The sequence below is a fragment of the Actinoplanes sp. NPDC051346 genome (assembly GCF_040682215.1).
Classification (GTDB): domain Bacteria; phylum Actinomycetota; class Actinomycetes; order Mycobacteriales; family Micromonosporaceae; genus Actinoplanes.
In genome coordinates this window covers 114,105-224,876 of record NZ_JBFBAJ010000003.1, presented here as the reverse complement: position 1 = coordinate 224,876, position 110,772 = coordinate 114,105, and the positions used below count along the sequence as shown (strand labels likewise).

114 protein-coding genes (2 of these 114 running past the window's edge) are annotated in these 110,772 nt (G+C 70.5%); 71 read left to right on the top strand and 43 right to left on the bottom strand.

Features of this window, described 5'->3' with window-relative positions; all coding sequences use genetic code 11:
* The 5 genes from AB0M36_RS09380 to AB0M36_RS09360 form a co-directional block, all read left to right on the top strand.
* On the top strand, positions 1-322 hold the 3' portion of the coding sequence (locus AB0M36_RS09380; protein ID WP_364154811.1) for a WhiB family transcriptional regulator. 74 nt of this gene lie to the left of the window's left edge; only the last 322 of its 396 coding nucleotides appear in the window; its start codon lies off the left edge, out of view; the stop codon is at positions 320-322.
* 2 nt (positions 323-324) lie between these two features.
* A complete protein-coding gene (locus tag AB0M36_RS09375; protein ID WP_364154809.1) occupies positions 325-936 on the top strand; it encodes an alpha/beta family hydrolase in 612 nt (203 codons plus the stop codon).
* Between the two features lie 69 nt (positions 937-1,005).
* Positions 1,006-1,839 carry a sigma-70 family RNA polymerase sigma factor gene (locus AB0M36_RS09370; RefSeq protein ID WP_364154806.1) on the top strand — a complete coding sequence of 278 codons (834 nt, stop codon included), beginning with the start codon at positions 1,006-1,008 and terminating at the stop codon, positions 1,837-1,839.
* 5 nt (positions 1,840-1,844) lie between these two features.
* On the top strand, positions 1,845-2,123 hold the full coding sequence (rsrA, locus tag AB0M36_RS09365; protein ID WP_364155409.1) for a mycothiol system anti-sigma-R factor: 279 nt from the start codon (positions 1,845-1,847) through the stop codon (positions 2,121-2,123).
* Positions 2,124-2,435: 312 nt separating this feature from the next.
* The gene (locus tag AB0M36_RS09360; RefSeq protein WP_071808679.1) at positions 2,436-2,651 is read left to right on the top strand and encodes a biotin/lipoyl-binding carrier protein; all 216 of its coding nucleotides are present in this window, start codon (positions 2,436-2,438) and stop codon (positions 2,649-2,651) included.
* A 26-nt stretch (positions 2,652-2,677) separates the two neighbouring features.
* Here the strand turns inward: AB0M36_RS09360 and AB0M36_RS09355 are convergent, their stop codons facing one another.
* The gene (locus AB0M36_RS09355; RefSeq protein ID WP_364154804.1) at positions 2,678-4,297 is read right to left on the bottom strand and encodes a tetratricopeptide repeat protein; all 1,620 of its coding nucleotides are present in this window, start codon (positions 4,295-4,297) and stop codon (positions 2,678-2,680) included.
* A gap of 241 nt (positions 4,298-4,538) precedes the next feature.
* Between AB0M36_RS09355 and AB0M36_RS09350 the strand changes: the two genes are divergently transcribed.
* The 5 genes from AB0M36_RS09350 to AB0M36_RS09330 all read left to right on the top strand — a co-directional run bounded on the left by AB0M36_RS09350 (position 4,539) and on the right by AB0M36_RS09330 (position 10,811).
* The gene (locus AB0M36_RS09350) at positions 4,539-5,573 is read left to right on the top strand and encodes an SIS domain-containing protein (RefSeq protein WP_364155407.1); all 1,035 of its coding nucleotides are present in this window, start codon (positions 4,539-4,541) and stop codon (positions 5,571-5,573) included.
* Positions 5,574-5,611: 38 nt separating this feature from the next.
* On the top strand, positions 5,612-7,150 hold the full coding sequence (locus AB0M36_RS09345) for a histidine kinase N-terminal domain-containing protein (protein WP_364154801.1): 1,539 nt from the start codon (positions 5,612-5,614) through the stop codon (positions 7,148-7,150).
* A 310-nt stretch (positions 7,151-7,460) separates the two neighbouring features.
* A complete protein-coding gene (locus AB0M36_RS09340; protein ID WP_364154798.1) occupies positions 7,461-9,152 on the top strand; it encodes a nitrite/sulfite reductase in 1,692 nt (563 codons plus the stop codon).
* Between the two features lie 151 nt (positions 9,153-9,303).
* The gene (locus AB0M36_RS09335; protein ID WP_364154795.1) at positions 9,304-10,059 is read left to right on the top strand and encodes a phosphoadenylyl-sulfate reductase; all 756 of its coding nucleotides are present in this window, start codon (positions 9,304-9,306) and stop codon (positions 10,057-10,059) included.
* Complete coding sequence (locus AB0M36_RS09330) at positions 10,041-10,811, top strand: CbiX/SirB N-terminal domain-containing protein (protein WP_364154792.1); 771 nt, start codon at positions 10,041-10,043, stop codon at positions 10,809-10,811. Before AB0M36_RS09335 ends, AB0M36_RS09330 begins: the two co-directional genes overlap by 19 nt.
* Positions 10,812-11,459: 648 nt before the next feature.
* Here AB0M36_RS09330 and AB0M36_RS09325 read toward each other — a convergent pair.
* Positions 11,460-11,714: a WhiB family transcriptional regulator gene (locus AB0M36_RS09325; protein ID WP_043524653.1), complete on the bottom strand. Its 255-nt coding sequence runs from the start codon at positions 11,712-11,714 to the stop codon at positions 11,460-11,462.
* A gap of 422 nt (positions 11,715-12,136) precedes the next feature.
* Positions 12,137-13,087, bottom strand: a complete 951-nt coding sequence (locus tag AB0M36_RS09320; protein WP_364154788.1) for a diacylglycerol kinase family protein — start codon at positions 13,085-13,087, stop codon at positions 12,137-12,139.
* 53 nt (positions 13,088-13,140) lie between these two features.
* On the opposite strand from AB0M36_RS09320, the gene AB0M36_RS09315 reads away from it, so the two are divergent.
* Both AB0M36_RS09315 and AB0M36_RS09310 read left to right on the top strand, forming a co-directional pair.
* Complete coding sequence (locus tag AB0M36_RS09315) at positions 13,141-13,530, top strand: hypothetical protein (RefSeq protein WP_364154786.1); 390 nt, start codon at positions 13,141-13,143, stop codon at positions 13,528-13,530.
* 93 nt (positions 13,531-13,623) lie between these two features.
* Positions 13,624-14,319 (top strand): GntR family transcriptional regulator, encoded by a 696-nt coding sequence (locus AB0M36_RS09310; protein ID WP_364154783.1) that lies wholly within the window; start codon positions 13,624-13,626, stop codon positions 14,317-14,319.
* A 5-nt stretch (positions 14,320-14,324) separates the two neighbouring features.
* On the opposite strand, the gene AB0M36_RS09305 is transcribed toward AB0M36_RS09310, so the two are convergent.
* Genes AB0M36_RS09305 through sodN form a run of 3 tightly spaced genes read right to left on the bottom strand, consistent with a single transcriptional unit; the run spans position 14,325 to position 15,668 of the window.
* Entirely contained in the window at positions 14,325-14,738 is a 414-nt protein-coding gene (locus AB0M36_RS09305; RefSeq protein ID WP_244945397.1) for an ATP-binding protein, read from the bottom strand.
* A gap of 28 nt (positions 14,739-14,766) precedes the next feature.
* Complete coding sequence (locus AB0M36_RS09300; protein ID WP_364154779.1) at positions 14,767-15,267, bottom strand: GNAT family N-acetyltransferase; 501 nt, start codon at positions 15,265-15,267, stop codon at positions 14,767-14,769.
* On the bottom strand, positions 15,264-15,668 hold the full coding sequence (sodN, locus tag AB0M36_RS09295) for a superoxide dismutase, Ni (RefSeq protein ID WP_364154776.1): 405 nt from the start codon (positions 15,666-15,668) through the stop codon (positions 15,264-15,266). The genes AB0M36_RS09300 and sodN overlap by 4 nt, the downstream gene beginning before the upstream one ends.
* Positions 15,669-15,752: 84 nt before the next feature.
* On the opposite strand from sodN, the gene AB0M36_RS09290 reads away from it, so the two are divergent.
* The 4 genes from AB0M36_RS09290 (at position 15,753) to AB0M36_RS09275 (ending at position 19,373) form a co-directional block, all read left to right on the top strand.
* Positions 15,753-16,061: a S26 family signal peptidase gene (locus tag AB0M36_RS09290; protein WP_364154773.1), complete on the top strand. Its 309-nt coding sequence runs from the start codon at positions 15,753-15,755 to the stop codon at positions 16,059-16,061.
* A gap of 134 nt (positions 16,062-16,195) precedes the next feature.
* Positions 16,196-17,527 carry an NADP-dependent malic enzyme gene (locus AB0M36_RS09285; RefSeq protein WP_364154770.1) on the top strand — a complete coding sequence of 444 codons (1,332 nt, stop codon included), beginning with the start codon at positions 16,196-16,198 and terminating at the stop codon, positions 17,525-17,527.
* A gap of 187 nt (positions 17,528-17,714) precedes the next feature.
* The gene (locus tag AB0M36_RS09280; RefSeq protein WP_364154767.1) at positions 17,715-18,665 is read left to right on the top strand and encodes a zinc-binding dehydrogenase; all 951 of its coding nucleotides are present in this window, start codon (positions 17,715-17,717) and stop codon (positions 18,663-18,665) included.
* Positions 18,666-19,205: 540 nt separating this feature from the next.
* Entirely contained in the window at positions 19,206-19,373 is a 168-nt protein-coding gene (locus AB0M36_RS09275; RefSeq protein ID WP_364154765.1) for a hypothetical protein, read from the top strand.
* A gap of 338 nt (positions 19,374-19,711) precedes the next feature.
* On the opposite strand, the gene AB0M36_RS09270 is transcribed toward AB0M36_RS09275, so the two are convergent.
* Positions 19,712-20,806: an acetate kinase gene (locus tag AB0M36_RS09270; RefSeq protein ID WP_364155405.1), complete on the bottom strand. Its 1,095-nt coding sequence runs from the start codon at positions 20,804-20,806 to the stop codon at positions 19,712-19,714.
* A gap of 314 nt (positions 20,807-21,120) precedes the next feature.
* Positions 21,121-23,196: a phosphate acetyltransferase gene (gene pta / locus AB0M36_RS09265; RefSeq protein WP_364154762.1), complete on the bottom strand. Its 2,076-nt coding sequence runs from the start codon at positions 23,194-23,196 to the stop codon at positions 21,121-21,123.
* 253 nt (positions 23,197-23,449) lie between these two features.
* On the opposite strand from pta, the gene AB0M36_RS09260 reads away from it, so the two are divergent.
* Positions 23,450-23,821 carry an STAS domain-containing protein gene (locus tag AB0M36_RS09260; RefSeq protein ID WP_364154759.1) on the top strand — a complete coding sequence of 124 codons (372 nt, stop codon included), beginning with the start codon at positions 23,450-23,452 and terminating at the stop codon, positions 23,819-23,821.
* A 4-nt stretch (positions 23,822-23,825) separates the two neighbouring features.
* Here the strand turns inward: AB0M36_RS09260 and AB0M36_RS09255 are convergent, their stop codons facing one another.
* The 10 genes from AB0M36_RS09255 to AB0M36_RS09210 form a co-directional block, all read right to left on the bottom strand.
* Positions 23,826-24,983, bottom strand: coding sequence for an ANTAR domain-containing protein (locus AB0M36_RS09255; protein ID WP_364154756.1), 1,158 nt, complete (start codon positions 24,981-24,983; stop codon positions 23,826-23,828).
* A 23-nt stretch (positions 24,984-25,006) separates the two neighbouring features.
* Positions 25,007-25,609: an ANTAR domain-containing protein gene (locus AB0M36_RS09250; RefSeq protein ID WP_364155403.1), complete on the bottom strand. Its 603-nt coding sequence runs from the start codon at positions 25,607-25,609 to the stop codon at positions 25,007-25,009.
* A 350-nt stretch (positions 25,610-25,959) separates the two neighbouring features.
* Positions 25,960-26,889, bottom strand: a complete 930-nt coding sequence (locus AB0M36_RS09245; RefSeq protein WP_364154753.1) for an ATP-binding protein — start codon at positions 26,887-26,889, stop codon at positions 25,960-25,962.
* A 223-nt stretch (positions 26,890-27,112) separates the two neighbouring features.
* Positions 27,113-27,841 carry an AAA family ATPase gene (locus tag AB0M36_RS09240; RefSeq protein WP_364154750.1) on the bottom strand — a complete coding sequence of 243 codons (729 nt, stop codon included), beginning with the start codon at positions 27,839-27,841 and terminating at the stop codon, positions 27,113-27,115.
* Complete coding sequence (locus tag AB0M36_RS09235) at positions 27,831-28,010, bottom strand: DUF6104 family protein (protein WP_364154747.1); 180 nt, start codon at positions 28,008-28,010, stop codon at positions 27,831-27,833. The genes AB0M36_RS09240 and AB0M36_RS09235 overlap by 11 nt, the downstream gene beginning before the upstream one ends.
* Before the next feature lie 28 nt (positions 28,011-28,038).
* Entirely contained in the window at positions 28,039-28,836 is a 798-nt protein-coding gene (locus AB0M36_RS09230) for a class I SAM-dependent methyltransferase (RefSeq protein ID WP_364154744.1), read from the bottom strand.
* Positions 28,837-28,935: 99 nt separating this feature from the next.
* On the bottom strand, positions 28,936-32,673 hold the full coding sequence (locus tag AB0M36_RS09225) for a multifunctional oxoglutarate decarboxylase/oxoglutarate dehydrogenase thiamine pyrophosphate-binding subunit/dihydrolipoyllysine-residue succinyltransferase subunit (protein ID WP_364155401.1): 3,738 nt from the start codon (positions 32,671-32,673) through the stop codon (positions 28,936-28,938).
* A 165-nt stretch (positions 32,674-32,838) separates the two neighbouring features.
* The gene (locus AB0M36_RS09220) at positions 32,839-33,666 is read right to left on the bottom strand and encodes an ABC transporter permease subunit (protein WP_364154741.1); all 828 of its coding nucleotides are present in this window, start codon (positions 33,664-33,666) and stop codon (positions 32,839-32,841) included.
* Positions 33,663-34,583, bottom strand: coding sequence for an ABC transporter ATP-binding protein (locus AB0M36_RS09215; RefSeq protein WP_364155400.1), 921 nt, complete (start codon positions 34,581-34,583; stop codon positions 33,663-33,665). Before AB0M36_RS09215 ends, AB0M36_RS09220 begins: the two co-directional genes overlap by 4 nt.
* Positions 34,584-34,608: 25 nt before the next feature.
* The gene (locus AB0M36_RS09210) at positions 34,609-35,265 is read right to left on the bottom strand and encodes a hypothetical protein (RefSeq protein ID WP_364154739.1); all 657 of its coding nucleotides are present in this window, start codon (positions 35,263-35,265) and stop codon (positions 34,609-34,611) included.
* Positions 35,266-35,369: 104 nt separating this feature from the next.
* On the opposite strand from AB0M36_RS09210, the gene AB0M36_RS09205 reads away from it, so the two are divergent.
* The 7 genes from AB0M36_RS09205 to AB0M36_RS09175 all read left to right on the top strand — a co-directional run bounded on the left by AB0M36_RS09205 (position 35,370) and on the right by AB0M36_RS09175 (position 45,126).
* The gene (locus AB0M36_RS09205) at positions 35,370-36,134 is read left to right on the top strand and encodes a GNAT family N-acyltransferase (RefSeq protein ID WP_364154737.1); all 765 of its coding nucleotides are present in this window, start codon (positions 35,370-35,372) and stop codon (positions 36,132-36,134) included.
* The gene (locus AB0M36_RS09200; protein WP_364154734.1) at positions 36,131-36,763 is read left to right on the top strand and encodes a lysophospholipid acyltransferase family protein; all 633 of its coding nucleotides are present in this window, start codon (positions 36,131-36,133) and stop codon (positions 36,761-36,763) included. The genes AB0M36_RS09205 and AB0M36_RS09200 overlap by 4 nt, the downstream gene beginning before the upstream one ends.
* A gap of 67 nt (positions 36,764-36,830) precedes the next feature.
* Positions 36,831-37,547 carry a response regulator transcription factor gene (locus AB0M36_RS09195; protein WP_364154731.1) on the top strand — a complete coding sequence of 239 codons (717 nt, stop codon included), beginning with the start codon at positions 36,831-36,833 and terminating at the stop codon, positions 37,545-37,547.
* 7 nt (positions 37,548-37,554) lie between these two features.
* Positions 37,555-39,111 (top strand): HAMP domain-containing sensor histidine kinase, encoded by a 1,557-nt coding sequence (locus AB0M36_RS09190; protein ID WP_364154729.1) that lies wholly within the window; start codon positions 37,555-37,557, stop codon positions 39,109-39,111.
* 82 nt (positions 39,112-39,193) lie between these two features.
* Positions 39,194-40,747, top strand: coding sequence for a trypsin-like peptidase domain-containing protein (locus AB0M36_RS09185; protein ID WP_364154726.1), 1,554 nt, complete (start codon positions 39,194-39,196; stop codon positions 40,745-40,747).
* A 220-nt stretch (positions 40,748-40,967) separates the two neighbouring features.
* Positions 40,968-44,123, top strand: coding sequence for a M50 family metallopeptidase (locus tag AB0M36_RS09180; protein ID WP_364154723.1), 3,156 nt, complete (start codon positions 40,968-40,970; stop codon positions 44,121-44,123).
* A gap of 262 nt (positions 44,124-44,385) precedes the next feature.
* A complete protein-coding gene (locus AB0M36_RS09175; protein WP_364154721.1) occupies positions 44,386-45,126 on the top strand; it encodes a hypothetical protein in 741 nt (246 codons plus the stop codon).
* 11 nt (positions 45,127-45,137) lie between these two features.
* Here AB0M36_RS09175 and AB0M36_RS09170 read toward each other — a convergent pair whose 3' ends face one another.
* The gene (locus AB0M36_RS09170) at positions 45,138-47,171 is read right to left on the bottom strand and encodes an acyl-CoA dehydrogenase (protein WP_364154718.1); all 2,034 of its coding nucleotides are present in this window, start codon (positions 47,169-47,171) and stop codon (positions 45,138-45,140) included.
* Positions 47,172-47,232: 61 nt separating this feature from the next.
* Between AB0M36_RS09170 and AB0M36_RS09165 the strand changes: the two genes are divergently transcribed.
* From AB0M36_RS09165 to rocD, 8 genes are all read left to right on the top strand, one after another.
* Positions 47,233-47,892: a TetR/AcrR family transcriptional regulator gene (locus AB0M36_RS09165; protein ID WP_364154715.1), complete on the top strand. Its 660-nt coding sequence runs from the start codon at positions 47,233-47,235 to the stop codon at positions 47,890-47,892.
* 52 nt (positions 47,893-47,944) lie between these two features.
* On the top strand, positions 47,945-49,327 hold the full coding sequence (locus AB0M36_RS09160; RefSeq protein WP_364154712.1) for a glycosyl hydrolase family 18 protein: 1,383 nt from the start codon (positions 47,945-47,947) through the stop codon (positions 49,325-49,327).
* 124 nt (positions 49,328-49,451) lie between these two features.
* The gene (locus AB0M36_RS09155) at positions 49,452-50,297 is read left to right on the top strand and encodes a patatin-like phospholipase family protein (protein WP_364154709.1); all 846 of its coding nucleotides are present in this window, start codon (positions 49,452-49,454) and stop codon (positions 50,295-50,297) included.
* Complete coding sequence (locus AB0M36_RS09150) at positions 50,294-51,355, top strand: 1-acyl-sn-glycerol-3-phosphate acyltransferase (protein ID WP_364155399.1); 1,062 nt, start codon at positions 50,294-50,296, stop codon at positions 51,353-51,355. Before AB0M36_RS09155 ends, AB0M36_RS09150 begins: the two co-directional genes overlap by 4 nt.
* A gap of 135 nt (positions 51,356-51,490) precedes the next feature.
* Positions 51,491-52,099, top strand: coding sequence for an ATP-dependent Clp protease proteolytic subunit (locus AB0M36_RS09145; RefSeq protein WP_364154706.1), 609 nt, complete (start codon positions 51,491-51,493; stop codon positions 52,097-52,099).
* Between the two features lie 133 nt (positions 52,100-52,232).
* Complete coding sequence (locus AB0M36_RS09140) at positions 52,233-52,913, top strand: Yip1 family protein (protein WP_364154704.1); 681 nt, start codon at positions 52,233-52,235, stop codon at positions 52,911-52,913.
* Positions 52,914-53,262: 349 nt separating this feature from the next.
* On the top strand, positions 53,263-54,066 hold the full coding sequence (gene ddaH, locus AB0M36_RS09135; RefSeq protein WP_364154701.1) for a dimethylargininase: 804 nt from the start codon (positions 53,263-53,265) through the stop codon (positions 54,064-54,066).
* Between the two features lie 82 nt (positions 54,067-54,148).
* Positions 54,149-55,357 (top strand): ornithine--oxo-acid transaminase, encoded by a 1,209-nt coding sequence (rocD, locus tag AB0M36_RS09130; RefSeq protein ID WP_364154698.1) that lies wholly within the window; start codon positions 54,149-54,151, stop codon positions 55,355-55,357.
* An 85-nt stretch (positions 55,358-55,442) separates the two neighbouring features.
* On the opposite strand, the gene AB0M36_RS09125 is transcribed toward rocD, so the two are convergent.
* Together AB0M36_RS09125 and AB0M36_RS09120 are read right to left on the bottom strand one after the other, a co-directional pair.
* Positions 55,443-56,588, bottom strand: a complete 1,146-nt coding sequence (locus tag AB0M36_RS09125) for an FHA domain-containing protein (RefSeq protein ID WP_364154695.1) — start codon at positions 56,586-56,588, stop codon at positions 55,443-55,445.
* A 327-nt stretch (positions 56,589-56,915) separates the two neighbouring features.
* Positions 56,916-57,209, bottom strand: a complete 294-nt coding sequence (locus AB0M36_RS09120; RefSeq protein WP_364154693.1) for a 4a-hydroxytetrahydrobiopterin dehydratase — start codon at positions 57,207-57,209, stop codon at positions 56,916-56,918.
* Between the two features lie 112 nt (positions 57,210-57,321).
* On the opposite strand from AB0M36_RS09120, the gene AB0M36_RS09115 reads away from it, so the two are divergent.
* The 3 genes from AB0M36_RS09115 (at position 57,322) to AB0M36_RS09105 (ending at position 60,878) form a co-directional block, all read left to right on the top strand.
* Positions 57,322-58,122, top strand: coding sequence for a hypothetical protein (locus AB0M36_RS09115; RefSeq protein ID WP_364154690.1), 801 nt, complete (start codon positions 57,322-57,324; stop codon positions 58,120-58,122).
* An 897-nt stretch (positions 58,123-59,019) separates the two neighbouring features.
* Positions 59,020-59,898: a hypothetical protein gene (locus AB0M36_RS09110; RefSeq protein WP_364154687.1), complete on the top strand. Its 879-nt coding sequence runs from the start codon at positions 59,020-59,022 to the stop codon at positions 59,896-59,898.
* Between the two features lie 173 nt (positions 59,899-60,071).
* On the top strand, positions 60,072-60,878 hold the full coding sequence (locus AB0M36_RS09105) for a DNA-formamidopyrimidine glycosylase family protein (RefSeq protein ID WP_364154685.1): 807 nt from the start codon (positions 60,072-60,074) through the stop codon (positions 60,876-60,878).
* A 4-nt stretch (positions 60,879-60,882) separates the two neighbouring features.
* Here the strand turns inward: AB0M36_RS09105 and AB0M36_RS09100 are convergent, their stop codons facing one another.
* The 3 genes from AB0M36_RS09100 to AB0M36_RS09090 form a co-directional block, all read right to left on the bottom strand.
* Positions 60,883-62,370 (bottom strand): polysaccharide deacetylase family protein, encoded by a 1,488-nt coding sequence (locus AB0M36_RS09100; RefSeq protein WP_364154682.1) that lies wholly within the window; start codon positions 62,368-62,370, stop codon positions 60,883-60,885.
* A 132-nt stretch (positions 62,371-62,502) separates the two neighbouring features.
* Entirely contained in the window at positions 62,503-63,879 is a 1,377-nt protein-coding gene (locus AB0M36_RS09095) for an FAD-dependent oxidoreductase (RefSeq protein WP_364154679.1), read from the bottom strand.
* A 54-nt stretch (positions 63,880-63,933) separates the two neighbouring features.
* The gene (locus AB0M36_RS09090) at positions 63,934-65,106 is read right to left on the bottom strand and encodes a glutamate--cysteine ligase (RefSeq protein ID WP_364154677.1); all 1,173 of its coding nucleotides are present in this window, start codon (positions 65,104-65,106) and stop codon (positions 63,934-63,936) included.
* A gap of 210 nt (positions 65,107-65,316) precedes the next feature.
* Here AB0M36_RS09090 and AB0M36_RS09085 point away from each other — a divergent pair, with 210 nt between their 5' ends.
* Both AB0M36_RS09085 and AB0M36_RS09080 read left to right on the top strand, forming a co-directional pair.
* Entirely contained in the window at positions 65,317-66,573 is a 1,257-nt protein-coding gene (locus tag AB0M36_RS09085) for a glycosyl hydrolase family 18 protein (RefSeq protein WP_364154674.1), read from the top strand.
* Between the two features lie 15 nt (positions 66,574-66,588).
* Positions 66,589-67,743, top strand: coding sequence for a carbohydrate-binding protein (locus AB0M36_RS09080; RefSeq protein ID WP_364154671.1), 1,155 nt, complete (start codon positions 66,589-66,591; stop codon positions 67,741-67,743).
* Positions 67,744-67,792: 49 nt separating this feature from the next.
* Here the strand turns inward: AB0M36_RS09080 and AB0M36_RS09075 are convergent, their stop codons facing one another.
* A complete protein-coding gene (locus AB0M36_RS09075) occupies positions 67,793-68,461 on the bottom strand; it encodes a DedA family protein (RefSeq protein WP_364154668.1) in 669 nt (222 codons plus the stop codon).
* 95 nt (positions 68,462-68,556) lie between these two features.
* Between AB0M36_RS09075 and AB0M36_RS09070 the strand changes: the two genes are divergently transcribed.
* The 6 genes from AB0M36_RS09070 (at position 68,557) to AB0M36_RS09045 (ending at position 74,288) form a co-directional block, all read left to right on the top strand.
* A complete protein-coding gene (locus AB0M36_RS09070) occupies positions 68,557-68,901 on the top strand; it encodes a PadR family transcriptional regulator (RefSeq protein WP_364154665.1) in 345 nt (114 codons plus the stop codon).
* Positions 68,898-69,881, top strand: coding sequence for a hypothetical protein (locus AB0M36_RS09065; protein ID WP_364154662.1), 984 nt, complete (start codon positions 68,898-68,900; stop codon positions 69,879-69,881). Before AB0M36_RS09070 ends, AB0M36_RS09065 begins: the two co-directional genes overlap by 4 nt.
* A gap of 12 nt (positions 69,882-69,893) precedes the next feature.
* Positions 69,894-71,540: an alpha-amylase family protein gene (locus AB0M36_RS09060; protein ID WP_364154659.1), complete on the top strand. Its 1,647-nt coding sequence runs from the start codon at positions 69,894-69,896 to the stop codon at positions 71,538-71,540.
* Positions 71,541-71,603: 63 nt separating this feature from the next.
* Positions 71,604-72,362: a 3-oxoacyl-ACP reductase FabG gene (fabG, locus tag AB0M36_RS09055; protein WP_364154656.1), complete on the top strand. Its 759-nt coding sequence runs from the start codon at positions 71,604-71,606 to the stop codon at positions 72,360-72,362.
* 84 nt (positions 72,363-72,446) lie between these two features.
* Positions 72,447-72,830, top strand: a complete 384-nt coding sequence (locus AB0M36_RS09050) for a hypothetical protein (RefSeq protein WP_364154653.1) — start codon at positions 72,447-72,449, stop codon at positions 72,828-72,830.
* 3 nt (positions 72,831-72,833) lie between these two features.
* Complete coding sequence (locus AB0M36_RS09045; RefSeq protein WP_364154650.1) at positions 72,834-74,288, top strand: glutathionylspermidine synthase family protein; 1,455 nt, start codon at positions 72,834-72,836, stop codon at positions 74,286-74,288.
* A gap of 263 nt (positions 74,289-74,551) precedes the next feature.
* Here AB0M36_RS09045 and AB0M36_RS09040 read toward each other — a convergent pair whose 3' ends face one another.
* Both AB0M36_RS09040 and AB0M36_RS09035 read right to left on the bottom strand, forming a co-directional pair.
* Positions 74,552-74,989: a hypothetical protein gene (locus AB0M36_RS09040; protein ID WP_364154648.1), complete on the bottom strand. Its 438-nt coding sequence runs from the start codon at positions 74,987-74,989 to the stop codon at positions 74,552-74,554.
* The gene (locus AB0M36_RS09035) at positions 74,982-75,347 is read right to left on the bottom strand and encodes a hypothetical protein (RefSeq protein WP_364155397.1); all 366 of its coding nucleotides are present in this window, start codon (positions 75,345-75,347) and stop codon (positions 74,982-74,984) included. The genes AB0M36_RS09040 and AB0M36_RS09035 overlap by 8 nt, the downstream gene beginning before the upstream one ends.
* Positions 75,348-75,425: 78 nt before the next feature.
* Here AB0M36_RS09035 and AB0M36_RS09030 point away from each other — a divergent pair, with 78 nt between their 5' ends.
* The 6 genes from AB0M36_RS09030 to AB0M36_RS09005 all read left to right on the top strand — a co-directional run bounded on the left by AB0M36_RS09030 (position 75,426) and on the right by AB0M36_RS09005 (position 81,061).
* Positions 75,426-76,322, top strand: a complete 897-nt coding sequence (locus AB0M36_RS09030; protein ID WP_364155396.1) for a Gfo/Idh/MocA family oxidoreductase — start codon at positions 75,426-75,428, stop codon at positions 76,320-76,322.
* A 265-nt stretch (positions 76,323-76,587) separates the two neighbouring features.
* Positions 76,588-77,466 carry a polysaccharide deacetylase family protein gene (locus AB0M36_RS09025; protein WP_364154645.1) on the top strand — a complete coding sequence of 293 codons (879 nt, stop codon included), beginning with the start codon at positions 76,588-76,590 and terminating at the stop codon, positions 77,464-77,466.
* Positions 77,467-77,538: 72 nt separating this feature from the next.
* Entirely contained in the window at positions 77,539-78,144 is a 606-nt protein-coding gene (locus AB0M36_RS09020) for a sigma-70 family RNA polymerase sigma factor (protein WP_364155395.1), read from the top strand.
* On the top strand, positions 78,141-78,887 hold the full coding sequence (locus AB0M36_RS09015) for an anti-sigma factor (protein WP_364154643.1): 747 nt from the start codon (positions 78,141-78,143) through the stop codon (positions 78,885-78,887). The genes AB0M36_RS09020 and AB0M36_RS09015 overlap by 4 nt, the downstream gene beginning before the upstream one ends.
* A gap of 68 nt (positions 78,888-78,955) precedes the next feature.
* Positions 78,956-79,585 carry a fasciclin domain-containing protein gene (locus tag AB0M36_RS09010; protein WP_364154640.1) on the top strand — a complete coding sequence of 210 codons (630 nt, stop codon included), beginning with the start codon at positions 78,956-78,958 and terminating at the stop codon, positions 79,583-79,585.
* Between the two features lie 3 nt (positions 79,586-79,588).
* The gene (locus AB0M36_RS09005; RefSeq protein ID WP_364154637.1) at positions 79,589-81,061 is read left to right on the top strand and encodes a molybdopterin-dependent oxidoreductase; all 1,473 of its coding nucleotides are present in this window, start codon (positions 79,589-79,591) and stop codon (positions 81,059-81,061) included.
* On the opposite strand, the gene AB0M36_RS09000 is transcribed toward AB0M36_RS09005, so the two are convergent.
* Positions 81,062-81,352, bottom strand: coding sequence for a hypothetical protein (locus AB0M36_RS09000; RefSeq protein WP_364154636.1), 291 nt, complete (start codon positions 81,350-81,352; stop codon positions 81,062-81,064).
* A gap of 297 nt (positions 81,353-81,649) precedes the next feature.
* Here AB0M36_RS09000 and AB0M36_RS08995 point away from each other — a divergent pair, with 297 nt between their 5' ends.
* Positions 81,650-81,988, top strand: a complete 339-nt coding sequence (locus AB0M36_RS08995) for a hypothetical protein (RefSeq protein WP_364154634.1) — start codon at positions 81,650-81,652, stop codon at positions 81,986-81,988.
* A gap of 4 nt (positions 81,989-81,992) precedes the next feature.
* Here AB0M36_RS08995 and AB0M36_RS08990 read toward each other — a convergent pair whose 3' ends face one another.
* Positions 81,993-82,997, bottom strand: coding sequence for an AraC family transcriptional regulator (locus tag AB0M36_RS08990; protein ID WP_364154631.1), 1,005 nt, complete (start codon positions 82,995-82,997; stop codon positions 81,993-81,995).
* 276 nt (positions 82,998-83,273) lie between these two features.
* On the opposite strand from AB0M36_RS08990, the gene AB0M36_RS08985 reads away from it, so the two are divergent.
* The 3 genes from AB0M36_RS08985 to AB0M36_RS08975 all read left to right on the top strand — a co-directional run bounded on the left by AB0M36_RS08985 (position 83,274) and on the right by AB0M36_RS08975 (position 84,823).
* Positions 83,274-83,630: an STAS domain-containing protein gene (locus tag AB0M36_RS08985; protein ID WP_364154630.1), complete on the top strand. Its 357-nt coding sequence runs from the start codon at positions 83,274-83,276 to the stop codon at positions 83,628-83,630.
* Positions 83,631-83,929: 299 nt separating this feature from the next.
* Complete coding sequence (locus tag AB0M36_RS08980; RefSeq protein ID WP_364154627.1) at positions 83,930-84,268, top strand: YnfA family protein; 339 nt, start codon at positions 83,930-83,932, stop codon at positions 84,266-84,268.
* Between the two features lie 63 nt (positions 84,269-84,331).
* A complete protein-coding gene (locus tag AB0M36_RS08975) occupies positions 84,332-84,823 on the top strand; it encodes a VanZ family protein (RefSeq protein WP_364154624.1) in 492 nt (163 codons plus the stop codon).
* Positions 84,824-85,028: 205 nt separating this feature from the next.
* Here the strand turns inward: AB0M36_RS08975 and AB0M36_RS08970 are convergent, their stop codons facing one another.
* From AB0M36_RS08970 to AB0M36_RS08960, 3 genes are all read right to left on the bottom strand, one after another.
* On the bottom strand, positions 85,029-85,874 hold the full coding sequence (locus AB0M36_RS08970) for a VOC family protein (RefSeq protein WP_364154622.1): 846 nt from the start codon (positions 85,872-85,874) through the stop codon (positions 85,029-85,031).
* A 1,086-nt stretch (positions 85,875-86,960) separates the two neighbouring features.
* Positions 86,961-87,431 carry a hypothetical protein gene (locus AB0M36_RS08965; RefSeq protein WP_364154620.1) on the bottom strand — a complete coding sequence of 157 codons (471 nt, stop codon included), beginning with the start codon at positions 87,429-87,431 and terminating at the stop codon, positions 86,961-86,963.
* A gap of 9 nt (positions 87,432-87,440) precedes the next feature.
* Positions 87,441-87,815: a helix-turn-helix domain-containing protein gene (locus AB0M36_RS08960; protein WP_364154618.1), complete on the bottom strand. Its 375-nt coding sequence runs from the start codon at positions 87,813-87,815 to the stop codon at positions 87,441-87,443.
* Between the two features lie 75 nt (positions 87,816-87,890).
* Here AB0M36_RS08960 and AB0M36_RS08955 point away from each other — a divergent pair, with 75 nt between their 5' ends.
* The 3 genes from AB0M36_RS08955 to AB0M36_RS08945 all read left to right on the top strand — a co-directional run bounded on the left by AB0M36_RS08955 (position 87,891) and on the right by AB0M36_RS08945 (position 90,688).
* Positions 87,891-88,883, top strand: a complete 993-nt coding sequence (locus AB0M36_RS08955; RefSeq protein ID WP_364154615.1) for a zinc-binding alcohol dehydrogenase family protein — start codon at positions 87,891-87,893, stop codon at positions 88,881-88,883.
* A gap of 32 nt (positions 88,884-88,915) precedes the next feature.
* Positions 88,916-90,070, top strand: coding sequence for a serine hydrolase domain-containing protein (locus AB0M36_RS08950; RefSeq protein ID WP_364154613.1), 1,155 nt, complete (start codon positions 88,916-88,918; stop codon positions 90,068-90,070).
* A gap of 252 nt (positions 90,071-90,322) precedes the next feature.
* Complete coding sequence (locus AB0M36_RS08945) at positions 90,323-90,688, top strand: nuclear transport factor 2 family protein (RefSeq protein WP_364154610.1); 366 nt, start codon at positions 90,323-90,325, stop codon at positions 90,686-90,688.
* Here AB0M36_RS08945 and AB0M36_RS08940 read toward each other — a convergent pair.
* Positions 90,685-92,664 (bottom strand): CocE/NonD family hydrolase, encoded by a 1,980-nt coding sequence (locus AB0M36_RS08940; RefSeq protein WP_364154608.1) that lies wholly within the window; start codon positions 92,662-92,664, stop codon positions 90,685-90,687. The genes AB0M36_RS08945 and AB0M36_RS08940 overlap by 4 nt on opposite strands.
* Positions 92,665-92,845: 181 nt before the next feature.
* Between AB0M36_RS08940 and AB0M36_RS08935 the strand changes: the two genes are divergently transcribed.
* Both AB0M36_RS08935 and AB0M36_RS08930 read left to right on the top strand, forming a co-directional pair.
* Positions 92,846-94,252: a protein kinase gene (locus AB0M36_RS08935; protein WP_364154605.1), complete on the top strand. Its 1,407-nt coding sequence runs from the start codon at positions 92,846-92,848 to the stop codon at positions 94,250-94,252.
* Positions 94,253-94,318: 66 nt separating this feature from the next.
* Positions 94,319-94,537 (top strand): hypothetical protein, encoded by a 219-nt coding sequence (locus AB0M36_RS08930; protein ID WP_364154602.1) that lies wholly within the window; start codon positions 94,319-94,321, stop codon positions 94,535-94,537.
* A 10-nt stretch (positions 94,538-94,547) separates the two neighbouring features.
* Here AB0M36_RS08930 and AB0M36_RS08925 read toward each other — a convergent pair whose 3' ends face one another.
* Positions 94,548-95,576, bottom strand: coding sequence for an NAD(P)-dependent alcohol dehydrogenase (locus AB0M36_RS08925; RefSeq protein ID WP_364154600.1), 1,029 nt, complete (start codon positions 95,574-95,576; stop codon positions 94,548-94,550).
* Positions 95,577-95,666: 90 nt separating this feature from the next.
* Between AB0M36_RS08925 and AB0M36_RS08920 the strand changes: the two genes are divergently transcribed.
* Positions 95,667-96,338: a TetR/AcrR family transcriptional regulator gene (locus tag AB0M36_RS08920; protein ID WP_364154597.1), complete on the top strand. Its 672-nt coding sequence runs from the start codon at positions 95,667-95,669 to the stop codon at positions 96,336-96,338.
* A gap of 18 nt (positions 96,339-96,356) precedes the next feature.
* Here AB0M36_RS08920 and AB0M36_RS08915 read toward each other — a convergent pair whose 3' ends face one another.
* Positions 96,357-96,563, bottom strand: a complete 207-nt coding sequence (locus AB0M36_RS08915) for a DNA-binding protein (RefSeq protein ID WP_364154595.1) — start codon at positions 96,561-96,563, stop codon at positions 96,357-96,359.
* A 111-nt stretch (positions 96,564-96,674) separates the two neighbouring features.
* Between AB0M36_RS08915 and AB0M36_RS08910 the strand changes: the two genes are divergently transcribed.
* Entirely contained in the window at positions 96,675-96,860 is a 186-nt protein-coding gene (locus AB0M36_RS08910; protein WP_364154593.1) for a hypothetical protein, read from the top strand.
* 6 nt (positions 96,861-96,866) lie between these two features.
* Here the strand turns inward: AB0M36_RS08910 and AB0M36_RS08905 are convergent, their stop codons facing one another.
* Positions 96,867-97,595 carry a hypothetical protein gene (locus AB0M36_RS08905; protein ID WP_364154590.1) on the bottom strand — a complete coding sequence of 243 codons (729 nt, stop codon included), beginning with the start codon at positions 97,593-97,595 and terminating at the stop codon, positions 96,867-96,869.
* 135 nt (positions 97,596-97,730) lie between these two features.
* Between AB0M36_RS08905 and AB0M36_RS08900 the strand changes: the two genes are divergently transcribed.
* Positions 97,731-98,501, top strand: coding sequence for a maleylpyruvate isomerase family mycothiol-dependent enzyme (locus AB0M36_RS08900; protein WP_364154587.1), 771 nt, complete (start codon positions 97,731-97,733; stop codon positions 98,499-98,501).
* 8 nt (positions 98,502-98,509) lie between these two features.
* Here the strand turns inward: AB0M36_RS08900 and AB0M36_RS08895 are convergent, their stop codons facing one another.
* Positions 98,510-99,061, bottom strand: a complete 552-nt coding sequence (locus tag AB0M36_RS08895; RefSeq protein ID WP_364154584.1) for an RNA polymerase sigma factor — start codon at positions 99,059-99,061, stop codon at positions 98,510-98,512.
* Positions 99,062-99,113: 52 nt separating this feature from the next.
* On the opposite strand from AB0M36_RS08895, the gene AB0M36_RS08890 reads away from it, so the two are divergent.
* Positions 99,114-100,460, top strand: coding sequence for a serine/threonine-protein kinase (locus AB0M36_RS08890; protein ID WP_364155394.1), 1,347 nt, complete (start codon positions 99,114-99,116; stop codon positions 100,458-100,460).
* On the opposite strand, the gene AB0M36_RS08885 is transcribed toward AB0M36_RS08890, so the two are convergent.
* The gene (locus AB0M36_RS08885; RefSeq protein WP_364154582.1) at positions 100,453-101,109 is read right to left on the bottom strand and encodes a hypothetical protein; all 657 of its coding nucleotides are present in this window, start codon (positions 101,107-101,109) and stop codon (positions 100,453-100,455) included. The two genes, AB0M36_RS08890 and AB0M36_RS08885, sit on opposite strands and share 8 nt — an antisense overlap.
* Before the next feature lie 216 nt (positions 101,110-101,325).
* Here AB0M36_RS08885 and AB0M36_RS08880 point away from each other — a divergent pair, with 216 nt between their 5' ends.
* Both AB0M36_RS08880 and AB0M36_RS08875 read left to right on the top strand, forming a co-directional pair.
* On the top strand, positions 101,326-101,829 hold the full coding sequence (locus tag AB0M36_RS08880) for an N-acetyltransferase family protein (protein ID WP_364154580.1): 504 nt from the start codon (positions 101,326-101,328) through the stop codon (positions 101,827-101,829).
* Between the two features lie 165 nt (positions 101,830-101,994).
* Complete coding sequence (locus tag AB0M36_RS08875; protein WP_364154577.1) at positions 101,995-102,570, top strand: GAF domain-containing protein; 576 nt, start codon at positions 101,995-101,997, stop codon at positions 102,568-102,570.
* Here the strand turns inward: AB0M36_RS08875 and AB0M36_RS08870 are convergent.
* Together AB0M36_RS08870 and AB0M36_RS08865 are read right to left on the bottom strand one after the other, a co-directional pair.
* A complete protein-coding gene (locus tag AB0M36_RS08870) occupies positions 102,453-103,106 on the bottom strand; it encodes a response regulator transcription factor (protein WP_364155392.1) in 654 nt (217 codons plus the stop codon). The genes AB0M36_RS08875 and AB0M36_RS08870 overlap by 118 nt on opposite strands.
* Complete coding sequence (locus tag AB0M36_RS08865) at positions 103,106-103,612, bottom strand: PaaI family thioesterase (protein WP_364154574.1); 507 nt, start codon at positions 103,610-103,612, stop codon at positions 103,106-103,108. The genes AB0M36_RS08870 and AB0M36_RS08865 overlap by 1 nt, the downstream gene beginning before the upstream one ends.
* Positions 103,613-104,000: 388 nt before the next feature.
* Between AB0M36_RS08865 and AB0M36_RS08860 the strand changes: the two genes are divergently transcribed.
* The 3 genes from AB0M36_RS08860 to AB0M36_RS08850 all read left to right on the top strand — a co-directional run bounded on the left by AB0M36_RS08860 (position 104,001) and on the right by AB0M36_RS08850 (position 105,723).
* A complete protein-coding gene (locus AB0M36_RS08860) occupies positions 104,001-104,354 on the top strand; it encodes an STAS domain-containing protein (protein ID WP_364154572.1) in 354 nt (117 codons plus the stop codon).
* A gap of 164 nt (positions 104,355-104,518) precedes the next feature.
* On the top strand, positions 104,519-105,004 hold the full coding sequence (locus AB0M36_RS08855) for a hypothetical protein (protein ID WP_364154569.1): 486 nt from the start codon (positions 104,519-104,521) through the stop codon (positions 105,002-105,004).
* Positions 105,001-105,723 carry an STAS domain-containing protein gene (locus tag AB0M36_RS08850; protein ID WP_364154566.1) on the top strand — a complete coding sequence of 241 codons (723 nt, stop codon included), beginning with the start codon at positions 105,001-105,003 and terminating at the stop codon, positions 105,721-105,723. The genes AB0M36_RS08855 and AB0M36_RS08850 overlap by 4 nt, the downstream gene beginning before the upstream one ends.
* A 41-nt stretch (positions 105,724-105,764) precedes the next feature.
* Here AB0M36_RS08850 and AB0M36_RS08845 read toward each other — a convergent pair whose 3' ends face one another.
* Positions 105,765-106,565 carry an ATP-binding protein gene (locus AB0M36_RS08845; protein ID WP_364154562.1) on the bottom strand — a complete coding sequence of 267 codons (801 nt, stop codon included), beginning with the start codon at positions 106,563-106,565 and terminating at the stop codon, positions 105,765-105,767.
* A gap of 512 nt (positions 106,566-107,077) precedes the next feature.
* On the opposite strand from AB0M36_RS08845, the gene AB0M36_RS08840 reads away from it, so the two are divergent.
* A complete protein-coding gene (locus AB0M36_RS08840; RefSeq protein ID WP_364154560.1) occupies positions 107,078-107,887 on the top strand; it encodes a GAF domain-containing protein in 810 nt (269 codons plus the stop codon).
* A gap of 85 nt (positions 107,888-107,972) precedes the next feature.
* On the opposite strand, the gene AB0M36_RS08835 is transcribed toward AB0M36_RS08840, so the two are convergent.
* Both AB0M36_RS08835 and AB0M36_RS08830 read right to left on the bottom strand, forming a co-directional pair.
* On the bottom strand, positions 107,973-108,593 hold the full coding sequence (locus AB0M36_RS08835) for a maleylpyruvate isomerase family mycothiol-dependent enzyme (RefSeq protein WP_364154558.1): 621 nt from the start codon (positions 108,591-108,593) through the stop codon (positions 107,973-107,975).
* A 25-nt stretch (positions 108,594-108,618) separates the two neighbouring features.
* On the bottom strand, positions 108,619-109,059 hold the full coding sequence (locus AB0M36_RS08830; protein WP_364154555.1) for an SRPBCC family protein: 441 nt from the start codon (positions 109,057-109,059) through the stop codon (positions 108,619-108,621).
* 195 nt (positions 109,060-109,254) lie between these two features.
* On the opposite strand from AB0M36_RS08830, the gene AB0M36_RS08825 reads away from it, so the two are divergent.
* The 3 genes in view from AB0M36_RS08825 to AB0M36_RS08815 are tightly spaced (at most 55 nt apart) and all read left to right on the top strand, a layout consistent with a single transcriptional unit that may run on beyond the window.
* The gene (locus AB0M36_RS08825; RefSeq protein WP_364154552.1) at positions 109,255-109,992 is read left to right on the top strand and encodes a hypothetical protein; all 738 of its coding nucleotides are present in this window, start codon (positions 109,255-109,257) and stop codon (positions 109,990-109,992) included.
* A 55-nt stretch (positions 109,993-110,047) separates the two neighbouring features.
* Positions 110,048-110,500 carry a MerR family transcriptional regulator gene (locus tag AB0M36_RS08820; RefSeq protein WP_364154550.1) on the top strand — a complete coding sequence of 151 codons (453 nt, stop codon included), beginning with the start codon at positions 110,048-110,050 and terminating at the stop codon, positions 110,498-110,500.
* Positions 110,497-110,772: the 5' portion of a hypothetical protein gene (locus tag AB0M36_RS08815; RefSeq protein ID WP_364154547.1), read on the top strand. 87 nt of this gene lie beyond the right edge of the window; 276 of the gene's 363 nt are visible here — the first part of the coding sequence; the start codon lies at positions 110,497-110,499; its stop codon lies off the right edge, out of view. The genes AB0M36_RS08820 and AB0M36_RS08815 overlap by 4 nt, the downstream gene beginning before the upstream one ends.

The following is a 110,772-nucleotide window of genomic DNA, read 5'->3' as shown; positions in this document are numbered from 1 at the left end:
CCGGGGGCGCAGGTCCGACGAGGCCTGGCGCACCAGAGGCGCCTGTCGAACGGTGGATCCGGAAACATTTTTCCCGGCTCCGAACGAGCCCTCCGAGGGCGCGGTAGCGCTCTGCGGCACCTGCGACGTCCAAGGCCCCTGCCTCGCGTGGGCATTGCAGGTGGGCGACTGTCACGGGGTCTGGGGCGGCACCACCGCGCGGGAACGCCGCGCGATGCTCATCGCCTGGCGGGAGCGGGTGCAGCCGGACGGTGAGCCGGTCGACGACGGGCCGGATGAGAAAGATCGCCGCCTGCTCACCTTGGAGCCGGTCAGCCGGTAACCATGGGAGCTGTGCGCAGCTTCTCCATCGATACGCCGCGCGGACCGGCGCGGATCCGGCTCACGGACCCCGCCGGCTCGCCGCTCAGTCTGCTCGTCCTCGGCCACGGCGCCGGCGGTGACGTCGACGCGCCCGACCTGACGGCGGTGCACGACGTGGCGGTCGCCGGCGGCGTCCGGGTCGCGCTGGTCACGCAGCCCTACCGGGTGGCGGGCCGGCGGGCCCCGGCGCCCGCCGGCCACCTCGACGAGGCGTGGACCGCCGTCCTGGGCGAGCTCGCCGACCCCGCCCTCCCGCTGATCGTCGGCGGCCGCTCCAGCGGGGCGCGGGTCGCCTGCCGTACGGCGCGGGCGCTCGGCGCCGCCGGCGTGCTGGCCCTGGCGTTCCCGCTGCACCCGCCCGGCAAGCCCGAGCGCAGCCGGTCCGACGAATTGCCCACCGGGCTGCCGGTGTTGGCCGTCAACGGCGACCGTGACCCCTTCGGCGTGCCCGAGGCCGCCGGCACGGTCGAGGTCGCCGTACGCCCGGGGGCCGTGCACGACCTGCGCAAGGATCTTCCCGGCACCGCCGAGGTCGTGGTCGGGTGGCTGCGCCGGCACGGCTGGGCGAGGTAGGTCGGAATGCGGACACCCGTGGTCGGCGTTGCACCACCCGGTGAAGCGATTCGTCGGAAGGGGTACCACGTGCGAGGCGGAACCGAGTTCGTCGAGCGGGAAGGTCAGCAGTCCCGCAGGATGCGGCACCTGCTGCGCTCGCCGGAGTGGCCCGCGGTGTCGCCGCCGCCCGTCCCCCCATCGGTGAGCGTGAGCACACCAGCGGTTTTCGAATCTGCGGATGGGGCACTCCCCGTATCCTCGGCAAGGCAGTCGAGGGGAGAGATGCGGGTGACGCCGACAGAGCGGGTCGAACGGAGCGGACGCGGAGAGCGGACCGACGAGCGCCGAGCGCGCTTCGAACGGGACGCGCTGCCGTTCGTCGACCAGTTGTACGCCGCGGGCCTGCGCATGACGCGCAATCCCGCCGATGCCGAGGATCTGGTGCAGGAGACGTTCCTCAAGGCGTTCTCCGCCTTCCACCAGTTCGAGGAGGGCACCAACCTCAAGGCCTGGCTGTACCGGATCCTGACCAACACCTACATCAACTCGTACCGGCGCAAGCAGCGGCAGCCCGTGCAAGCTCCGACCGAGGAGATCTCGGACTGGCAGCTCGCGTCGAGCGAGTCACACACGTCCGCGGGCCTGCGCTCGGCCGAGACCGAGGCGCTGGACCGGCTGCCCGACAGCGACATCAAGGACGCGCTGCAACAGCTGCCCGAGGAGTTCCGTCTGGCCGTCTACCTCGCCGATGTCGAGGGTTTCTCGTACAAGGAGATCGCCGACATCATGGGTACGCCGATCGGCACGGTCATGTCCCGGCTCCACCGCGGCCGGCGCAACCTGCGCAAGCTGCTCGAGCGGTACGCCGCCGATCGGGGGATCACCCGCAGCTCCGGCACGCCCGCGGCACAGGAGGCGTGAGCGACGTGAGCGACGAGGACCACAAGACCGACTGCAGCGTCGTCATCAGCGAGGTCTACCTCTACCTCGACCTCGAATGCAGCGACGAACGACGGCGACTGATCCAGAAGCACCTGGACGACTGTTCCGACTGCCTGCGCGAATACGGCATCGAGCACGAGGTGAAGGCGCTGGTCGCCCGGTGCTGCGGTGACGAGACCGCGCCCCGGGAACTGCGCGAGCGGCTCAAGCACAAGCTCAGCGAGTACGTGGTCGAGGTCGAGAGCCACGAGTACCTGCCCTGAGCATCGCCTGACACGCGAGAAGGGCCCGCAGCGAGCGCTGCGGGCCCTTCTTTGTCACTCCCCGGCTCAGGAGTTGGGACGCTTGCCGTGGTTGGCGGAGCTCTTCTTACGGGCCTTCTTCTTACGGGCCTTCTTGGCCATGTCGTTCTCCTGTCGTCGTGCGGGCTCCCGACGGCGAGGCGGCCGTGGGTACGTCCAACCCGCCGATCGTAGACGCCCGCGCGACGTCGGACCGCGCGCCCCATATGTGCCCGCGAGCGAATCATGATTGGATACCGTTCGAGCGACAGCGCCGACGAGAGGACAAACACCATGGCCGACGAGATCCGTGCCGAGATGGTGGCCAATGTGTGGAAGGTCGTGGCCGCGGCCGGCGCCGAGGTCGAGGAGGGCGACACGCTGGTGATCCTCGAATCCATGAAGATGGAGATCCCGGTGCTCGCCGAGTCGGACGGCGTCGTGGCTCAGCTCGCCGTCAACGAGGGCGACGTGGTCCAGGAAGGCGACCTGATCGCCGTCATCGAGTAGCGGCGGCAGTCAGGGCCCGGCGGCGGTCAGCGGCCGGAGAGCCAGCGCCGTAGGCGCCCCGCCCGCCGGTTCCGCTGCCGCGGAATCAGCGGGAGGCCGGCGCGCTCCTCCGCCTGGATGATCGCCGATGCCCGCTCCCGGGCCTCCGGTGGCAGGTTCGGGGTCGCCAGCGCCAGATGGGCGAGCGACCAGGCCAGGGCTGCCGAGCCCGCCGCGTCGTCGAGGCGGCGGCTCATCAGGTTGGCCACGTCCGATCGCGCCGCTGGGTCGACCCAGGCGTAGGTGACCAGGGCGAACAGGGCCGCCTCGGTGATTCGGTCGAGGCCGCCCTTGGCGAGGTCCACCAGCAGCCGGCGCCGGGCGGAGAACGGCCACGGCTCCTCCGTGCGGTGGTGCAGCAGCCCCAGACAGGCCCAGACCTGGGCGCAGCGGCGCCACAGGCCGGGATCGTGGGCGGCGAGCGCCCGACCCACCTCGTCGTCCGGCGCCGCCGGTGGATCGGCGATGAGCGCCAGCAGATCCTGCGGGTCGACCAGGACCAGACCCAGAGCCGCGTCGTAGGCGGCCGGAGGATGCGGCCAGAGCGGATGGGCCGCCCGGTGCAGGCGCTCCACCGCGGCGGTTGTCGCACGGCCCGCCGCGAAGGGCTCACGGGCCGGATCGGGCGGTGCGTCGGGCCCCGACGGCACGCGGCTGAGCCACGGTTGGTCCGCGCAGCATTCCGCGAGATCCGAGTGCTCGTGCGTGTCGTCGAAATGATCGCGTTGGAAGTCCGCGAGGCGGACCAGGTGGGCCAGATCGCCGTCGGACCGATAGCGCAGGCGATATCCGGTGTGCACCGCGCAGTCGTCGTCGGGATTCTTGGCCAGGGCGCGGTCGATCCAGTCCAGGGCGTCGTCCAACCGGCCGTGGTCGGCGAGGGTGCCCGCGATGTCGGCGTACACGGAGAGGTCGTCGGGGTCGTACATCACCGCGCGGCGCAGGGCGGCCAGGGACTCCGGGATGCGGTCCGCGCTGCGGTAGGCGTACCCGAGCCAGATCTCCGCGAGTTTCGACGGCCGTAGGCGGGCGCCCTGGGCCGCCCAGCGCACCGCCTGCTCCGCCTCGCCGAGCCGGCGCGCCAGCGCCGAGCCGGCGCCGAGCAGCATCGCGTGGTCGCTGTGTGCCCGCACCGCGTGCCCGACGAGCGTCAGGTAGGGCCGCAGGGCCGCCCGGTCCGGTTCGGGCGTCGGGTCGCCGACCGTCGTGCACAGCTGCATGACGATCCGGGCGAGCAGTCCGGGCTCCATCCGGGCGCCCAGTTCCGGGTCACTGACCCAGGGCACGCCGGCCCAGTCGACTCCGGGGGTGTGCCCGCTGGCCGCCGCGAGCAGGGGCAGGCCGTCCTCGGGCCGGCCCGCCGCGGCGAGCAGGTGGGCGCGGGCGACGACCGTGCCCACGAAGGCGTGTTGTTCCAGCGGGAAGAGCTCCAGGCCGCCGTCCGCGCGGGTGGCCAGCCGGCCGAGCAGCTCATGGATCTCCGGCAGGGTTGGCGCATGCGCGATCGCGCCGGCCAGGTGGTCGGCGGCATGGTGCACCTCGCCGCGCTCGAACGCGGCACGCGCCCGTTCGAGATCGCGGTCGGCGGAGCGCCGGGAGTCGTCCATGGCCAAGCCTTCCTCATCGCGCGGGCGGTCGAGGCCTGCGGTGCCGGGCCTCGCGCGCGTCGATGGCACGTGGTATGCCACCGACGCGAAGCCTAGGCGACGGCGCTCGATATGTCAGTCCTGCAAGCCTGCGCAGTACTGCTCATTCCGTTGCGTTTTCCCGAGAAAAAGTGCAAGACTGCGCACCGTACGAGCGTGAGTGCGCATCTTGGGAGGATCAGTGACGCAGCGAGGCCAGGGCATGGCGGCCGACATCGCCGAGCAGCCGGCCGGGTACTCCCGGCTGCTCGACGGCGAGCCGGCGGCGGCGATCGCGGAAGTGGCCGCCCGGATCGCCGAGCAGCGGCCCAAGCACGTCGTCTTCGTCGGACGGGGAACCTCCGACCACGCCGCCCTCTACGGCGCGTACCTCACGGAGATCCGCCTCGGCATCCCGGTCGGGCTCGCCTCACCCAGCGCGATCACGCTCTACGGCGCCCGGCCCGATCTCGCCGGCGCGCTCGTGGTCGGCGTCAGCCAGAGCGGCGGCTCGCCGGACCTCACCGAGGTGCTCAAAGTCGCCCGGGAGAGTGGTGCCGTCACCCTCGCGGTGACGAACAACCCCGCCTCGTCGCTCGCCACCACCGCCGAGCTCTCGATCGACATCGCCGCCGGGCACGAGCGCGCGGTCGCCGCCACCAAGTCCTACACCGCCGAGCTGTTGACGCTGCTGCTGCTGGTGGAGGGCGTACGCAACGGGGACGGGCGGCCGAGCGCCGACGAGCGCGCCGCGCTGGAGAAGCTGCCGAAGCTCGCCGAGGAGACGCTGGCCGAGCGGGGCTCCGACGAGCTCGCCCAGCGCTACCGCTTCGCGTCGCGGATGGTCACCACCGGTCGCGGGTACGCGTACCCGACGGCCCGCGAGACCGCCCTGAAGCTGATGGAGACCTCGTACCTGCCGGCGCTCGCCTTCTCCGGCGCCGACCTGCTGCACGGTCCGCTCGCCATGACCGACCCGGACGTGCCGGTGCTCGCGGTCGTCGGCGGCGGCCCCGGCGGCGCCTCGATGGCCGACGTGGTGAACCGGCTCGGCGAGCGCCGCGCCGACGTGGTGACGATCGGGGCCCACGACATCGCCGGTGCGGCCGGCCGGCTGGCCGTGCCCGAGGTCGACGAGCGTTATGCCCCGCTGCTCGACATCCTGCCGCTGCAAAAGCTCGCGCTGGCACTGGCGCTCGCCCGCGGCGAGGACCCGGACGCACCGCGCGGCCTGAAGAAGATCACCGCCACCCTCTGACCGTCCGGGGCCGAACGGGGGCATGGCAGGCTTGGTCCGTGTCCACGCTGCGCGATCTCGCCGAAGAGCACACCGACCTCGGCCCCGTCGACATCGACCACCTCACCCGCCTCGCCGGCGACTGGCAGTTGCTGTCCGACCTGTCCTTCGCCGACCTGCTGCTCTGGGTGCCCGTCCGGCCCCGGCCCGACGAGTCGCGGTCCTTTCTCTGCGTCGCCCAGGTGCGCCCGACGACCGCGCCGACGGCGTACCAGGACGACCAGGTCGGCAAGATCGTCGGCGGTCCGGAGGTCGCCCACCTGGACATCGCGTACGTGCAGGGCCGCATCTGGCGCGAGGGCGACCCGGTCTGGTACGGCGACACCCCGGCACGCCACGAGGCCATCCCGGTGCGGCTGCGCGGCGAGGACGAGAACATCGAGGTGATCGCCGTCATCGGCCGCGACACCAACCTGTCCACCGCGCGGACGCCCAGCCAGCTCGAGCTGAACTACCTGACCACCGCCGACGACCTGGCCCAGATGGTCAACGACGGCACCTTCCCGCCGCCGCGGCACCAGGGCGAGACCACCTCGGCCCCCCGGGTCGGCGACGGCCTGATCCGGGTGGACGCCGGCGGCAAGGTCACCTACGCGAGCCCGAACGCGCAGTCGGCGTACCGCCGGCTCGGGTTCAACGCCCACCTGGTGGGCGAGGAGCTGTCGGTGCTGTCCAGCCGGCTCGCCGCCGACCCGCTGGAGGGTACGGACGCCGCCGAGCGCATCCACGCCTCGCTGCGCGGCGAGTCCCCGCCCCGCAAAGAGGTCGAGGCCCGCGGCGCCACGGTGCTGATGCGCGCCCTGCCACTCATGCCGGCCGGGGTGCCGATCGGCGCGCTGGTGCTGGTCCGCGACGTCACAGAGGTCCGCCGCCGCGACCGCGCGCTGATGACGAAGGACGCGACGATCCGCGAGATCCACCACCGGGTCAAGAACAACCTGCAGACGGTCGCGGCGCTGCTGCGCCTGCAGGCCCGCCGGGTCGACATCCCGGAGGCCCGGATGGCCCTGCAGGAATCCGTACGCCGGGTCGCGTCGATCGCCCTGGTGCACGAGACCCTCTCCATGTCCAGCGACGAGGCGGTCGAGTTCGACGGCATCGTGGACCGTGTCGCCACCGCCGCCACCGAGGTCGCGGCCACCGAGATCACCGTCAAGATGCGCCGCGAGGGCACGTTCGGCGTCCTGCCCGCGGAGATCGCCACCTCGCTGGTGATGGTCCTCAACGAACTGCTCATCAACGCGGTGGAGCACGGCTTCCCCGCACGCGCCGACGACGCCGAGCCGTCGCTGACCCCGCCGGAACCGTCCGGCGAGGTCGTCGTGTCGGCGCACCGCTTCCGCAAGCAGCTGCACGTGACCGTCGCCGACAACGGCCAGGGCCTGCCGGACGGCTTCGAGGCGGACGCGAGCGGACGCCTCGGCCTGCAGATCGTGCGGGCGTTGGCGACGGGCGAGCTGCGCGGCACCATCGAGCTGCGTAACCGCGCCGGAGGCGGCACCGAGGCCGTGCTGGTGGTGCCGCTCGGCAAACGCTGAGCTGGCAGCTTTCATACACCTCTCACTTGCGGACAGTGGCCGGGGCCACACTCCCGGAATTTGGACCCCACTGGCCCAGAAGGCGAACGCGTGAGAGGCTTGCCGACATGACCGCTGCAGTTGACCGCCGCTTCGTGGCCCGTCGCCACGTCGACTACGGCCGTGTCCGCAGCGCCATGTGTCCGGCTGACTGACGCCGCCCGTTGTGATTTCGGGCGCGCGAGACGCGCCGGCTTCTCCCAGACATCGATGTCGCGAGCCCTGCCGTGAGCGTCGCCGCGTGCCCACCCCTATCCGGAGGGACGCCGCCATGGCGCTCAGCAACACCGCCGCCGCTCCCGCCGTCCGCCCCCGCAAGGCGCGCGGCGAGGGCCAGTGGGCGGTCGGACACCGCGAACCGCTGAACCCGAACGAGCGGATCAAGAAGGACGACAACCCGCTCAACGTCCGGGCCCGGATCGAGAACATCTACGCCCACACCGGCTTCGCCGGCATCGACCCGCAGGATCTGCGCGGCCGGTTCCGCTGGTGGGGGCTCTACACCCAGCGCAAGGCGGGCATCGACGGTGGACGGACCGCCGTCCTCGAGCCGCACGAGCTCGAGGACGAGTTCTTCATGCTCCGCGTCCGCATCGACGGCGGCGCGCTCACCGTCGCCCAGCTTCGGACCATCGCCGAGATCTCCACCGAGTTCGGCCGGGACACCGCCGACATCACCGACCGGCAGAACATCCAGTTGCACTGGATCCGCGTGGAGGACATGCCGGAGATCTGGCGCCGGCTCGAAGCGGTCGGACTCCAGACCACCGAGGCTTGCGGCGACTGTCCCCGCATCGTGCTCGGCAGCCCGGTCGCCGGCGTCTCCACTGAGGAGGTCGTCGACCCGACCCCGGCCATCGACACGATCGTCGAGCGCTACGTCGGCGACCCGCGATACTCCAACCTGCCGCGCAAGTTCAAGACGTCGATCTCCTGGCTGGCGGACACGCCGCACGAGGTCAACGACATCTCCCTGCTCGGTGTCGTGCACCCGCAGTACGGGCCGGGCTTCGACCTGTGGGTCGGCGGCGGACTCTCCACCAACCCGCGGCTCGCCGAGCGGCTGGGGGTCTGGGTGCCGCTCGACGAGATCCCCGACGTCTGGGAAGGCGTGGTCGGAATCTTCCGCGACTATGGGTACCGGCGGCTGCGCAACCGGGCCCGGCTCAAGTACCTGCTGGCCGACTGGGGTGTGGCCAAGTTCCGCGAGGTCCTCGAGAAGGAATACCTCGGTCGGGCCCTGGTCGACGGGCCGCCGCCGGTGCTGCCGGAGAAGCCGATCGACCACATCGGCGTGCACAAGCAGCGCGACGGCAGGAACTACGTCGGTGCGGCCCCGGTCGTCGGGCGCTCGTCGGGAACGCAGCTCAGCCGGCTGGCCGACCTGGTGGTGGCACACGGATCAGACCGGGTGCGCCTTACCCCGTACCAGAAGCTTCTGGTTTTGGATATCGCCGACGACCAGGTGGAACCGCTCGTCGCGGGCCTGCGACGGATCGGGCTGGAGGCCCGTCCGTCGGCCTGGCGCCGCGGCACCATGGCCTGCACCGGCATCGAGTACTGCAAGCTCGCCATCGTCGAGACCAAGGCCCGCGGCGAGGAGCTGGTGGCCCGCCTCGAGGAGCGGCTGAGGGACTTCGACGCGGACATCTCGATCCACATCAACGGCTGCCCGAACGCCTGCGCCCGCACCCAGGTCGCCGACATCGGGCTCAAGGGGCAGCTCGTCATGAACGCCAACGGCGAGCAGGTCGAGGGGTTCCAGGTCCACCTCGGCGGCGGCCTGGGCATGGCGCAGGGCCAGACGGCCGGTTTCGGCCGCAAGCTGCGCGGCCTCAAGGCCACCGCCGAAGAGCTTCCCGGGTACGTGGAACGACTCGCCCGCAACTACCTGGCCGCACGCGCCGACGGCGAGAGTTTCGCCGACTGGGTCGTCCGGGCCGATGAGGGGCTGCTGACATGAGCGACGCCCGGAGCACCCCGCTGTATTGCCCCTATTGCGGCGAGGAGGACTTGTTCCCCAACGAGGCCTCGCACGGCGCGTGGGAGTGCCACTCCTGCGCCCGGGTCTTCTCGGTCAAATTTCATGGACTGCTCTCCCAGGGAGTGAACCGATGAGTGTGCTGACCGCCACCGGGCTCGGCCTGGTGAATCTGAGCGAGCCCATCGACTCCTCCCGCCGCTCGCGCGCCACGCTGGAGGCGCTTGCCGCGGAGGGCGCCGCGCTGCTCGCGGACGCCCCCGCCGAGGAGATCGCCCGCTGGGCGGCGTCGACGTTCGGCGAGCGCTTCTGCGTGACCAGTTCGATGGCCGACGCCGTCGTCGCCCACCTCTTCTCGCGGGCGGCCCCCGGCGTCGACGTGGTCTTCCTCGACACCGGCCTGCACTTCCCCGAGACGCTCAAGATCCGCGACGCCGTCGCGAAGACCATGAACGTCACCGTGCGGTCGATCCGCCCGCGGAAGACCGTCGGCCAGCAGGACGGCGAGTTCGGTCCCCGGCTGTTCGCCCGCAACCCCGACGAGTGCTGCTTCCTGCGCAAGGTCGAGCCGCTGGAGCGCGCGCTGACCGACTACGACGCCTGGGCCACCGGACTGCGCCGCGACGAGTCCCCGACCCGCGCCAACACCCCCGTCGTGGCGTTCGACCCGCGCAAGGGCAAGATCAAGGTCAACCCGATCGCCGCGTGGACGCAGGCGGACGTCGACCGCTACATCGCCCGCTGGAACGTTCCGGTCAACGAGCTCTTCAAGAAGGGGTACGGCTCGATCGGCTGCTGGCCGTGCACCCGCCGGACCAAGGCGGGCGAGGACCCGCGTGCCGGCCGCTGGGCGATGTTCGACAAGACCGAATGCGGCCTGCACCAGTGAGCGCTCGGCAGGCGGTCGTTCTGGTCGCGCACGGCAGCCGGGATCCGCGCGCGGCCCGGGCCACCGAGGCGCTGGCGGCGGCGGTGCGTGCGCTGCACCCCGAGTGGGACGTGCGCGCGTCGTACCTCGACCACAGCGTGCCCCGCCCACGTCAGGTGCTGGCCTCGTTCGCGGAGGCGGGGCACCGGCGGGCGGTCATGGTGCCGCTGCTGCTGACGGCCGCCTATCACGGCCGGGTGGACGTGCCGGGCGAGATCACCGCCGCGCGGGCCGACGGTGTGCGGCTCGAGGTCGAGCTGGCCGAGGTGCTGGGGCCGGTCGGGGGCCGGGTGCCGGAGCTGCTGCTGGACGGGCTGCGGGCCCGCCTGGGGCCCGTTGAGGGCCGGATGGACGCGGTGGTGCTCACGGCCGCCGGGACCCGAAGCACTTCCGCACGGGCGACGGTGGAGGAGGCTGCCGCGGCGCTGGGCGAGCGGCTCGGCGTGCCATGCCGGGTGGCCTATGCCTCGGCCGCGCCGCCGCTGTCCGGCGATGTCGTGCGGTCGTTGCGGTCCGCGGGGAGTCACCGGGTCGGTCTGGCGTCGTATTTTCTGGCGCCCGGGTTGCTGTGGGACTCGACGGTGGCTTCGGCGCGGGAGGCCGGGGTGGTGGCGGTCGCCGAGCCGCTCACGGACACTCCGGCGTTGGCCGCTCTGGTCGCTGCCCGGGTGGTTGACGCGGGCGGTCGGTCGGCTCTCGCCTCCGCGGCCTGAGTCCGCTTCGACGCCGCGGCCGGGCGGGCCTGGCGTCGTCCCTGCCGGTCGAGCCCGGCGTTGGCGCGGCCGGGCGCGTCGCCGGCCTGCTGCTGGTCGTGCCGCCGCGCGCTGGCGCGGCCGGGCGGCGCTGGCGCGGCCGGGCGGGCAGGCCTGGATTGGCTTTGCCGGGCGGCTCTGGTCTGCCTTGTCGGGCGCTGTGTTGACGTTCTTTCGGGCAGTTGCCGGCTGGGTCGCCGGGGCGGTTTTGCTCGTCTGCGGGGCCGGCTGTGGCCCGCCGCGGGAGGGCGCGAACTGTTCGCCGCGGAGACTTCCTCGCGAAACGGGCGTTGCGTGGCTTCGGCCTTGTCCGGCGTGGTTCCGATTGGCGTGAGCTGCGTTACGGGGGTGCGTGACCGTGCTCACTGAGAAGTTGCTGAAAGTCGGGAACTCGCGCCGGGTCCCTCTACATCGGAGAGTGAGTTCATGGAGACTAATGGTGTCAACGATTGCGATGATTTCGAGATCATTTCGCGAAGCTCGGTGATCTCATTCATGCCCTGCGTCACATTGCGCGGCGTAATCAGGCCGAAACGTTGGATGACTCCGGACAGCACGACGCCCCGGCACCGTGATGGGCCCGGGGCGTGAATGCTGTGAGGGGATTGTTCAGGCGGTGGGAGCGCCGACCCGCAGGCCGCCACGACGCTTGACCGCGCGCCGTTCGTCTTCGCTCATACCGCCCCATACGCCGGCGTCCTGACCGGATTCGAGCGCCCACTGAAGGCACGACTCGGTCACGGGGCACCGGCGGCACACGGCCTTGGCCTGCTCGACCTGCAGGAGCGCGGGGCCGGACGTCCCGATCGGGAAGAACAGCTCCGGGTCCTCGTCGCGGCAGATCGCATCGTGGCGCCAGTCCATGGCGGCAACACTCCTTGTTTCGGCTGGGGTAATGAATTAGTGCGGTCTTACAGACTTGCTTTTATCTGCATACGCCGTGACGACCGACGGACAGCGTTCGTCCGATCACCAGTGCGTGAGCGAGCTTTGTTCAGGAGGCCGTTCTGCACCTTCTGGATTAGGAACGCGGGCGAGCGGCATCCGGTTACTTCTTATCGCTTGTGAATGCTTTCACGAACTCCCGCGATGTCAAGGGTAGCGCTCGGAAAATCTCCGGGCGGGTGAGCTAGCTCACGACCCTTATGTCCGCTTCTGGGGGTTGAGCCCAGGACCGGCGCATGAACGCTCCCATCAATGTAGTACGGTAGCCGCTCCCTTGCAGACCTTTCGCCCGTGTTTCTGTAACGGATCGTGAGGACCTTCGGTTTCGGCCTACCCACCCCTCAGCAGATCACACGCAGCGCCTCGGGGACGGACAAGAAGTGCACCTTCTGCCGCTCACCCAGGTAGTCGCCGTCGAGCTGGAAGGGCTGGGGCCTCGCGGCGACGATCGTGAACTCTCCCTGATCGTGGATGCGCAGCACGTTGCGGCCTCGTGGATCGGCCCGCCGAGCCATCATCTGAGTAACTGTCCGTGTTGTGGTCGCCACTCCTAGGCTACGAAGGGCCAGGACGTCAAGTCCGCGGTCGAACGATGCCTGTGGATTGGGGTTGATCGGACGGTCGCCGACATAGGTCCACGGGGCCGTGTTCTGAATGACGACGGTGCCCAGACCGGTCTCCGGATCGTCGCCGGGACGCTCGATTGAAAGGGGCGGCTCCTTGCGATGCTCGCCCGAGAGAACCTGCCCGACCAGAGACCTCATATAAAGGGCAGGCGTGGACGTACGCCCCCGCAGCCGGGCCTGTTCCACCCGGCGCGTCACCGCGGCGTCCAACCCCAGCCCCGCCGTGAAGGTGAAGTAACGGTCATCGGCGCGGCCGAGCCCGATCACCCGGTGCCGTCCCGAGCGCAAACCGTCGAGGATCACGCCGGTGCCCTCGACCCAGTCCCGGGGCAGTCCCAGCGCCCGGGCGAACACATTCGTGGATCCGCCGGGCACCACGGCGAGCGCCGGCAGCCGGAAGGCGGGCGACGTGCCCCGCGAGGCGAGCCCCGGATCGGCGGTCATCAGACCGTTGACGGCCTCGTTGACCGTGCCGTCGCCGCCCAGGGTGACCACGACATCGACGCCGCTCTCTGCCGCTTTCCGGGCCAGCGTCGCCGCGTGGCCGCGCTTGAGGGTGTACTCCACCGTCAGCTCGACCTGGCTGCTCAGGGCCCTGACCAGCACATCACGACTGCGTTCACTGGTCGTGGTGGCCTTCGGGTTAACCACGAGTAATGCTCGCATGGGCGGCACTGTACCTCCCAGAGCCGCCCCGAGCTGGCCGGTATCGTACAGCGGTGACCCCAGCCGATGTGGAAACTCCCGCGACTCTCCTCTGGGCGGTGCGGCTGCTCGCCGCCGAGGCGGTGGCGCTCGCGGTGCTCGCGGCGTACGTGATGGTGCTGGTCGTGACGGCAGATCCCGGCAGCCTCGCGGTGGCGATCTCGCTCGCCGTGATGGCCGCCCTCGGCGCCGGCGCGGTCTTCCTGGTGGCCCGGGCGCTGGCGGGCCGCTCGGCGCGGGCCCGCGGTCCCGCGATCGTCGTTCAGCTCTTCCTCATCGCTTCGGGCGGCTTTCTGCTGCAGACGGGACCCTCCTGGGCGGGTGTGCTGTTGATGGGGCTGGGCGTCGGAGTGGCGCTGCTCTGCCTGCTGCCGCCCACGACGCGAGCGCTGGGATTGGACTGACGTGCACTTCTCACCCCCGCTGGGCTGATCAGCACTTCCGCCGCACAGGGAAAGGCCTACGCTGAGTGTGGCGGATCACAAGGGGGTGAGCGAGTGGCCGGATCGACGGTGCGCCCGCCGGCGTACCAGCTCCTGGCGGACGAACTGCGTGAGGAGATCACGTCGGGCCGCTTGCAGCCCGGCGAGCGTCTGCCACCGGAGCCGGAGCTGTGCGTGCGCTCGGGCGTCAGCCGCAGCACCGTACGCGAAGCGCTGCGCCTGCTGGCGAGCCAGCACCTGATCGTCACCACCCGCGGCGTGACCGGCGGCAGCTTCGTCGCCCACCCCGACGCCCAACAGCTTTCCGACGCGCTCTCCACCGGACTGACCCTGCTGAGCAACTCGGCCGAGGTGGGTCTGGCCGACCTGCTCGAGCTGCGGCGCGCGGTGGAGATTCCGGCGGCGGGTCTGGCCGCGGAACGCCGCACCGACGCCCACCTCGTCGAGCTGCGGGGCGCGATGTTCGACCCCGACCTCGACGAGCTCGACACGATGATGGCCGCGCACGCCGCGTTCCACTCGGCGATCGCTTCGGCGACGTGCAACCCGCTGTTTGAGCTGGTCACACGGCCGCTCTACCACATCGGGTACGGAGAGGAGGTGGTCGACGCGCTGCCCGGCGACTACTGGGCGCGGATCGACGCGGACCACCGGGACCTGTTGACGCACGTACGCAACCACGATGCGATGGGCGCGATGGAGACCGGGCGTCGTCACCTCGACTACATCGCCGCGGTCGCCGCCCGCTGAGCGGCTTAGTTCTCGGTGCGGCGGGTGAGGAGTCTGATCGTGGCGTGCCGGCCGTTCGCCTCGGCGGCGGCGGACGTCGTCAGGGCGGTCAGCACCTTCCACGCGAACGAAGACTCGGACGGCAGTCGGGCCCCGCGCACGGTGGCGACCGTCACCTCGACGGTGAGCGCGTCGTCGGTCACCGCGAAGCGGCACTCGAGGTCGGCCCCGCGGGTAGCGATCGCCAGCAGCATCGCGCAGGCCTCGTCGACCGCGATGCGTAGGTCTTCGATCTCGTCGAGGGCGAAATGCAGCCGGGCCGCGAGCCCGGCCGTCGCCGTCCGTAGGACGCCCAGATAGCCACCGTCGGCGGGCACGGTGAGCAGCACGACGTCGTCACCGAACGCCGGCTCCGGATGTGTTGTCTGAAGCTGAGTCACCGACCCCATCCTCCCGATGGTCGAGACTCTAGCGCCTGATGGGTGAGGCGCGCTCGGCGAGTCGGCCCAGCGGGGCGCCGGTCAGCCGGTAGGGGACCCAGTCGGTACTGGCGGCGGCGCCGATCGCGGCGTAGAAGTCCGCCGCGGGATTCCAGTCGAGCATCACCCACTCGAGCCGCCGGTAGCCGCGCTCGACGCAGATGCGGGCCAACTCGGCCAGCAGGGCGGCGCCCGCGCCGGTGCCCCGGTGGCCGGGGCGCACGTAGAGGTCCTCGAGATAGATCCCGTGGACGCCTTCCCACGTCGAGAAGTTGAGGAACCACAGGGCCATGCCGTAAGGAGTGTCGTCCTCGTCGACGGCCACATGCCCGAACAGGGCCGGCCGGTCGCCGAAGAGTGCTTTTTCCAACTGCGCGGGGGTCAGCCGGCACGACTCCGGCTCGCGTTCGAAATCGGCCAGCTCGTGCACCATCGCCACAACGGCCGGCACGTCCTCGGGACGTACCGGCCGGATGCGGGCAGCACTCACGCCTGCTTGGTCTCCCAGAAGATCTTGGAGATCTCCTCGATCTTGCCGAGCAGCTGCTCGCCGACGGCGGGGTCCATGGAACCCTTGACGCCGGACGCGCCCGCGAGCTTCGTGGCCTCGTTGAACAGCTGGTTCAGGTTCGGGTACTTCTCGAAGTGCGGCGCCTTGAAGTAGTCCGTCCAGAGCACCCACAGGTGGTGCTTGACCAGCTCGGCCCGCTGCTCCTTGATCTGGATGGCACGGGTGCGGAACTCGGGGTCGGTGTTCGCCTGGTACTTCTCGGCGATGGCCTTCACCGACTCCGCCTCGATGCGAGCCTGGGCGGGGTCGTAGACCCCACAAGGCAGGTCGCAGTGCGCGCTGACAACAGTGCGCGGCGTGAAGATACGCGGAAGTCGCATCGGGACCCCTCCATGAGTTTGCGATGATCCGGTCCTGACACTACCCCTTACACCCCGAGCCATACTCCACGCGGGATTGATGCCATGAGATTGCAACTGCCGGTCTTCGCCGTACTTGTGCAAGGTCCTTCCATGGCACCCACCCTGCGCTCCGGAGACGCCCTGATGGTGCGGAGGACGCGGCGGGTCCGGGAGGGCGACGTCGTGGTCGCGCGCTTCCGCTCGCGACCCGACTTGCTTGTGGTCAAGCGCGCGGTCCGGGCCCAGGACCAGGGCTGGTGGGTACGCGGCGACAACGACTTCGTGACCGACGACTCACGAGCGTACGGGGTGGCGGATGTCATCGGACGTGTGATGTTTCGCTACTGGCCTCGACCGGGTCGGCTAAGTTAATGTCCGGTAACCACAGCACACCAGAGTGTGGTTGCTTCACCGGGTGATCCCCGCATCGCACGTCGGTCCGCGCACATCTCGCGCATCAGGGCCGGCTGGCACCACCGACGTACTGATGCGTGTCTGGAGTCTCCGTGTCTTTCTTCAGTTTCGAACTCGATCCCGCGCTGGCCGCCGACCCCGTCTTTGAGCTGCACAAGCGGGGCAAGATGGCCATTTCCGCCACCGTTCCCCTGGCCAGCCGCGACGATCTGTCGTTGGCGTACACCCCGGGGGTGGCCCGGGTCTGCACCGCCATCGCCGACGACGAGAACCTGCACCACGACTACACCTGGACCGGCAACACGGTCGCGGTCGTCAGCGACGGCTCGGCCGTCCTCGGCCTCGGCAACATCGGCCCCAAGGCCGCCATGCCGGTCATGGAGGGCAAGGCCGTGCTGTTCAAGCAGTTCGGCGGCGTCGACGCCGTGCCGATCTGCCTCGACACCCAGGACATCGACGGCATCATCGCCGTGGTCAAGGCCCTCGGTCCCTCGTTCGGCGGCATCAACCTCGAGGACATCAGCGCGCCCCGCTGCTTCGAGATCGAGCGCCGCCTCGACGAGGCCCTCGACATCCCCGTCTTTCACGACGACCAGCACGGTACGGCGATCGTCGTGCTCGCCGCCCTGCGCAACGCGGTCACGCTGCTCGGCCGCCGCTTCGCCGACCTGCGGGTCGTGATCAGCGGTGCGGGCGCGGCGGGCGTGGCCATCACCGACACCCTGATCGCCGCCGGCATTCAGGGCGCCAACACGATCGTCTGCGACTCGAAGGGCATCATCCACGCCGAGCGACCCGGAATCGCGGGCGTGAAGGCGGCGCTCGCGGAGAAGACGAACTACTCCGGGCGTACGGGAGGAATCAAGGAGGCGCTGATCGGCGCCGACGTCCTCATCGGAGTCTCCGGCGGCGCCATCGGCGAGGACGCGCTGGCCGGGATGGCCCCGGGCGGCATCATCTTCGCGCTGGCCAACCCCACCCCCGAGGTGCCACCGACGATCGCCCACAAGTACGCCGCCATCGTGGCGACCGGCCGCAGCGACTTCCCCAACCAGATCAACAACGTGCTGGCGTTCCCGGGCATCTTCCGCGGGGCACTCGACGCCCGCGCCACCCGCATCACCGAACGGATGAAGGTCGCGGCGGCGGAGGCCATCGCCGACGTGGTCTCCGACGACCTGCGCGCCGACGCGATCGTGCCGTCGCCGCTGGACCCGCGGGTGGCCCCGGCGGTCGCGGCGGCGGTGGCCCAGGCTGCTGAATGGGACGGGGTGGCGCGGCGGCGGGCGGTGGCTCCTTCGCCGGCGTCCTCCTCTCCGGCGTCCTCGTCTCAGGCGGCTTCGGGCACCTTTCCGCCGGCGGCTTCGGTCACGGCCTCTCCGGCAGAGACCTTGGCGGCGTCCGCGGTGGCGGCTCAGTCCTGACATCTGGTTATCGGTCGGCTCTTCTGGTTGCCGACGGCCCGCGGCTTACCGCGGGCCGCCGGCTTCTTCGCAATCGCATCGCCGTCGGTCATTCCGCCGGCCGGGCCCCGCCGACGCTAGGTGCTGTTATCCACAGCGGGAGCGTGGTGGGTGGCGTGCCACCGAGGCGGTGACTAGCGTTCTCAGCATGCGCGCCGCCTACGCCAGTGCCACGAAGCCGGACGAACCGCTCGCCGCCCTCACAGTCGGCGACCTTCCCGAGCCGTCGCCACCCGACGGGTGGGTGACGGTCGACGTGCGGGCCAGCTCCCTCAACCACCACGAGATCTGGTCACTGCGGGGGGTGGGCCTCCCCGCCGACCGGCTGCCGATGATCCTGGGCTGCGACGCGTCCGGAGTGGATGCCCAAGGCAACGAGGTCGTCGTCTTCCCGGTCGTCGACGACCCGAAGGACCCGCGCGGCTTCTCGCTGCTGTCGGAGCGCTGGCCGGGCACGCTCGCCGAGCGCGTGGCCGTCCCGGCGGCAAACCTCGTGCCCAAGCCCGCGGGCCTCTCGTTCCTCGACGCGGCGTGCCTGCCGACGGCCTGGCTCACGGCGTACCACATGCTGACGACCCGCGGCCGCGTCGCCGACGCGGAGGCGGTCCTGGTCCAGGGCGCGGGCGGCGGCGTCGCCACCGCGGCGGTGCTCCTGGCCGCGGCCCTCGGCAAGCGGGTGTACGCGACCAGCCGCGACCCCGGCAAGCGCGAAAAGATCGCCGCCCTGGGCGCGACAGCGGTCGAACCCGGCGCCCGCCTCCCCGAACGCGTCGACGTCGTCATCGAATCGGTGGGCACCCCCACCTTCGAACACTCCCTGAAATGCGCCGCCCCGGGCGCCCGCATCGTGGTCTGCGGCGCAACCGGCGGCCACTTCCCCAAAATCGACCTCCGCCGCGTCTTCATGATGCAGCTCGAAATCCTCGGCAGCACCATGGGCACAGCCGACGAACTCGCCGCGCTGCTCAAGCTCTGCGTCGCGGAGGACATCCGTCCGGTCATCGACTCGACGTATGGCTTCTCCGCGGTCGCAGACGCCTTCGCCCGCCTCCACTCCGGCGAAGCCTTCGGCAAGGTGGCGATCGACCACCTGCACTAAAACGCGCCGCCCGGTTTCCGGGCGTGGGTGTCTTCTGGGCCGGGGGCGCGTCGTGGCGGGTGTGGTGCCTTCTCGCGTTGCGCCCCGCCCGACGTCACCGCGCAGGCACGCGTGGCCGCGTCGCGTCGTGTTCCGGGCGTGGGCGTGTCTGGTTGCGCCGTGCTGTTCCCTGCGCGGGACGAGGCGTCCGCGCCAAGCACTGGAACTAGCGCTGCTTCCCGGGTGATGTGCACCTGTCCAAGTCCTGGGTGGCCGGGCCGGTTTGAGGTGCGTGTGTCAGCGCCGGACCGGAGGCTCGGACTGTGATCACGCTCATGCTCGACATGACGTCTCGGGCGCCCGACGCCACGAACGTCACCCGGCGCTGCAGATTCTGCACTCTGTGTCATGCGATGGGCTCAAAGGAACGCTCGATGGGGGCAATCCGGGCGGCGGAACACTCCCACAGAAGGGTGAATTTCTGACCGCCTCTTCGAAGTGCCTGGTAGGGGGCCCGGTAGGCCTGGCTCGGAGATGTGCGGCTTCGCTATGGTCGTCCGCATGTCTGACAACAGCGTCGACCCGAGCGGCAACACCGAGGCGTTTCGTGCCTTCACGCAGAAAGCCCCCGAAGAGCCGGCTGCGGCCTCGAAGACCCCGCTGATCATCGGTGTAGCCGTGGTGGCAGTCGTCCTGGTATCCGTGATTGCGTGGCTCGCTGTCGGCTGATCGCCGTGGCTGCGCGGCTCGCCGTCGGCTGATCGCCCGTGATCCCGTGGCTCCGTGCCGGCCAGTAGCTGTGGTTGCGGCCGGCCATACCGGTGGAGGTGCCACCGGGGCCGGGCCGATCGTCATCGTGGCTCGCTGTCTGCCGCCTGCCGCCTGCCGTCCGCTGCCCGCTGATCGCCGTCATCGCGTCGCTCGCCGTTCGGCCATGGCGGGGTGGCGTGTGGTCGCGTAGGTGCGGTGGGCGCGACGTATCGGCGTGGTGGCGTCGCTGTGGCGGGAGCGGTGGTCGAGCTGCATCGGCGCGGTGGCGTCGGCGTTGTGGGCACGGTCGTGTCGGATCAGCTGACGAGTGCCTTTCTCGTTTCCTCGGCTATCTCCAGTTCTTCGTCTGTGGGGATTACGCAGACCTTCACCCGTGCCGCGTCCGGTGAGATCAGACGGTCGCCGCGGGTGTTGCGGGATTCGTCGATCTCGATGCCGAGTGCGGACATGCCGTGCAAGGACTCTGCTCGTATCGACGGGGAGTTTTCGCCTACGCCCGCGGTGAAGGTGATGGCGTGGGCGTGGCCGAGGAGCGCGAGGTAGGAGCCGACGTACTCCCTGATGCGGCGGGAGTAGACGGCGAAGGCGAGGGTGGCCGCCGGGTCGCCCTGTTCGCGACGACGCTGGATTTCGCGCATGTCGTTGGCTCCGGTCAGGCCCTGCAGGCCCGCGGAGCGGGTCAGGGAGCGTTCGATCTCCTCGATCGGTAGGCCCGCCACCCGGTGCAGGTGAAAGATCACGGTGGGGTCGAGGTCGCCGCTGCGGGTGCCCATGACGAGGCCCGACAGCGGTGACATGCCCATGGACGTGGCCACGCTGCGGCCGCCCTGGACGGCGCAGGCGCTGGCGCCGTTGCCCAGGTGCAGGGTGATCACGTTGGTTTCCTTCGCCGGGCGGCCGAGGAGGGCCGCCGTCTTGCGGGCCACGTACGCGTGGGACGTTCCGTGGAAGCCGTAGCGTCGGATCTGCCAAGCGGCGGCGAGCTCGGCATCGATGGCGTACGTGACGCCCTCCGGCGCGATGGTCAGGTGGAACGCCGTGTCGAAGACGGCGACCTGGGGGACATCGGGCAACAGCTTGCGCGCGACCGCGATGCCGCTCAGGGCCGCCGGGTTGTGCAGGGGTGCGAGGGGCACCAGGCCCTCGATCGTTGCCACCACATCGTCGTCGATGACCGTCGCGGCGCTGAAGACGCTGCCGCCGTGCACGACGCGGTGACCGATCGCGTCCAGGTCCGAGAGGTCGATGGACTCCATCACCTGTCTCAGCGCGGCGGTGTGGTCGGCGGCGTCTCCGCCGGTCTCGCCGATCCGTTCGATCAATCCTTTGGCGAGCGTCACCGGCGTCTCACGCCCACCGAGCCCCTCACCCGCCAGCCGACCCCCCTCCACCAGCCCATGGGAAACAAGCGCCGTCCCGCCGGCACCGGCCGTCGTCCCGCCGGCACCGGCCGTCGTCCCGCCGGCACCGGCCGTCGTCCCGCCGGCACCGGCCGTCGTCCCGCCGGGACCGGGCAGCGGCTCGCCGACCGCGGAAGTCACCCTGCCGCCAGCGGGCGCCGTCCCTTCCGATGCCGACCTCATCCCGCCGGGGGCGACCGGAACACCCGTCGGCGACCCCGGCTGGCGCGTGGCCACGGCCGCTGGGGAGTCGTCGAAGAGGCGGTACTTGACCGAGGACGAGCCACAATTCAAGACCAGGATCTTCATGCCCGGGCCTGGATCGCCGTGATGGCCACCGTGTTGACGATGTCCTTGACCGTCGCGCCTCGGGAGAGGTCGTTGACTGGGCGGCGGAGGCCCTGCATGACCGGGCCTACCGCGACGGCGTCGGCCGAGCGTTGGACCGCCTTGTAGGTGTTGTTGCCCGTGTTCAGGTCTGGGAAGACGAAGACCGTCGCCTTGCCGGCCACCGTGCTGTCCGGGAGTTTGGTGGCGGCGACCGCCGGGTCGATGGCCGCGTCGTACTGGATCGGGCCCTCGACCGGCAGGTCTGGGCGGCGGGCGCGGACCAGGGCGGTGGCCGCGGCGACCTTTTCGACGTCGGCGCCGGCGCCGGAGCTGCCTGTGGAGTACGACAGCATGGCCACTCGGGGCTCGATGCCGAAGGCCGCCGCGGTTTGGGCGGAGGAGAGGGCGATGTCGGCGAGTTGGGCGGCGTCGGGGTCGGGGTTGACGGCGCAGTCGCCGTAGACGAGGACGCGGTCGGTGAGCAGCATGAAGAAGACGCTCGAGGCGACCGAGACCTCGGGGATGGTCTTGATGATCTCGAAGGCGGGGCGGATGGTCGCGGCGGTGGTGTGGGTGGCTCCGGAGACCATGCCGTCGGCGAGGCCGGCGGCGACCATCATCGTGCCGAAGTAGTTGACGTCGCGGACCACGTCGTAGGCGAGGTCGAGGGGGACGGCCTTGTGTTTGCGCAGCTCCGCGTAACGCTCGGCGAAGGTGTCGCGCCAGCTGCTGGTGGCCGGGTCGACCAGGCGGGCGGCGCCGATGTCGAGGCCCAACTCGCGGGCTCGCCTGGTGATCTCGGCCGGGTCGCCGAGGAGGGTCAGGTCGGCGACGCCGCGGCGGAGCAGGGTGTCGGTGGCGCGCAGGATGCGCTCCTCGGTTCCCTCGGGCAGCACGAGGTGGCGGCGGTCGGCGCGGGCGCGGTCGATGAGGTCGTTTTCGAACATCAGCGGGGTGACCCGGCTGGAGCGGGTCACGTCGAGGAGCCCGTCGAGCTCGGCGGTGTCGACGTGTTCCTCGAAGGCGCCGAGCGCCGCCTCGATCTTGCGTGGGGTGACGGTGCTGAGCCGGGACTGGATGCGGCCGGCGGCACTGATCGTGTGGTAGCTGTCGGTCTGCACGACCAGCATCGCCAGGCCGGTGTTGAGCCGCTCGATGACCCGCACGGCGCGGGGGTCGGGGAACTCGCCGAGGGTCAGGACCAGCCCGGCGAGGGTCACATTGCCGGCGGCGTGCGCGGCGCTGGCCGCGACCAGCAGATCGGCCCGGTCGCCGGGGGTGATCACCAACGCGCCGTCGGTCAGGTGGTCGAGGAGGGCGGGCACGTGGGCCGCGCCGACGACGTAGTCCCGCACGTCGCGGTCGAGGGCGTCCTCGGTGCCGGTCACGACCATCGCGTCGAGGGCGGCCGCGACCTCGGCCACGGTCGGCGCCGCGACGGCCGGCACCTCAGGAATGGCCCAGACCGGCACGGGCAGGCCGTCCGGGGTCTCCACCCCGGCGGGCACCCGGTTTGCGATCACCGCCGGCACCGTCGCATGAAGATCGAGGAGCGAATGGTACGCCGACCGCACGGCCGCACCGAGCTCGGTCCTCCGCCCCTGACCACTGACGACGGGCAGGACCACGCTGCCGAACTCGGTGGCCAGCCGGGCGTTGAACGCGAGCTCGCGGGGAAGCTCGTCGTGGCCCTCGTCCTGCCCGTCGGCGAAGTCGCTGCCGATCACGACGACCGAGCCGCAGTCGCGCTCAAGGGCGCGATAGCGGTCGACGATGCGGGAGATGAGCTCCTCGCGTCGGCCGTCGGCGACCAGGGCGGCCGCCTCGGTCGCGGTGACGCCGAAGGAGTCGTCGTATCCGCCGGCCAGCGGGTAACGGCTGATCAGCAGGGTGAGCAGCGGATCCTCACCCGTGCCGGGAACCAGGGGGCGGAACACCCCGATGCGGGCGACCTTTCGCGACAGCAGCTCGACCAGCCCCAGCGCGACTGTTCCCTTGCCGACCGACGGACCGAGCCCGGCGACGTAGACGCTGCTTGCCACAAGCCTCAACGTACCGGCCCGGAAAGGATCGCGCCGGGGCTCGCACAAGCCTGTGGTTTGGAAGGTTCGTGCCGTCGTCGTACGGTGGAGGGCGCCGGTTTGGCGAGGCGGCCCCAGGTGGCGAGCCATCGGCCCGGACCCATCCTGGTCGGCAGGCGTTGCTCGCCCGGTGAGGCGGCCTCGGCCGCGGGGGACGGTGGCCCGCGGCCGGTCCGGGCGGCCGAGCCGGGCCGCCCGAGTTGTGCGCCAGGAACGACCGCCCTTGCCGGACGAGACACCTTCGATTTTCGACCCCGGAGCCGACTTCCGAGTGTCCGCAGCACCGGTGCGCGACGGCGTGCGTGCGGTGACCTTGTCCGGAAGCCTGGACTTCTCCGCTGTGGAACCGGTCTGGTCGAGGCTGCGCCAGTTGGTGGCGGGCACGTCGGTGCTGGCGTTGGATACGTCGCGGGTCGAGTTTTGCGACGCGGCCGGGTTGCGGCTGCTGATTCGGCTGCATGAGCAGGGAAGTGCCGAGGGGTGTCAGGTGGTGGTGTGCGCGGCGTCCCCAATGGTGGACTGGTTGTTGCGGCTGATGAGGCTCGCCGCCACGTTTGACTATCCTCCGGCCACGCAGCCCGACGGCGAGACCTGATGCTTCAGCCCGCTCCTGGGTGGCGCGCGTCCGTTGGTGGGCTGTTCAGGGCGTAGCGCAGCAGGAGGTGGGTGCCGGCGGTGCTGGTGTCGATGTCCAGGCTGGTGCAGATTCGATTGATCACCCAGAGGCCGCGTTCCTGACCTGAGCCGGTGTACGGGGAGCCGGTGTGCACCTGGAAGCCGGGGGGAAAGCCGGGGCCGTGGTCGCTGATCTCGGCGTAGAGACTCCCGGTGTGGCGCCACACGATGACGTGCCCGGTGCCGCCGCCGTGTTCGAGCGTGTTCACGGCGGCTTCGTGGATCGCCAGGGTGAACGCGGCCTGCTGCGACGAGGTCAGACCGTGCCGGGCTCCCGCGGTCTTGATCTCGTGGCGCAGCTCGCGCATCCCCCTGCCGTGGATGCGGCGAATCAGCAGGACCCGGCTGCGTCCGGGCTCCGGCTCCGGCCGGACCGATGTGAAGTCGCCGGTAGCGATGTCGGCGGCGACGTCGCTGAGCCGCCGCCCGGTGCGGTGGGCGTGGCGGCGCAGCTCGGTGAATGCGTCGGCCAGGTCCAGGTCGAGCAGTTCGGCGAGGAGGCCTTTGGCTTGTTCCACCACGACGCGGCTGGTCATGCTGTGCTGCAACTGCTCGGCCAGCACCTGCCGGTAGTCCACGGCGTGGTGTTGCACCAGGGCGAGGGCGGTGATGTTCGCCAAGGCCCGCGCGGTGCCGGTGTCGCCCTCCGGCAGGGCCCCGGGGGCAGTCGCGAACAGGTTGAGCACCCCGATGGTCTGGTCGCGCAGTTGGACCGGCACCGCGTGCACCGACCGGAACCCGGCCACCCGTGCCCGGGCGGCGAATTCCTTCCAGCGGGAATTCGCTTCGCGAAGATCGAGGTCAGCGACCGGCGTGCCGTCGGCGTAGCACTCGACGCAGGGTCCTTCATCGGCTTCCACCTCGAACAACTCCAGCAGGCGTGCCTGTTCCGACGACGACGCCATCACCCGCAGTCCGCCGCGCTGGTCGGCGAGCATCACCCCGGCCGCCTGCACCCCGGTCAGCTCGACGCAGCGGCCCGCGAGCGTGTGCAGGAAGTCCACCACGTCGAAGTCGCTCACCAGCGTGTCGGACAACTCGACGAATGCCTGCGCGAGCGCCTGCTCTCGTGACGTTTTCACCGCCGCCTCCCGGGGCCCCGTCCTCATGGTTGCGATTCTGTGGCATCGGCGTCCGAGCCGTCGGGCTCGTCGAACCGCAGCTGCCGGGCCACGACCTCGCCCGCGATCTCTTCCAAACCGGTCTCGCTGGCGTATGCGCGGGTGCGGAGCCGCAGGAATGCCTGCGCCATCGGGATGCGGAGCTGACCGCTGATCATGCCGGTGGCCTGATGCACCACCGCCCGGTGCGTGAACAGCTCCTCGCTGCCCCGCACCTCCGCGCCCGGCAGTTGCTCGGCCAGCAGTAACTCCAGCGCCGCGTCGGCGAAGGCCAGCGCCTCCGCCAACTGCGTGCCGGTCAGCACGCCCGGCTTCACCCGATAGAGGTCGAGCACACCGAGGCGTACCACACCCACCTGGAGTGGCAACGCGAACAACGCCCCTGCTCCCGCGTGGAGGACCCCTGGCGTGAACATCGGCCACCGCTGCCGCCACACCGCCGCGTCAAGGTCGGCGGCGAGCACCGCCTCACCGGCGGCGTGCGCGTCGTGGCAGGGCCCCTCGCCCAGGGTCACCTGCAGCTCTTCGATCTGGGTGCTGATCGCGTCACTGGTGTATCGGACCTGCTGCACCGGCATCGAGGCCATCACCGTCAAGCCGGCTCCATCCACCCCGGGCAGGCCGGACACGCACGCGTCGCACAGCCGTGCCACATCCGGACCATGTGTCGCGACCAACTGCGTCACCCGCTGCCGGTGATCGCGGCTAGTCACGACCGCGCCAGTCCCCGGGTACTTTCCACGATGTCAAAGAAATGGGCGCTGATCATGATCGGAGACCTCCGATCTTCTGCCTCGGCGCGACCATCACGAATTCGGACCTAGCAGCTCCAACGCCAGCATCCCACCGAAATGCGACCAACCGGTACGGCAGCTCGCCTTCACCCTACGCTGCGGGCCCCAAACCCCACACGCTCACCGGCGCACACCGCAACCAGTCACCGGTGGCGGCCGGAAATAGTCGCCCAGACGACTTTGCCGTCGTGGCTTGTGCGGGCGCCCCAGGTGGTGGCCGCGGCGTGAACCACACGCAGGCCGTCCCCGCGCCCCTCTGTGGAGCCGCGCCCTTCTGTGGAGCCGCGCCCTTCTGTGGAGCCGCGCCTTTCTGTGGAGCCGCGCCTTTCTGTGGAGCCGCGCCTTTCTGTGGAGCCGCGCCTTTCTGTGGAGCCGCGCCCCTCTGAGGAAGCCCCGGGATGCTGGCGAGAACGGTTCAGCAGAACGGGCAGTCTGGAGTCGTGGTCGTGGACGGCCAGGTACAGCCCGGCTCCACGGCGGGACACCGTCAGCCGCAGATCCGTCGCGGCATGCTCGATGGCGTTGGCGACGAGCTCGGACGCGATCGTGACGGCCGGGTGTCGCAGCGCTGCCAGCCTCCAGTCCTGGCAGGCCTGCGCGACCAGTTCGCGGGCGTGGGCGGCCGAGGCCGGCTCAGGTGGCAGCAACAGCTGCACGCGATCGGGCAGGAACAGTCCGCTGGCCAGCGTGGCGCGGGCCTCGGGCATGGTGGCGCAGGTCGACAGAAATGTCGTTGCTTTGAGCCTGCGCAGGCGGGTCGCGAGCGAGGTGGCCGGTGGGATGCACAATGCCAGCCGGACCGGCGGCCGCGGCATGCTGCCGGCCCGATGGGCGGCGAGCCACATTGGCGCGCTGTGTCCGCCCGGGTCGCCGAGGTCACGGAGGTCGACCAGCAGAGCGGTGGGGCGCTCGTCCAGGCATTGGTGAACACCGGAATGCAGATCAGCCGCGAGTTCACGATTCCAGCGGCCGTGCACCGCCAATTCCAGCGTCTCGCGGTCGGCGTCGCCAGTGATCGTCACCGATGCTTCGGGTTGGGACCTGTCACTCAAGTGGGGAGAGTTCGCGCCCATGACTGACCTCCGGAAGACCATGGCCTGCGCCCCAACATCTCATGATCCTGCCGCGCTTCTCCGGCGGGATCATCGATCGGCCATCACGAAAATGTCATGCCTAACTCTCATCACTGTTGCATCCAACGCAGATCGAAAACAGGTTGCGGCAACGAAGAAGTTTCTCGAAAGATGTCGATGATCGGCGAGCCCAATGCCGAAAAATCCCGTCCAGCGTGCTCAGTCACCGCAGTCCGCGCAGGTAGCCGCCGGGGCTCTCGAGAAAGCGGCGCCAGTGCGTGACGACTTCGAGGTCGTCCCAGTTCGTCCGCCGGATGCCGTGCTCGCCGAGCTCGAGGATCGTCGCCTCCGGCAGGGCGGTGAGCAGGGGGGAGTGGGTCGCGACCACGACCTGTGCGCCGTCCGCCCGCAGCGCGTCGAGCCGGGCGAGCAGGCCGAGCGTCGAGGTGAACGACAGCGGTGCCTCGGGCTCGTCCATCAGGTAGAAGCCGTAGCCGTGGAACTTGCGGGAGAGTAGTTCCTGGAAGCCTTCGCCGTGGCTGCGGTCGTGCAGGTCGAAGTCGGGGGATCCCGGCAGGTTCTCCAGGTAGGTGTAGAGCCCGTGCATGGTCTCGGCGCGCAGGAAGTAGCCGTTCGCCCGCCGTCCGGGGGTGCGGACGACCTTCAGCGCCTCGCCCAACGGCGACTCGGTGACCCGGCTGCTGTGCCGGACGGAGCGGGAGCCGCCCTCCGGGTTGAGCCCGTGAGCGACGGCGAGCGCCTCGATGAGCGTCGACTTGCCGGAGCCGTTCTCGCCGACCAGGAAGGTGACGCCGGCCGGGATGTTCAGGCCGTGGTCGAGGACGGCCGCGACGGCGGGGATCTTCGCCCACCACGCGTCCCGGCCGACCTCGATCTCCGGGTCCCGCTCGATCCGGCGTACGGGCCGGTCGCCGAGCGGGTTACTCCTCATCGTCCTCGTCATCGCGGGCCAGCCAGGTGGCGAACCGCTCGATCGGCGTCTCGAACTCCGGGTTGACGTCGACGAACGTCCGCAGCTGCTCGGCCACCCACTCGAGCGTGACGGTCTCCTCGCCACGCCGCTGGACCAGCTCTTCGATGCCTCTGTCCGTGAAGTACATGCCCTGGATAGTAGGGGCCGAGACCGGGTCAGCCGGCCTCGGGCTCCTGGCGGCGCAGCGCACCGAGGATCTTCCGGCGGTCGAACAGGAACTGCGGCTTCTGCCCGGTCCGGGTGGCGAAGTCGAGGTACGCCTTGGTGAGGTCGGCGTCGTCGCTGGCGAGGACACCGTTCACCGGGATCTTCGGCCACGCGGACTCGTACTCGAACATCTGGTTCGCGTAGCTGTGGTCGCTGTCGTGCTGGAACATGTCGATGGTCTCGAGCTTGGCGATGGCCTCGGTGAAGCTGCGCCGCGGGTCCTTGGCGTCGCTGATCGTGAGGTTCCACTGCTCGTGGCCGCGGACCAGGTTGCCCGCCTCGGCCCGGACGTCGAAGCTGTGCAGCATGCCGTTTCCGTTGCGCTCGAGGGCGCTGAGGATCATGAACGACGACCGCCCGTCGGCTACGCCGGTCTCCACGACATTGCCGGGTCGGAGCAGTCGGACGAGGCCGTACAGGGCCAGGCCGGTGCCCTGCTCCACGCCCCAGCGCGGCGGGAAGACGGTCTCGGTCTGCTCGTAGCGCTCGTCCAGGCGGGCGTACACCTCGTCGAACTCGTCCGCGACCTTCGCCACCTCGTCGGCCTGCCAGCCGAGCGCTTCGAGGAACGCGGTGGGCGTCGACTCCAGATAGACGCTCAGCTTGGTGAAGTCGTGCAGCGTCGGCGGCTGGGGTGCCGGCTTCGGCGGGGCCTTTTTCTTAGGCGGCTTCGGCGGCTGGTACTTGCGAACCTCGTAGCCGGTGAGCCGGCGAAGCGACGAGTTTATGATCTTGCGCACAGACATGCCCGCAACTTACGCGGGACAGGTTGCCAAAAACAGTCAGATGCGCAAAGACGACGGACGTCCCACGATGGTGGGACGCCCGTCACCTCGTTGTCTCGATCAGGGTCGCGGCAGGGCGGCCTCGACCAACGCGGACTGCTCCGCCTCGTGCATCTTGGCCGAGCCGACCGCCGGGGCGGCCGCCGCCGGGCGGGAGATGCGGCGCAGCCGGACGCCCTCGAGGTGCTCCAGCAGGTTGAGCGCCACGAAGGACCACGCGCCCTGGTTGGCCGGCTCCTCCTGCACCCAGGCGAAGTCCTCCGCCTCGGGGTACTGGCTCAGCACGGCCTTGAGCTCCTCGACCGGCAGCGGGTAGATCTGCTCCATCCGGATGATCGCCGTGTCGGTGTTGCCCCGCTCGGCACGAGCCTGGAACAGGTCGTAGTAGACCTTGCCCGAGCAGAGCAGGACCCGCTTGACCGCCGAGGCGTCCAGCGGCGTGCCGTTGATGCCGGCGTCGCCCAGGACCGGCTGGAACGTGCCGTTGGTGAAGTCGTCGACCGACGACACCGCCAGCTTGTGGCGCAGCAGCGACTTCGGCGAGAAGACGATCAACGGCTTGCGCTTGCTGGACAGGGCCTGGCGGCGCAGCAGGTGGAAGTAGCTGGCCGGGGTGGTCGGGTTGGCCACCCGCATGTTGTCCTGCGCGCAGAGCTGCAGGAACCGCTCGGGCCGGCCGGACGAGTGGTCCGGACCCTGGCCCTCCATGCCGTGCGGGAGCAGGAGCACCAGCGACGACTGCTGACCCCACTTGGCCTCGCCGGAGGAGATGAACTCGTCGACGATCGACTGGGCGCCGTTGACGAAGTCGCCGAACTGGGCCTCCCAGAGAACCAGCGCGTCCGGGTTCTCCACCGAGTAGCCGTACTCGAAGCCCATCGCGGCGTACTCGCTGAGCAGCGAGTCGTGGACGAAGAAGCGGGCGGTGCCGGTGGCCAGGGTGGACAGCGGCAGGAAGTCATCGCCGGTCTTGGCGTCGACGATCGAGGCGTGCCGCGACACGAACGTGCCCCGGCGCGAGTCCTGGCCGGCCAGCCTGACGGTGACGCCCTGGTTGAGCAGCGAGCCGAACGCGATCAGCTCGCCGAAGCCCCAGTCGATGCCGCCGCCGGTGGACATCTTGACGCGCCGCTCGAGGAGCTGCTGCACCCGCTTGTGCGGGGTGAAGCCCTCCGGCAGCTCGATGTGCGCCTGGCCCACCGACTTGACCACGGCCGCGTCGACCGCGGTCTCGACCTGGGGCTCCGGCGCGTCAGCCGGGGCCGGGCGCACCCGCGGCGGCGATCCCGCCGTGTCCCGGGTCGCCTTGAACACCTGCTCGAGCTGCGACTGGTAGTCGCGCAGCTGCTCCTGTGCGTCGTCCACGGTGATGTCGCCGCGGCCGATCAGCTCCTCGGTGTAGAGCTTGCGGACCGAGCGCTTGGTGTCGATGATCTCGTACATCCGCGGGTTGGTCATCGACGGGTCGTCGCCCTCGTTGTGGCCGCGGCGGCGGTAGCAGACGAGGTCGATGACGACGTCCTTGTTGAACGCCTGGCGGTATTCGAAGGCGAGCTTGGCCACCCGGACGACGGCCTCCGGGTCGTCGCCGTTCACGTGGAAGATCGGCGCCTGGATCATGCGGGCCACGTCGGTCGAGTAGAGCGACGAGCGGCTGTACTCCGGGGCGGTGGTGAAGCCGACCTGGTTGTTGACCACGACGTGGACCGTGCCGCCGGTGCGGTAGCCGCGCAGCTGGGAGAGGTTCAGCGTCTCGGCGACCACGCCCTGACCGGCGAACGCGGCGTCGCCGTGCACCAGCACCGGCAGCACCGTGTATCCGTGCAGGCCGAGGTCGAGGCGGTCCTGCTTGGCGCGGACGATGCCCTCGAGCACCGGGTCGACGGCCTCGAGGTGCGAGGGGTTGGCGACCACGCTGACGGTGGTGGCGTTCTCGCCGTCGGGCGTCGTGTACTTGCCGGTCTGGCCGAGGTGGTACTTCACGTCACCCGAGCCGTGCGCCGACTTCGGGTCCATCTGACCCTCGAACTCGTTGAAGATCTTTTCGTACGGCTTACCGACGATGTTCGCGAGCACGTTGAGCCGGCCGCGGTGGGCCATGCCGATGACCATCTCGTCGAGGCCCGCCTCGGCCGACGACTGCAGCACGGCGTCGAGCAGCGGGATCAGCGACTCGCCGCCCTCGAGCGAGAACCGCTTCTGCCCGACGAACTTGGTCTGCAGGAAGGTCTCGAACGCCTCGGCGGCGTTGAGCCGGTTGAGGACGTGCTTCTGCTCGTCCTGGTTCGGCTTGGTGTACTTGATCTCGATGCGGTCCTGGATCCAGCGCCGTTCCTCGGGGCCCTGGATGTGCATGTACTCGATGCCGACCCGGCGGCAGTAGGTGTCGCGCAGCACGCCGAGCACGTCGCGCAGCCGCATCTTCTGCTTGCCGCCGAAGCCGCCGACCGGGAAGGTCCGGTCCAGGTCCCACAGGGTAAGCCCGTGCTGGAGCACGTCCAGGTCGGGGTGCCGGCGGATCTTGAACTCGAGCGGGTCGGTGTCGGCCATCAGGTGACCGCGCACCCGGTACGCGTGGATCAGCTCGACCACCCGCGCGGCCTTGTCGATCTGCCCCTCGGAGGTCCGGGCGACGTCGCGCACCCAGCGCACCGGCTCGTACGGAATCCGCAGCGACGTGAAGATGTCGTCGTAGAACGAGTGCTCGCCGAGCAGGAACTCGTGCATCGACTTGAGGAACTCGCCGGACTGCGCACCCTGGATGACCCGGTGGTCGTAGGTGCTGGTCAGCGTGGTGACCTTGCTGACGCCGTGCTCGGTGAGGGTCTCGTCGGACATGCCGGAATACGGCGCCGGGTATTCCATCGCGCCCACGCCGATGATGGCGCTCTGGCCGGTCATCAGCCGCGGGATGGAGTGCACGGTGCCGATGCCGCCGGGGTTGGTCAGCGAGATCGTCGTCCCGGCGTAGTCGTCCATGGTCAGCTCGTTGCGGCGGGCGCGCCGGACGATGTCCTCGTACGCCTGCCAGAACTGCCGGAAGTCCAGCTGCTCACAGTTCTTGACCGACGGCACGACGAGCGTGCGCGAGCCGTCCTTCTTGACGAGGTCGATGGCGATGCCGAGGTTGATGTGCTCCGGCGCGACGAGGGCGGGCTTGCCGTCGACCTCGGCGAAGGAGTTGTTCATCTCCGGATGGGCCATGACCGAGCGGACCAGCGCCCACCCGATGAGGTGGGTGAAGCTGACCTTGCCACCGCGGCCCCGGGCCAGGTGGTTGTTGATGACGATGCGGTTGTCGACCAGCAGCTTGGCCGGCACGGCGCGCACCGAGGTGGCGGTCGGCACCTCGAGGGAGGCGCCCATGTTCTGCACGATCTTGGCGGCGACGCCACGCAGCGTGGTCACCTTTGCGTCGGCCGGGACGCCACCGTTGGCGGCGGCCTTGGCGGGCGCCGGTGCGGCCTTCGGCGTGGCCGGTGCCGCCGCGGGGGCGGACGCCGGGGTCGTGGCCGGCGCGGCCGGGACGGTCGGCTTCTCGGGCGCGACCGTCGCGGCGGCGGGTGCGTCGGTGCCTGCCTTCGCGGCGGTGGCCTTCGCGTTGGCGGCCGTGGCCTCGTCAGGCGTCGCGATCGAGCCCGCCGCCGTGGCCGGCTTGTAGTCGGCGAAAAAGTCGTGCCAGGCCGGGTCGACGCTGGTGGGGTCGGCCAGATAGCGCTGGTACATCTCGTCGACGATCCACTCGTTGGGACCGAAATCCGCGAGTGGATTCTCATGCGAGGTCTGCTGGGTCGACACTTCCGTGTTCGCCTCTTTCACCATGTTGTCAGCACGCGACGTTCGTCACAGAGCACGAAGGATTCGGCGTCAAGGCTACGCCGTGGCATCGGCGTAGCCATTCGGACGTCCGGACTGTGACCTAGGGAATGAGATCGAAGGGGCTGGTGTGACGTGGCTGACGCCTCAGGAGACGTCGCGGCGCTTCGCGATCCAGGTGCCGAGCACGCCCGCGATCAGGGCGTAGCCGATCAGGACCACCACGCCCACCCACTGCGGCGGACTGCCGGGCAGCTCCTTGCCCGACACCATGAGGTCGGACGCCATCGTGGGGACGAGGACCTGGAGCTTGTTGATCCCCTCGCCGAACTGTGAGGTCAGCAGGAAGAAGAGAAGCGAGGTGCCGAACGTGCCGATCACGTACACCGAGCTCAGCGTGATCGTCGCGCCGAGCTGGCTGCGGATCAGGATGCCGGCGCCGACGCCGAGGATCGCCCAGAGCGCATAGGCCAACCCGTTGAGCCCGATCGCCCGCCACACCGCCGGCTCGCCGAGCTGAAGGTCGACCTTGAGCACGGTCAGCAGGATCGGAGCGGCGATCAGGTTGAGCACCGTGGTGACCAGCCAGAAGATCAGTCCGAGGATGACCGACGCGACCAGCTTCGCCAGGACCACCGCCTCGCGGCGGGGGGTCAGCAGGAACGTGGTGGTCGCGGTCTGATGGAAGTACTCGTTGGTCACCACGATCGTGGCGAGCATGAGCACCATCAGCAGTCCCAGGAACTGCCCGCTCGTGTAGAGGGTGCTCGCGATGTTCACCGGATCCGCGGACGCGACGATCTGGTCGGCCCCGTCTCCTTCCAGGCCTCCGTCCGCGGTCATCTGCGTCAACTGGTAGCTCTCGCCCCAGTTCCAGAGCACGGCGAGGATCCACAGCACGAAGGTGACGATTCCGAAGATCCACCAGGTGTTGGTCGTGCGGATCTTGAGTAGTTCGGCTCGGACCAGGTTCATCGTATGCCCGCCTTTCCGGCCGTCAGCTGCAGGAACACCTGTTCCAGGTCGGCCTTCTCGCCGGTGAGCTCGTGCAGCTCGATCCCGGCGGTGAAGGCGATGTTGCCCACCCGGGCCGCCTCGAGGCCGGACACCGCCAGGGCGCCGTCGGGCAGGGCGGTGACTGTGGCCTGCTGAGCGGTGAGTGCCGTGGCCAGGTCGGCGGCACGCGGGCTGCGCACCCGGACCTGGGCCAGCCCGGCCATCGAGCCGAGCACCTCGTCGACCGGCCCCTGGCGGACGAGCCTGCCCGCGGCGATGATCACGACGTCGTCGGCCAGCTGCTGCATCTCGCCGAGCAGGTGGCTGGAGACCAGCACCGTGCGGCCCTCGGCCGCGAGGAACTTGAGCAGGTCGCGCATCCAGCGGATGCCCTCGGGGTCGAGGCCGTTGGCGGGCTCGTCGAGGATCAGCACCTTCGGGTTGCCCAGCAGCGCGGCCGCGATGCCCAGCCGCTGCTTCATGCCCAGCGAGTAGCCCTTGAACTTGCGCTTCGTGGCCGAGTCCAGCCCGACCCGGCTGATCGCCTCGTCGGCGGCCTGGCTCGGCAGCCCGGCCGCGGCGCAGATGAAACGCAGGTGGTTGATGCCGGTGCGGCCCTTGTGCGCGCTGGACGCCTCGAGGACCGCCCCGACGTGGCGGATCGGCTCGTCCAGGTCGACGTAGCGGACCCCGGAGAACGTGGCGGTGCCGGCGGTGGGTCGGACCAGGCCGAGCATCATCCGCAGCGTGGTGGTCTTGCCGGCGCCGTTGGGACCGAGGAATCCGGTCACCCGACCCGGGCGGACGGTGAACGACAGGTTGTCGACCGCCCGCAGTTGCTTGTATTGCTTGGTGAGTTGGGAGACCACGATCTCCCCATTGCCGGCCGTCAACAGTCCGCCCTCCCGGTCATCGAATAGATCAACTTACCGGTTTTACCGCGATCCAGGTGGCCCGTCCGCGGGCGAGCCGCGCGCCGTCTGGGGCATACACCGTCGAATCGACCACGGCCTTGCGGCCCTCCGCGCTCACCGGGGCCCCGACGACCACGCACCGGTCGCCCGGCGCGGGCAGGGCGTCGACCGCCACGGTGATCCGGCCGAGCACGAAGACGCGGCCGGTCTGCAGCGCGGACCAGCCGCCCGGGCAGTCGAGCGCCGCCCACATCGTCGCCACGGTGACGTCCGGCGGGACCTCCCACGCGGCCGCCATCCGTCCGTCCGGCAGCGGGCCGGGAAAGATGCGCAAGCCGCCGGGGTGCTCCGGTCCGCAGACGTAGCAGCCGGGGAACGGATGCTCCGCGAAACCCGGGTAGGGGCCCGCGTCGGCGGGAGCCGCGCTCGGCACCCCCGGGCCGGCGTCGGCATCCGGCGTCACCTCGGCGACGAGCGTGCCCGCCGGATCGAGCACCTTGGTGCCCGACAGGATCAGCGGGGTCTCCAGCGGCGGCGGCACGCGCAGGGTCACCTCGAACGCCCGGCCGTCGGCGCCCGCGCCGGCCTCGACGGCGAAGGTGCCTGCGGAAAAGCCGCCGTTGCCGGAACCGGGAGGACCGTTGAAGCGGGCGGGGATCAGCATGGCCAGACCATCTCACGTCGGTACGACAATGCGTTCACTTACCGGCCATCCGCCGCCACCCGGTGCGCTACGCACCCGGCAATCGCGAGCCTTACACAGATCTCATGACGGTATTGATGACCGCCGCCGCACCCACCGGGACCAGCGGCTATTCGCTTCTCATCGCCGACGACCCCGCCCAGGTCGCGGCCGCGCAGCGCCTGCGCCACGACGTCTTCGCCACCGAGCTCGGCGCCACCCTGCGGGGGGCCACGCCCGACGGGCGGGACCGCGACGAGTTCGACGAGTTCTGTGACCACCTGATCGTGCGCGACGACGCGACCGGCGACGTGGTCGGCACCTACCGGATGCTGACGCCCCGGGCCGCCGAGCGCGCCGGGCGCCGCTACGGCGACGGCGAGTTCGTCATGAGCCAACTGAGCCCCCGGCGGGACCAGCTCGTGGAGACCGGCCGGTCCTGCGTGCACCCCGACCACCGCTCCGGCGCGGTGGTCAACCTGATGTGGGCCGGCATCGCCCGCTACATGCATCTGCACAACCTGCGCTGGCTGGGCGGTTGTGCCTCGGTGCCGCTCGCCGATGGCGGGCACACCGCCGCGGGCGTCTGGGCGCGGGTACGCGACAAGCACCTGTCCCCGCCGGCACTGCGGGTGCGGCCGCGCCGGAGCTGGCTCGCCCGGACCACGCTCGTCGGGGACCCCCGAGTGCAGCCACCGCCGCTGCTCAAGGGTTACCTGCGGTTGGGGAGCTGGGTGTGCGGCGAGCCGGCGTACGACCCGGACTTCGACTGCGCCGACTTCTACGTGCTGTTCTGCATGGACCGGATGGACGCCCGTTACCGGCGGCACTTCCTGGGAGCGACCCGATGAGCTGGCAGCCGGTGTCGTCGTGCGGGCCGAGGTGCCGGCCGGGCGGGGACGAGGCCGTGAGCGGGGTCGCCACGGTGTTGCGGTTGGGTGCGGCCGCCGCCGTACTTATCGGGGGATTGGTCCTGGTGCCGCTGCTGCGTGGCCGCGCGATCCGGACGGTGGCCCGCGGTCTGCTCGCGGCCCTGGGGGTGCGGTTGGTCTGGCGCGGACGCACGCCGCACACGGGCAGCTTGCTCGTCGCCAACCACGTGTCCTGGCTCGACGTGCTGGCGTTGCTGGCCGTGGCGCCGGTCACGCTGGTCGCGAAGCGCGAGGTCCGCGGTTGGCCGTTGGTGGGTGCGATGGCGCGGGCGGCGGGAGCGATCTTCGTCGACCGGGACCGGCCGAGGCGCCTGCCGGAGACGGTGGCGGAGGTCGCCGCGGCGCTGCGGGCCGGTCGCTCGGTCGCGGCCTTTCCGGAGGGCACGACGTTCTCGGTACGCCGGGTAGCGGCCCTGCGGGGGCTGACCGTGACCCTCGTCGGCAGCCCGGCGTTGCGTCCCGAGCCGGGCGCCGACCGGCGGTTCCTGGCCCGGGCGGCGCAGGTCTCCGCCGGAATCCGGGCGACGACCTTCGATCTTGCCGCCTAGCGGGCTCACAGAAAACTTTCAGGCGGCGTGCAGCGACGGCGCAGCGATCTGCGTGAAGATGGTGCCCATGGCCGCCACACAGACCCAGGGCAAGCAGAGCGAGGCGAAGCTTCTCGTCGTCGAGGACGACGCGAACATCCTCGAGCTGCTCTCCGCCAGCCTGCGTTTCGCCGGGTTCGACGTCAGCACCGCGACCAGCGGCAGCGCCGCCGTGAGCGCGGCCAAGAGCGCCACCCCCGACCTCGTCGTCCTCGACGTGATGCTGCCCGACCTCGACGGCTTCGAGGTCATCCGGCTCATGCGCGAGGGCGGCGCCCGCACGCCGGTCGTCTTCCTGACCGCCCGCGACGGCACCGACGACAAGATCCGGGGCCTGACCCTCGGCGGCGACGACTACGTGACCAAGCCGTTCAGTCTGGAAGAGCTCACGGCGCGCATCCGGGCCGTGCTGCGCCGCACCAACGCCGGCGACGAGGAGCCCTCGCGCCTGGTCTTCGCCGACCTCGAGCTCGACGAGGAGACGCACGAGGTCTACCGCGCCGGCCAGCGCGTGCAGCTCTCGCCGACGGAGTTCAAGCTGTTGCGCTACCTGATGCTCAACGCCAACCGGGTGCTGTCGAAGGCGCAGATACTCGACCACGTGTGGAAGTACGACTTCCGGGGCGACGACAACATCGTGGAGTCGTACATCTCGTACCTGCGGCGCAAGGTGGACAACGTGCAGCCTCGCCTGATCCACACGCTCCGCGGCGTCGGGTACGTCCTGCGCAAACCCGCGGCCTGAGCCACCGGTGACCCTCACCGAACGGGTCCGCGGTCACGTCCCGCTGCAGACCGGGCTCCGCCGCGTGCCCCTGCGCACCAAGCTGGTCGCGGCCGTGCTCGTCCTGGTCTTCGCCGCGCTCACCCTGATCAGCGCCGCCAGCACGTACGCGCTGCACAGCTACATGATCGGCCGCCTGGACGCGCAGCTCTGGCGGTTCACCGAGCTGGTCGACGAGCGGCCTCCCAACGTATCGATCATCCTGCCCGCCGACTACTACTACAACCTGACCACGGTCGACGGCGTCGGCAACCCACAGGACGAGAAGTACGATCCGTCGCTCCAGCGCTCGCAGCTCCCGCCCCTGGTCAAGGGGCTCGACGTCGTCAACCGGCACGTCGACCAGCCGTACACGGTGAGCTCCGCCGACGGCCAGGTCCACTGGCGGATGCTGATCACCTACGTGGACGGGTCGGTGCTGCACGTCGGGCAGCGGCTGGTCGGGATCGACGACGCGATCTCGCGACTCATCTGGGTGGACGTGCTCGTCGGGGCCGGGGTGCTCTTCGCCCTCGCCGCGATCGGCGCCGCCATCGTCCGGCAGAGCCTGATCCCGCTGTTGCAGATCGAGCGCACAGCCGCGGCCATCGCGGCCGGGGACCTCACCCAGCGGGTGCCGGACCCCGAGCCCGACGAGGGGGAGCCGCAGACCGAGCTGGGCCGGCTGTCCCGGGCGCTGAACGCGATGCTCGCCCAGATCGAAGCGGCCTTCACCGCCCGCGCCCTGTCCGAGACCGCCGCCCGGGCCGCCGAGTCGCAGGCCCGCGACGCCGCCGAGGCCGCCCGCGCCTCCGAGGCGCGGGCGGTGCGTTCCGAGTTGAAGATGCGGCAGTTCATCGCGGACGCCTCGCACGAGTTGCGGACGCCGCTGACGTCGATCCGCGGGTTCGCCGAGCTCTACCGCCAGGGCGCGGTGGCCGCACCCGAGGACACGGCCCGCATCCTGCGCCGGATCGAGGACGAGGCCGCCCGCATGGGCCTGCTCGTGGAGGATCTGCTGCTGCTCGCCCGGCTGGACCGGGAGCGACCGGTCACCCTCGCACCGGTGGAGCTTCCTGTGCTCGCGCTGGACGCCGTGCACGCCGCACAGGTCACCGCGCCCGACCGGAGGATCGAGATCGACATGCGCGACGAGCCGGAGCGGCTGATCGCGTACGGGGACGACGCGCGCCTGCGGCAGGTCATCGGCAACCTCATGACCAACGCCCTCGTGCACACGCCGCCGGAGGCCTCCGTGACGCTGTCACTGCTGACCGCGCCGGGCGACCAGGTGGTGATCGAGATCGCCGACACCGGCCCCGGGCTCAAGCCCGAGCAGCGCGAACACGTCTTCGAGCGGTTCTACCGGGTGGACGAGGCGCGGACCCGGCGCACCGACCGGGAGGCCACCGGCACGGGCCTCGGCCTGGCCATCGTGGCAGCGATCGTACGGGCCCACCACGGCACCGTGGAGGTCGTCAGCGAACCCGGCGAAGGCGCCACGTTCCGGGTGTCCCTGCCCGCCCTCGTTCCCGACGAATCCTGATCTTTCCGACGGTTCGGCATTCACAGAAAACGTTCAGGGCGAACACAGGTCTGTCGGAGCGCTTCAGGGCAATGTTGATCCTATGAACGAGCCCGAGACCAACCCGCCGCACGAGCACTCCTCGCCCGAGGAGCCGTCGCACCGGCCCGTGGACGCCTCTTCCGCAGGCAGCAGCCCGGAGCGGGGAGAGTCCGACACGACGGTTCAGCAGCCCGCGCTGAACCCGCCGGCGTCCTGGCAGCCCCAGCCCGGCCAGCACCAGCCCCAGCCCGGCCAGCCCCACTCCGCATCGCCCGCTCCGGCGCCGCCCGCTCCCGCGCCGTCCACTCCGGCGCATCCCGCTCCGCCGCACCCCGGCGTGCCGCAGCCGGGCATGGGGCAGCCCGGGCAGTGGGCCGGCTCGCCGTGGCAGCAGCCGTACCCCGGTCAGCAGTACCCGCCGCACCCGGGTCAGCCCCAGCCGGCCACCGAGGGGCATTGGAACGGCGCCCCCAGCGCCCCGATCTGGGCGAGCGCCGTCGGCACCGAGCCGCAGCGTGACCCGGCGCGCGCCGGCCGCGCCCGCCGGACCGTCGCCGGGGTGGCCGCCGCCGTCGCGATCGCCCTCGGTGCGGGTGGCGTCGGCGCCGCCACCGCGCTCGCTCTGGTCGACAACAACGGCACGGCCACGGTGAAGAGCAGCGACGCCGCGGTAACACAGGTCATCGACCGCTCCTCGCTCGCGCAGATCGTCGCCGCGGTGAAGGACAGCGTCGTCTCGATCACGACGCAGAGCGGCGAGGGCTCCGGCGTCGTGCTCAACGGCGAGGGCTTCATCGTCACCAACAACCACGTGGTCGCCAACGCCCAGAGCACCGGGGTCACGGTCGTCTTCGCGAACGGCAAGCAGGCGAAGGGCACGGTCACCGGCACCGATCCGCGTACGGACCTGGCCGTGGTCAAGGTCGAGGGTGTCGACGGCCTCAAGCCCGCCACGTTCGGGTCCAGCGCCGACATGCGGGTGGGTGACACCGTGCTCGCGCTGGGCAGCCCGCTGGGCCTGGAGGGGTCGGTGACCGAGGGCATCATCAGCGCCAAGGACCGCACCATCCGCGCCGGTGGCCAGGAGCAGACGCCGCAGAACCCGTTCGGCGGGCAGCAGCAACAGCAGTCGTCGGGCGCGACCTCGATGTCCGGCCTGTTGCAGACCGACGCCCCGATCAACCCGGGCAACTCGGGCGGCGCGCTGGTCAATACCAACGGGCATGTAATCGGCATCAACTCGGCCATCGCCACCTCGGGCACCAGCTCCGGCAACATCGGCCTGGGCTTCGCGATCCCGAGCGACAAGGCGACGGCCGTCGCCAAGGCCCTGATGAAGGGCGAGAAGGTCAGCCACCCGGCGCTGGGCGTCAGCGTCAACGCGGCCGAGGGCGGCGGCGCCCTGGTCAGCCTGGTCAGCCCGAACAGCGCGGCGGCGAAGGCCGGGCTGGAGCAGGGCGACGTCATCAAGTCGGTGAACGGAAAGCCGATCAACGACTCCGATGACCTCGTGGCGATCATCCAGGCCGGCAAGGTCGGCGACAGCGTCGCCATCACGTTCACCCGCAACGGACAGGAGCAGAAGGTCAGCGCCACGCTGGCCGAGGCCTCCTGACCTCGCGAGCCCACGTGGTGCCGCTCGGGCCATCGGGCCGGCACCGCCTCCCCAGTCGGTGGGTGGTCGTGACCAAGGGGGTTGGTCACGGCTACCCACCGCAGTATTTTGTCCACTCTGCGCGCTTATCTAGCGTCGTAGGTCAAATCAGGGGCTCGCGTTAGGCCGGGCAAACCGCCTACTCTCCTATCGCCATAGCAGGAGTGGAAGGCCGAGCCGAGTGACCTACGTCGAAACCCGGATGAGCGTCTGGGAAGCCCTAGCCGGGCGTGCGCCAGGTGAACCGCTCGGTCCCGCCGATCCCGGCCTGTGGGGCGCGGTCGTCGACCGGCTCAACCCGGCGCGCGCCCGGCCCGTGCTGCGCGCGGGGATCGAGGCCGTCGAGCTGATGAGCGTGCGCGGCGCTCCGTACGTCATGCTGCGCTCTCCCGATTACAGCGGTCGCGCCTGCTACCTCCGGCTGACCCCGGAGGAGTGGCAGCTCGCGCAGCTGATGGACGGCACGCACACGGTCGCCCGTCTGGTCGCCGAGTTCGCCCGCATCGCCGGACGGCTCGCGCCCGACCAGGTGCGACGCGTCGTCGCCGACCTGGCCGGCAACCGCATGCTCGACGAGCTTCCGGTGGACGCCTTCCGGCCGTTGCAGGAGCTCGACCGCAAGCCATTGCCGCAGCGGGTCGGTAGCCAGCTGCTCGCGGCCGCGCGCGGGCGCAGGATGCTCGTCGTCGACGTCGACAGGGCCATCACCGCGCTCTACCGCGGCGGCGGCCGGCTGCTCTTCACCAGGGCGGCCGCGATCGTGATGGCGCTGCTCGCGCTGACCGGCATCGCCCTGTTCGTGGCCACGTGGTGGCGGGGAAGCCAGGCGGTCTTCCTGACCGGCGGGTCGTACCTGCTCGGCGCGATCGTCCTGCTGCTGCTCAACGTGCTCGCCCTGGCCAGTCACGAGCTCGGCCACGCCCTCGCGACCAAGCACGCCGGACGGGAGGTGCCCGCCGCCGGTTTCCTGGTCTACTTCGGCATCCCGTCGGTGTTCGTGGACACCACCGACGTGTGGATGGCCGGGCGGCGGGCGCGCATGCTCGTCACCGCGGCCGGCCCCGCGACCGGTCTGGTCCTGGCCGGCTCCATGCAACTCATCGGCCTCGCCGTCCCGGCGTTGGGCCCGCTCGCCTTCAAGCTGGCCTTCGCCTGGTATCTGAACGCGCTGTTCAACCTCAACCCGCTCCTGGCGCTGGACGGCTACTACCTGCTGATGGACTGGCTGGAGATTCCGAACCTGCGCGGGCGAGGTCTCGCCTGGGTGTTCAGCCGGCTGCGCGGGCGCCCGCCGGCGTGGGGCGGGCTGGACAGGGAAGGCCGGCTCGTCGCCCTCTACGGCATCCTCGCGGTGCTGTGGTTGGCGATCGCGGTGAACCTCGCGTACCGAATCTGGGCCGATCGGGTGACGGGCCTCGTCACCGGCCTGTGGCACAGCGGCGTCGGCGGCAAGACGCTGCTCGTCCTGGTCGTGAGCGGGCTCTGCGCGCCGCTGATCCACCTGGCGGCCAAGGCGCTCGCCGGCTGGTGGCGGCGGGCGCGTGTCCGGGCGATCGAGAAGGAACGCGAGGCGGACGCCCCGCGGCGGCTCGCCGCCCTGCGCAACTCCCACCTGGCCGGTCTGAGTGAGGGAGCGCTGGCGGACCTCGCCGCGCACGCCCACTGGCTGCGTCCGCCGTCCGGCACCCCGATGATGCTGGCGGGCGGCGCGCAGCAGGCCGTGTACGTCGTCGTCGACGGTGCGATGCAGGCCCGTAAGCCCGGTGACCCCGGCGGCACGATCCGCCGTCACGTCGGCGCCGGCGGCGTCGTCGGGCTGGCCACCGCGCTCACCGGCCGAGTTCCGTCGCTGGACTGGCACACGGCGGGCACCACGCTGTTGTCCCTGCCGACGGCGACCGTCGCGACCGTCGTCGGACCGCTGCCGGGCCCTCCGCCGGCCGACCGGGCCGAGGCGGAGGCGCTCTTCGCCGACACGCCGGCCCTGGCCTCGCTGGCCGGGGACGAGCGCCTCGCGTTGATCTCCTCGGCGCACCCCGTCGACCTCGAGCCCGGCGCCCCGGTCGTGCTGCCCGGCCCGACCCACGCGGTCGTGGTCGAGTCCGGCGTGATCGCCATGGCGGACGGGGTCGAGCTGCGCCGCGGCACGCTCATCGGCCCGGTCGGGGACGGCAGCCCGGGCGAGGTGGCGCAGGCGCGCACGCCCACCCGGTTGTGGGTCATTCCCGACGCCGCCGAACTCCCGCCGCTGCTGGGAGCCCCCACCCGGATGACCGGGCCGGGGTCGGGCCGCGGCGAGACCGCCAACGGCGTGCACTCCGAAGGCGTCTACCCACCGCTCGCGGTGCCGCCCGGCCCGCCGGACGGCACCGACGACCCCGAGGTGGACCGCCGCTTCGAGCGGCGCATGTGGTGGCTCGTCCTGCTGCTGCTCCTGCTCTCGCTCCTGCTGACCGGCATGAACCTCGCACCGGGCGCGGCCTGGGCCGAGATGCCGACCGACCGGGCCCTGCTCACCTCCGACCGGGGCACGGTGACCGCCACGATCGACGGGCAGACCGTGCGCCTCGCCGAGGGCGACCGCCGCTACGTCCCCCGGGGCGCGGGCGTCAAGGTCTCGGACAAGTCCTCCGGGCGGCTGACCTTCCAGGGCGGCTCGGCGGCCCTGCTCTGCGCGGGTACGCAGGTCGAGGTCGGCGAGCTCATCACCGAATCCGGGCGCACCCGGGTGCCGCACGGCTCGCTCAACGTGCGGGCCGGGCGGGTGCTCGCCGACACGGGCAGTACGAGTGGGGCGTACGAGCCGCTCAGCCTGACCGTGACTCGCACGGGCGTCGGCGACGTCACCAACAACGGCGCGGCGTGGTTCGCGGTCGACCCTGGCTCTGTCAGCGTCGCCACCGGCCGGGTCTACGTCGCCGGCACCCCGGCCATGGCCGACACGACGTCGCTGAGCTGTGGTGACGGTGTCCCGGTGGAGCCACCGGCCGGGTCGCCCAGCCAGACGCCGTCGGACGAGCCGTCCGAGGAGCCGTCCGAGGAGACGCCGAGCCCGACGCCCACGGAGACCACGCCCGTGCCGCAGCCGACGTTCGACCCGATCACGCCGGTGCCACCGGTCCGGCCGCAGCCGACCGAGGACACGACGACGCGGCCCACCGTCCGGCCGCCGACCACCCGGCCCACCGCGCCGCCGACGTCGTCGCGGCCGCCCTCGACTCCGCCGTCGTCTAACCCGCCCTCGAACCCGCCCTCGAACCCGCCGTCGTCGCGGCCGCCCTCGACTCCGCCGTCGTCACCCTCGGACCCCCCGGACCCACCAGACGTGATTGGATGATCTGTGCTCTGTTTCTTTTGCGCTAAGGCGGCGCGTGGCAGTTGCCGGTTCTGTGGACGCGGCGTCTGTGAGGACCACGCCCGGTTCGGTCCGTACCTGCTGCAGGTCAGCCGCTCGGCCAGCCGGGACCGGGCCGAGGCGCTCGTGGTGGAGGACGCGGTGCAGTGCGGCACGTGCCACCCGCGCCCTCAGCCAGTCGCCATGCCAGAACTGGACTGACCGTGGGATGGCCGGGGTGGACAGCGCCGCTTAACTTGGGCACATGAGCGATTTCGACGCCGTGCTCGAGCGGTTGCTCGTCGACCCGGCCTTCCAAGCCCACCTCGCCCGCGACCCGGGTGACGCGCTGGCCGGCTATGCCCTGGACGCCGACGAGGTCGCGTTGCTGCGCCAACAGGTCGCGGCGGACGCGGGGGCCTCGCAGGCCGTGGTCGAGGACCGGGTCAGCAAGTCCAGCACCTTCGGGATCTTCGGTTCCTTCGCCGGCATCGGTGCTCTCACCGACAGCGTCGGATCGCCGGCCGGCCCGCCCGCCGCGGCGGTGCCCGCCGACGGCGTGGCCGGCATCGGTCCGGGCACGCACGGCGCGAGCCCATGGTCGGCTTTCGGTGCGGCGGCCGGCCGGGTCACGGAGGCGGCCGTCGAGCCGCCGTCCGTCGAGGGCTTCGGCGACGCGCCGCGCAGCGGGTTCGGCGCGGGTGACCTGCCGCACGGTCGCGCGCAGGCCGAGGAGCTGCGGGCGCCGAAGGGATACGCCATCCCGGTCGACGCGGACGGCGACGGCCGGGTCGACGAGGCGACCTACCGCGGTCGCGCCGGCGGTGGCGTCGAGATCCTGGTCGACCTCAACGGCGACGGAAAGACCGACTTCGTCGGCGTCGACAAGGACCTCGACCGCCGGGTCGACTACGCCGACTACGACAACAACCATGACGGCACCTTCGAGGAACGCATGTTCGACGACGACGGCGACGGCTGGCTGGACCGCGCGGTCAAGCGGTAACCCGCCCAGCCTCACTGGCCCGGAAGAACCTCCGGGCCGGTGAGAACGTCCTGCGAGGCCCGAATGGGCGCGGCACGCAGTTCGGCGTCGTGGGCGGCCATGGCCTCCTGGCGGTCGGCCTCCTCGCGGAGGATCGCGCAGTTCAGCCACTCGTCCGGGATGCCGAACCCGTCGACCAGCGTGCCCATCGCCGGGCGCAGCTCCTTGAGCAGGTCGTTGACCATGGCGGTGATGGCCTTGGACCGGGTCGGGGTGAGCCGCCCGTGCTCGAGGAACCAACCCTTGTCGGACTCGATGGTGCTCAGCGCGTAGAGGTCGCAGACCCGGGCGAGCAGTTCCTTCGCGGCCGGGTCGGTGGTGCGCTCGACGCCCGCGACCATCGCCTCTAGGGCCACCCGGTCGATGTGCGCGGTGGCGGTCTTCAGCACGTGGTCCTGCACGTCGTTGAAGATGTCGAACGGGCGGTCCTTCTTCGTGGCCGAGCCGCCGCGCAACCGCCGGATCGCGCTCTCCAGCAGGTGCTTCTCCCGGTCCTCGAACATCCGCAGCTGCCAGCCGCGGTCGCTGAGCGCGATCTCCTCGTCGCGGCCGGGCACGGCACTGACCAGCCGCTGGATCAGGGATCGGGCCGCCGTACGCTCCAGCACCACCTCGCGCACCTGGTCGGCGACGAACGTCGCCCGTCCCCAGCCGTCGAGTGAGCCGAACGCGTCCCGGTAGCCGGTGAGCAGGCCCTTGGCGACCAGTTGCAGCAGGACGGTGTTGTCGCCCTCGAAGGTCGTGAAGACGTCGGTGTCGGCCTTCAGCGCCGGCAGCCGGTTCTCCGCCAGATAGCCCGCGCCGCCGCAGGCCTCGCGACAGGCCTGGATGGTCCGGGTGGCATGCCACGTGTGCGCGGCCTTGAGACCGGCCGCCCGGGACTCGAGCTCCCGCTGCCGATGGTCGTCGACCGGACTCGTCGCCGTCTGTACGTCGTGCAGCGCGCCGACCAGCTCCTCCTGAGCGAAGTGCAACGCGTAGGTCCTGGCCAGCGCCGGCAGGAGCTTGCGTTGATGCGCCAGGTAGTCGTTGAGGACGATTTCGCGCTCCGCGCCGGGCTCCGCGAACTGGCGGCGGATGTCGCCGTAGCGGATGGCGATCGTCAGCGCGCTCTTGGTGGCCGAGGAGGCCGCGCCGCCGACGGCGACCCGGCCGCGGACCAGGGCGCCCAGCATGGTGAAGAAGCGGCGGGTGTCGCCCGGGATCGAGCTGGTGTAGGCGCCGTCGGGGGCGACCTGGCCGTAGCGGTCGAGCAGCATCTCCCGGGGGACCGTCACGTGGTCGAAGGTCAGCCGGCCGTTGTCCACACCGAGCAGTCCGGCCTTGGGACCGGCGTCGCCGATGGTCACACCGGGCATCGCGGCACCGTCGCCGTCGCGGATCGGCACCAGCCAGGCGTGGACGCCGTGGTTGTGGCCCTGGGTGATGAGCTGGGCGAAGACCACCGCCATCCGGCCGTCGCGGGCCGCGTTGCCGATGTAGTCCTTGCGGGCCGCCTGGTGCGGGGTGTGCAGGTCGAAGGTCTGCGTCCCGGGGTCGTACGTGCAGGTGGTGCGCAGCTGCTGGACGTCGGAGCCGTGGCCGGTCTCCGTCATGGCGAAGCAGCCCATCAGGTCGGCCGAGATGATGTCGCGCAGGTAGGCGTCGTGATGCCGCCGGGTGCCCAGGGCCACCACCGCGCCGCCGAACAGTCCCCATTGCACGCCGGCCTTCACCATCAGCGACAGGTCGATGTGGGCGAGCATCTCGCCGCCGACCATGGCCGCGCCGGGATCGGCCGCGCCGCCGTACTCGACGGGGAAGGCCGCCGCGATGCCGAGGTCGGCGGGGAGGTCCTTGAGCAGGCGGCTGATCCGGTCGCGGGCCTGCTCGGTGGTTTCGCCGTACACGGGGGCGAACTGGTCGCCGATGCGCGCGCGGGCCGCCTTCCGGACGTGCGCCCAGCGACCGTCGAGCACCTCCCGCAGGCGTTCGGCGTCGATGGGGCCGGGCAGAGATCTGGGCATGCGCTCACGGTACAGGCTGTACCCAGTTTCGGGTACAGGCTGTACCAGATAGAGTTGCCGGATGGGCGAGGCGGGGGCGAAGCGCGACACGATTGCCGCCCGCCGGGAAGCGCGGGCCGGTGACGCGCGAGCCCGCCGACGCCAGGAGATCGTCGATGCCGCCGTGCTGGCCATCGAGGAGTTGGGCTGCGACGCCGGCCTGGGCGCGGTGGCGGATCGCGCCGGCCTGCCGCGTCCCCATGTCTACCGGCACTTCACCGGCAAGGACGACCTCGATCAGGAGGTCGCCAGCTACGCCAGCAGGCTGCTCAGCGCCTGGATCCGTCCGTCCCTGACGGCCCGGGGAACGCCACCGGAGGTGATCCGCGGCGTCATCGGTCGGGTCCTGCGCTGGGCGGTCGACCATCCAAACCTTTACCGCTTCCGCGTACGGTTGCAGCCCGCGCGGGCCGTTCCCGAGCTCACTGACGCCGCGGTGGCCTATCTGCGCGCCGCCGGCTACGACCTGCGCCCGCCCGACCACGTGGTCGCGAGCGTCATCGGGATGGTCGACGCCGGCGTCATCTGGTGGTTCGACCACCGTGACGACCTCGACATCGAGTCGCTGAACGAATGGCTCGCGGCGCAGGTGTGGCTGGTGCTGGCGGACATGCTGGAGCGCATCGGACGCCCCCTCGATCCGTACGCGGAACTCGCGCCGGCCCTGGACAGAATCAGTTAATAGTCCTAATAATTGGCCAACTGTCGATATACCGACGTGGAGGCCATCCCCCATGCGCCGATCCCCGCTCCTCGCCGCGACTCTCCTGCTCGCCACCTCCGGTTTCGTCATCCACCTCGCCTCGTCCGCGAGCGCCGCCGCCGGCTGTGCGCCGGCGTGGAGCGCGAGCGCGGTTTACACCAAGGACATGACCGCTTCGCAGTCCGGCCGTAATTTCACGGCGAAGTGGTGGACCCAGAACGAGAGCCCGGCGACCCACAGTGGTCAGTGGGACGTCTGGGCCGACACCGGGATGTGCGGCGGCACGACCCCACCGACCACGCCACCCACGACCCCGCCCACCACGCCCCCGACCACTCCACCCACGACCCCGCCGACCACACCGCCTACCACCATCCCGCCGACCGGGCTGCCGAAGCACGCGCTCATCGGCTACCTGCACGCCAGCTTCGCCAACGGATCCGGATATCTGCGGATGGCCGACGTGCCGGCCGACTGGGACATCATCAACCTCGCGTTCGGCGAACCGACCTCGGCCACCTCCGGCGACATCCGCTTCGCCCTGTGTCCGGCCACCGAGTGCCCCGGCGTGGAGAGCGAAGCGGAATTCCGCGCCGCCATCGCCGCCAAGCGTGCGGCGGGCAAGAAGGTGCTGCTGTCGATCGGCGGCGCCAACGGCCAGGTGCAGCTCACCACCACGGCCGCCCGCGACGCATTCGTCCACTCGGTGAGCGCCATCATCGACCGGTACGGCCTGGACGGCGTCGACATCGACTTCGAGGGCCACTCGCTGTCGCTGAACGCCGGCGACATCGACTTCAAGAACCCGACCACGCCGGTCATCGTCAATCTCATCGCGGCCCTCAAATCGCTGAAGGCACGGTACGGCGCGGGCTTCGTGCTGACGATGGCGCCGGAAACGTTCTTCGTGCAGCTCGGCTACCAGTACTACGGCTCGGGGCCGTGGGGTGGCCAGGACCCGCGCGCGGGCTCGTACCTGCCGGTCATCCACGCGATGCGCGACGACCTGACGGTGCTGCACGTCCAGGACTACAACAGTGGTCCGATCATGGGCCTGGACGGCCAGTACCACAGCATGGGCGGGGCGGACTTCCACATCGCCATGACGGACATGCTGCTCGCGGGCTTCCCGGTGGCGGGCAACGCCGCCCAGGTCTTCCCGGCCTTGCGTGAGGACCAGGTCGCCTTCGGCGCCCCCTCGTCGGTCAGCGCCGGAAATGGGTACGTGGCGCCGGCGGGCGTACAGCAGGCGGTGAACTGCCTGGTCAAGGGCACCAACTGTGGCGGCTACACGCTTCGCGGCGGCACCAACCCCGCCTTCCGAGGTCTCATGACGTGGTCGATCAACTGGGACAAGTTCTACGGGTGGGAGTTCAGGAATTCCCACGAGCCCTTCCTCAACGGCCTGGGCTGAATGGCTGCGGGACGGCGGTGGTCCGCGTCGATGTCGGACCACCGCCGGGTCCGCGCTGCGATCCAGATCATTCCGGCCGGTGGATATCCGCTTCGGCCGCTTCCGGCGTGGAACGATGGGCAGCATGAGGCCGGTCGCGTTCGTGCTGGGTGGAGGTGGAGTCCTCGGCGCCGTGCAGGTCGGCATGCTGCGGGCGCTCTTCCGCGCCGGCCACCGGCCCGACGTGGTCGTGGGCACGTCGATCGGCGCCGTCAACGGCGCGCTCGTCGCCGCCGACCCCAGCGAGGCGGTCACCGACCGGCTGGTCCGGCTCTGGGCCTCGCCCGAGGCCGCCGAGGTCTACGGGGACTCGATCGCCCGCCAGCTCCGGCGGTTCGCCGCGCGGACGCATCTGCACTCGCCCCTGCCCCTGCGCCGCCTGCTCGGCGCCGAGCTGGGCGAGCAGGCGACCTTCGCCGATCTCAAGGTGCCCTTCCGATGCTGCGCCGCGAGCATCGAGCGGGCCGCCGAGCACTGGTTCGACAGCGGACAGCTCGTCGACGCCGTGCTCGCCTCGTCGGCCGTGCCGGGGCTGCTGCCTCCGATGGAGATCGCCGGTGAGCACTTCGTCGACGGCGGCATCGTCAACTCGATCCCGATCGGCGAGGCGGTGCGGGTCGGGGCGAAACTGATCTTCGTCCTTCAGGTCGGGCGCATCGAGCGGCCGCTGTCCGTGCCCCGACGGCCGTGGGAGGTGGCCCAGGTGGCCTTCGAGATCGCCCGCCGCCACCGCTTCGCCCGCGAGCTTGCCTCGCTGCCCGACGATGTGGAAGTGCACGTCCTACCGACCGGCGGCGGCGACAGCCGCGACGATCTCCCGTGGGCCTACCGCGACATGGCCGCGGCCGGGCGCCGCATCAGCCGCGCCTACACGGCCACCCGGCGCTACCTCGCGGCCAACGTCCTCCCGCCACCGAGCGGCGGCGCCTGATGCTGCCGCCGCCCTGGGTGCGCCGCCTGGTCATCGCGCCGCTGGTGGTCTTCCTGGCGATCTTCCTGCTGACCACGCTGCCCGTCTGGCTCCTGATCGCCGTCGCGGCGTCGCCGCTGGCCCCCGGCCACCTCCGCCTGCCGCGCCTGGCCTTTCTGGCGATCTTCTACCTCGCCTGGGACGCGGCGGCCCTGATCAGCCTCGCGGCCCTCTGGGTGGGATCCGGGTTCGGCTGGAAAATCCGTACGCCCGCCTTCCAGCGTGCCCACTATGTGCTGACCGGTCGATTCCTCCAGGCCCTGTTCTGGGTGGCCAAGTGGTCGCTGCACCTGAGCATCGACGTCGTGGGCACCGACCCCGACACGGGCATGCCCGGCCGCCCGGAGATCGTGGTCAGCCGGCACGCCGGCCCGGGCGACTCGTTCATCCTGATCCACGCCCTCGTCAACTGGTTCGAGCGGGAGCCGCGCATCGTCCTCAAGGCCGCCCTGCAATGGGACCCCGCCGTGGACGTCCTGCTGAACCGCCTGCCCAACAGGTTCATCTCCCCGGGCCGCCCCGGCGCCACCGACCTGGAGAAAGAGGTCGGAGCGCTGGCGAACGGCCTGGACCACAACGACGCGTTCGTCATCTTCCCCGAGGGCGGCAACTTCACCCCGCGCCGCCGCGTGCGGGCCATCGCCCGCCTCCGCGACCGCGGCCTGGAAGACATGGCGGTGCGCGCGGAAGGCCTGCGCAACGTCCTCCCGCCCAAACCGGGAGGCCTGCTCTCGGCGATCGACGCCGCCCCCGACGCCGGCGTCATCTTCGTGGCACACACCGGCCTGGACAAGATGCTGACCGTGGCGGACGTCTGGCGCGAGCTGCCCATGGACAAGCAACTCGTGATGCGCTTCTGGAGCGTGCCGCCGGAGGAGATCCCGGCGGGCGAGGCCGAGCGGATCGCCTGGCTGTACGACTGGTGGGCCCACATCGACGCGTGGATCGACGAGCACGGCCCCCGACCGCACCCGTTGAGTACGGACTGGACGGCCCGCCGCGCCTCCTCGTCCGGCTGACGGCGACAGGTGGGGATCATTCGCCTTTCGCCCTCAGGGGAATCGCTGGGCGTGGCGGTCGTTACCGGGGAAGGTAGGAGAGGTCTGATGCCGGGTGGGTGCGCACCCGCCCGGCTCGTGCGAGAGGGTGGGTCCATGAGTGTTGACGACTTCGTGATGCGGGCGGGTGGCGCATCCTTTGACGACCAGGTCTTCGAGCGGCTGCTCCGAGAGCGCATCATCTTCCTCGGCAGTGAGGTCAACGACGAGGTGACCAACCGCATCTGCGCCCAGATGCTCCTGCTCGCCTCCGCCGACAGCGAGAAGGACATCGCCCTCTACATCAACTCGCCGGGCGGTTCGATCAGCGCGGGCATGGCTGTGTACGACACGATGCAGTACATCAAGAACGACGTGGCGACCATCGCCATGGGCATGGCCGCCTCCATGGGACAGTTCCTGCTCTGCGCCGGCACGCCCGGCAAGCGGTACGCCCTGCCCCACGCCCGGGTGATGATGCACCAGCTCTCCGGCGGCATCGGCGGCACCGCGGCCGACATCGCCATCCAGGCCGAGAGCATGCTGCACATCAAGAAGGTGATGAACGAGCGGATCGCCTTCCACACCGGCCACACCCCCGAGGAGATCAACACCGACTCCGACCGGGACCGCTGGTTCACCGCCCAGGAAGCGAAGGACTACGGCATCGTCGACCACGTCATCGCCAAGGCCGCCGACGTCACGGCGACGACCGCACTGGTCTGACCGTCCCACCCGAACGGGCGCGCGGATGACCGCGCGCCCGTTCGGCATTCACCGCCCGCGCCGGTCCGGTGTGTCTTCGCGGTCCTCGGGGTATAGCCGTGCCTATCCCCGAAGGTTCGAAGGAGGTGCTGACGTGAGGATTCCGACGTTCTCCCGGCAGTCCCATACCGCCACCGAAACCGAACACCGCGCGCCGGTGGCCGCGCGCACCGATACCCCCAAAGACGCACCCACCGGCTCCGGTTCCGACTCCGCTCCGACCGCGACTGGCCGCGCGACCGCCGACCCCGACCGCACTGTCGCGGATCGCGCCGTTCCCGACCACACTGTTCCCGACCACACTGTTCCCGACCGCACCGTTCCCGATCGTTCCGATCGCGACCTTGCCGGCCGCACTCCCACTCCGCGTGGTCCCGGCGAGAGCACCGCTGCCGAACGTCTCGCCGAGCGGGACGACCGGCCCGCCGGACCGCCGGTCGCCGCCGGCCCCAAGCCGCGGGCCAGCCTGCTCGCCACGTTCGCGCTGATCACCGGTGTGGCCGGCGCCCTGCTGGTGCTCTCCGGCCCACTGCTCGGTTACGGCATCGGTGTCGCCGGGCTGGCGCTGGTCCTGGCGATCGCCGGAATCAGGGCTACGGGCAGGCGGCACGTCGCCGGCAAGACCGACGCGCTGATCGGCATGGTGCTGGCCCTGACCGCGATCGTTGTCGGCATTCTGGCCCTCACCGGGTCGCTCTCCTGGTTGGGCACCGACATGCAGCCGGTCAGCGATCTTCGCCAGTGGCTCGACTCACAGTTTGCGACCCGCTTCTGACGGGTATATGACATTCACCGGCGGCGATGCGCCGCCGGTACCCCCTCGGAACCGGGACGGTCATCAGCCGTCCCGCCCCGAAATCATCCGGCGGTGCGCCGGACAGTGCGGAACTACACCGACCGGCGACCACCGTCGATCGGCCCGGAGCGGAACCGCAACGTTTGTGCGGGGGCGGCGGTGCGCCGCCCCCGACGCGTATGCGACGAACCCTTCGGCGACTCCGCGAGCCGCCTTTGAGGCGTGTGCAACGAATCTTCGCGGCCACGGCTGATCACGCAACGATTCGCCGCCGTGCGCAAGACCTATCGGGGGCTTACGCAGGGGCTTCGCGCATAGCGTTTCGGGCATGACGACTGCTGCCCCGCGCCGGTACCTGATGTGCCGGCCCACCCACTTCGCCGTCACGTACCGGATCAATCCGTGGATGGACCCGACGGCGCCGTACGACAGCGCGCTGGCCGTCCGCCAGTGGGAGAACCTGCGGCAGACGTTCCTCGACCTGGGCCACACCGTCGACCTGATCGACCCGCTGCCCGGCCTGCCCGACATGGTCTTCGCCGCCAACGGCGCCACCGTGGTCGACGGCAAGGTGCTCGCCGTGCAGTTCCGCGACGCCGAGCGCGCCGACGAGGCGCCCGCCTACAAGGCGTGGTTCGCCAACGCGGGCTTCGAGGTTTTCGACTCGAAGCACACGAACGAGGGCGAAGGCGACATCTTGCTCGCCGGCGACGTGCTGCTCGCGGGTACGGGCTTCCGCACCTCGCACGCCGCGCACGCGCAGACCCAGGAGGTCTTCGGCCGCCCCGTGATCACGCTTCAGCTGGTCGACCCGGCGTATTACCACCTGGATACCGCTCTCTGCGTGCTCGACGAGCGTAATGTCGCTTACCTGCCGTCCGCGTTCTCGCCGGGTTCCCAGGCGGTGCTTCGCCGCCTGTTCCCGAACGCGGTCATCGCCACCCCGGCCGATGCCGAGGTGCTGGGGCTCAACGCGGTCAGCGACGGCCGTACCGTGGTCCTGCCGGTACAGGCCACCGCGCTGACGGCGGCACTGCAGGCCGCCGGCTACCAGACGGTCGGGGTCGACGTGAGCGAGCTGCGCAAGGCCGGCGGCGGACCGAAGTGCTGCACCCTGGTGGTCCGGTCGTGACTGACTGCACCAAGCCGCTCTCGGCGGCGGCCGGAGCCGGCCGCACCGAGGGCCGGGAAGGCACGGACAACGGAGGAAGACGATGACTGATCTTGATATGCGTACGCCCGGAGCGCTCGCGGACGCCGAGCGTTGGACGGCGCACAACTACCACCCGCTGCCCGTGGTGATCTCCGACGCCGAGGGCGCCTGGGTGACCGACGTCGACGGCAAGCGCTACCTGGACTTCCTCGCCGGCTACTCGGCGCTGAACTTCGGGCACCGGCACCCCGGCCTCATCGCCGCCGCCCACGCGCAGCTCGACCGGCTCACCCTGACCAGCCGCGCGTTCGTGCACGACCAGTTCGCGGAGTTCTGCCAGCGCCTCGCCGCCCTGTGCGACAAGGAACTCGTGCTGCCGATGAACACCGGCGCCGAGGCCGTGGAAACCGGCATCAAGGTCGCGCGCAAGTGGGGCTACCAGGTCAAGGGCGTGCCCGACGGCCAGGCCGAGATCATCGTCGCGGCGGACAACTTCCACGGCCGCACCACGACGATCATCAGCTTCTCGACGGACGCGGACGCGCGCAACGAGTTCGGGCCGTACACCCCGGGCTTCAAAATTGTTCCGTACGGTGACCGCGACGCGCTCGCCGCGGCGATCACCCCGAACACGGTCGCCGTCCTGCTCGAGCCCATCCAGGGTGAGGCCGGCGTTCTGGTCCCGCCCGCGGGCTACTTCGCCGGCGTCCGGGAGCTGTGCACCGAGAACAACGTGCTGTTCATCGCCGACGAGATCCAGTCCGGACTCGGGCGTACGGGTAAGAGCTTCGCGATCGAGCACGAGGGCGTCGTTCCGGACATGTACCTGCTCGGCAAGGCTCTCGGCGGCGGCATCGTGCCCGTCTCCGCGGTCGCGGCGAACAAGGACGTGCTCGGGGTGCTCAAGCCCGGCGAGCACGGCTCCACGTTCGGTGGCAACCCGCTCGCCTGCGCGGTCGGCACGGCGGTGGTCAAGCTCCTGGAGACCGGCGAGTTCCAGCAGCGCTCCGCCGAGCTCGGCGCGCGGCTGCACGAGGGGCTGAACGCCCTGATCGGGCGCGGTGTGCTGGCCGTACGCGGGCGTGGCCTGTGGGCCGGCGTCGACATCGACCCGCAGCTGATGACCGGACGGCAGGCCGTGGAACGGCTCGCGGCCCGCGGCGTGCTCGCCAAGGACACCCACGGTTCGACGATCCGGCTCGCGCCGCCGCTGACGGTGACGGAAGCGGATCTCGACCACGCGCTGGCCCAGCTGGCCGCGATCCTGTGAGAGGGGGCGGTGGGGCGGCGGCCTGATCGGCCGCCGCTCTTCCCGTCGCCTGCGTTCTTTCCGTCGCCTGTCCGACTCCGGGCGCTTACCGCTCGAACTTGCGGATCGCCATGGTGGGCGCGTCGGACATGACCGAGTGCGGCTGAGACACCCCGCCGGAGTTCCACAGCTTGGCGCGGCCCACATAGACGTTCGCGTAGAGCTCCACCACGTCGGTGGGGCCGAGCGCGCGCGTCTCGTCGCGGTTCAGCGTGATGCGCTGGTCGTCGTCGAAGGAGCCGTTCGGGCGGATGCCCGTCCCGTTGGTGCTGACGTCCTGGGCGCTCAGCTCGCCGCTGCGCAGCGCCAGCCGGACATGCCCCCGGCTGATCCACTTGCGGGCGTCGTCGGTCAACCACTGCCCGAGCATCACCCCGCCACCCTCGGGCGCCCGCCCCACCACGACCGGGTTCTCGGTCGAGACCACGAAGCGCTTGCGGACGATGCCGTCGATGCGTACGGAAAGAACCTCGACGGCCGGACGCGGACCCGCGTCGCGCAACCGCGTGCCGTGCCGGGGGCAGGTCGGCACGCCGGACCGCAACGCCGGCGGCGCCTGCGCGACCGGGCTCGTCGTCTTGCGCATGTCGGCGAACGGGCTGTCCGGGTCGCCGCCGGAACCGTACGCGCTGCAGTTGGACTCGGGGCAGCCCCAGACACGGGAGAGCAGCTTGCGCCCCATCGGAGACGGCTCGGCGACGGCCGGCACCTCACCCCGCCCGACCCGCGCGACCAACACCGGACCGCCCGCCCCGGGAACGGCGGCGAGCAGGCGTCCGGGCTCGTCCACCCAGCCGCGGCTATCCCGGAACTGCTCGCCCCGGCCACGCGTGAGCACGGGCAGCCCCAGCAGTTCGGCGACTTCGAACACCCGGTCGTCCACCTGCGGCACGACCTCGACCACGCCGTCATCGGCCCAGCGGCGCACGACCATGCGCTCGTTCGAGGTGAGGTCGGCGTCGGATAGCAGGCCCCGGGGCACCACCGCGTAGACCGGCACGTTCTCCTCGGCGACATGCCGGCCGAGCGCGTCGATGACCAGGCCGAGCCGCAACATGCTGGCCGGGCGTCCGCCGTCGAGATCCGCGTAGCGGACGATCTCCGACAGATCGACCACGGCCCGCGCGAGAGCGGGATCGGTGGTGAGGCGCGCCTCGATGGCATCGAGGACCTTGCTGACCTCGAATCTCACGTGGCCTCCCGGATGGGTACGCGTGCGGCTGCCCGGCCATCATGCCGTCTGGAAGCGCGCAGCGGCGAATCAGGGTGGTGTGGTCCGTGCCGGTTTGTAGCGCGAAGACGCCTCGTGCCGCACTTACCCAGCGCCCTGCGTGGCCTCTCTGGCGCTTGCTGCTTGCTTCCCGAGCGGCGCTTGCTGCTTGCTTCCCGAGCGGCGCTTGCTGCTTGCTTCCCGAGCGGCGCTTCCCGCTTACTCCTCGGGCGTCGCTTCCCGCGCTGCGACGCGCGGGGCCTTACTCGCGAGGCGACAATTACTGTCTTGCGAGGCGTTGGTTCCTGTTTACGAGGCGTCGGCGAGGATTCGGTCGATGCGGTTGGCCAGGGCGATGTCCCGGGTCGTCACGCCGCCGACCGAGTGGGTGCTGCAGCGGAAGGTCAGCGTGCGCCAGCGGATGTCGATGTCGGGGTGGTGGTCCATCTCTTCGGCAATCTTCGCCACCCGGTCAACGACCGCGATCGCGGCGGGGAAACTTCGCAGGCCCACGGTTCGGACGATCGCGTCGGTGCTGCCCTCCCAGCCGTCGAGGACGGCCACGGCGTTGCGTACCGAATCGGCATCGAGCAGGTCACCCATTCCCTGAGCTTAGTCGCCGGGCGCCCCTGCCCGGTGCTGAGCGGGGCCGAGAATGTCGCACGTCTTCGCTACGGTGAGCGCCGACAGGATGCAGTTCACGGGAGGAAACCTGATGAGGAATCGACGGCTGGCGATCGTGGTCGTAGCGGTGGGAGTGGCGCTCGGCCTGACCGGCTGCGGGCCCGAGGACAGCGCCAAGACCCCGGCCGGCGCGGCCGGCACGAGCACGGCGGCCGCCCCGGCGGCCGAACAGCTCGACCCGGCGGCCGACCTGGCCGCCGCCGGCAAGAAGCTCGTCGACCAGAGCATGAAGTTCGACCTGGAAATGTCCGGTCAGATGAGCATGACCGGCGTGACAGACCCGAAGGCGCGCCTCAGCTCGGCGTCGACGACCCTGACCGCACTCGGCGCTGAAAAGATCGAGATGCGCATGGTCAAGAACGACCTCTACCTGAAGCTCGGCTCGATCAGCAAGATGCTCGGCGGCAGTGGCGGCGGCGCCAAGGCGTGGATGCACGTCGATGCCACCAAGCTGAGCGAGGGCAGCAACTTCAACCTCAGCCCGAACGGCGACGACCCGGCCGGCACCCAGGCGATGATGTCGGCCCTCAACAACGTCGAGCGCGTCGGCGACACCGGCTTCAAGGGCACCCTCGACCTCACGAAGTCCCCACGCTTCAAGAAGAGCGCCGCCGGCCTGGGCGACAAGCTGAACAGAATCCCCTTCACGGCCAAGAAGGACGCCGAGGGCCGCCTCATCGAACTGACTCTCGACATGAGCAGCCTCGGCGCGGGCGCCGGCAAGATGAAGACCACCTACCACGACTTCGGCACCCCGGTCTCCGTCAAGGCCCCGCCGGCGTCCGAGGTGCAGGAGATGCCGAGCCAGCTCACCGGGATCCTGAACGCCTGACCTACCGGGGCCCGCGTGGCGGGTGCTTGGGTTGAGCAACGACTGATGGCCGGGTGGGGACGACCCCTACCCGGCCATCGGCCACCCCGCCAGCTGTCGCTTCCGCCGGCAGTCCCTTCCGCCCCGCTGGCCGGCCCTGCCCGCTGTCCTGCCCGCTGTCCTGCTCGCTGTCCTGCTCGCTGTCCTGCTCGCTGTCCTGCTCGCTGTCCTGCTCGCCGTCTTGCTCGCCGTCCTGCCCGCCGCCTCGCCAGCGGGTCCCGTCAGCGGTCCCGCCGGCCGTCTTTAGTTGGCCGTCCTCCCGTTGCTGGTCCGCGCGTGAGCGCCTTGCGTGGGCGGCCGCAATTCGACCGTCCCTGCGGTTAGCGGTCGCCGCGTGGGGCGTCTTGCGTTGGCCGGGCCGCGAGTCGGCCGTGCCTCCGGTTAGCCGTCGCTCTCTGTGGCCTTCGGCTAGAGGCCCGTCTTCTCATCGGCGGTCCGCGTGGATGAGGGCTCCGCAGGCCGCTCGCAGGTAGGCAATCCGTGAGCCCGGATCTCCCGTTAGGCGGGTTCTCCCGTGAGCTGATCCTGTCGTGAGCTGGTCCTCTCGTTGCTGGTCCTCTCGTTGCCGGTCCTCGCGCTGGCGGTCCTCGCGCTGGCGGTCCTCGCGTGGGGCGTCTCCCGTTGGCCTTTCGCTAGTGAGCCGTTCCTTCCCGGGGGTCGTCCGTAGGTGGGTCGTCCGTAGGTGGGTCGTCCGTAGGTGGGTCGGCTGCTGTGGGCGTTCGCTGGTCGGTCGTCCGTCGGTGGGCTGTCTATTCCGGTGGTCGTCCGCACGTGGGTCGTCGCCTGGAGGCGGTCGCTGGGACGTCGTTCGCAGGTGGGCCGTTTGGGGGAGGGGGCGGTTGAGGTGGTGACTGTTTGGTGGGGCAGCGGATCGGGCATGGGGTGAGCCCCGTCACGACGGTGATGACGGGTGCAGGGAGGAATGACATGCGGACCGCTCGTGCAACTGGGCTGGGCCTGGCTTCGCTGGCCGCGGTGGCTCTCGCCGTGGGCGGCTGCACCGCCGACGGGGCTGCGACCCCGGGCGCCAGCACCCCTGTCGGAAGTGTTCCCGGTGCGTCGGCAAGCGCGGGCGTGGCCGATCCCGCTGCCGCCGCCGCGCTGGCCGCCGCCACGGCAAAGCTGGGCACCACGAGTTTCAAGGTGGACATGAATTCTGGGCCGGGTCTGAAGCTGACCGGGCTCATGGACGCCCCGCAGGGCGTCGGCACCGCGACGTTGACCGCCGCTGGGCCGAACACCGAGGTCGAGGTCAAGACGCTGCTTGTGCAGCAGGACCTTTACATCCAGGTTCCCGGCATCACCAAGGCTGGCACCTGGACCCATGTGGACGTCTCCCGGCTGCCCGACGGTGCCAACGTCGGGTTGCGGCCCGGGCAGATCGATCCGGCCAACACCGCGCAGTTGCTAAGCGCCACCACCGATGTGCAGCAGGTTGATTCGCGCAGCTATCGGGGGACGCTCGACCTGACCAAGGCCGCCGGGGTTGCCGGAGTCGACCAGAAGATGATCAGTGCGTGGGGTGCTCAGGCTCAGAACGTGCCGTTCACCGCTGGCCTGGACGAGCAGGGTCGGCTCTCTGCTCTGACGATCCAGCTTCCGGCCGTGAACGGGCAGCAGGCGCAGCCGCTCGAAGTGCTGTATTCCGACTACGGCACCACGGTGAAGGCGCAGCGGCCGGCGGCCTCGCAGATCACCGAGGCGCCGGACAGCCTCTACACCAGCCTGGGCGGCTGAACGAGCCGCCTCGCCCCGCAGAAGCCGACATCCGGCTCAGGCGGGCGGGCTCAGGCGGGGCGGGCTCAGGCGGGGCGGGCTCAGGCGGGGCGGGCTCAGGCGGGGCGGGCTCAGGCGGGGCGGGCTCAGGCGGGGCGGGCCGATGGTTGATGCATCGGATACCGTTGCGGACCGTGCCAGAGGGACACACCATTCATCGTCTTGCCGCGCGGCATCGGGAGTTGTTGGCCGGTTGCGTCGTCGCCGTGGATAGCCCGCAGGGGCGGTTCGGTGCCGGGGCTGCCCTGATCGCCGGCCGCCGGCTGGTTGATACCGAGGCGTACGGCAAGCATCTGCTGCATCATTTCGACGGGGAGCTCAGCCTCCACATCCATCTCGGCCTGTACGGCAAGTTCGCCGACGGGGTGCTGCCCGTTCCGGAGGCTGTCGGGCAGGTACGGATGCGGATGGTGGGTGGCGGGCACTGGCTCGAGCTGCGGGGGCCTACCGCCTGCGAGGTGCTCGAGCCCGGCGCGGTGGCGGTGCTGCGCGCGCGGCTGGGCCAGGATCCGTTGCGGGATGACGCTGATTCGCTTGCCGCGTACGCGAAAGTGCGGAGCAGCACGAAGCCGGTGTTCGCGCTCCTGCTGGACCAGACGGTGGTTGCCGGGTGTGGGTTGATCTACGCGAACGAGGTGCTGTTCCGGGCCGGGCTGGCGCCCACGACGCCGGGGCGGCTCGTTTCGGCGGGGTGCTGGCAGGAGATGTGGGACGACCTGCGGTCTCTTATGAAGGAGGGCGTGTTGCGGGGGCGGATCGACACCGTGCATACCGCGCACACGCCGGAGGCCATGCGGCGGGCGCCGCGGGTGGATCGGCATGGCGGCGAGGTGTACGTCTATCGCCGGCCGGGTCAGCCGTGCCTGGTGTGCGGGACGCCGGTGCTGCGTGGACCTCTGGCCGGTCGAAACCTCTACTGGTGTCCGACCTGCCAGGTGTGAGGGTTTACTGGCCCGTGGTGGCGGGAGTCGTGGTGGCCGGCTGTGCGGGGGTGGGCTCGGGCGGCAGGCCGAGCGTGAACTTCTCGCGCAGCCAGGGCAGCAGCGTCTCGTACGCCTCGATGGTGGCCGGCTGGCCGAAGTCGTGCGACAGCACGATGGATCCCGGCCGCACGTTGTCGGCCACTCCGTTGACGATCTTCTCCACGTGCGACTCGTTGGTTTCCTGCGGGTCGTGTTCCCAGTCGCGGGGGTCGACCTCCCAGTAGAGGGACGTCATTCCTTCCGCGTACGCGGTTTCGACCAGGCGCTTGGTGAAGTTGCCGCCCGGCGCTCGGAAGTACGGGATTTTCGCGTCCGGGACGGCCGCGCGGATGGCGTCGTTGGTGCGGACCAGGTCCTTGCGGATCTGCTCCGGCGTGTCCCTGCCGAGCGTCAGGCTGTGGTTCCAGCTGTGGTTGCACAGCGCGTGCCCCGCCGCCGCGATGTCGCGGACGATTTCCGGGTGCTTGCGGACCTGGTCGCCGACGAGGCAGAACATCGCCGTGACCTCGTGCTCCTTCAACAGGGCGAGGATTCTCGGGGTCTGCACCGGGTCGGGGCCGTCGTCGAAAGTCAGCGCGACCGTCTTCGTGCCGGTGGTGCGCAGGGATCTGGCGGGGCCGTCGCCCTTGGGGATCGCGTTGGCCTCCACGGCGGTGCCTCCCGGGGCGGTGGTCGCCGCCGGAGGCGCCGGTGCCGCGGGTGCCGGCTGCTGTCCGTTCGACGGATTTGCCGGGGCCGGCGCCGAGGCGCCCTGCGGGGACTTCGGCTTGGTGGGCGTGGCGGGCTGGGCGTCCTTCCCCGGCTTCTTCGCGGCGGAGGCGGGCGGCTTGGCGACGGCGTTCTCCGCCGCGTTGACGGCGGTCACCGTCGTGTCGCTGTCCTGCCGCATCGGCACGACGGCGAGCATCAGGCCGACCGCGACCAGGCCGGCGAGCAGGGCCTGCTGCCGCTTTCGGCCGATGAGCAGCCAGGACTCGATCGGGAGGGTGCCCGGGGCGCGGTGGGCGCCGGTGGCGGGTCGCTTGCCGGTGTCGGCGCGGGCCCAGTCGCGGACCGCTCCGGCCGCGTCGCGCATCGACGGCAGCGGGCGCACAGTGATGGCGAGCTGGTCAGTGGCCGCGTGCCGACCCCGGGCGGAGCGCTGCGACGTGGAGCGCTGCTGGGGTATCCGGGGGTGTGTGGCGCCGGTCGCCGAGCGCGGCGTCAGCTCGAGGGCGGGGCGCCGGCCACCGGCCATGCGGTCCGTCGCGGGTGCGCGCAGGGTGGTGGCGTCGGCCAGCGATTCGGGGCGGCGGTGTCGGCCGAGCGAGGTTTCGCCCTCGAGCGTGCCGAGGTGGGGAAAGCCGCCGGTGCCACCGGTAAGCGCGCTGATGAGCGCGGGCGCCGCCGGGGTTGCCGCGTGCTGCGGGCCCTGCTGCGGCGCCGGGTTTTCGGGGGAATGCGGCGGCATCCGTCATGCCTACCCTGCAACAAGATCAAAAACGAGACCTCATTCGTGATCAATGTGTGGCTGAAAGTAATCAGGCCAGGTCGGGGGCGTGTGGCCTCGGCGGATTGGTGAGGCTCTCGCGCCTCGAACGGGTCAGCGGGCGCCGACCGCGTCCGTTGCCTTGCGGGCGGCGATCAGCACCGGGTCCCAGACCGGTGAGAACGGCGGCGCGTAGCTCAGGTCCAGAGCGGTCATCTCTTCCACCGTCATCCGGTTCCAGACCGCGATCGCCAGCGAGTCGATCCGCTTGGCGGCTTCCTCACGGCCGACGATCTGCGCGCCCAGGAGCATGCCCGTACGCCGCTCCGCGACCAGCTTGACCACCATCGGGCTCGCACCGGGGTAGTAGCCGGCGCGGCTCGTCGACTCCACCGAGGCGGTCACGAACGCGAAGCCCGCGGCCGTCGCCTCCCGCTCGGTCAGCCCGGTACGGGCCACCTCGAGGTCGCAGACCTTCGTCGCCGCCGTACCGATGACGCCGGGGAACGTCGCGTAGCCGCCGCCGAGGTTGATGCCCGCGACCCGGCCCTGCTTGTTCGCGTGCGTTCCGAGCGGGACGTGCACGGGCTGCCCGCTGACCCGGTGCACCGTCTGGGCGCAGTCTCCCGCCGCCCAGAGGCCGTCGACACGTCCCTGCGGGCCGACGACCCGCATCCGCAGGTCGGTGCGCAGACCGCCGGTCACGCCGACCGGGATGCCGGACTCCTCGGCGAGCGTCGTGTTGGGGCGTACGCCCAGACCCAGCACCACGATGTCGGCCGGCAGCGACCCGTCCGCGGTGACCACCGCGCTGACCCGCCCGTGGGCGGTCTCCAGGCCCCGCACCTCGGTGTCGGTGCGGACCTCGATGCCGAGTCCGCGGATCGCCTCGCCGACCCGCTCACCCATGTCCGGGTCGATGGTGGACATCGGCTGCGGCGCCCTCTCCAGCAGGGTCACCCGAAGCCCGCGCCGGATCATCGCCTCGGCCATCTCGACGCCCACGTAGCCGCCGCCGATCACCACCGCCCGCCGCGGCCGGGGGTCGCGGTCGAGCCAGGCCTGAATGGCGGCACCGTCGTCGAGGGTCTGCACGCCGAAGACGCCTTCGCCGTCGACTCGCGCCCAGTCAGGGGTGACCGGGACGGCGCCGGCGGCGTATACGAGCTCGTCGAAGCCCTCGCGGTGCTCGCCGCCGCCCTCCAGGTCGTGGGCGACCACCTCGCGCCGGTCCAGGTCGATCGCCACGACCTCGTGCCGCATCCGTACGGTGATGCCGGCCTTGGCGAAGGCGGCCGGCTCCCGGGCGATCAGGGCGTCGCGATCGGTGACGGCGCCGCCGATCCAGTACGGAATCCCGCAGGCGGAGTAGGAGGTGAAGTGGCCCCGCTCGAACGCCACGATCTCCAGGTCCTCCGGTCCCCGGCGCTTGCGCGCCTGCGAGGCCGCGGACATCCCAGCCGCGTCGCCCCCGACAACGACGAGCTTCACAAGGAGCCTCCGGTAGCGACGAGCTTCACAAGGAGCCTCCGGTAGCGACGAGCTTCACGAAGCGTCTCCGTTCGCGGTTGTGCGGGCGAGCCAGTCGACCACGTCGGCAATCGAGCCGCGCTGCGACAGCAGGGCGCGCTGCCGAGCGGCCCCCGTGCCGTGCGCGCGCAGCCGGCCCATCAGGACCGTCGCCGTCTCCAGGTCGCCGTGGCGTTCGAGTTCCGGGCGTACGCAGTCGAAGAGCTGGCGCATCAGTTTCCAGGCCGGCCGCGGCTCGCGGGTGGCCATGTCGATGTTGAGACCCTCCAGCCCGTCGTGCGCGGCGCGCCAGTGTGCGGCCATGAGCAGCGGGTGGGGCACATTCGGCGCCGGCTTCCCCGCGTTGACGTCACGCAGGATCGTCCCTACCAGGGCGCGGGCCAGGGCCGCCAGCAGGATCGTGTCGTCCAGCGACGGGCAGACGTCGCCCATGCGGATCTCGACCGTGGGGTAGTTCGCCGACAGGCGGGCGTACCAGTAGAGCATTCCCTCGTCGAGCATCGCGCCGCTCGCCTGGAGGTCGGCGACGAGCGTCTCGTAGTGCTCGTGGGATTCGAGGTAGGGCGACGGACCCACGGTGGGCCAGCGTTCCCACAGCATCGAGCGCCAGCTCGCGTACCCGGTGTCGTGGCCGGCGAAGAGCGGCGAGTTGGCCGTCGCGGCCTGGAAGATCGGCAGCCACGGGCGCAGGTGGTTGAGGACCTGTACGCCGGTTTCCGAGTCGGGGACGCTCACGTGCACGTGCATGCCGTTCAGGCCGGCGCCGGGGGAGAGGTCGCCGAAGCCTTCGCGCATGCGGTGGTAGCGGTCGAGGTCCACGATGCGGGTGTGTGTGCCGGAGGCCGGCGCGGCGCCGACGGCCACCAGTCGGGCGCCGGCCGCCTCCGCGGCGGTGGCGAGGCCCGAACGCAGGCGCTTCATCGCGTCGGCGAGGTCGGCCAGGTCGAGCTGTGGCGGGCTGGCCGACTCGATCTGGCTGCGCATGTACTCGTGCTGGACCGAGTCGCGGATGTCCGGGCCGAGGTGGTCGAACACGTCGTCGACGGCCTCGACCGCCCGGGGTTCCACGGCGTCGACGAGCAGGTACTCCTCTTCCACGCCGAGGGTCAGCAGACCCTGGGCCCGCGCTTCCACCGCCATCTCGTCGGAGATCGTGGTGGCCCCTGCCGCAGTGTCCGCCGTCGTCATGGGCCGCAAGTACCCTCCGCCCTCCGCGCGAAAACGAGTGTCGTCATCAGACGTAGCGCGATCGCGGTGTCGCTGCTGGGGTTTCCGGTCCCTTGTCGCCCTGCCGGGACGCGCGGTTCCGATTAATAGAAAGTTAGGTTCACCAATGTCTTTACATCCTCTGTTAACACTCCTAATAATTGGCCTGTCCCCCAGTGGAAGGCACACCCCATGCGCCGATCCCTAGTCCTCGCCGCGGCCGCCCTCGTTGTGGCCAGCGGCTCCGCCGTCCTCATCGCTTCGTCGGCAGGCGCCGCGGCCGCCTGCGTCGCACCGTGGAGCGCGAGCGCGGTTTACACCAATGGCATGTCCGCGTCACAGTCCGGCCATAACTACACCGCGAAGTGGTGGACCCAGAACGAAAGCCCGACGACCCACAGCGGTCAGTGGGACGTGTGGGCCGACAACGGGGCCTGCGGCGGCACGACGCCGCCCACCACCGCGCCCACCACGCCCCCGACCACCCCGCCGACCACGCCCCCAACCACCCCGCCGACGACGCCCCCGACCACCCCGGCGCCGGACGGGCCGCTGCCGCGGCACTTCGTGACCGGCTACTGGCAGAACTTCGACAACCCGGCGAACGAGATCAAGCTCGCCGCCGTACCGAACACCTACGACCTGGTCGCGGTCGCCTTCGCGGATGCGACCGGTACGCCCGGAGCGGTGTCGTTCACCATCGACCCGGGCCTGTCGGCCAGCGTCGGCGGATACACGAACGACCAGTTCAAGGCCGACGTCGCGGCGCTGCACGCCCGCGGCAAGAAGGTGATCATCTCGGTCGGTGGCGAGAAGGGCTCGGTGTCGGTCAACGACGCCTCCGCCGCGACCCGCTTCGCGGACTCGGTCCACGCGCTGATGCGGACGTACGGCTTCGACGGCGTCGACATCGACCTGGAGAACGGCCTCAATCCGACGTACATGGGTCAGGCCCTGCGCAGTCTGCGGGCGAAGGCGGGATCGAGCCTGATCATCACGATGGCACCGCAGACCATCGACATGCAGAACCCGGCGGGCTCGTACTTCAAGCTCGCGCTCGACATCAAGGACATCCTGACGGTCGTCCACACCCAGTTCTACAACTCGGGCTCGATGCTCGGCTGCGACAACAACGCCGCGTACGGGCAGGGCACGGTCAACTTCATCGTCGCCCTGACCTGCATCCAACTCGAGGCCGGCCTACGCCCCGACCAGGTCGCGATCGGTCTACCCGCGACGACGAGCGCGGCCGGCGGCGGCTACGTCTCGCCCGCCGTGGTCAACCAGGCCCTCGACTGCCTGGCCCGGGGCACCAACTGCGGCTCCTTCCGTCCCCCACGCACCTATCCCGGCCTCCGTGGCGCGATGACCTGGTCGATCAACTGGGACGTCACCGCCGGCAACGGATGGGCCAACGCCGTCTCCCCCCACGTCCACGCCCTGCCCTGAGCGGAGATCATCCCCATGAAGCTCCCCACCCTGCTCGCCGCGGCCCTGCTCGGTACGGCCGTAGCGTTCGTCCCCCTCACCCCGTCCCATGCCGCCGTAGCCTGCGCTCCCGCGTGGAGTGCGAGCGCGGTCTACACCCAAGGCAACACCGCCTCCCAGTCCGGCCACAACTACACCGCCAAGTGGTGGACCCAGAACGAGAGCCCGGCCACGCACAGCGGCCAGTGGGACGTCTGGGCCGACAACGGCACCTGCGGCGGCGGCACGCCGGACCCGGATCCCACGCCGCCCACCGGCGGCAAGATGGCGTCGTCGCCGTACATCTATCCGGGCTGGGGCAACCCGCCAGCGCCGTCGACCGTCATGAACGCCACCGGCATCAAGGCCTTCACCATCGCCTTCGTCCTGGCCAACGGGTGTAACCCGGTCTGGGACGGCGAGGGCGGCCTGACCGGGGGCGTGCACGAGAGCACGATCAACGCGATCAAGTCGGCCGGGGGCAGCGTGGTGCCGTCGATCGGCGGCTGGCAGGGCAACAAGCTCGGTCCGAACTGCCCGACTCCGGAGGCGCTCGCGGGGGCGTACCAGAAGGTGATCGACACGTTCGGGCTCAAGGCGATCGACATCGACATCGAGAACACCGACGAGTTCGAGAACACGGTGGTCCAGGACCGCATCCTCAACGCACTGAAGATCATCAAGCAGCGGAACCCGTCCGTGAAGACGATCCTGACCTTCGGCACCACGACGTCCGGGCCGAACTACTACGGCACCCGGCTGGTCCAGCAGGCGAAGGCGCTCGGCGCCAACATCGACATCTTCACCCAGATGCCGTTCGACTTCGGCGGCGGCGCCGACATGTACGCCAGTACGGTCAACGCCTCCGAGGGCCTGAAGAACCTGCTCAAGTCGACGTTCGGCTACAACGACGCGCAGGCGTACAGCCATCTCGGCATCTCCGGCATGAACGGCCTCTCGGACCAGCAGGAGGTCACCACTCCGCAGACGTGGACCCGCATCCGCGACTACGCGAAGGGCAAGGGTCTGGCCCGCTTCTCCTTCTGGGCGGTCAACCGGGACCGGCCGTGCCCCGGCGGCGGCGTGGTCTCTCACTGCAGCGGCATCGCCCAGTCCGACTGGGAGTTCACCCGGATCAGCGCCGGCTTCTGAGCCCGGATCAGCGCCGGCTTCTGAGCCGACGCCCGCGCGGCCGTGGATCTCACCGATTCACGGCCGTGCGCCGGCGTTTGCGGACCTTCTTGACCACCCAGCCGCCCACGGCGAGGACGATGAGCGCCCAGATCGCGTAGTCGAACCAGTGGCTGTAGCGCTCGACGTCCTGCCAGCGGGTGCCGAGCGCGTACCCGGCGCCGACGAAGAGGCTGTTCCAGATGCCGCTGCCGATGGTGGTGAAGAGGATGAACCGGCCGAGCGGCATGTGGTTGGCGCCGGCCGGGATGGAGACGAGGCTGCGCACCACCGGGGCCATGCGGCCGAACAGGACCGCCGCACCGGCGTGCCGCTCGAACCACCGGTCCGCCGTGTTCAGATCGTCCGCGTCGACCAGCGGGATCCGGTCGAGCCAGCGGCGCAGCCGGTTCTCGCTGAGCGCGTACCCCAGCCAGTACAGCAGCAGCGCGCCGACCACCGAGCCGACGGTCGCCGCGATCGTCACCAGGACGAGGTTGACCCGGCCCTCGTGGGCGAGAAAGCCGGCCATGGACAGGACGATCTCGCTCGGGATCGGGGGGATCAGGTTCTCCAGCGCGACGAGCAGACCGACCCCGATCTCGCCGAGCGAGTCGATCACGGACGCGACCCATCCGGTGAGACCACCGAGTGCGCCGGGATCGGTCTCCGCCGCCAGGACGGCGTACGGCACGGTCATCGGCGCTCCTTCGCGAGGGATCGTTTCCAGGTACCCGCCTCCTACTGTACGAATCTCCTCGCGTATATACCCATGATCGGTATATAGTTCCAGGGATGACCGACGCACCCATGCGGGAGCCCACCTTCCTGGTGCTCACCTCCCTCGCCGCGGAGCCGCAACACGGATATGCCGTCATCGAGGACGTGGCGAAGATGACCGACGGCCGCGTACGGCTGCGCGCCGGCACGCTCTACGCCGCCCTCGACCGGTTGCGCGGTGAAGGCCTCATCGAGGTGGACCGCGAGGAGATCGTGCAGTCCCGGCTGCGCCGCTACTACCGACTCACGGCGCTCGGCGAGACGCGGCTCGCCGCCGAGACCAGCCGCCTCCGCGACCAGGCGACGCTCGCCGAGAGCCGCCTCCGCGCCCGCCGGCGGCCGGGGATGGCGTTCTCATGACACTCGAGGCGTACTACCGCAGGCTGCTGGCGGTCTACCCGCGTGAGCACCGCCTCGCCTACGAGGAAGAGATGATCGGCGTGCTCATGGCGGGCGCGGAGCCCGACCGCCGCCGCCCCACCGCCGCCGAGGCCGCCGACCTGCTGTGGTCCGGCCTCGCCGCACGGCTCATCCGCGGCGGCGCGAGGCAGCGCGGCACCGGCTGGCGCGACGCGGCCGCGGTGGTCGGCGTGCTCACCGCCGGCCTCCTGACCGCGACGGCGGCCCGGCGGCTGGTCGGCATGCTGTGGGCCGTGGTGCTGTCGGGACGCGAGTTTCCCTTCGCGTACGCCCTCTCCTCGGAACTGACGTTGCGGACGGCGGCCTGGTCGGTCGTGGTGGTCGCCGCCCTCGCGGGCCTCCGACGTGCGGCCGCCTGCATGGCGGCAGTCGCGACCGCGATCGAGATCGGCGCGATCATCGCCTGGAATATCGAGTGGCGCTGGGTCGACATGGGATGGCTGCTCATCCTGGCGCCTCTGACCGTGGTGCTGCTGACGGTGGCCCGGCCTGGACGGACGGCAACCGCGGTGCTGGGCCGCGGGGGTGTGACTCTTATCGCCGGTGGAGTCGGCTTGGCCTGTGTCGCCGCGGGACTGTTCGTGGAGATTCGGTTCTACGAAGTGGTGCCGGTCAACCTTGCGAATGTGGCGCTGGCCGGTTTCGTGATCGCCGGAGTCCTGCTGCTGGCCGGGCTGTGGCGGGCGCGGTCGCAGATCCGGCCGCGCCTGGTCGTCATGGTCGTGGCGGTCCTGGCCGTGCCTTTCGCGCAGGATCGGTTCGAGCAGTTCGCCCGCTCGCAGTTGGCGTTCGAGGTGACCTGGGACATCGTACTGACGCAGGTGATCTTCCTGGTCGGGTTGCCTTCGTTGGCGGTGCTGACCGTCCTTGGCGGATGGACAGTGGCGAGGCGGATGTTTCCGTTGCGGGTGTCGAGGTGACATAGCGGGGGCATGAGCGACCGGTGGTATGAGAAGGCGGTCATCTACTGCCTGGACATTGACACGTACGCCGACTCCGACGGTGACGGTGTCGGCGACATCCGAGGGCTGATCGGGCGGCTGGACTATCTCGCCCGGCTCGGCGTCACCTGCCTGTGGCTCAACCCGATCCACCCGTCGCCCAACCGCGACGACGGCTACGACGTCGAGGACTTCTACAACGTCGATCCCCGCTTCGGAACCCTGGGCGACTTCGCCGAGCTCCTGCACGAGGCGGGCAACCGTGGCATCAAGGTGATCATCGACCTGGTCGTCAACCACACGTCGGACCGGCACCCGTGGTTCCAGTCGGCACGGTCGTCGCCGGACTCGCCGTACCGTGACTGGTATGTCTGGTCCGAGACCCAGCCGCCGGACCGGCACCAGGGCATGGTCTTTCCCGGTGAGCAGGACGAGACCTGGAGCTACGACCGGACCGCCAAGCTGTGGTACTACCACCGCTTCTACAAATTCCAGCCGGACCTCAACATCGGCAACCCGCGGGTCCGCGAGGAGATCAAGAAGATCTGCGCGTTCTGGTTGCAGCTCGGGGTGGCCGGATTCCGGATGGACGCGGTGCCGTTCATCATCGAGGAGACCGAGCCGGGCAACCCTGCCTCGCCGAAGGACCTGAACTTCCTCACCGATCTGCGCCAGCACATCCAGTGGCGCAAGGGCGACGCGGTGCTGCTCGCCGAGGCCAACGTGGAGCCCGACGAGCTCAAGCGCTTCTTCGGCGACGACTCCGGCTCGTCGAACCGCATCCACATGCTCTTCGACTTCATGCTCAACGGCCGGCTGATGCTCGCCCTGGCCCGCCACAACCCCGAGCCGATCATCGACGCGCTGCGCGACACCCCGGCGCTGCCGTCCGGCGGCCAGTGGGCGACGTTCCTGCGCAACCACGACGAGGTCGACCTCTCCCGGCTCACCGCCGAGCAGCGCGGCGACGTCTTCGCCGAGTTCGGACCCGACGAGGAGATGCAGCTCTACGGCCGCGGCATCCGGCGCCGGCTGGCCCCGATGCTCGGCGGCGACCGGCGGCGCGTCGAGCTGGCGTACGCGCTGCAGTTCAGCCTGCGCGGCACGCCGGTGCTGCGATACGGCGAGGAGATCGGCATGGGCGACGACCTGTCGCAGAAGGGCCGCGACGCCATCCGTACGCCCATGCAATGGTCTTCCCTGCCGAACGGCGGCTTCTCCACGGCGGAGCCCGGCGACCTCGTCCGGCCGGTGGTGTCCGACCCGACATACGGGTACGAGAAGGTCAACGTCACGCTCCAGCGCCACGACCCGGGGTCGTTGCTCTCCTGGTTCGAGCGGATGATCCGGACCCTGCGGGAGGCGCCCGAGGTGGGCAGCGGCAGTTGCACCCACGTCGACGTTCCCGCGCCGCCCGGAGTGCTGGTGCACCGCGCCGACGACCGCACCGGGACGATGCTCTTCCTGCACAACCTGGGTCCGAAGGACGGCGTCGTGGACCTGGGCACGCTCGCCGAAGAGGCGGAGTTTCCCAACGACGTCCTCGCCGACAGCGAATACCCGGACCCCGGCGAGCTCGACGCGCTGGCGGTCAAGGGCTACGGATACCGCTGGATCAGGCTGTGCCGCAAGCCCTAACTCGCCGGTAACAACTGGGTTAGAGTCGGCCGGTCACCGAGGATCATCTGTGGGAGGCCAGGAATGACCCAGCCGAGTCGGGTAGCCATCGTCACCGGAGCCGCGCGCGGCATCGGCGAGGCGACCGCGCGCAAGCTCGCCGCCGACGGCATGGCCGTGGCGGTCGTCGACCTCGACGAGGCCGCGTGTGCCGGCACGGTCGCGGCGATCCGTGACGCGGGCGGCACCGCCCTCGCCGTCGGCGCCGACGTGTCGGATTCGGCCCAGGTCACGGCCGCGGTGGAGCGGGTGGCCACCGAACTCGGCGCGCCGACCGTGCTGGTGAACAACGCCGGCGTGCTGCGCGACAACCTGCTGTTCAAGATGAGCGACGACGACTGGGAGACCGTCATGGCGGTCCACCTGCGCGGCGCGTTCCTGTTCAGCCGGGCGGTGCAGAAGCACATGGTCGACGCCGGCTTCGGCCGCATCGTCAGCCTGTCCAGCACGTCCGCGCTCGGCAACCGTGGCCAGGCCAACTACGCCGCCGCCAAGGCCGGCATCCAGGGCTTCACGAAGACCCTGGCCTTCGAACTCGGCCGGTTCGGCATCACCGCGAACGCGGTCGCTCCGGGCTTCATCGCCACCGACATGACCGCCGCCACCGCCGCCCGCGTCGGCATGAGCTTCGAGGACTTCACCAAGGCGGCGATCAGTCAGATTCCCGTCGGCCGCGCGGGCCGTCCCGAAGACGTGGCGAACACCGTATCCTTCCTGGTCAGTGAGGGAGCGGGGTTCGTCTCCGGCCAGGTGATCTACGTGGCCGGTGGACCCCGCGCGTAGCGCCCTGTCTTGATCGGGGTCGCTACAACTGATAGTGCGACCCCGATAAGGGAAAGGGCGGAGAAGCCGACTGTGAACCGACGGATGAGCTCCCGTAGCGTGGCTCTGACCAGCACGTTCCTGTTCTTGGCCGCGGGCGGCGCGGCCGCGTGCGACAGCGGCGACGAATACGAGGAACAGGGCTTCTACTGCGCCGACTCGAACGGCGTCATCGTCGACGAGGACAGGTGCGATGACGATGACGGCGGTGGTGGCGGCGGGTTCTTCATCTGGCACTCGTCGGGTTACCGCTCCGGCTACCCGATCGGCTCCCGACTGCCGTCCGGCGGGTCGAAGTTCGCCTACAACGACAAGGCCGCGCGCTCCTCGTTCGGCCTGCCGTCGTCGGGGAGGATCAGCAACGGCACGGTCAAGACCAGCGTCGTCGGCAAGGGCGGCAGTGGCTCCTCCGGCAAGTCCGGCGGCTGAGCGTTGCGACGGATTCCGTACGGGCCGGTCCGCGACGGCTGGCGACTCACCAACTACAGCCTCGGGCTGACCTACAACGACACCGAACTGCCCGACGGGACGATGATCTCGTACTGGCAGGAGGGCCCGTACTACGACTTCACCGAGGCGGAGATCGAGGAGCTGGAGACGGCGACGACCGCCCTCAACAGCATGTGCATGGACGCCGGCGACTGGATGGTCCAGCAGTGCCCCCGGCGCACCGCGCAGGGCCGCCGGGACGGCTACTTCGCCTCGGTGTGTACCCCGGAGACCTGCTTCCTGACGAAGATCGGCATTCCGGAATACACCCACGAGCAGATCATCCGTACGTGGTTCGACGACGACGCCGAAACCTGGACCCACCACGACAAGGACCCGGACGGCCGCCTGCCGATGCAGACGCCGGACTTCTCACCGACCGTCTACGGCCGCTTCGACCTCTGGTACAACGGCGCGGGCAGCGTGCCGCGCCTGCTGGAATACAACGCGCAGACGCCGACGTCCCTGGTCGAGGCCGCGGTCGTCCAGTGGCACTGGATGGACCAGACCGGCGTGACCCAGCACCCGTGGCGGCAATGGAATTCCGTCCACGACCGGCTGGTCGGCTGGGCCGCGACGGACGGCGAACCGGCCAACCCGGGCGCCTGGCGGCGCAACATCGCCAAGCTCCGCGAGGCCCGGCCCTGGCTCCCCGAGAAACCCAAGATCTTCTTCGCGTACGAGACCAGCGAAACCACCGGCGAGGACCGGATGAACGTCGCCTACCTGATGGCCACGGCGGAGGAAGCCGGCTACCCGGTCGAACTCATCGCCATGAGCCAGATCGGCTGGGACGTCGCCGGCGACCGCGTCCTCTTCGTCCCCGCCCCCGGCCAGGAACACAAGGCCGAACCCATCGACGTCATCTTCATGCTGTACCCGTGGGAATGGTTCTGGAACGAGGAGGGTGGTAAGGCCTTCTTCCGCAACATGGCCGACCCCACCAAACGCGGCACGGTCTGGATCGAACCTCCGTACAAGGCGGCGCTGCTCGGCAACAAGGCCATCCTGCCGGTGTTGTGGAAGCTCTTCGGCGACGACCCCGAGCGGGGTAAATACCTGCTGCCCGCCTATTTCGCGGAATCCTCGGGAGCGGCCAAGCTGACCTCGTACGCGAAAAAGCCGATCTGGGGCCGCGAGGGCGGCTCGGTCACCCTGGTGAAAGACGGCGTGACGCTCACCGACAACCCCTCGGAGTACGGCGCCGACGGCCGCTTCGTGGTGCAGGAGCTGCTGGAGCTCCCATCATTCGACGGCCTGGAGGGCACGGTCCACCCGGTGATCGGCTCCTGGCTGATCGACGGCGAGCCGGCCGGCATGGGCATCCGCGAAGGCCTCGGCACCGACGGTTTGGTGACAAAGGACCGCTGCAACTTCATCCCCCACGTCATCACCTGAGCCGTCAACGATTGGCATCGGGCCACGAGAGGAATCGGTCGTACAGGTCGCCGACTCGCTGCGCTTGAGCGTCCTCGCACCGCAATGCCCTCAATTTCTGCGAACCTCTGCGCGATCGGCCCGACGTGGAGAGCGGATTGCACACCGTGCATCTGTACAACTCGCTGTATCGCTTCGATAGGCAGATGATCGTCACGCCGCATCCCCATCCATGACACTGTGCGACTACGACTTCGTCACTATGCCGAGGGGCGTGCCACGCCCTATCTCGGGTAGCTGGGACGGTTTCGCCAGAGCCACCAGAGGCCGATGAAGGGCAGGATGAGCGGCACGTAGCCGTAGCCGCTGCCGAAGCGCGACCAGACCGTGTCGTCCGGGAAGGCGACCGCGTCGGCGATGCTGAGGGCGCCGACGATCAGGACGCCGATCAGTTCGATCGTGCAGCTGACGAGCGCGATCATTCGGCCCCGGACGCCGCCGACGGCCAGGCCGATGGTGGCCGCGAGGTAGACCAGGCCGGCGAAGGCCGACAGCAGGTAGGCCAGCGGCGCCTCGGAGAAGTGGGTGGAGATCTGCACCAGGGCCCGGGCGCTCGCGGAGAGCGCGAAGATGCCGTAGACGAGCAGAAGGACGCGGCCGAGGCCGGAGCCGATGGCCGCGTCGCGGGGGCGGGTCGGGGCCGGGGTCGGCTGGTCAGCCACCGGTCACCTCCGCGATCTGCTGCAGCCGCAGCACCAGGACCGGCAGCACCAGGCTGGCGACGCCGAGGATGAGGGTGCCCCACCGGGTCGGTTCGAGGCGGGCGAGGTAGACCGCGACCGGTGCGAACGCGACCGTGGTGATGAGGTAGCCGACGAAGGTGGTCCAGTCGGCGGGCCGGTCGCCGGTGAAGAGGCCGACGACCGCGACGACGACGAGGATCGCGACGAGGGCGCTGAGGGCGAGCATGGACCACAGGTCGGTGTTGCTCGGGGCGCGGTTCATCGCCGTGCGGACCAGGTACCAGACTCCCAGCACCAGGGCCACGACGATCGTGGCGGTAGAGAGCGGGCCGTTCATCACCGGCACAGCGTACTGACCAGCGTGGGCGTGTTAGTTTTCGGCCGGGTGTTCTGCGGCGAGGAAGGCGACACGGCCATGCGGTTCGGACTCTTCGGCACGGGACCTTGGGCGCACCAGGCGCACGCGCCGGCGCTGGCGGCGCATCAGGATGTCGAGTTCGTCGGCGTGTGGGGCCGCAACGCCGAGAAGGCGGCGGCGCTCGCCGGGGAGCACGGCGCCGAGCCGTACTCGGACATTGACGCGCTGATCGCCGACGTCGACGCGATCGCGGTCGCGCTGCCCCCGGACGTACAGGCGGACATCGCCCTGCGGGCTGCCAGGGCGGGCAAGCATCTGCTGCTCGACAAGCCGCCGGCGTTCACCGCCGCGGCGGCCGACGAGATCGTCGCGGCCGTCGCCGAGCGGGATGTCGCCGGGGTGGTGTTCTTCACCCGCCGGTTCATGCCGCAGATCCAGGAGTTCGTCGAGCGGGCTCAGGAGGCCGGCGGCTGGCTGGAGGCCCGGATCGACCACCTCGGGTCGATCTTCCAGCCCGGCAACCCGTTCGGTGAGTCGGCGTGGCGCAAGGAGAGCGGCGGCCTGTGGGACGTCGGCCCGCACGCGGTCGCGCTGGTGCTGCCGATTCTGGGGCCGGTCACCGAGGTGACGGCACTGGCGGGCACCCGGGACATGTCGCACATCCTGCTGCGGCACGCCGAGGGGGCGATCAGCACGCTGACCCTCTCGGTCGACGCCCCGGCCAAGCTTGAGCGCGAGGACGCCGCCCTGTACGGCGAGTCCGGCGTCGCCGTCGTTCCCCCGGTGCCGTGGCTGCCGGTGGAGGCGTTCGGGCGCGCGCTCGACGCGCTGATCGGGGCCGCGAACGGCGGTTCGCCCTCGCCGCTGGACGTCCGATTCGGCGCCGAGGTCGTGCGGATCCTGGCGGCGGCCGCCGACTCCATCGCCAGCGGCCGCACGATCAAGCTCGGGTAGCGCGCAACCGCTGCGACCGAAATCACACGCAGCACCCGCCGGGCACCCCAGGGGCGCCCGGCTTGCACCTTTTGGTGCCCTTCATGGCGCTTACCCGGCGGTCCTCACTGCCGATTGAGGTGAACCAGGGGCTACGCACCGCAACAAGGCCGACGTTAGCCTTGACGCGATCGACGAAGCTCCATGGTCCATGCTCACCGCCGCCAGGAGAGGACGCCATGCCGTCGACCGCCATGCCCGCCTCCGTACGGTCGGAGGGCCCGGCATGCGGCCGTTGAGCAGGCGCTCCCTCCTCCGCACCGCCCTCGCCGGCGCGGCCGGGGTGGCCGCCGGGGTGGCGGGGACCAGGGAGATCAGCGACTGGTTCGGCTGGGACCGCCCGCCGGTGCAGGGCGGGTACGCCGCCGCGGCCGACGACCTTTCCGCCGTGAAGCACGCCGATGTCGCCATCCGCTACCGGATGGACACCACCGAGAAGCTGGTGGCGTTGACCTTCGATGACGGCCCGGCCCCCAAGTGGACGCCGGACGTGCTGGACGCCCTGGACGCCGCCCAGGTCCCCGCGACCTTCTTCATGGTCGGGCAGAACCTCGAGAAGTACTCCGACCTCGTCCGTGGGCGGCTGGCCCGGCACGAGATCGGCAACCACTCGTGGTCGCACACCGACCTCGCCACGCTGGATCTGCGGGAGGTGAGCCGGGAGCTGGAACGCACCCACGAGGCGATCCAGCGGCACACCGGCCGCACGCCGACCCTGCTGCGGCCGCCCTTCGGGCACATCGGCGGATCGACGATCCTGGCCGCGGCCAAGATGGGTTACGACATCGCGCTGTGGTCCGAGGCGATGCACGAGATCAGATACAAGGACGATCCGGGCGCGCAGGCCACCTACATCGTGGAGTCGGTGAAGCCGGGCGACATCGTCCTGGCTCACGATGAGGGCGACGACCGCCGCCTGGTGACCGTGCGGGGACTGCCCGCGATGTTCGACGGCCTGCGCCGCCGGGGCTTCCGCTTCGTCACCGTGTCCGAACTCTTCGCCTCGACGCCGGCCGGAGCGTCGGCAGGAGCGTCGGCCGGCACGCCGCCCGCAGCGCCGCCCAGCGCGCCGGCCGGAGCATCGCAAAAACCGCTCCCGAGCTGAGTCGACCCATCCCCGTCGCGTCCGGCACCGAATCCGCGTTGAATGCCCGTGGACGACGGAGAGGCGACACCGATGGAGCAGGGCGCTGCCCGGCGGCCGGACCACCTCTCGGCGGTGCCGGCCCCACCCGCCGACGCCGGTGACCTGCTGCGCGGCGTGGCCCGCGGCGACGAGGCCGCCTTCGGACGGCTCTACGACCTCATCGCGCCCCGCGTGTACGGGCTGATCCGCCGAGTCCTGCGCGATCCGGCCCAGGCGGAGGAGGTCGCCCAGGAGGTGCTGGTGGAAATCTGGCGCACGGCCGCCCGCTTCGACGCCTCCCGAGGCTCGGCCACCGCCTGGATGTTCACGATCGCGCACCGCCGAGCGGTGGACCGGGTCCGGGCCGAGCAGGCGTCCGCGGAGCGCACCATGAAGGTGGGCGCCGCCTCGGTGGACACGCCCTACGACGAGGTGGCCGACGAGGTGTCCGGCCGGCTCGAACGCCAGCAGGTCCGGCGCTGCATGGACGACCTGACCGAGTTGCAGCGCCAGGCGGTGACGCTCGCGTACTACCAGGGCCACTCCTATCGGGAGGTGGCCGAGCTGCTCGGCGCGCCGCTGCCCACCGTCAAGACCCGCATGCGTGACGGGCTGATCCGCCTGCGCGACTGCCTTGGAGTGGAGGTGACCTCATGAGCTCCTCGGATGTGCACGCGCTCGTCGGTGCCTATGCGCTCGACGCGCTCGACGACCTGGAACGGGCGGCTTTCGAACGGCACGTCGCCGACTGCGCGGCCTGCCGCGCCGAGCTGGACGAGCTGCGGGAGACCGCCGCACGCCTGGCGGACAGCACCTGGTCGGTGCCGCCGCCTCGGTTGCGTACCGAAGTAATGGCCGCCGTCGGCCGGACCCGGCAGTCCGCGCCGTCCGATCAGGGCGTGCCCGGTGTCGCGGCCGGGTCGTCTCGCGGGCGCCGCTATGCGGTCGCCGTCGCGGCCGCCGTCGTCCTCGCGGCCGGGACGGGCGCGACCGTCTACGCCATTCAAGATCAGCGGGTACGCGACCAGAGCGCCATCGCCTCGGCCGCGCAGCTCCGCGAGGTGCGTACGCAGGCGATCCTGTCCGCCTCCGACCTGGTGGTCCGCAGCGCGCCGATGACCGGTGGCGGCCGGGTGACCGTGGCGTCGTCGCGCGAGCAGGCGGCCAGCGTCGTGTCGGTGCGAGCCGACCGCGCGCCCGCGGCCGACCGCGCGTTCCAGCTGTGGACGATCCGTGGGACAGGCGCCCCGGCCTCGGTCGGCCTGCTGGGTGCGGGGGAGCAGTCGGCGATCGAGCTGGTCGGCGGCGTGCCGGGCAACGACGTCTTCGCCGTCTCGCTCGAGCCGGCGGCCGGCGCGGTGTCGCCGTCGCGGATCGTCGCCCAGGTTCCGCTGACCTGAGAGCAATCCGGCGAGCATTTCAGTCCGAATCAGTAGCGAAGTAATAAACCACTACTGAGGGGTACACAATGCGCGCCACCCGTCTCACCGCCGTCGCCGCGGCCGTCCTGTTCACCGCTTCGCTGGCGGCCTGCGGCGATGATGCCGCGTCGGAGGCGGCCGCCCCGGCGGCGGTTCCGACGACCACCTCCGCCGCGCCGATGATGTCCTCGCCGGCGGAAATGACGAACTTCGGGGCCGGCTGCTCCGCGGTGCCCACCGACTCGTCAGATCCCGGCAGCTTCGCGGCGATGGCCCAGGTGCCCGTCGCCACCGCCGCCTCCGGCAACCCGGTGCTGTCCACGCTGGTCAGCGCGGTGAAGAAGGCCGGGCTGGTCGACTCGCTCAACACCGCGGAGGCCCTCACCGTCTTCGCGCCGGCGAACTCGGCGTTCGCCAAGATCGGCAAGAAGGACCTCGACAAGGTGCTGGCCGACAAGAAGACGCTGACCAAGGTGCTCACCTACCACGTGGTGCCGGAGAAGCTGGCGCCCGCCGACCTGGCCGGCTCGCACAAGACGCTCGAGGGCGGCGAGGTCACGGTCACCGGCGGCGGCACGGACTTCAAGGTCGGCGGCGCCTCGGTCGTCTGCGGCAACGTGCAGACCGCCAACGCGACCGTCTACATCATCGATTCCGTCCTGATGCCGAAGAGCTGAGCTGTGCTCCGGCGTACGGGAAGACCGGCGCTGACCGGCGTCCTCTCCGCGGCCCTCGGGCTGGCCGTCGCGCAGTTGCTCGCGGCGGCCACCCGGCCGCATGCCGCGCCGCTGGTCGCGGTCGGCCAGGCGGTGATCGACGCGACGCCGACGCCGGTCAAGGAGTTCGCGGTGCGAACGCTGGGCACCTATGACAAGCCGGCCCTGCTGAGCGGCATCGCGGTCGTCCTGGTGATGGTCACCGCCGTGGTGGGCGTCCTGAGCGCACGCCGTCCCTGGGTCGCGATCGGAGGAGCCGCGCTGTTCGGCCTGGCGGGTGCCGCCGCGGCGCTGTCGCGCCCGGCCGCGACGAGCTACGACGCCGTACCGTCGCTGCTCGGCGCGGCGATAGCCGGCGCAACCCTGCTGACCTGGTCGCTGCCCCGGCCCGCGACCCCGGACCGGCGGACCTTCCTGCGGACCACCCTGCTGGTCACCGGAGGCGCCGTGCTGGCCGGCGCCGCCGCCGAGACGACCCGGAGGGTACGCGGCGGCGCCGCCGCCCGCTCCCGGGAAGCGATCACGCTGCCCGCTCCCGCCGACCCGGCCCCGCCCGTTGGTGTCGCGCCCGGCTTCTCGTCCGCGAGGCTCTACCGGGTGGACACTGCGCTGAGCGTGCCCCGGGTCGACGTGGATGCCTGGTCACTGCGGATCCACGGCATGGTCGAGAAGGAGATGTCGCTGTCCTTCGCGGACCTGCTCGAGCGACCGCTGAGGGAACGCGACATCACTCTCAACTGCGTGTCCAACGAGGTCGGCGGCCCGTACGTCGGCACCGCGCGGTGGCTGGGCGTGCCGCTGGCGCCACTGCTGGCCGAGGCCGGTGTGGACGCGGCGGCGAACCAGCTCGTGGCCCGGTCCGCCGACGGCATGACGATCGGCACGCCGGTCGCCGCCGTCCTCGACGGGCGCGACGCGATGCTCTGCGTGGGCATGAACGGCGAACCGCTGCCGCTGGAGCATGGCTTCCCCGTACGCGTGCTGACTCCGGGCCTGTACGGCTACGCGGGCTCATGCAAGTGGGTGACCGAGCTGGAGCTGACCACGTTCGCGGACTTCGACGCCTACTGGGTGCGCCGAGGCTGGGCGGCCCGGGGGCCGGTGAAGACCGCCTCACGCATCGACACCCCGCGGCCGTTCGCCCGGGTGGCCGCCGGCAAGGTGATGATCTCGGGCGTGGCGTGGGCGCAGGGCCGGGGAATCCGTACCGTCGAGGTCCGGGTCGACGAGCGGCCGTGGCGCAAAGCGGAGCTGCTGCCGGTGCCCTCCTCGGACACCTGGGTGCAGTGGCGCTACGGCTGGGACGCGACGCCCGGGCCGCACACCCTCGCCGTACGGGCCACCGACGGCACCGGCACGGTGCAGACCGGGGAACGCGCGACGCCGTTCCCGGACGGGGCGACCGGCTGGCACACCATCACCGCCACCGTCGAATAGCTACGGGACAGTTCGCTCGATGGCCGCTGGCCCGTCGCGCTCCAACTCCCGCCGGGCGCGCTCGATGTTCTCCGGCGTCGGGTCGCGTCCCTGGGCCACGGCCAGATCCTCCGGGTCCCACGGTTGGTCGGCGCCGGTGCGTACGGTGAAATCCTCGCCCGGCTGCTGGAACCGCGGGTTTTCGGAATCCGGCCCGCCGCCGGTGACGAACGCGTCCACCGCGACATCGTCCTCAATGGCGTCGGCCACCTCCTGTGTCTCCTCCAGCGGCGTACGATCCTGCTCGCTCATGGCTCCTCCCGGGGTGTGCCTTCGGTCCAGGCATACCCGCGGGTAGCCGGAAACCCACGCGGTCGCGCCCGCGAAGGAAACGAATTATCACCGCTCCGGGGGCCAATCGAGCGTGATTCGGACAGCCGCCGCGCGCAACGGATGGACGGTGCGTAGTGGGGCGAATACATTTCTGCGTTGTCATGTGTGCGAGCGATCCGGCGGGGACCGCGCGCACCCGTGGCGAGGGGAACGTGACATGAATGAACGCAGGGGTGCCGTCCCGAAGCCGCGCTCACTCGACACAGGCGTGACGAGGTGAGCGGGCTGTCCGACGCCGAGCGTGACGCCGGTCAACTCGTCCGGCTGTTCGCGGCGCTGGCCGCCCGATTGCAGGCCCGTGAGCAGGACCCGGGCACCGAAAAGGAAATGCTCGCCGCCCTCACCGAGGACGGCGGCGCGGCGGCGGCCAGGGTGCTCGCCTATCTGCGCGCCCTCCGGGGCGCGGGCGACGGCGCGGCCGTGCAAGTGCCGCCCCGACTAGGGCCGTGGCGCGACTGGGTCCCCCCACGCGGCCACCTTTTCGCCGGTCCGGCGGCGGCACCGACGCGGATCGAGGAGCTTCCTCGCCCCCGCCGCCGCGACCCGGGAGAGTGAACCGCTAGGCGAGGCCGCGCAAGGTCTGCGACGGGCACACCCCGAAACGCGCACGGTACGCCGAAGCGAACCTGCCCAGATGCGCGAAGCCCCAACGGTGCGCCACCGCCGCCACCGTGACGCGCGCCGGGTCTTCCCGCCGCAGAGCCTCGTGCGCGCGCTCCAGCCGTACCTGAAGCAGATAGGTCATGGGGGAACAGCCCACGTGCCGGCGGAAGCCCTCCTGCAGCGACCGCACGCTCACGCCGGCGATCCGGGCCAGGTCCCCGACGGTGAAGGGACGCTCCGGCTCGTCCCGGACGGCCTCCATGGCCTGCCGCACCGCCCGCGGCGGCCCGGCGGCCGCGGGCGCGGTCAGCTCGTCGGTGTAGCGGTGCGGCACGCTGAGCAGCAGCCCGCCGAGAACGCTGCGGCGCAGCTGTTCGGCGATCAACGGCTGCCGGACCAGGCTGCCCGGATAGGCGATCTCGCCCCGCAGCATCCGGACCAGCGTGGTCCAGCTCCGGGCCGGCCCCACCCCGAGGTCGATGACGGGCGGCAGATCGATCGGCCCCGTCACCGGACGCCCGAGCAGCGACGCCAGTTCGGCCTCCAGCGCCGATCGCTCGATCTTGACGTCGAGCTCGGCCGAATGCGCGGAATGCAGGGTGTAGACCGGCTTGCCGGGGCCGTACAGGACGGCGGCTCCCGGTTCGGCCGTGACCTCGTGCCCGGCGTGCCGGGTGCGTAGCCGGCCGCTCGTCGGAATGGTCACGTGGTAGGCGTCCAGCTCGCTGGCGACGAGCGTCACGGGAGCCCCGAAGCCAAGCTGTCCGACCGTCAGCGGTCCGAGTTGGATCACATCGGCACGGAACTCGAACCCCTCGGAGCCCTCCGGCATTCCGACCGCGAGCGAGTAGCAGAAGCGCTGCAGCAGCGACCGCGTGTCATCGATGTCGACACTGGTAAAGCTCGAGATCGTACGGGTCGTGGCCGGGGGCGTCACGGTCCTGAAAAGAGCGTCACTCATCTCGTACGGCACTCCTACACATACGGTGAGTATTCGGATAGCATGGGAGCTCGTCAATGTCTGTCCGCGCCCATGACCGTTCCAGCACATTCAGGGCGGATGAACTACGCTGGCGTTCCGCGCCTACCTGGCGTAACTTGCAGACCAGCGGATAGTTGTTAGGGACGCGGAGATCCAACCGGCGCCGGGGTGAGGTGCAGGGCTGCGCGGCTGGTAGCGCAGAAGATTCCGCGGAACATTCGGCGTCGCCCGCACGACGCCAGGAAGAGGGCAGCCGTGTATCTGCCGATCACCACTCGCCAACTGGCCGACGGAACCGTGGAGATCGCCCCGAGCGGGGAGATCGACCTCGACAACGCCCACGTCATGCGTGACGCTGTCAACGACGTACTGACCTCGCAGACGCCGGGACGGATAGACCTCGACCTCCAACGGGTGATGTTGATCGACAGCATCGGCATCGGCATCCTGGTGGCCTGCTTCCATGCCGCGGCGGCTTCCGGGGTGAAGCTCGTGGTCAGTCACCCCAGCCCGACCGTGTACCGGCAGCTCTGGATTTCCGGCCTGGTCGGCCTGCTCGGCTGCGCCGAACCGCCTAACCCGCGGACGTCGGTCGGCTTGCGCCCCAGCTGACGCCTGCCGTCTGCGGTCTGCTTCCTGGCTCTGCAGCGTGTCGCTTGTCTTGCTGGCTCTGCCGGGTGTCGCTGTCGCTGCTTGGCGTTGTCCCGCCGCTGTTGCTGTCCCGCCGCCGCCCCGGCGGGTTAGCCGCCTCGGCGGGGCTCCTCGTGGCTCGCGTTGGCAGGTAGGCGCGTGGGTGACGCCGCTTTGAGGGCGTGGGTCGCTTTGACGGCGTGGGTCGCTTTGAGGGCGTGGGTCGCTTTGACGGCGTGGGTCGCTTTGACGGGTCGTGCCCGTCGGCGAGAATGCCCCACATGTCCGTGCTGCGGTCCATCGCGTTGTTCCTGCTCGCCGCCCTCGCCGAGATCGGCGGCGCCTGGCTCGTCTGGCAGGGCATCAGGGAACACCGGGGCCTGCTCTTCATCGGCGCCGGGATAGCCGCCCTCGGCGCCTACGGGTTCATGGCCACCCTGCAGCCCGACGCGAACTTCGGCCGCATCCTGGCCGCCTACGGCGGGGTCTTCGTAGCCGGCTCCCTAGCCTGGGGAATGCTGGTGGACGGCTTCCGCCCAGACCGCTGGGACATCCTCGGCGCGACCCTCTGCCTCCTCGGCGTCGCAGTGATCATGTACGCCCCGCGCGCGACGGAGTAACTCCCCTTGAGGAGCAGCCCACCGCTCACCTGTCGTTCTGCGGTCGCCTACCGTTGAAGGATCATGTGGCGGCGCGCAACGATCGGACTCCTGCTCCTGTACGCCGCGTGCGTCATCGCCATCACCATCTTCCCCATCCGCGTCCGCCCCGCCTCCTACTGGGCGGACGAGCCGTTCATGACCATGGTCCACTGGATACCCGGCGACGTCGACGCGCCAAGCTTCACCCTGAACGTCATCATGTTCATCCCGCTCGGCGTGCTCGTACCGTTGCTGTGGCCATCAGCCGACAGCCCATGGGCGATAGGCTGGCGCGCCCTGGCAGCCAGCGCGTCGATCGAGACGGTGCAGTTGATCCTCGGCCTCACCCTCGGCAGCCGGCGCACCATCGACATCAACGATCTGATCGCCAACTCCGCCGGAGCGCTGCTCGGCCTGCTCATCCTGCGACTGGCGGTGCCATCCGCGCAGCATCGCGCAGCCGCCTGCCCACCGGCGTCGCGGAGCCGCGCAGCGCACCCGGCACCACAAACAGCTCGCAACCCAGAGCCATAACCGGCCAGGCCACCCCGCCGCTCGCTCCTAGCCGCTCGCCCTGGCCGATCGCCCTGGCCGCTCGCCCTAGTCGCTCGCCCTAGCCGCTCGCTTCTTGCCTTGCCGCTCTGACTCGCCGTTCGTTGCTTGCCGCCGTTCGTTGCTTGCCGCCTACTGCTCCCTGCCGCTCGTCGCGCTCGTCTGGGCGCTCGTTGTCGGGGTCGGCTCAGATCAGCAGGTCCGGCTCCACCTGATGAATCTTGACCGGCATGCCATCCGGCGTCTCCACGTGCAGGCGGGTGCCCAGATCCGGATCGACGGCGAGCTGCACGATCGTGACGCCACGGTCGCGTAGCTGCTGTTCCAGGCGCTCAAGAGGCATGGTCGCCGAGAAGTTGAGCTCGACGGTGCTTTCACCGTGAGCCGGGTCGGGCGGACGGGTCACCAGTCCGATCTGGGCGGTCCCAACCTGCATCAACACCCAATCACCGCCCCGGTCGCCGTGGATCAGTTCGCCGCCCAACTTCTCGTAGAAGCCGACCGCAGCCGCCATGTCCGCGACATGGACCATGGGCTGCAACTGCAAACCGGGCAACGCCGGCCGAGGAGAAGGAACCTTCGCCACGCCACGCTTCGGCGCCCGCGAACGCTGATCAAGGATCCAACCCTGCCCGGCCTCTCGACCCGGCCCGTTCGCCAGGCCCGATTCAACCGCCTGGCCCTGTCCGGTCGCTTGGCCCTGTCCGGTCGCTTGGCCCTGCCCTGTCGCTTGGCCCTGCCCTGTCGCTTGGCCCTGCCCTGTCGCCTCACTCTGTCCGGTCGCATGGTCCGGTTCAACCGCCCGGCCCTGTCCGGTCGCTTCGCCATGTGCGGTCGTTCGGTCCTGTCCGGTTGCTTGGCCCTGGCCAGTCGCCCCGCTCTGTCCGGTGGTCTGGAGATGCTCAGATGACTGGAATTGCCCAGCCTCCTGGTCCTGCTCAGTCACCTGGTCCTGCGCGGTGACTCGGGTCTGCCAGGTTTCCTGGATCTGCCCGACGGACGGACCGTCGCTGGACGGTGAGATCTCCTCCATGGACCGACCAAGCCGTGCTGCGAGGGCCCGCCCGGCGGCGAGCGCCTGCGTGGCGGATGTGGCCTGCCCGGCACCGAAGGCTCGCTCAGCGGCAACGCCCTGCCCCGCAGAAGGGACCTGCCTGGGGGCGACAGCCCGTCCGTCGGCAGGGGCATGCGTGGCGGCGGCCTGCCTGTCGGCAGGGGCATGCGTGGCGGCGGCCTGCCTGTCGGCAGGGGCATGCGTGCCGGCGACGGCGGCCTGTCCGGCAGCCCGGGCCTCATCTGCGGCGAAGGCCGGGTCGGTCGATGCGGTTGGCCCGGCAGTGTGGGCCTGATCGGCGGCGAGTGACGCCGCGAGTGATGTCGCTGGTGCTGCCGCGGACGTGGCGGCATCCTCGGCGGGGGTGACTCTCGCGGGGTCTTCCTCGAAGGTGAGGAAAGGCGGGGGGATGGGACGGGGATCGGCGGGGCTTCCCGAGGCGGGACGGCGAGGGCCCGGGGTGACGGCCGCGGATGCGGGACGAGTCGCCTGCGGGTCGGATGCCGCGGGGTGGCGGCCGCGGTCGTTCGCCGTCCTGCCCCCGGCGGTCACCGGTCGTTCCTTGGCCATGGCGGACTCCTGTCGGGCAGCTGTCGGCGCCGGCGGAAATGCCGCCGCCGAAGGGCTCAACGACCCGTACCGCTCATCGATTCATCCAGCGCCGTGCCGACTGCTCGCCGGATCCTGCGAATCTGCAGAAGCTCCCTGATTCCGGGCGCAGCGGCCAGCAGTCGAAAGGTCGCACCGCGCGACTCGCGCGGCCGGTGGGCGGGACGCTAACGTCGGCTGGCTGGACCCTCGCGCGGTTGGCGGCCGGGGACGCTAGCTGGGCCTCGCGGCTGGCGGGCGGGGACTCTAGCGGCCGGCTGGCGCGGCACCAGCGTGCTGCCGGGCGGACCAGCGTGCCGCCGGGCGGACCAGCGTGCCGCCGGGCGGACCAGCGTGCCGCCGGGCGGACCAGCGTGCCGCCGGGCGGACCCTCACGCTGCCATGCGGGCCCTCACGCTAGGCGGGACACTTGCGTCGCTGGCTGGCGGGATGCTCGCGGGAGCGTGAGATCCGCGCCTAGTCGTTGAGCTGGGCATGCTGGATCTCGCCGAGCGTGGCGGTCATGACCTGCGCGAACGGTCGGCCTCCACTCAAATAGGCGACCAGCAGCGCCGCATGCAGTGCTAGCGCGCCCGGCGCCGGCGGTGGGGAGCCGTCGTCGTCCCAGACTCCCAGTGCGCCGGCGAGGAGGTAGAGCGTCACCTGTGGATCGACCTCGGGGCACCAGGAGGCCGCCGAGCGGACGCTTTTCTCCAGCACGGCGCGTACGTCGTCCGCGTCGAGGCCGTCGGGGTGGGCCGTCTCCAACAGCAGGCGCACCGCCGTACCCAAGATGAGCCCGGTTTGGGTTTGGTCTTGTGCACTGAGCTGGGCCACCGCTTCGGTGAGGGCCTCCCGGTCCTGGTCCCGGGCGGCGGTCGCGGCGGCGGCGGAGGCCGCGGCGATGGGCCGGGCGGCGGCGGGAAGGTGGCGCCACTGATCGGTCATGGCGAGACGCTATCCCCGGGGTCCGACAAAAACGTCCGGCGGGAAGCGGTCGATGTTGTCCTCGACCCAGCGGCGCAGCAGCGCGAGTGGCTCGCAGGCGTCCTGGCCCAGCGGGGTCAGCGAGTATTCGACGTGCAGCGGCACCGCGGGATATACCGTTCGGTCGATCAGGCCGTGCTCTTCAAGGCGGCGCAGTGTGGCGGTGAGCACTTTTGGGCTGACGCCCTCGAGCTTGGCCCTGAGCGCTCCGAAGCGTCGTGGGCCGTCCTCGAGGGCGCCCAGCGCGAGGGCGCTCCACTTGTTGGCCAGCAGGTCAAGCATGGGACGGCAGGGGCACGACACGTCGTAGACGTTGTGGGCGCGGCCGCAGGAGGTGGTGACCATGGGTCCCATAGTAGTACCCAAAGGGAACTAACATCCGTTGACGGTAACTAGGGCGGTCGGAATATCGTCCCTGACATGGCTGAACTCATGCGAGCGGTGGGCTACCGCAATAGTCTTCCCATCTCTGACCCCTCCTCCCTGCTCGACCTTGAGCTCCCGGTTCCGGAGCCCGGCGACCACGATCTGCTCGTTCGCGTCAAGGCCGTCTCGGTCAATCCGGTCGACGTGAAGGTACGGGCGGGCAACGACCCCCAGGGCGAACCCAAGATCCTCGGGTACGACGCGGCCGGCGTCGTGGAGCGCGTCGGCTCGGCGGTCACGCTCTTCCGTCCCGGCGACGAGGTTTGGTACGCGGGCTCGATCGCGCGTCCGGGCACCAACGCCGAGCTTCACGTGGTCGACGAGCGGATCGTCGGCCCGAAGCCCGCGACGCTCGACTTCGCGCAGGCGGCGGCGCTGCCGCTGACCACCCTGACCGCGTGGGAGTCGCTCTTCGACCGGCTACGGCTGACCGCCGACAGCACTGGCACCCTGCTCGTCCTGGGCGCCGCCGGAGGCGTCGGCGCCATCGCCGTCCAGCTCGCCCGCCAGCTGACCAACCTCGAGGTCATCGGTACGGCGTCGCGTCCCGAGTCCCGCCAGTACGTGCTCGACCGCGGCGCGCACCGCGTCGTCGACCACCACGGTGACCTCGCCGCCCAGCTGCCGGACGGCGTCGACTACGTCCTCTCGACGCACTCGGCCGGCATGATCGAGACGTTCGCGCAGATCGTTCGTCCCTTCGGAGCCGTGGTGGCGATCGAGGACGTGCCCCTGGACCCGCGGCCGCTGATGTCCAAGAGCATCGCCTGGCACTACGAGCTGATGTTCACCCGGGCGCTGTTCGACCCGACCAGCACCGCACAGCACGACATCCTCACCCAGGCCGCCCAGCTGGTCGACAAGGGAGTCCTGCACACCACGATGACCACCCTCATCGAGAAGATCGACGCCGCCGGCCTGCGCCAGGCGCACGCGGCCGCCGAGGCGGGATCGTCGATCGGGAAAACCGTCCTCGCGGGATTCTGATTTTTGTCAGGGCCACCTGGCAGGGTGGTCCCATGACGTTGCATGAGGCCATGGCGGCGCGCGTCGAGCGTGGCGAGTTCCCCGGAATCGTCACGCTCGTCGCCCGCGGCGACCAGGTGCGGGTCGACGCGATCGGCACCACCGCGTTCGGCGGCGACGTGCCGATGCGCCGCGACACGATCTTCCGGATCGCCTCGCTGACCAAGCCGGTCCTCGCCGCCGCGGCGATGATCCTCGTCGAGGACGACGTCCTGGATCTGGAGGAGCCCGTCCACCGCCTGCTGCCCGAGCTGGCCGGGCAGCGGGTGCTGGCCCGCATCGACGGGCCGTTGGACGACACGGTCGCCGCGCACCGGCCGGCGACGGTGGAGGATCTGCTGACCTTCCGGCTGGGCTTCGGCATGATCACCGAGCCGTCCTTCGACCCGCCCTGGCCCGTCAACCAGCGGGCAAACGAGCTGGAGCTGGTGCTCGGGCCGCCCGACCCGCGCACCCCGCACGACCCCGACGAGTGGATCCGCCGCTTCGGCACGCTGCCACTGATGCGGCAACCGGGCGAGCAGTGGCAATACAACGTCGGCAGCCTCGTGCTCGGCGTCCTGGTGGCGCGGGCGGCGGGCAAACCCCTCGGAGAGGTGCTGCGCGAGCGGCTCTTCGACCCGCTGGGCATGCGCGAGACGGGTTTCTGGCTGCCCGCGTCCCGGGCCCGTGAGCTGCCGACCTACTACATGACCGACCCCGGCACCCGCACGATGACCGAACATACGGATACCGCCCCCGAGATCTGGAGCGAGCCTCCGATCTTCCCATCGGGCGCGGGCGGGCTCGTGTCCACCGTGGATGAGTTCTACGCCTTCGCCCGGATGCTGCTCGATCGGGGGATCCACGGCGGCACACGGCTGCTGTCCGAGCAGTCGGTCGAGCTGATGACGAGCAATCGGCTCACGTCCGGGCAGGTGGAGTCGGCGGGCCAGATACTCGGCGGTGCCGGCTGGGGGCTCGGCATGGCGGTCACCGTCGCCGCGGACGAGACGTCCGGCCCGGGACGTTATGGCTGGTCCGGTGGCTACGGCACGACCTGGTTCAACGATCCGCACGAGGGCTTGACCGCCATCGCGTTTACCCAGGTCAGCGATTTTCTCTGGAGCGGGGCGCAGAAGGAGTTCGAGCGGCTGGCGTATTCGTGAGTCCGCCCGCTTCCGCCCGACCACCTCCGGCGTCAGGCTGAGGAAGTGCCGGTTGCTCGTCGGTTCGGGGATCACGGGTTGGTTCGGGGATCACGGGTTGGGGAGTGCTGGTGGCTCGCTGGTTCGGGGGTCGCGTGGTGGCTCGCTGGTTCGCGGATCACGGGTGGGGAGTGTGGGTGGCTCGTCGGCGCGGGGGAGGACGGTCGGGGAGCGTTGGTTGAGGAGCGCCTGACATCGAGTGGAGGAGCGACGATGACGAACCTTGACGCGGTCGCCGCCTGGGTGGGCACCTATCGGGCCGCCTGGGAAACCAACGACCCCGCCACCATTGCCGGGTTGTTCGCCGAGGACGCCGCCTACTTCACCGAGCCGTGGGCGCAGCCGTGGGTGGGCCGGCAGGCGATCGTGGCCGGGTGGCTCGAGCATCAGGACGAGCCGCGTGCCACCACCTTCGAGTGGCATCCGCTGATCGTCACCGACGATCTGGCCGTGATCGAGGCTACGACCCGCTATTCCTCGCCGTCGCGGGTGTTCAGCAACATGTGGGTGCTGCGGCTCGACAACAACGGGCAGGCTCGGCAATTCACCGAGTGGTGGATGCAGCACCCCACCACTTAGGCCGAGGTCACCGGCAGGATCAGCGAGGTGTCCGCACAGTGGACGGCATGCGTTGAAGGGGCCATGTCCGAGCCGTGCGCGGGCGTCCCGGCCGCCCCCAGGTTTCGGGCATACCGCGGATGTGCGCCGCCCGAGACCTGAAGCCGCACGCGGTGCCCGGCCGCCAGCCGGTGAAAGCACTGGTCGAGCCGGACGGTCAGGCGCTGCACCCGCCCGGCTGGCACGGACGGGTCGAGCCGCGTCAGCGCGTCCGAGAAGTTGCGGGAGCGGCCGGCCGGGTCCACATCGCAGAGGCGCAGGAAGACGTCCGCGTAGGGGTTGTCCACCGACAGCGCCAACTCAACGGTGGGGGAGCCCGCCACATCGAGGTGGGCGGCGAGCGGTGCGGTCGAGAAGACGAGCACGTCATCGCGGGCCTCTAGCGCGCGGTTGTCCCGCACGCCCGCCGAGCCGGCGAGCACCCGCCCGCCAACCGACGGGGTGGGGTCCGAGGGGTCGTAGCGGAAGGCCACGACCTGGGACGCGGCGTTACCGGCGCGGATGCCCTCGGCGTGCGGATCGCTGTCAGGGGTCGCGAGCACGAGCGAGCCGTCGGCGCACAGACCGAAACGCGCCGGGGTGGTCGCCGGGGGCCATGCCGCGAGCGCGTGCCACCGATTCTCACCGGTGCGATAAACGGTGACCGCGGCGGCGGCGCGCAGGGACGCGGGGGCGGCTGCGGCTGGGGTCACGGTGGTGGTCGCGATGGCCGCGGCTGAGATCACCGCAGTGGCGTCCGGCATCGCGGTGGCGGCAGCGGTCGCGGTCGCGGTGGCGGTCGCGGTGGCGGTGGCGGTGGCGGTGGTGGCTGGGGTCGCGATGGGGGCGACCGGAATCGTGGCGATGGCATGCGGGGTCGCGCCGGCGGCGGCTGGACCTGCGGTGGCCTGATCCGCGGTGGCCTCGCCAGGGGTGGCCTGGCCCGCGGTGCCGGGGGTCGTGGTGGCAGGGGTCGTGGTGGCAGGGGTCGTGGCGGATGGCGGGCTGTCGCCGGCGAGGTGTCGGTCCAGCCAGGCCAGCGTCGCTGGCTCTGCCCGCGGCGCACCCTTCGTCGCGACTCCCACATGGGTCCAAGGGCCGACGAGCAGCGACACCTCCACCCCGCGTTCGCGCAGCGTCGCATACTGTTCGAGCGTCTGGCCCAGGAACAGATCCTGCCAGCCGCTGACCAGCATCACGGGCACCGTCACCCGCTCCAGCGCCGTCCCCGCCCGGTACGGCCCCCAGAACGGATCCGTCTCTTCTGGATGCGACAACCACTCCCTGTACCACGGCGCCCGCCCCCGCAGCACCGGCTCGGCAGCCTCCGCCAGTGGCAGCCCGTGCAGGCCCGGCCGGATCCGGCGGGCGGCGGTCGCGACGTGCCGCAGCCGGCGCAGTCCGCGCTTCTCCTGGCCGGCGATCTGGTTGCTCCAGCTCAGGAAGTCGCCGAGGGTGAACGCGCCGGTGCCGTAGACCGCCTTGCGGAAGTCGTGCGGGCCAACGGAGACGACGGCGGTTCGCAGTTCCGGCGGGGGGTCCTGCAAGAGCGTCCATTGCGTCCAGCCGAGGTACGAGCCGCCGAGCGTGGCGAGCCGTCCGTCGAACCAGTCGCGGGTGCGCAGCCAGGCGACGGTGTCGTGGCCGTCCGCGGTTTCCTGCGCCATCGGTACGAACGTTCCGCCCGAGCCGAAGGTGCCTCGGACGCTGCTTACCACCACGTGGTAACCGCGGGCGGCCAGCATGTGGCCGTGCACCAGGGATGCCGGCACGCCGCGACCGTACGGGGTGCGTACCAGCACCGTGCCCCGCGCTTTTCCGTCTGGCGCGTAGTGCGTGGCGCGCAGCCGTACCCCGTCGTTCATCGGGATGTGAATGCCGTGATCCACCGTGTAGGTCGTGCGGGGCGGCGGCAGGCGCAGCAGGCGCCCCAGGAGTGAGGTGATCGGGCGCGGCACCGTTTCATCCTTCGTGGGGGCCGTGTCGAAGGCAAGCGGCGGCCGGGAAACGTGTGATCACCTTCCGATTTGCCGGGTGTGTCTACTCAATTCATGGCGATGAATCCCGGACATCCTGATCACCCAGTGCGATTCGGTTCCTCGGGGTGCACACTGCCTCGGGTGGAGGTGCGGCGAGGGGGTGAGCCGGACAGGGTGTGGCAGGGCCCGGACGGAGGTGCAGCAGCAGATGCTCGGCGGCCGCTACACGCTGCTGGAACCGATCGGCCGCGGCGGCATGGCGGTGGTCTGGCGGGCCCGCGACGAGGTGCTGTGCCGTACGGTCGCGATAAAACTGCTGGCCGGACGGTACGCCGGTGATCGGCAGTCGCGTGATCGCATCCGCGCCGAGGCCCGCGCGGCCGCAGCCCTTTCGCACCCGCACATCGCCCAGGTGTACGACTACGGCGAGGCGGAGAACGTCCCGTACGTGGTCATGGAGCTGGTCCACGGCATCACGTTGCAGCAGCGTGCCCGGACCGGTGTGCTGGCACCGCGGGAGATCTGCCGGATCGGCGCGCAGGTCGCCGCGGCCCTGGCGGCGGCGCACGCCGACGGCCTGGTGCATCGGGACATCAAGCCGGCCAATGTCATGGTCACCCGCGACGGCGTCAAGGTGGTCGACTTCGGACTCGCCGCCTCGGCCGGGGCCGCGGAGCCCGAGGAGCTGCTGGGCACGCCGGCCTACCTCGCGCCGGAGCGGATGACCTCCGACGCCGTCGAGCCCGCCTCGGATGTCTACGCGCTCGGTGTGCTCCTCTACCGGTTGCTGGCGGGCGAATCCCCGTGGACGGTCGACAGCACGACGCAGATGCTGACCGCCCATGTGACGGTGGAGCCGGTGCCGCTGCCCCAACTGCCCGAGGTGCCCGCGGAGATCGCCGCGCTGATCAACCGGTGTCTGCGCAAGGAGCCGGCCGAGCGGCCGAGCGCCGCGGAGGTCGCTCAGGTCCTTGGCGGGGGAATGCCGATCAGGTTCGGAGCTCCGCCGGTGCCCCCGGCGCCGCCGCACCGTCGCGGAAAGCTGCTGGTCGGGTCCGCGGCGACCGTCGCGCTGCTGGCCGTGACGGGGTGGATGCTGCTGCCGGCGGAGCCGCATCCGGCGTCCGAGGTGCCCGCGGCGATTTCCGTCCCGCCGGTCGAAGGTGTCGCATCGCCGCGAACCCCGGCGCCGATCGGCACGTCCGTGCCCGCTGCCCGGCCCAGCGCGACCGCCGCCACAGTGCCCCGGAGAACGGTGACGTCATCCGCCGAACGGGGCCCGTCGCCGACCGCCGAGCCCTCGGCGAGACCGAGCGTCACCGCACTGCCGGACGGCGTGTCGACGTTCCGTACGGTCGGGGGCACTGTCGCCGCGCGCTGCACCAGGCTGGGGCTGGCGCGGATCGTCGGCTTCGCGCCGGCGGGCCCGTACGAAGTCGAGCGGGTGAATCCCGGGCCGACGCTCGCGGCCGTGATTGTCTTCCGGGACGGCGAGAGCCGGGTCCGGGTGACGGTGACCTGCGTTGCCGGCGTTCCGACGGCCGTCGTGGCGACCTCCTCGGCCTGAGAAAACGCTAAGCCGCGGCGGCGCCGCGCCGATATAAGGGGCCGTCCCGGCAGCTAGGAGGCTTCTATGGAGGCGTATCTCGACCCCGCCTATGAGTGGACGAGTGCCCTGTGGGGCTCGCAGTCGACGGTGCCTTGGTGGGCCTGGGTTGCCGCCCTCGCCATGATCATTTGGGGCATTCTCGCGCCGGGCATGGCCGCCGCGCGTCAGCGGGCGGAAGAGCGGGACCGAATCCTGAGCAAGCAGCCGCAGAGCGTCCGTCAGCTCTTCGAGCGGAGTCTGTGAACCCCGCGGCTCAGGGCGTGATCACCACTTTGCCCTGAGCGCGCCCGTCGAGCAGGTGCTGCACGGCTTCCGCGGCGCGGTCGAGCGGGAAGGTCCGGTCGATGGCCGGAATGATCGCGCCGGCCTCGATGAGCTTGCGGATCTCCACCAGCCCGGCAGCGTCCTCGGAGGCGATGAAGGAGCCCAGCTGCTGCCGCAGGAACGGTGACAGCAACTGCGCGCGGAGCTGTCGGTCGGTGCCGCCGAGCCAGCGTCCGCCGTTTTCCCCGCCGACGATGACGAGCCGGCCCCGGGGTGTGAGGGCACGGCGCAGGTGGGCCAGGCGACGGTTGCCGCCGGTGTCGATGATGACGTCATAGCGCGTGCCGTCGCCGGTAGGGTCCTCGCGGGTGTAGTCGATGACCCGGTGTGCGCCGAGCCGATGGACAAGATCGACTTTTTCCGTACGGGAAACGCCCGTGACCTGGGCACCCTCGGCGACAGCGAGCTGGACCGCGAAGCTTCCCACCCCGCCGGCCGCGCCGAGCACGAGCACCCTTTCCCCCGAGACCACCTTCGCGTGAATGCGGACGGCTTGCAGGGCGGTGAGCCCGGAGTCGGGCACCGCGGCCGCCTGCGTGAAGGTCAAGTTCGCCGGCTTTTTCGCGAGCCGGTCGGCGCGGGCACAGGCCATTTCCGCGTACGCGGCGACGCCGACGCCGAACACCTCGTCGCCCGCGCCGAACTCCGTCACGTCGGCGCCGACCGCCACGACCGTGCCGGCGAGACTCCGGCCGGGATTGGTGGCCTTGGGGCGGCGCATGCCGAATCCGGCGGCCCGCACCGGATAGGGCAGACCCGCCATGAGGTGCCAGGTGCCGCGGTCGACGGCGGCGGCGTGCACCCGCACCAGGACCTCGGCCGGTCCGATCGTGGGCCGGGCGATCCGACCCTGCCGCAGGACGTCCTGGGGTGTGGGGCCGTATTGCTCCTGGACGACGGCGCGCATGGTGGTCGTGCCGGGCGCCTCGGTGGGGTGGTGCCGCCGGGTCGTGCTCATCATGCCGCTCCCTGACTCGCCGCATCCTTACGACGTAAGGATGACCCTTACAACGTAAGATTGTCAACGCCGAGCGAAGGAGGACGCCCCATGGCCGCACGAGGCAGCCGAACTGTGCGCACACCGCTGAGCCGCGACATCGTGCTCCGCGCGGCGGTGGCGCTCGCCGACCAGAGCGGCCTGGAGGCGCTGACGATGCGGCGGCTGGGCGAGTCCGTCGGCGTCGAGGCGATGTCGCTCTACACCCACGTGGCCAACAAGGAGGACCTCCTCGACGGCATGGTCGACCTGGTGTTCGAAGAGATCGAACCCCCGGCCGCCGCCGGCGACTGGCTCGACGCGATGCGGCGGCGCGCCGACTCGGTCCGCGCGGCCCTGCGGCGGCACCGGTGGGCCATCGGCCTGTTGGAGTCACGGACCACGCCCGGGCCGGCCACGCTGCGCCACCACAATGCCGTGCTCGGCTGCCTGCGCGCCGCCGGCTTTTCCGTTGACCTGGCCGCCCACGCGTACGCATTGCTCGACAGCTATATCTTCGGTTTCGCCCTGCAGGAGCGCGGTCTACCGTTCGACACTCCCGACGAGACGGCGGAGCTGGCGCAGGCGATGCTGGCGCAGTTCCCCGCCGAGGCTTATCCCCATCTGGCCGAGTTCACGTTCCAGCATGTGCTGCGGCCGGGCTATGACTTCGGCAAGGAGTTCGGGTACGGGCTGGAGCTCATCCTCGATGGACTCGACAAGGCGCTGCACGGGTCCTCATGACGCCGTGCCGTGCGCTGCTCAGTCGTCGGTGCCGGCTCGGGACGGTCGGGCGGCGATCCAGGCCTCGACATCCTCGGTGAGCCAGACGTTGCCCATCGCCAGCTCGGCGACCGGGGCGGGGAAGTCCCGGCGGCTGGTGATCTGGTAGACGCGCTGCCGGCTGATGCCTCCGAGCATCGTACGAATCTCGTGCGCTCCCACGAGCCTGAGCTTCTTGGCAGCCATGATCGCAGGCTAGGCGGGTGCCCGCTGGTCATGCGGGCACTTCACGGAGACTATGAACAGTCGCTATTGTCGTACGGAAATATCGCGCGACTAGTGCTCCGGGGGTCTGGCATGGGGTTCAAGTTCTGGCTTCGAGGCCCTGCGGACGACCCGCAGGTCGAGATCATCGGACCGGACGGCTGGTACTGGCGCTCCGGCCACTTCCGCCAGCGCCGCGAGCGCTCGGACCTGCCCGCCGAAGACGAAAGTGGTCGTGACGACCTGTCGTCCACTCAGGTTCAAGATGGACAAACGTGACCTCGATTATCGCTTGAGGAGAGAGGCGTCGGCGTGGAGGCATCCGCCGGCCGCGCCGACCGCGTGTAGCCCGGTGAGGTCGCCCGCGCCCCAGTCGGCGGCTTTCGCGGTGAGCTGCGAGTACATGATCTCGTTGGGGTCGTTGATCAGCGGGTGGGCCAGGCCGACGGCGTGCCCGAGCTCGTGCAGCAGGAGCTGGCCGGTGGTCGCGCCGCGTGCCGCGCCGAAGCCTCGCGTCATGGTCGAGGTTCTCGTGGCGTCGAGCAGGACCATGCCCTTGTCGATGATGAGGGCGTCGTTTCCGGACTCGGTGAAGCCCGGTTTGTACGAGGCGCCGCCGATGCCGGCGACATCAGCGTCTGTGGAAAGCGAGTCGGTGTCCTTGCCCGGTACGGCCCAGGCGATGATGAGCTGCGTGCCGAGCGGATAGTTGCCGGGGTTGCCCGGGACGACGCCGGTGGTGCCCGCATAGCGGAACGTCAAACCGGTGGCCCGCGCCATCCGGGCAACGGCGATTTTGATCTCGATGAGCGAGCCCTCGGGGGCGTGGTCCAGGTTGACCCGGTAATTGATCCCCTCGCAGGGATTCCAGCGTGCGACGAGGTCGTGGCCACTACGCCGGCTCATGAACGCGTACGCGTCGGTGTCGCCGGGCGGCTGCGCGGAGCCCGGTTGCCACAGCAGGGGAGCGCTGATGGCAGCGGCCATCAGGCAGCGCAGGGCACGGGCGAGCACGATGGTCCGATCTCCGGGGGCGGGTGATCCCGACAATCGGCACGGGCGGACCCTTTCCTGAGCGTTCGCGCTGTGATCCACATCGCGTACGAAATTCGGTTCTTGGTTGTCCGGGCACCGTGGTAGACAGCCGGGGTGCAAGAGAATCTCGAGTTCACCGACCTGCTGAGGCTGATCGCCGAGCGGTCGACCGCGTTCCGAGACGCGGTCGCCTCCGCGCCCAGCCTCGACGTTCCGGTGCCCACCTGCCCCGGATGGACGCTGTTCGATCTGGTGCGGCACCTGGGCGAGGGGCGTCGCGCCTGGGCCGCCACCGTCGCCGCGGGGCCCACCGCCTCGGCCAAGTCCGCACCGGCGGGCCCGGCCGCGCCTCGGGAGCGCGAGGCACTGCTGGCTTGGTGGGCCGAGTCGGCGCAGCAACTGGTGGACGCGCTGCGGGAGGCCGGCCCGGATCGTGGCTGCTGGGTGGGATGGTGCGATTCGCAGTCGCCGCGGACCTGCGGTGCCGTCGCCCGGCACCAGGTTCAGGAGATCGCGGTGCACACCTATGACGCCCAGGTCGCCCTGGGGGCCCCGCAGCCGCTGCCGGAGGAGGTGGCGCTCGACGGTGTCGAGGAGTTCCAGTTCACCTGCTGCGCGACAACGTCCGCCTGGCCGCACGAGCCCGCTGTCGTCGACTACCACGCCGTCGAGGGTCGTTCCTGGCGCCTCTGGCTTTCCGGCGACGGCGCACGGACCGCGCGCCTCTCCGCTGCCGACGAGGATCTGGGCCCTGCGAGCGTCTCGGCCCGGGGGACCGCCAGTGAGCTGGTACTGGTCTTCTACGGCCGCATTCCGTTGGACTCCCTGAAGCTCGACGGCGACCTGACCATCTTCGACCAGCTCATCGCCTGGGAACCCGAATAGGGGGAGCGTCAGCGGTACGTGCCACCCAGGGTTTCGCGGAGTTGCACGCGGGCCTGGTGGATCCGCGACTTGACGGTGCCCTCCGGAATGGCGAGCTGCTCGGCGATCTCCCGATAGTCGAGCTGGCAAATGTCGCGCAGCACCAGGGGCGCCACCAACTCGGCGCGATGGGCTTCCATCCGTTCGAGCGCGTCGAGCAGGTCCAGCCGCGAGCCGGCGATCACGCTCGTGGTGCGCGGGTCCGGCACGTCCACCGGCGGCGCCTCGTAGGCCTCCTCCACCGCCCGCCGTTTGAGGGACCGGTACGTCTGCCGCGCGCTGTTGGCGATCACCACGTGCAGCCAGGTGCTGAACCGCGACCGCCCCTCGAAGCCGCCGATGTTGCGGGCCACCTGGAGGAGCACGTCCTGGCAGGCTTCCTCGGCATCCTGGTAACAGGGCAGGAACCGGGCACACCGGCGCAGCACGTGGGGGCGGATCAGGGTCAGCAGCGCGTCGAGCGCCGCGGTGTCGCCGTCGGCCGCGCGTCGAGCGAGATCCTCCGATGGATTGTCGTGCATGTTTGCCCCTGTCAATTGGCTAGAAGCGGCGGCCCATAATACGAGCGTGTCAATGCCTACCAAGATCGGCCGCTACCGCGTCGCCCGGCGACTGGGCTCCGGCGCCTTCGCCACCGTCTGGCTGGCCGAGGACGACGTGCTGGAGTCCTGGGTGGCGATCAAGGTGCTGGCCGACAACTGGGCACACCACCTCGACGTGCGGGCCCGCTTCGAGCAGGAGGCCCAGGTGCTGCGCCGGGCGGATTCCGAGCGGCTGGTGCGCGTACACGACTTCGGTGAGTTGCCGGACGGGCGGTCGTACCAGGTGATGACGTACGCGTCCGGCGGTACCCTGGCCGACCGGCTCGCCGCCGGCGCCCTGCCGGTCGATACGGCCGTGCGCAACGCCGTCGAGATCGCGCACGCCGTCACCGTGCTGCACGACGCCGGCGTGCTGCACCGCGACCTCAAGCCGTCGAACATCCTCTTCGACACCGTCCGGGGCGGCGAGCGGGTGCTCGTGGCCGATCTCGGGCTGGCCAAGGAGATCGCCCACGCCTCCGGTTTCACCGTCGTTGCCGGCACCCCCGGCTACATGGCCCCCGAGCAGGGACAACTCGGCGGCGGCGTGGACGTTCGCGCCGACGTCTACGCCCTGGGCGCGTTGGCCTACCAGATGCTGACCGGCCGCACCCCGCGCGCCAACGGCACGGACGTCGTCGCGCCGTCCAAGCTGGCTCTGGCCGTACCGAAAAGGATTGATCGGGTCGTCCTGCGGGCGATCGACGCCGACCGGAACCGACGCTGGCCCACCGCCGCGGCATTCGCGGCCGCCCTGACCACCGCGCACGCCGGACCGGTGCGGCGTGGAGGTGCCAGGTCGCGCCGGCTGATCCGGTTCGCCGGCACCGTCGTCGCCGCGGCCGCCATCCTGGCGGTGGGAGGCGCGACGGTCCCGGACGCCGCACCCGCCCATTGGGTACGGGTCGCCGACGAGAGCGGCAAACTGTCGCTCGCCGTGCCGGCGGCCTGGGCGGGCCAACTCAAGAACGCCGGCTGGGATCCCGGCGTCGTCGGCCTGCCCGCCGGCCGGGCACGGGGGCTGCTGGTCGGCGCGGACCTGGCCGGTTGGGCGAACCCGCGAGCCGATCGGCCCGGCGTCTTCGCCGGCGTCGTCGACGCCCCCGCCACGGCCAGGCTGCCGGCGCACGACGACTGCGTCCGGCAGCCCGACCGCCCGGTCGCCCCAGCCGGCCTGTCGGGACAGGTACGGCGATGGACCGGCTGCGGCGGTACGGCCCTTTCCTTCAGCGAGGTACTGCTCGCCAGCGAGCGCGGCTCCGGGGTGTACGTCCAGATCAAGCAGGTCGATCAGGTCGATCGCACCGCCGAGGTGCTCCGTACGCTGCGGGTCAGTTGAAACAGTCCTGGTTCTTGTCCGCGATCGACAGGCTGCTGACGAAACCCTTGTCGTCCATCAGGATGATGTAGTACGCCTGGCTGTTCCGGGGCGCGGCCGCTTCGCCGTGGAGGGAGTCCTTCCAGTCCGGATAGGTGCGCTTCACCTCGGCTTCGGAACTCCCGAGCCCGATGCCCTCCGGGGTCCGGATCTTCCCGTACGCGGCGATCATGACGACGCCGAAGTTCGCCGAGTGGTAGACGTCGATCTGATTCGACGGGTCGGACGTCGAGCCCTTCAGGAGAGAGCTGCCGCACCCGCCGTCGGACGGCTTGGCAAAGAGCCTGATCATCCCGGTGGCTTGCGCCTGCTTCGCCGTCATCCGCAACTTCAGGGCGCCGAGGCCGGTCGGTCCCAGGACCAGCTTCGCGGAGGCCGGCTGATCGGCATTGGTGGGCGTGATCGGCTTGGTCTTGACCGGAGTCTTGCTCGGCACGGCCGGTCGGCTGGGGGTGGAGACCGGAGTCGGGGACGCTGAGGCGGCCGGGCTGGCGGAACTGGCCGACCCCGCCGGCGCCGCCGCACCCTCCAGGTGCTGCGGAGTCGAGGTGCAGCCGGCGATGACCGCGATCGCGAGAATCGCGCCGACGAAGGTGGTTGCGCGTCGCATGTTGGTGGATCCTCCCCCATGGTGGTGACTCTTTCCTCTAGTGCGATGCCGGCCCACCCGCTTCGGTTCTCCGTGGCGGGTCACGCCTGGGTAACGGCTGCACAGCTCGGTTCGGCTTCACGAGGAACGGCTCGCTGGACGCGGAGGCGTCCGGAATGATCTCATCGATTCTCGTCCTAAGGCCCCCAACGCCGGAAAGTTCTTGTGACTGCCGCAGTGACCGACACAGAGATTCGGCTGGCGCCGATGACCGCCGAGCACGCCGACGCCGTCCTTGCGATCTTCGCCGCCGGCATCGCCAGCGGGGACTCCACTTTCGAGACCCGGCCCCCGTCCTGGGAGGCGTTCGACGCGGCCCGGCTGCCCGGGCACCGCTTCGTGGCCCTCGACGCGGACGGCACCGTCACCGGCTGGGTGGCCTGCTCCGCTGTCTCGGCGCGGCCGGTCTACGCCGGGGTGGTCGAGCATTCCCTCTACGTCCGCCCCGACCGGGGAGGCCGTGGCATCGGCCGCGCCCTCCTTGAGGCGCTGATCGCCAGCACCGAGGCCGCCGGCATCTGGACGATCCAGTCCGGCATCTTCCCCGAGAACACCGCCAGCCTCGCCCTGCACCACCGCTGCGGCTTCCGCGTCATCGGCACCCGCGAACGCGTCGGCCGGCACCACGGCCAGTGGCGCGACGTCATCCTGGTCGAACGCCGCAGCCCAACCCTCGTCTGAAGCAGCCCCGAGTGGGACATTTCCACCGCTGGGGTTCGTGAGTAACCTCAGGGCGGATGGGTCTCGACATCCCGATCGAGGTGGTGACTCATGGCGGACCGGTCTTCGGTGAGCCCGCCACAGCGGTTCGACGGCAAGGAATCGCTGGGCCGGGCGGAGCAGAGGATGATCGACGCGGAGGTGCGCGCCAGCCGGCGGGCGGTGGTGGCCCGTTTCCGCGATCGGCTGTGTCACGTGCCGGAGACTCTGGCCGCCGACGACTTCCTGGCTCTGGTTGACTGGCCCACGGCGCAAATGGCGATCATCATGGCCGCCGCGAGCGTCGCCGACGGCTGCGATCTTCAAATCTATGACTCCCGTACGAAGACGTTACGGATCGCCTGCCAACGCGGGTTCTCACAGGCGTTTCTGGAGTCCTTCGCCACGGTCGACGCGTCAGTGGCGTCGGCGTGCGGTGTCGCGTTGAAAATCGGCGACCCGGTGATGATCGACGACGTCACCGCCAGCCCGATCTTCGCCGGACAACCGACATTGCGGGTGGTGCTCGCCGCGGGGTCCCGCGCCGTGCACTCCTATCCGCTGTGCGATGACCATGGCGGCATGCTCGGCGTGTTGTCGCTGCATTACCGTGCCGCCGGCCGGCATCCGGGCCAGGAGCGACTGGCCTGGGGGGCGGCGCGGGCGATGCTCACCGCGCGCGGCGTGGGTCCCGAGTTTCCTGTCCTGCACCGGTCGGTGTAGCCGCGGTCCAGTCGCGAACGGGCGACGCCGGGCGGCAGCGAGAGCGTCGGTGCCGTTGGTGGCGAGGTTGACGGTGTCTCCTCGCTGGCACAGGAGCGTGGCGTACATGGTGGCGAGGTCGGTGTTGTCCTCGACGAGCAGCAGGGCGCGTCGGCGAGCAGCTGCTCCAGCAACGCGTACTCCAACGGGGTCAACGCCACCGGCTTGCCGTTCACCGTGACCTCGCGCGATCGGGTGTCGACGGTGAGAGCGCCCAACCGGTGCACCGAAGCCTCCGCCGGAGCCTGGGCGCGGCGCAGCACCGCCCGGATCCGCGCGGCGAGCTCCGGCAGGGAGAACGGCTTGACCACATAGTCGTCGGCGCCGAGCTCCAACCCGACGACCCGTTCGCGTTCCTCGGCCCATCCGGTCAGGATGATCACCGGGAGGTGACGGCCGGCCCGCATCCCCCGAAGGAGGTCCAGGCCGTTGCCGTCCGGCAGACCCAGATCGACCACGAGCAGGTCGATCGGGCGTTCGCGGCTCTTTTCGTCGATCAGCGCGCCGGCCCGGGACCGTCAGGCAGAATCCGCGCAGTAGCTTTCATCGGCCCTTCGCCGATCGCTGCGATGCGGAACAGCGTCTGCTGGCCGGCTGCCACGAGCGCGCGCTGCTCGCCTTGGACAGCGAAGACCTCCAGCCTGGAAATGGTCAGTGTCCGGCCGGATTTGAGTACGGTGCCGATCGCCTCGATATGGTCGCCGGCGGCCGGGGCGAGAAGGTTGATCTTGTATTCGACGGTGAGGACATCGGAGTCCTGGGGGAACAGGGTCAGCGCGGCGTAGCCGCCCGCACTGTCGGCGACCGCGCTGGTGGCTCCGGCGTGGATGTAGCCGTTCTGCTGGGTGACCTCCGGGCTGGCCGGGAGCACGATGTGCACCCGCCCGGCCGCGATGTGGGTGAGCCGGGCGCCGAGGAGGCGCATCAGCCCTTGGCGCTCGAAGCTGTCGCGAACCCGCTGCTGCACCTCGCGGCTCACCGGATCCGCGTGCTGGTCGTCCATGGTTCTCCTTCGAGCTGCGGGCAGGCGGGTCGCCGGCGCCGACTCCGGTGTAGATCATCGCGCAGGTGGTGCACCTATCTGACACGTAATTCGCGCAGAGCACTGAACCCGCCGTGGTCGCGGATATGCGCGGCCCACGGCTTCAGGTGCATGGCGCCGTACCTAAAAAAATGCATCGGGATCGGCTCTCGCCCGCTTTACGTCGATGGCCGTGCCAAGGCTGCAATTTGCAGGACGTCGCACCCGGAAGACGGATGCGGTGTTTCTGTCTTGTCGATGGATACCGAATGTGGTGCCGTAGGTGGGCATCATGGCTGGGCAGCTATGGACAGTGACTCGCCGGGTTAATGGGGGCCGACCCGTCACCTGAGTAGGCGGGAGCGCGATCATGGCTGGCACGGATGTCGGATGCCATACCCCGTGGCCGCTGGTGGTGACCTGTATACCTCTGGTGGAGGGCAGGCTGCGGATCCGGGTGATCGGTGACCTGGATGTCCGCGTCGCGGGTCGTTTCTGCGTCCACCTGGCGGCGCTGGTGGAACCGGCCGCCCGGGTCGTTGAGCTGGATCTCGCGGGGGTGGGGTTCTGCGACGCGGCGGGCGTCCGGGAACTGCTGGCACTGCGCCATCAGGTCGCTGGGCAGCAGGTCAGGGTTTTGCTGGTGGCGGCTCATCCAGCGGTGCGATTCCTGTTGTGTCTGGTGGGCGAACAGGCCTGGCTGCGCGGCGTCGACAAGCGATAGTCCGGCCCCGTAGTACCTGGTTCTGATGGGTATTTGCGTTGCTGCTGCTCTGTCCGCCCCCCCCCGGTCGGTCAGCCGCGGTGGCGCGGTGGGCTTTCGTGGGGCAGGATCCGAGATGGGCAGAAAGAGCCTTTCGGGGTTGTGGACGGAAAGATCTCGTCGTCATGAACAACGCGTACTTCGTCGTCGAGAATGCTCAGATCGCGTGCGTCAATGATCCGCGGCAGGCGGTGACGCAGGTGGTGGTCCGCGGTCAATGGAATGATCCGCTGCGGCATGAGATATCACGGGTGCTGAGGGCGTGTCTCATGGAGACCTGCCAGGCGTTGATCATCGATGTGGAGCAGTTGGAGGACGCGGCCGGGTCCTCGGCATCGACCTGGGAGACCGCCGCGCGGTTCGCCGCGGAGGGACTCTCCCCGGCCACGCGGGGCACGGCGCTCTACATGGCCGTCCAGGATCGCCGCAGGCGCCTGCCCCAGGTCATCTACACCGGAGGTTGGCCGCCGGGTGAGTTGCTGGCGCATCGGGGCATGGGGCTGCGGTTGGTCGCCGCGACTGCTGCCGCGTGGGGTGCGTTGCCATGTCGGGAGGGCAAGACCGTATGGGCCATCCTCGCCACCCAGCCGGCGCGGGGGCCGTGGCCATGACCGACATCGCCGACGGTGGCGCCCGGCTGCACGTGGCGATGAGTTTCGACGTCGACCGGATCACGTTCACCCTGACCGGTGAGCTCGACCGGATCAGCGGGCAACCTCTGGCCGAGCTGCTGGACACGGCCACGGACGGCAGCATCGGATGTATCGATGTGGACATCACCCAGCTCAGCTTCGTTGATCTCGCCGGGCTGCGAGTGCTGCTCCTCGCATACCGGCGCGGCGCCCGCCGCGGCGTCGTGCTGAGGCTGCGCGATCCCCAACCGCATATCCTGCGGCTCTTGCAGGCCACCGATACGGCGGCCCTGCTTCTCGGCGACGGCGGCACCCCGTCCTGCTCACCTGTCACCCAGCACAGGCCTACACCTACGCCTGACGTCTCCCAGGAGCCCCGCCAGCCCGATCCCGCGGACACCCCCGGCTGTCTCGCGCGGGGCGCGGAACGGGACCAGCGCGCGGACGAACGTGACTGGCGCGCCGATGAACGCGATCAGCGGGCCGATGAACGCGATCAGCGGGCCGATGAACGGGACCGGCGCGCCGATCAACGCGAGGAAGAGATCGGCGATCGGGAACTCCTCGCGCGGGAACGTGACCGAATGGTCGACGAGCGGCAGCACCGGGTCAGCGAGCACCAGCGGTGGGAGGACATTCGCGAGGATCTCGCCAATACCCGCGAACGCGACCTCGAACGCCGAGAACGCGACTGCTGATCATCGGTGGGCGGCCCTGAGGGTGCGGGCCGGAAGTCGATTCACCCTGGGCAGCCGCGGATGGTGGCCCAGACGATCTTGCCGCTTCGGTGGCGTCGGGCGCCCCAGGCACTCGCTGCGGTCTGGACCAAGCGTAGGCCCTGTCCGCGTGCGAGCAGAGGTGTTCCGGGGTCGTGGGGCGGGGGTGGCAGGAGGGCGGGCAGTCGGGGGTCGTCGTCTTGGAGGGCCATGTACAGCCCCGCGCCGCGACGAGACACAGTGAGCCGCATGTCGGTGGCGGCGTGCTCGACGGCGTTGGTGACCAGTTCGGACATCACCAGCAGGGCCCGCTGCCGCAGCGATGCCAGATCCCAGTCGAGGCAGGCTCGCTCGAGGACTTCGCGGGCTCGCGCCGCCGAGTCCAGCTCGGGGGGCAGGTCCTGCTGCACTCGATCGGGCGGGCGTAGCCCGCTGGTCAGCGCCGCACGCGCCTCGGGCATGCTGGCGAACACCGACAGAAATCGTTGCGCTCCGATCTGGCGGAGCCGGGTGGCGAGCGTGGCGGCCGGCGGAATGCACAGCATCAACGGGATCGGCGGCTGGCGGAGTTTGCCGCAGTGGTAGGCGGCCAGCCACATCGGGGCGCTGTGCCCACCCGGGTCACCGAGGTCGCGCAGGTCGACGAGCACAGCAGTGGGATGCTCGGCCAGGCACTTGTTCACCCCGGCCCGTATCTCGGCCGCGATAGCGACATTCCAGCGGCCGTGGACAACCAGCTCCAACGACTCGTTGTGAGTGTCACCGACGACCTCCACCGGCGATTCCCGGGAGGCGTCCACCCAGTAAGGCAGCGTTGTTCCCATGGCTTGACCTTCCCCGACACCCTTGTTTCCCATCGCGTTCTCATGCCGGTGCGGCATCTTAGCTTGACGATCTTTGAAGCACGCATAATCCTCATCGAGAAGTAGGCCGACCCCTACCACTGTGGCATCAGTTGCCCTGTAGCAACAAGTTCATGCAAAGAGAAGAAGATCGTTCGAAAAAGCCAATGATCGCTGTCACGCAACTGGTTCCAGAAGATCTATCGGGCGCAGATTCTTACTGCGCAAATACGCTTGCCTGACCTTCGCGTGTCGCCGGTGGCCTCGCGGAGCCCGTACAGTGGCGCCTGACGGCGATCGACTACCCCGGGCGTCGACCCGGCAGCAAAGCCCCGCGTTGAAGGACGACGCGCCGAGCGGGGCGGTCAGGCGCCGCCTTCAGCGACGGCGCCCACGCCGCAGGCCCACACCAGCCGTCACGACAGATCCGCTGGCGACCCCGGCCCACTCCTCCGTGTCGGCCGTAGCACCTTTGGGAAAGCGAGCACCACATAGTGTCGATCGCCACCGACAGCGTCGCCCTCCGGACCGATCCGGCCCGGTTGGCCGCGGTCAATCGCTACGAGATTCTCGACGCGCCCACCGACGGGCAGTTCGACACGATCGCCGCCGCCGCGGCCGCGCTGTGCGGCACTCCGATCGCCACCGTCAGCATCGTCGACGCCGACCGGGTCTGGTTCGCCGCCGCCAAGGGCCTCGACGGTGTCGCCCAGGTCGGCACCGAACCCGGCCTGTGCGCCTCGGCGTTCTGCGCTGACGGCCCGTACGTGGTCAACGACGCCGTCACCGACCCGCGCACCCTGGACCATCCCCTCGTCCGCGGCGAGCTCGGTCTGCGGTTCTACGCCGCCGCCCCGATCGTCACCACCGACGGGCACCAGCTCGGGACGGTGACCGCGATCGACGCCGTACCCCGAGAGTTGACCGAGGCGCAGAGCGCGGTGCTCTGCCACCTCGCCGACCAGGTCGCCCGCCACCTGGAACTGCGGCTGGCCACCCTCAAAGCGGTACGCGCAGAGCGGGAACTACGCGCCGAGGCCGAGGAGCGCGCCGCCGCGGCAAGCGAGCTGGCCGCCCGGATGCGCGCCGCGGCCGCAGCCCACGTCACCGGGCCCCGCCCTCGACACTGCCAGCTCGGCGCGGCTGCCGAGTGCACCGCACCGGCCGAGTTGAAGATCGCTGACTCGTGGGGCGACTCCGCGTGGGGCTGCTCCACCCACGTCGAGGAGGCCATCATCAACGTCCGATCGGTGTTCATCGCCAGCGAGGAACTCGGCGGACTGTCCACCTACCTGCACCGCTAACCGCGCCCATCGTTACATGCTCCGCGCGCGTTGGCGCTCAGAGGCCGCGACGTGACGACCCACCCCGCGGGGGAGTGGCGTCGGCTCAGCAGCGGGCACGGAGGGTCGTGACGCCGTCCCCGGTGAGGTCGTCGAGGGCGGCGGACCGTCCGGTCATCACCATCACCAGCGCGATCATGGGGCCGTTGGCTTCCGGGCCGGTTCCGTGTCGCCAGTCGGCGTCGGTGGCGGCGAGGGTGACCCCGGCGACGCGGCTCTTCGCGCCGATGAGCATGTCGCTGTTCTTGTAGAAGTCGGCGACCGCGATGAGGTGGTTGATCGGGTGATCGCGGTAGCCGTCGAGGGCGCGAAAGACGTCCTCGCCGTGCACGATGGTTTCGCCCAGCCACGACAGGCTCGGGCCCGGCGGCGCGGTACGCGTGTCCACCCGGGTGCGAAGCAGCTCGACCAGGTCGACGTCGGTCCGGTCGGCAATGATCGCGGCGATGTCCTTGCGGACCATCGCGTCGAACCGGAAGCCGCTGCCGATCAGCTTGGCGAAGAAGCGAGGCGGCGTCATGGAGGCCGTGGCGATCATGTGAGCGACGACGTCGCGCACGGTCCATCCCGCGCACAGCGACGGCCGGTCCCACGCCGACGCGGGAAGGGCGGCGAGCGCGTCGACCAGGGCCGCACGCTCGGTGCGGATCATCTGCCAGGTGTCCATCGTCTGCTCCTCGCGGCCACGGCGGTCAGGTGGTCTCCAGCAGCGCCTTGATCCGTGCCAGGTCGGCCCGGTTGGCCCGCCGCATCGCCGTAGCCATCATGGGCGCGGCGACCCGGGAGAACCCAGCCGGCTCGCCGCGATTTCGCAGCGTCATCCGGGTGCCACCGCCGTCGGCTGATGCCCAGGTGTACGTGGTCTCCATCGGAAACGGCCCCTGCGCGGTGCGCATCACCAGCCGTTCCCCGGGTTGGTACTCGACGATCTCGTAGGTATAGCGAAGGGTACGGCCGAGAAACTGCGCCTGGAACGTCACCAGGCTGCCGAGACGTAGCGGGGGTTCGCTCACCCACTCCACCGAGGCGATGTTGGCGTACCAGCGCGGCGCGTTGTCAGGGTCGGCCGCGTAGGCGGCAACCTCGGCCACCGGCCGGTCGATCACGGTCTCGGTCAGCACGTCGACGGCCATCCCGCCTCCTCACCCGCCAGATCCTATCGGCTTGAATTCCGGTGTGACCCGCGCCACTCTCCAAAGCCTTGAATTCGGTACCTAGGTACAGGCTTACCGTCGAGGCACGACGTTGAGAGCTGAAGGTCCATGGAGGTTGCCATGTCGGAATTGGGCATTGACGGAGGAGCCAGAGCCGACCGATCGGGTACGCGTGTGCGGTTCGTCGACGGCGCCGAGCAGTTGGGCATCGGCGGCGACGATCTGACCGGAATCGTGGCGCTATTCGACGGCGGGGACTGCGCGGCGGTGCAGCAGCGGATGGCGCAGCTCGTCAACGCGCGGCTGGCCGCCGCCGAGCTGCGTGTGGTGGAACAGATCGAGCTGGCCGCCCGGGTCCAGACCGCGGCCGGCGGGAACATCCCGGGCCTGTCGCCTGTGGCCGCCGGCCTGCAGACGGAGGCGACCGAGCTGACCGCCGTGGTGGCGCGATTGCAGGGCGCCGCGCATCGATTGGCGCAGCCGCCGTGCGATGAGGACTGCCAGTGCGTGACGGCCGCGTCGGTGGTCACGGCGGCGCGGATCCCGGCCGCCCGTGCCGCGTTGACCGGCGCCGGAGACGCCCCGGTGGGCGGGCCGGACATCGTGTGCACGATCGACGGCGGGATCGAGGCGATGCGCGGGCGGATCGACCAGTGGCAGGCGGTCCTCGACCGGGCGACCGGGCGGAAACCCGCCGACGGCGGGGTGTCGCTGACCTTCGCGCACGACCCGGCGATGACGGTGGACCTGGCCCGGTTGGCCGCCGCGGAGTACGCCTGCTGCTCTTTCTTCACCTTCACCCTGACGGTGGGTCCGGCCGGCATGCGGTTCACCGTGACCGCCCCGCCGGAGGCGCGGGATGTGGTGACCGCCGTGTTCGGCACCGCCACTCCGGCTGGAGCCCGCGCATGAAGCGGATCACCCACGACGCGCTGTCCGAGCCTCGCACCGAAGCGGCGGCCGCCTGATGTACGACATCGGCAACCGGCGACTGCGCACCGGCGAGGTCGCCGAGCGGGCCGGGGTGAACATCCAGACCCTGCGCTACTACGAACGCCGGGGCCTGATCGCCGAACCGGACCGCAGCCCCGGCGGACACCGCACCTACCCCGCCGACACGGTCACCCTGCTCGGTGTCATCAAGGCCGCACAGCGCCTCGGCTTCACATTGGACGAGGTCGCCGAACTGCTCGATACCGGCCGTCGCGGCCACCCCACCCCGGACCTCAAGGCGCGCGCCGAGGCGAAGATCGCCGAGGTCGAACGGAAGATCGCCGACCTGTGCACCATCCGCGACTCCCTCCTCCAGGTCGTGGCGGCCGGCTGCGACAGCCTCACCGCGTGCACCTGCAACGACTGCCCCTTGCCGTTCGCCGACCTCGCCGACCTCGCCGACCTCGCTGATGGAGATGCCTCATGAGCCTGCAACACGAAGTCCCCCTCAACGCCCTGCCCTCAGCCGACGCCTCTTCTGCCCCGGGAGCGGCCGGTCACCGGCACACCGGCATGTCGGTGGACAACGCGCCCCCGAAGCGCAGCCAGGTCACCGCCGGCCTTGCCGCGCTGGCCTGCGCCGCCTGCTGTGCGCTGCCGCTGCTGATCGCCGCCGGGCTCCTCACCGGCGCGGGCGCGACCTTGGTCGAGAACGTCCTGCTGGGGGTGTCCGGGGCGCTGGTGGCCGCCGCCGCGACG

Bases quoted from the DNA above. Each gene is read 5' to 3' on its own strand.
- AB0M36_RS09245 (WP_364154753.1), bottom strand. From the start codon at position 26,889: ATGGGCGCGAACTCTCCCCACTTGAGTGACAGGTCCCAACCCGAAGCA.
- AB0M36_RS09205 (WP_364154737.1), top strand. From the start codon at position 35,370: ATGACGGTATTGATGACCGCCGCCGCACCCACCGGGACCAGCGGCTAT.
- AB0M36_RS09375 (WP_364154809.1), top strand. From the start codon at position 325: ATGGGAGCTGTGCGCAGCTTCTCCATCGATACGCCGCGCGGACCGGCG.
- AB0M36_RS09010 (WP_364154640.1), top strand. From the start codon at position 78,956: ATGCGCGCCACCCGTCTCACCGCCGTCGCCGCGGCCGTCCTGTTCACC.
- AB0M36_RS09160 (WP_364154712.1), top strand. From the start codon at position 47,945: ATGCGCCGATCCCCGCTCCTCGCCGCGACTCTCCTGCTCGCCACCTCC.
- AB0M36_RS08830 (WP_364154555.1), bottom strand. From the start codon at position 109,059: ATGGCCGTCGACGTGCTGACCGAGACCGTGATCGACCGGCCGGTGGCC.
- AB0M36_RS09015 (WP_364154643.1), top strand. From the start codon at position 78,141: ATGAGCTCCTCGGATGTGCACGCGCTCGTCGGTGCCTATGCGCTCGAC.
- AB0M36_RS08965 (WP_364154620.1), bottom strand. From the start codon at position 87,431: ATGACCGATCAGTGGCGCCACCTTCCCGCCGCCGCCCGGCCCATCGCC.
- AB0M36_RS08990 (WP_364154631.1), bottom strand. From the start codon at position 82,997: ATGAGTGACGCTCTTTTCAGGACCGTGACGCCCCCGGCCACGACCCGT.
- AB0M36_RS08980 (WP_364154627.1), top strand. From the start codon at position 83,930: ATGTCCGTGCTGCGGTCCATCGCGTTGTTCCTGCTCGCCGCCCTCGCC.
- fabG (WP_364154656.1), top strand. From the start codon at position 71,604: ATGACCCAGCCGAGTCGGGTAGCCATCGTCACCGGAGCCGCGCGCGGC.
- AB0M36_RS09060 (WP_364154659.1), top strand. From the start codon at position 69,894: ATGAGCGACCGGTGGTATGAGAAGGCGGTCATCTACTGCCTGGACATT.
- AB0M36_RS09185 (WP_364154726.1), top strand. From the start codon at position 39,194: ATGAACGAGCCCGAGACCAACCCGCCGCACGAGCACTCCTCGCCCGAG.
- AB0M36_RS09340 (WP_364154798.1), top strand. From the start codon at position 7,461: ATGGCGCTCAGCAACACCGCCGCCGCTCCCGCCGTCCGCCCCCGCAAG.
- AB0M36_RS09200 (WP_364154734.1), top strand. From the start codon at position 36,131: ATGAGCTGGCAGCCGGTGTCGTCGTGCGGGCCGAGGTGCCGGCCGGGC.
- AB0M36_RS09175 (WP_364154721.1), top strand. From the start codon at position 44,386: ATGAGCGATTTCGACGCCGTGCTCGAGCGGTTGCTCGTCGACCCGGCC.
- AB0M36_RS08855 (WP_364154569.1), top strand. From the start codon at position 104,519: ATGAACAACGCGTACTTCGTCGTCGAGAATGCTCAGATCGCGTGCGTC.
- AB0M36_RS09355 (WP_364154804.1), bottom strand. From the start codon at position 4,297: ATGGACGACTCCCGGCGCTCCGCCGACCGCGATCTCGAACGGGCGCGT.
- AB0M36_RS09085 (WP_364154674.1), top strand. From the start codon at position 65,317: ATGCGCCGATCCCTAGTCCTCGCCGCGGCCGCCCTCGTTGTGGCCAGC.
- AB0M36_RS09120 (WP_364154693.1), bottom strand. From the start codon at position 57,209: ATGGGTGACCTGCTCGATGCCGATTCGGTACGCAACGCCGTGGCCGTC.
- ddaH (WP_364154701.1), top strand. From the start codon at position 53,263: ATGACGACTGCTGCCCCGCGCCGGTACCTGATGTGCCGGCCCACCCAC.
- AB0M36_RS09335 (WP_364154795.1), top strand. From the start codon at position 9,304: ATGAGTGTGCTGACCGCCACCGGGCTCGGCCTGGTGAATCTGAGCGAG.
- AB0M36_RS08885 (WP_364154582.1), bottom strand. From the start codon at position 101,109: ATGCGACGCGCAACCACCTTCGTCGGCGCGATTCTCGCGATCGCGGTC.
- AB0M36_RS08890 (WP_364155394.1), top strand. From the start codon at position 99,114: ATGCCTACCAAGATCGGCCGCTACCGCGTCGCCCGGCGACTGGGCTCC.
- AB0M36_RS09100 (WP_364154682.1), bottom strand. From the start codon at position 62,370: ATGCCGCCGCATTCCCCCGAAAACCCGGCGCCGCAGCAGGGCCCGCAG.
- AB0M36_RS09360 (WP_071808679.1), top strand. From the start codon at position 2,436: ATGGCCGACGAGATCCGTGCCGAGATGGTGGCCAATGTGTGGAAGGTC.
- AB0M36_RS09250 (WP_364155403.1), bottom strand. From the start codon at position 25,609: ATGGCCTCGATGCCGGTGCAGCAGGTCCGATACACCAGTGACGCGATC.
- AB0M36_RS08960 (WP_364154618.1), bottom strand. From the start codon at position 87,815: ATGGTCACCACCTCCTGCGGCCGCGCCCACAACGTCTACGACGTGTCG.
- AB0M36_RS08910 (WP_364154593.1), top strand. From the start codon at position 96,675: ATGGGGTTCAAGTTCTGGCTTCGAGGCCCTGCGGACGACCCGCAGGTC.
- AB0M36_RS09280 (WP_364154767.1), top strand. From the start codon at position 17,715: ATGCGCGCCGCCTACGCCAGTGCCACGAAGCCGGACGAACCGCTCGCC.
- AB0M36_RS09320 (WP_364154788.1), bottom strand. From the start codon at position 13,087: ATGCGAGCATTACTCGTGGTTAACCCGAAGGCCACCACGACCAGTGAA.
- AB0M36_RS08820 (WP_364154550.1), top strand. From the start codon at position 110,048: ATGTACGACATCGGCAACCGGCGACTGCGCACCGGCGAGGTCGCCGAG.
- AB0M36_RS08945 (WP_364154610.1), top strand. From the start codon at position 90,323: ATGACGAACCTTGACGCGGTCGCCGCCTGGGTGGGCACCTATCGGGCC.
- AB0M36_RS09080 (WP_364154671.1), top strand. From the start codon at position 66,589: ATGAAGCTCCCCACCCTGCTCGCCGCGGCCCTGCTCGGTACGGCCGTA.
- AB0M36_RS09325 (WP_043524653.1), bottom strand. From the start codon at position 11,714: ATGGACTGGCGCCACGATGCGATCTGCCGCGACGAGGACCCGGAGCTG.
- AB0M36_RS09145 (WP_364154706.1), top strand. From the start codon at position 51,491: ATGAGTGTTGACGACTTCGTGATGCGGGCGGGTGGCGCATCCTTTGAC.
- AB0M36_RS09220 (WP_364154741.1), bottom strand. From the start codon at position 33,666: ATGAACCTGGTCCGAGCCGAACTACTCAAGATCCGCACGACCAACACC.
- AB0M36_RS08915 (WP_364154595.1), bottom strand. From the start codon at position 96,563: ATGGCTGCCAAGAAGCTCAGGCTCGTGGGAGCGCACGAGATTCGTACG.
- AB0M36_RS09065 (WP_364154662.1), top strand. From the start codon at position 68,898: ATGACACTCGAGGCGTACTACCGCAGGCTGCTGGCGGTCTACCCGCGT.
- AB0M36_RS09025 (WP_364154645.1), top strand. From the start codon at position 76,588: ATGCGGCCGTTGAGCAGGCGCTCCCTCCTCCGCACCGCCCTCGCCGGC.
- AB0M36_RS09035 (WP_364155397.1), bottom strand. From the start codon at position 75,347: ATGAACGGCCCGCTCTCTACCGCCACGATCGTCGTGGCCCTGGTGCTG.
- AB0M36_RS09090 (WP_364154677.1), bottom strand. From the start codon at position 65,106: ATGACGACGGCGGACACTGCGGCAGGGGCCACCACGATCTCCGACGAG.
- AB0M36_RS09170 (WP_364154718.1), bottom strand. From the start codon at position 47,171: ATGCCCAGATCTCTGCCCGGCCCCATCGACGCCGAACGCCTGCGGGAG.
- rocD (WP_364154698.1), top strand. From the start codon at position 54,149: ATGACTGATCTTGATATGCGTACGCCCGGAGCGCTCGCGGACGCCGAG.
- AB0M36_RS08975 (WP_364154624.1), top strand. From the start codon at position 84,332: ATGTGGCGGCGCGCAACGATCGGACTCCTGCTCCTGTACGCCGCGTGC.
- AB0M36_RS09230 (WP_364154744.1), bottom strand. From the start codon at position 28,836: ATGTCTGTGCGCAAGATCATAAACTCGTCGCTTCGCCGGCTCACCGGC.
- AB0M36_RS09030 (WP_364155396.1), top strand. From the start codon at position 75,426: ATGCGGTTCGGACTCTTCGGCACGGGACCTTGGGCGCACCAGGCGCAC.
- AB0M36_RS09115 (WP_364154690.1), top strand. From the start codon at position 57,322: ATGAGGAATCGACGGCTGGCGATCGTGGTCGTAGCGGTGGGAGTGGCG.
- AB0M36_RS09195 (WP_364154731.1), top strand. From the start codon at position 36,831: ATGGCCGCCACACAGACCCAGGGCAAGCAGAGCGAGGCGAAGCTTCTC.
- AB0M36_RS08925 (WP_364154600.1), bottom strand. From the start codon at position 95,576: ATGAGCACGACCCGGCGGCACCACCCCACCGAGGCGCCCGGCACGACC.
- AB0M36_RS08875 (WP_364154577.1), top strand. From the start codon at position 101,995: ATGATCGACGCGGAGGTGCGCGCCAGCCGGCGGGCGGTGGTGGCCCGT.
- AB0M36_RS09165 (WP_364154715.1), top strand. From the start codon at position 47,233: ATGGGCGAGGCGGGGGCGAAGCGCGACACGATTGCCGCCCGCCGGGAA.
- AB0M36_RS08955 (WP_364154615.1), top strand. From the start codon at position 87,891: ATGGCTGAACTCATGCGAGCGGTGGGCTACCGCAATAGTCTTCCCATC.
- AB0M36_RS08865 (WP_364154574.1), bottom strand. From the start codon at position 103,612: ATGGACGACCAGCACGCGGATCCGGTGAGCCGCGAGGTGCAGCAGCGG.
- AB0M36_RS09290 (WP_364154773.1), top strand. From the start codon at position 15,753: ATGAGATTGCAACTGCCGGTCTTCGCCGTACTTGTGCAAGGTCCTTCC.
- AB0M36_RS09275 (WP_364154765.1), top strand. From the start codon at position 19,206: ATGTCTGACAACAGCGTCGACCCGAGCGGCAACACCGAGGCGTTTCGT.
- AB0M36_RS08895 (WP_364154584.1), bottom strand. From the start codon at position 99,061: ATGCACGACAATCCATCGGAGGATCTCGCTCGACGCGCGGCCGACGGC.
- AB0M36_RS09330 (WP_364154792.1), top strand. From the start codon at position 10,041: ATGCGGCCTGCACCAGTGAGCGCTCGGCAGGCGGTCGTTCTGGTCGCG.
- AB0M36_RS09000 (WP_364154636.1), bottom strand. From the start codon at position 81,352: ATGAGCGAGCAGGATCGTACGCCGCTGGAGGAGACACAGGAGGTGGCC.
- AB0M36_RS09240 (WP_364154750.1), bottom strand. From the start codon at position 27,841: ATGAGGAGTAACCCGCTCGGCGACCGGCCCGTACGCCGGATCGAGCGG.
- AB0M36_RS08850 (WP_364154566.1), top strand. From the start codon at position 105,001: ATGACCGACATCGCCGACGGTGGCGCCCGGCTGCACGTGGCGATGAGT.
- AB0M36_RS08845 (WP_364154562.1), bottom strand. From the start codon at position 106,565: ATGGGAACAACGCTGCCTTACTGGGTGGACGCCTCCCGGGAATCGCCG.
- AB0M36_RS09075 (WP_364154668.1), bottom strand. From the start codon at position 68,461: ATGACCGTGCCGTACGCCGTCCTGGCGGCGGAGACCGATCCCGGCGCA.
- AB0M36_RS08920 (WP_364154597.1), top strand. From the start codon at position 95,667: ATGGCCGCACGAGGCAGCCGAACTGTGCGCACACCGCTGAGCCGCGAC.
- AB0M36_RS08835 (WP_364154558.1), bottom strand. From the start codon at position 108,593: ATGGACACCTGGCAGATGATCCGCACCGAGCGTGCGGCCCTGGTCGAC.
- AB0M36_RS09070 (WP_364154665.1), top strand. From the start codon at position 68,557: ATGACCGACGCACCCATGCGGGAGCCCACCTTCCTGGTGCTCACCTCC.
- sodN (WP_364154776.1), bottom strand. From the start codon at position 15,668: ATGCGACTTCCGCGTATCTTCACGCCGCGCACTGTTGTCAGCGCGCAC.
- AB0M36_RS08950 (WP_364154613.1), top strand. From the start codon at position 88,916: ATGACGTTGCATGAGGCCATGGCGGCGCGCGTCGAGCGTGGCGAGTTC.
- AB0M36_RS09020 (WP_364155395.1), top strand. From the start codon at position 77,539: ATGGAGCAGGGCGCTGCCCGGCGGCCGGACCACCTCTCGGCGGTGCCG.
- AB0M36_RS09210 (WP_364154739.1), bottom strand. From the start codon at position 35,265: ATGCTGATCCCCGCCCGCTTCAACGGTCCTCCCGGTTCCGGCAACGGC.
- AB0M36_RS09050 (WP_364154653.1), top strand. From the start codon at position 72,447: ATGAGCTCCCGTAGCGTGGCTCTGACCAGCACGTTCCTGTTCTTGGCC.
- AB0M36_RS08930 (WP_364154602.1), top strand. From the start codon at position 94,319: ATGGAGGCGTATCTCGACCCCGCCTATGAGTGGACGAGTGCCCTGTGG.
- AB0M36_RS09155 (WP_364154709.1), top strand. From the start codon at position 49,452: ATGAGGCCGGTCGCGTTCGTGCTGGGTGGAGGTGGAGTCCTCGGCGCC.
- AB0M36_RS09235 (WP_364154747.1), bottom strand. From the start codon at position 28,010: ATGTACTTCACGGACAGAGGCATCGAAGAGCTGGTCCAGCGGCGTGGC.
- AB0M36_RS08970 (WP_364154622.1), bottom strand. From the start codon at position 85,874: ATGGAGGAGATCTCACCGTCCAGCGACGGTCCGTCCGTCGGGCAGATC.
- AB0M36_RS08860 (WP_364154572.1), top strand. From the start codon at position 104,001: ATGGCTGGCACGGATGTCGGATGCCATACCCCGTGGCCGCTGGTGGTG.
- AB0M36_RS09350 (WP_364155407.1), top strand. From the start codon at position 4,539: ATGGCGGCCGACATCGCCGAGCAGCCGGCCGGGTACTCCCGGCTGCTC.